The following is an 83,330-nucleotide window of genomic DNA, read 5'->3' as shown; positions in this document are numbered from 1 at the left end:
CAACCGCCGCCTCGACCTCGACATCCCCGACACCGAACGCGCCACCCGCGCCGCCACGCACACCCCACCCCCACCCCACCCAGCCGCCGCCCACGCCACCCAACGCGGCTGGACCCGCCTCTACACCCAACACGTCCTCCAAGCCAACGAAGGCGCCGACCTCGACTTCCTCACCGGCACCAGCGGCCACCACATCCCCCGCCACTCCCACTGACCGCCGATGACCGCCGAGACGGCGCGGGCACCCCTACCTGGCCGGCCGCTCGTCGAGCCGCTGGTCGCGCTCCCTGGCGGGAAACCGTTGAGGGGCGCGATAAGGGGTCGGTTACGGGTAGCCAGTGGTGGACCCGGCTCCCATGATCTCCCTGTCGGAACGTCGCGTGGGAACGACGAGTGGGAACGACGGAGGGGTTCGATGGAGGAGACGGGGGAACCGACCATCACGGCGATCCTCGAGGGTGGTCCCGTCGACCTCCCGGCGGAGTCGCGCACCCGTCGGGTGGGGAGCACCGACCAGAAGGTGAAGGTCCTGCACCACGGCGGGTATGAGCACTTCGAGCTCGTCCGGCAGGACCGTCAGGACGACCACGCGTCCGCGGTCTTCCGCTGGACGATGCGCACCAGGATCGCCGAGTAGGCGTCAGACGCCCGGCGGGGGCGTCGCGCGCGGGTCCGGCCGGCGCGTGGGGCCACCCGGCGAGGCAGCGGAGAGGAACACCGTGCGATTCGCAGTGCTGGGCCCGTTGGACGTGCTCGCCACCGGGGCCCGCGCCGCGCCCGGAGTGACGGCCCCCGGCGACGGGGGCGCCGTGGCGGCCCCGAAGGCCCCCAAGGTCCGTGCCGTGCTGGCCACGCTCCTCCTGCGCCGCAACACGGTCGTGTCGGTCGCGAGCCTCATCGACGAGCTGTGGCACGACGCCCCGCCCCGCACCGCCGTGCCCACGCTCCAGGTCTACGTCTCGCAGCTGCGCAAGCTGCTGCACCGCCTCGACCCGGCCACGGGCCGGGACCGGCTGGTCACCAGGAGCCCGGGATACCTGCTGCGTCTCGCCCCGGGCGAGCTGGACGTGACCGAGTTCGAGGAGCTCCACGCCCAGGGAGGCCGCGCGATGGCGGCGCGGGCGTTCGACGAGGCGGTGGAGATCCAGCGGCGGGCGCTCACGCTGTGGCGCGGGCCACTGCTGTGCGACACGCCGCATGGTTCGATTCTCGCCGGCGCGGCGATCCGCCTGACCGAGCTCCGCGTCGCCGCCCTCGAACGCCGAGTCCGCGCCGAGCTGTGCCTGGGTCGCCACCGCGACCTCGTGGGCGAGCTCTGGGGACTGGCCGCCGACTTCCCCACACGGGAGGAGATCCACGCCCACCTGATGGTCGCGCTCTACCGCACCGGACGAAGCGCCGACGCGCTGCGCGTCTTCGACCGCCTGGCGGGAACCCTCGGCGCCGAACTCGGCATCGAGCCCGGCCCCCGCCTGCGGCAGCTTCGGCAGCGCATCCGCACCGGTGACGCCACGCTGCTCCACCCCGCCGGCCTGCCGCGGACCGCCGACGATCCGGAGGCGGCTGCCGCCCTCCAGCCGGCGGGGCAGACGGTCGGCCGGCCACCAGGCCAGACGGCGGGCCCGGCGCCGCGGATACCCACCCCGCGGCGGCCACAGCCCTCCTTCCAGCCGCTCTGACGTCCCTGCCCTCGTATCCTGTCAACTCCTCCATCTCGTTGCCTCACGACGTGACGGACATCCGGGAGCTTCCACCCATGACGGTCTCGCCCCACGACTCCTCGCCCCCCGACCCGCCCCCCGGCGCCTCGTCCCCGCCGCCCGCGCTGGCGGCGGAGTTCCCGCCGGCCACGCGCGAGGACTGGCACCGTCTGGTGGCGGGTGTGCTGCGGAAGGCGCGCGGCCTCGACCGGGCGGGCTCGGCGGCGGAGGAGGCGCTGGTCACCCGGCTGGAGGACGGCGTCGTCACCCGCCCGCTCTACACCGCGGCCGACGCCCCCACCACCCCGACGGGGCTCCCCGGCAGCGCCCCCTTCGTGCGCGGCGGGCGGCCCGAGGGCGCGGCCGTGGCCGGCTGGGACGTCCGCCAGCGCCACGCCGACCCCGACCCGCGCCGCACCAACGCCGCCGTGCTGGCCGACCTGGAGGGCGGCGCGACCTCGCTCTGGCTGGCCGTCGGCGCGGCCGGCGGCGTGCCCGTCGCCGGGCTGGGCGCCGCCCTGGAGGGCGTGCTGCTGGACCTGGCGCCGGTGGCGCTGGAGGCGGGTCCCGACGTGGGGCCGGCCGCGGAGGCGCTGCTGGCGGCGTTCGAGGAGCGCGGCGTGGACGCCGCGAGCGCGGCCGGCACCCTGGGCGCCGACCCCTTGGGCTGGGCGGCCCGCACCGGCCGCGCGGAGGACGTCGCCCGGCTGACGGCCACGGCCACGATCCTGGCGGCCCGCTGCCACGAACGGCACCCGGCGCTGCGGGCGCTGGCCGTCGACGCGCTGCCGTACCACGAGGCGGGCGGCTCGGCCGCCGAGGAGCTGGGCTGCTCGCTCGCGACGGGCGTGGCGTACCTGCGGGAGCTGACCGACGCCGGTCTGCCGCTGACGGCGGCCCTCGGCCAGCTGGAGTTCCGCTACGCGGCGACCGCCGACCAGTTCCTGACGATCGCGAAGCTGCGGGCGGCCCGCCGCCTGTGGTCGCGGGTCGCCACCGTGTCCGGCGCGCCCGCCGACAGCCCCGCCGCGGGCCAGCGGCAGCACGTGGTGACCTCCCGCGTGATGATGACCCGCCGCGACCCGTGGGTGAACATGCTGCGGACGACGGTGGCGTGCCTGGCGGCCGGCGCGGGCGGCGCGGACGCCGTGACCGTGCTGCCGTTCGACGAGGCGATCGGGCTGCCCGACGCCGCCGCGCGGCGCCTGGCGCGCAACACCTCGCTCATCCTGACGGCCGAGTCCCACCTGGCCCGCGTCATCGACCCGGCCGGCGGCTCCTGGTACGTCGAGGACCTCACCGAGCAGCTGAGCCGGGCCGCCTGGGCGTGGTTCCAGGAGATCGAGCGGGCCGGCGGCATGGCGGCGGCGCTCGCGTCCGGGCTGGTGGCCAAGCGGCTCGGCATCACGTGGGAGCAGCGCTCCCGGCGGCTGGCGACGCGGCGGGAGGCCGTCACGGGCGTCAGCGAGTTCCCCGAGTTGGCGGAGCGGACGCTGACCCGCGAGCCGGCGCCCGAACCGCCGTCCGGCGGGCTGCCGCGGGTGCGGCGCGACGAGGCGTTCGAGGCGCTGCGCTCGCGGTCCGACGCCCACCTGGCGGCCACGGGGTCCCGGCCGCGCGCGTTCCTCGCCGCGCTCGGCCCCGCCGCGGAGCACACGGCGCGGGTCGCGTTCGCCGCCGGTCTGCTGCGGGCCGGCGGGATCGAGCCGGTCCACGAGCCGACGACGGTCGACGCCGCCTCCGCCGCCGAGGCCCTCGCCGCCAGCGGCGCGCGCGTCGCCTGCCTGTGCGGCACCGACGCCCGGTACGCGGACGAGGCCGAGCCCGTCGCGGCGGCGCTGGCCGGCGCGGGGGCGCGGCGCGTGGCGCTGGCCGGCCGGCCCGGCGAGCGCGAGCACGCCCTGCGCGCGGCGGGCGTCAGCGACTTCGTCTTCACCGGCTGCGACGCGGTGGCCTTCCTCTCCTCCGTCCTCGACACCCTGGGAGTGGCGCGATGAGCACCACCGGCCCGATCCCGGACTTCTCGACCGTCGACCTCGACGGCGACGCCCCCACGCCCGGCCCCACCGACGGCCCCGCGCCCGCCTCGCGGGAGGCGTGGCGCGCGGCGGTGCGGGAGAACAGCGGCCACCACGTGGACGAGCTGCTGTGGCGGACGCCCGAGGGCATCGACGTCCCGCCGCTGTACACGGCCGAGGACCTGGCCGGGGTGGACTTCCTCGACACCCTGCCCGGGATCGCGCCCTACCTGCGCGGCCCGTACCCCACGATGTACGTGACGCAGCCGTGGACGATCCGCCAGTACGCCGGGTTCTCCACGGCCGAGGAGTCCAACGCCTTCTACCGGCGGAACCTCGCCGCCGGCCAGAAGGGCCTGTCGGTCGCGTTCGACCTGGCCACCCACCGGGGCTACGACAGCGACCACCCGCGCGTGACGGGCGACGTCGGCATGGCGGGCGTCGCGATCGACTCGATCCTCGACATGCGGCAGCTCTTCGACGGCATCCCGCTGGAGAAGATGACCGTGTCGATGACGATGAACGGCGCGGTGCTGCCCGTGCTGGCGCTGTACATCGTGGCCGCGGAGGAGCAGGGCGTCGGTCAGGAGAAGCTGGCGGGGACCATCCAGAACGACATCCTCAAGGAGTTCATGGTCCGCAACACCTACATCTACCCGCCGAAGCCGTCGATGCGGATCATCTCCGACATCTTCGCGCACACCTCCCGGCACATGCCGCGGTACAACTCCATCTCGATCTCCGGCTACCACATCCAGGAGGCCGGCGCCACGGCCGACCTGGAGCTGGCCTACACCCTGGCCGACGGCCTGGAGTACCTGCGGGCCGGCATGGCGGCGGGCCTGGGCGTGGACGACTTCGCGCCCCGCCTGTCGTTCTTCTGGGGCATCGGCATGAACTTCTTCATGGAGGTGGCCAAGCTCCGCGCCGCCCGCCTGCTGTGGGCCAAGCTGGTGCGCCGCTTCGAGCCGGGCAACCCCAAGTCCCTGTCGCTGCGCACCCACTCCCAGACCTCCGGCTGGTCCCTGACGGCCCAGGACGTCTTCAACAACGTGACGCGCACCTGCGTCGAGGCGATGGCCGCGACCCAGGGCCACACCCAGTCGCTGCACACCAACGCCCTCGACGAGGCCCTGGCCCTGCCGACGGACTTCTCCGCCCGCATCGCCCGCAACACGCAGCTGATGCTCCAGCAGGAGTCCGGCACCACCCGCGTGATCGACCCGTGGGGCGGCAGCGCCTACGTGGAGCGGCTCACGCACGACCTGGCGCTGCGGGCGTGGCAGCACATCGAGGAGGTCGAGGCGGCCGGCGGCATGGCCCAGGCGATCGACGCCGGCATCCCGAAGCTGCGCATCGAGGAGGCCGCCGCCCGCGCCCAGGCCCGCATCGACTCCGGGCGGCAGCCCGTCATCGGCGTCAACACCGTCCGGGTGCCGGCCGAGGAGGCCGACGAGAGGATCGAGGTGCGACACGTCGACAACTCCTCGGTCCGCGCCCAGCAGCTCCAGAAGCTGCGGCGGCTGCGCGCCGAACGCGACGAGGCGGCCTGCGCCAAGGCGCTGGCGGCGCTGCGGGAGGCCGCCGCGGGCGACGGGAACCTGCTGGAGTTCTCGATCCGCGCGGCGCGCGCCCAGGCCACGGTCGGGGAGATCTCCGACGCGCTGGAGCAGGTGTTCGGTCGGCACGCGGGGCAGATCCGTACCATCTCTGGCGTGTACCGCGAGGAGGCCGGGGACAGCCCCGGGGTGGAGCGGACGCGGAGGCTGGTCGCCGCGTTCGAGCGGGCGGAGGGGCGCCGGCCGCGCATCCTCGTCGCCAAGATGGGCCAGGACGGGCACGACCGGGGCCAGAAGGTGATCGCGTCGGCCTTCGCCGACCTCGGCTTCGACGTGGACGTCGGCCCGCTCTTCCAGACGCCCGAGGAGGTCGCGCGGCAGGCCGTCGAGGCGGACGTGCACCTCGTCGGCGTGTCCTCGCTGGCCGCCGGGCACCTGACGCTGGTGCCGGCGCTGCGGGAGCAGCTGGCCGAGGCCGGGCGTGAGGACATCGCGATCGTCGTCGGCGGGGTCATCCCGCCGGACGACGTGCCGGCGCTGCGCGAGGCGGGCGCCGCGGCGGTCTTCCCGCCGGGCACCGTCATCCCGGACGCGGCCCGCGAGCTGCTGACGGCGCTCGCCGCGGAGCTGGGCCTGGACCTCGGCGTGGACGCGGGTGAGGACTCGGGTGAGGACGCCGGCAAGGACCCCGAGGCGCGTCCCGGGGCGGAGGGCTAGCGCGGCGATGCCCCGCACCATCGACGTCGACGCCTACGTCACGGGCGTGTTGGCCGGCTCCCGCGCCCACGTGGCCCGCGCCATCACGCTCGTGGAGTCCACCAGGCCCGACCACCGCGAGCTGGCGCAGCGGCTGCTGCTCGCGCTGCTGCCGCACGCGGGGGGCGCGCGGCGCGTCGGCGTCAGCGGCGTTCCCGGTGTCGGCAAGTCGACCTTCGTCGACGCGCTGGGCACGATGCTGACGGGCCTCGGGCACCGCGTCGCGGTGCTGGCCGTCGACCCCTCCTCCACGCGCACGGGCGGCTCGATCCTCGGCGACAAGACCCGCATGGCGCGCCTGGCGACCGACCCGGCCGCGTTCGTCCGCCCCTCCCCCAGCGCCGGCACCCTCGGCGGCGTGGCGCGGGCGACGCGCGAGTCGATCGTCGTCGTCGAGGCGGCCGGCTACGACGTCGTGCTGGTGGAGACCGTCGGCGTCGGCCAGTCGGAGACGGCGGTGGCGGGCATGGTCGACTCCTTCCTGCTGCTGACGCTGGCCCGCACCGGGGACCAGCTCCAGGGCATCAAGAAGGGCGTGCTGGAGCTGGCCGACGTCATCGCCGTCAACAAGGCGGACGGCCCCCACGAGACGGAGGCCCGCGCGGCGGCCCGCGAGCTGTCCGGCGCGCTGCGCCTGCTGCACCCGCCGGGCCAGCGCCCGCCGGTGCTGACGTGCTCCGCGCGGGAGGACACCGGCCTGGTGGCCGTCTGGGAGCGACTGGAACACCACCGCGCCGGCCTGGCCGCGGCCGGCGACCTGACCGCCAAGCGCCGCCAGCAGCAGGTGGAGTGGACCTGGCAGATGGTCCACGACCGCCTGCTGGCCAGGCTCCACGACGACCCGGACGTGGCCCGCCTGGTTCCGGGCGTCGAGGAGGAGGTCCGCGCCGGAACCCTGACGCCGACGCTGGCCGCCGACCGGCTGCTCGCGGCGTTCACGGTCGAGAACGCGACCGACAGCTGATCCCACGGGCCGGACCGCCCGACCCCGCGAAGCCGTCCGCCTCCATCCCCACCCCCGCCACCTCACGTCCTTCCGCCTTGGTCCGTGCGATCTGGCCTGTCAGCCAAGAACAGGCTCGACAGGCGTGTGACATCGATGGAACACCAGGCGTCCCTAGGCTGCTGCTCGCCATGACGCAATGCGTCAGCAGCACGCAGGGAAAGGATTACCGATGCGACGGACGGCCTTACGGGACAGAGAAACCCGGATATCACAGAACGACGCGGCGACGATCTGGCAACTGTCGGTACGGGCGGCCAACCTCCCCGAAGCCGACACGTCCGAGCTGGCGGACCTGCTGTTGGACATCCCGGCGACATTGCGCGACGAGCTCGTTCACTTCGCCAACAGCGCTTCGCACTCGGGGTTCCTCCTTGTTCGAGGTCTGCCCGTGGGTGACCTTCCTCCAACGCCTGACCGACACAGCCCGCGGGTACTCGCCCACCACCCCACCTCGGGGACGTTGAGGTTGGTGGCGGATCTCCTCGGCTCCCTGGTGGGCTACCAGGACGAGAAGAACGGTGCCTTGCTCCATGACGTGCATCCGGTCAAGGGGGAAGAACGACGCATCGAGAACAGCGGCGCGGTCGCTTTCGACTTCCACACCGAGAACGTGCACCACCCGTTGCGTCCCGACTTCCTCGGGCTGTTGTGCCTTCGCCAGGACCATGACGGGGTGGCGGCCACACGCGTCGCGTCCGTTCGCGAGGCGGAAGTGCTGCTGACGAGCCGACAGCAGGAGATCCTCCGCTCCCTGCGGTTCTCCAGCGCCTACCCGACATCCTTCTCCCGCAACATCGCGGGGCCAAGGCCCATGGCGGGCCCCCATCCCGTGCTCTTCGGGCAGGCGTCGGAGCCGTTCGTGCGGTTCAACTCCCACAACACCACCGCTCCGGACGCAGAAGGCACCGAAGCGCTCCGCGCGTTGTCGGAGGCGCTGGAGTCCGTGTGCAGGGACATCGTCCTTCAGCCCGGGGATCTGGTGCTGGTTGACAACCACATCGCGGCCCACGGCCGTTCCTCCTTCACCCCACGCTACGACGGCGGGGACCGATGGTTACGCCGCTGCTACTCCCTGCGCGCCGTGCCGCGCTGGGTTGAACTGATGATGACGCGATGGCGCGTGATTCCGGAGCTCGCCCGGATCGGTGGGATCTTCTGATGGGCCCGTCTCGATTCCCGGCCACGACGCGCGCCGTGGCGGGTGAGTGGCCGTGGACATCCTGAGCGTGATGGCGCTTATGGCGGTCGCGGGGGTGGCGGGCTGGGTTGACGCGGTCGTCGGGGGCGGTGGCCTGTTGCTGATCCCCACACTGCTCCTGGCGTTCCCGAGCCTCTCCCCCGCGGTGGCTCTCGGGACGAACAAGCTGACGGCGATCACGGGGACAGCCGTGGCCGCGGTCACCTACGCTCGGCGGGCGAGGCTCCAGACGTCGGTGGCGCTGCCGGCCGCGCTCCTCGCGGCGCCGGCCGCCGGCCTCGGGGCCCTGTCGGCGTCACACGTACCCAAGACCTGGTTCCAGCCGGTGGTAATGGCGCTGCTCCTGGCCGTAGCCGTCTTCGTCGCACTGCGCCCGGCATTCGGTGCCGCGCAGGACGGGAAGGCCGTCAGCAGACGTCGTCGGCTCCTCGTCATCGCACTCGCGGGGTGTGGGATCGGTTTCTACGACGGTGTGTTCGGCCCCGGGACAGGAACTTTCCTGATCCTCGCGTTCACCGGTTTGTTGTCACTTGAGTTCCTTCAGAGTTCGGCAATGGCGAAGGTCGTGAACGTAGGCACGAACCTGGGAGCGCTGTGCGTTTTCGCTCTGCAGGGGCACGTGCTCTGGATCCTGGGGGCCTGCATGGCCATCTGCAACATAGCTGGAGCCTTCCTCGGCGCCAGAACAGCTCTGAGCCGCGGATCGGGATTCGTTAGGGTCGTTCTACTCGTGGCCGTCACGGGAATGGTCGCGAAACTCGCGATCGACCAGTTCGGGTGATGCGCATGGCTCATGAAGACCGCGCCACACTGTCACATCAGGGGTTCCTGCCGAACTGCGTGGAACTCGACAGGTCATACGATGCTGATCGCATGCTGTCGGAACTCTTGGATTTCACTGTCCGCACCAAGAGATCATTCTCCGCAGCGAGTGGTCGCCGCGTGCTGCCGTTGCGAAGTATCGGCGGCGACCCGTACCGAACCGATTCCGGGGGCCCGAGCGTGCTTGGTTTTCGGGACACCGCATGGCTGGAGCATCTTCCCTACTTCCGGGAGATCCTCGAAGATCTGCCCGCCCCGGTCCGCGCGGCACGACTCTGGGCAGCCGGTCCGGGTAGTCGGGACGTGGCGCTGCGGACCGCCAAGGTAGGCCCACCGTGGGGAATGTGCCGTCTGCACCTTCCCGTGGCTGTCGGAGGAACTCGCGCACACGTCGTCTTCTTCGAGGAGCACCACCACTGGCCGCCGGGAGCACTCTGGTTCGCTGCGGCCTGGCGAGAGTATGCGCTTGTCAACCGCGACGAGTCCGAACTGGTACATCTGATCGTCGACCTGCACTACACCGAGGCGCTCGCCTCCCTTTTCCCAGCCTCCTTGCGCGGAGTTCTGACGGGGCCACACGTGCTTCCCCGACGACCCACCACCCCCATGCATGACCAGGAGAAGTACCTACGCCGATTCCATCTGCCGGAGACGTTCGCCAACTGGGAACGACCGGGCCATCTCCTGTACTCCGAGGTGCGACGGACGCACGGTTCAGGACAACGCATGCTCGTTCCCGCGCGCATCGAGATATCTGCGGGAACTCCCCTACTCATCCTTGCCAGCCGCCCCTTCTGCACCCTGGAACACATCGGCGACGGAGAGTTTCGCCTTCGAGGCTGGAGCGACGAGCGGACGATTCAGGTAACTCAACGGTCGGATGTGCCCGCCCTCCTGCGTCTACGAGAAGGAACGACGACGTACGTGATCGAACTGCCCGCGGACGCGGGACCCACCTGACCAAGGTCGTCAACGAACGACCGACCCCGAGTCGCTGGTTGCGGAGATCTCGGCCAACTCGTGCGTGAACCGCTGCAGGCGGGCCGCGGCATCCATATCACGACACATGGCGATGCCCTCCTTCAGAAGAGCCGTGGCACCCTCAAGGTCTTCGGCGATACGTCGAGCGGAGGCGAGAGCATGGACGACGTCTGACTCGAGTAACGGGTCATGGATCCTCCGTGCGAGGTCCCGCGCCCGCCCCAGGCGCTCCTCGGCGTCGGACAGGTGCTCGCGCAGGAGGTCGATCCATCCGAGTCCCCACAACGCGTAGCAGTGCCCACTGAGGTCACCACTGCGAGACGTGGCTTCGAGTCCCCATGAGAACTCCTCCGCCGCCCGGTCCAACTCTCGTCTGGAGAGGTGAAGCTCACCCAGACTCATCCTCACCTGGGCGATGCTTCGGCCATGGAATCCGCGTACGACGTCCCTCGCCCTTCTCAGGAACGCCTCGGCCTCATCCGGTTTCCCCTTCTCCAGTAGTGTCTGCCCCGTCCAACGGAGTACCTGCGCCTGGGCCTCGGCATCCTCGTCTTCCCGCAGTATGGGCAGACACTCCTGCCACCTTGTCAACGCCTGATCGAAACGACCCCGAACACGGTCGGCGTAGGCTGCCTTGCGCAGCGCGAGCGCATGCCCGTAGTCGTCGCCCACCTTCCGAAAGAGCCTCTGTGACTCCTCCAGCAGGGGAACGGCCCGTCCCAGGTCCCGCTTGGTCAGATGGAGGTCTCCCAGTCCCAGGAGCATGGCGGCGGCTCCCCGCTCGTTGCCGTGGAGCCGCGCGACCCTCAGCGCGACGTCATGTGTCGTCCTCCAGTCGTCGAAGTGGAAACGAAGACTGAACTGACAGCGGCTCGTGGCAGCCAGGTCCCAGGCGAGTTCGTCGTTGCCCTGTTCGGCCAGAAGCTGGCACAGGGCGGAAACGAAGGAACGATCCGCCTCATACCATGTGAGCGGGTCATCTCCGACCCGTTCGAGAAGATCGGCGGGGATCGCCGGGCGCTGGGTGCAGTGGTGTACCACGGTGAAGTCGCCGCCACAGACAGCGCGGTGTGCGCGATCCGCCAGGGCCAGGGCCGTCATCCCGAGCCGGGCGAGTGCCGCCTTCCTCTCTTCCGTGGGTTCCGTCTCAAGCGCCTGTTCCCATGCGTACAGGCGGACCAGGTCGTGGATGCGGTACCGAGGATCGCCCGTGCCCTCCGGACTGATGATGTCCAGCAGGCGCGCGTCGAGCAGTTCCTCCAGGAGCACCTCGGCTTCTGCGCACGACAGCTCCATCAGGGGCGAGCAGACCCATTCGGCAAAGTCCGAGACGGCAACCAGCGCCAGCCGCCGGAAGAGCTGCCGTGCAGCCGGACTGATTCCCTGATGGGATAGTCCGAGGCTTGCCCGTACCTCAAGGTGCTCATGGGCCAGCTCGTCCAGTCGACCGCGTTCGTCGGCGAGACGACTGGCCGCCTTCCGCAGGCTCCAGTGCGGCTTGGACATGAGCTTGGCGCCCAGGATTCGCACGGCGAGAGGTAACCGTCCACAGTACTCAACCAGTTGGTCCGCGACCTCGGACTCCTCGGCGACCCGTTGGTGACCCACCAAACGAGAGAGAAGAGTCAGGGCCTGTTCCTTCTGAAACACGTCCAGTTCGAGTACGCGCGCGCTGGGGATGGTCGTCAACCGAGCCCGGCTGGTGACGATCACCGCGCAACTTCCGGTACCCGGAAGCAGCGGTAGAACCTGCCCAGGCACGCCCGCATCGTCCAGCACGATCAGCACGTTACGATCAGCGAGCAGGCTTCGATACGATTCGGCGCGCTCATCCAAGGTCTCGGGGACAGGGCCGGACAGTCCGAGTTCTCGCAGAAAGCGGGCGAGAGCTTCTTCCGGCGACACGGGAGCTGCGCCCATCCCACGCAGGTTGATGTATAGCTGCCCGTCGGGGAACTCTGCACGCAGTTGGTGCGCGACATGAACAGCAAGCGCGGTCTTTCCGGTGCCGCCCGGCCCAACAAGCAGAGCCACCGGAACGGAGGCGGGGGTGGGAACGAGCGCGGACCGGATGCTGTCCGTTTCTTCCTCTCGGCCTGTGAAGTCGGCGATGTCACCGGGAAGCAGACACGGACCTTTGGAGGATCGCGCGGGTGTCCCTGTCAAAGCGGGTTCCTGACCACGAGGGTCGACAGGGACCCGCCCTTGCCGGTCAGCGGAAGACCTGCTACGCGGAGGAGAGCCGACCGGAGGAGATGGTACAGCCCCTTTCAGGATCTGTTCGTGCAGGCGCCGCAACTCGCTGCCCGGCCTCACCCCCAACTCCTCCCTCAAGAGGGCATGGGTGTCGCGGTACACCTGGAGTGCGTCCGCCTGCCGGCCGGTACGAGAAAGTGCGGTCATCAGAACAGCTCGGGGCTGCTCCAACAGCGGGTACCGCCGGATGAACGCCGAGAGTTCAGCAATCACATCTGAATGGAGTTCGAGACTGAGCTGGACCTCCGAGCACAAGACTCGGAGGCTGATGTACTCCTCCTCCCAACGATGTCTCTCCGCCAGCCAGGCACGGCGGTCAGTTCCGGAGAGAAGTGACCCACGCCAAAGCGAGAGTGCCTGCTTGAGGCAGGCGAGCGCGGGCTCCAGATTTCCGGAAGCAATATGCTTCTCTGCCGCCGAACGTTGCCTCAGCGCCATTGCCGTGTCGAGGAACACCTCACCGGCGTCAAATCGATATCCGGGCGACTGGGTGACGATGATGTTCTCCCCCGCTCCCAGTTGCCGCAACTTCCGCCTGAGAACCGAGACACAGACCGCTATCTGATTCGTGGGATCGGCTGGTATGTCGTGCTCCCACACGCTGTCCACCAGCTGATCGACCGTGACTACTTCGTTTGCCCGTATGAGTAGGGAGCCAAGAACAGCCTGAAGCCTTGGCGCGGTGATGTTCATCTGCCGACCCGCCAGGGAAACAGTCAACGGCCCGAGTAACCGTATGACGAGCCTGTCGCTGTTCCGCGACTCCTCAGACGCAGAAACCAATTCTCCCCCACCAGAGATGGATGACACTCTCCCCATGCCACATGCACACGTTAGCCTCCCGGTTGCCTCCCGTCCACGCGTCCTCACTCCGAGTCTCGAAGAACGATGAGGAAGGCCGTGACCAGGTGGAGAAGGCGAGGGGACCGCCCGTGTGGTGTCTCCTCGCCGCACGCAGGCGCAGGTATCGGCGTTCCTCGCGTTGAAGAGGCTCACGGTCGAGCACCGGACGGGTGGGCAGCGGGCCCCTGCCCAGCGACGGTCGAGCGGATCCAGAGAACGGCGTCGCGGAGGGCATCCGGTCAGGGAGGGCGTCAGGACCCGTCGAGGACCACCGAACGGGTCAGGTGGCGGGGCCGGTCGGGGTCGAGGCCGCGGGTGGTGGCCAGGGCGGTGGCGAGGCGGTGGGCGAGGAGCAGGTCGGCCAGCGGGTCGCGGCCGGGGGCGAGCAGGGTGCCGCCCGTCGCGGCGATCTGGTCCGCCAGTCCGGAGGGCAGCGCCTCCGGCTCCCCGAACCACCACACCGCCCGGCCGGGCCCCGTGACGCTGATCGGCCCGTGCCGGTACTCCATCGCCGGATACGCCTCGGCCCAGGCGCCCGCCGCCTCCCGGAGCTTGAGCGCCGCCTCCTGCGCGACGCCGAAGCCCCAGCCCCGCCCGAGGAACGTGATCTGCTCGGCGGCCAGCGCGGCGGCCGGCACCGGCGCGGCGAGCGCCGCCTCGGCCTGCTGTGGCAGGTGGTCGACGTCCTCGCCGAGCAGGGCACGCAGCAGCAGGAGCTGGGTGGTGGCGAACCGGGTCTGGACGACGGACGTCTCGTCGGCGAAGTCGAGGACGACGGCGGCGTCGGCCGCCGCCACCACCGGGCTGTCGGGCACGGCGGTGACGACGGTGGCGGGCAGCCCGCGCGGGCGGCGGGCGAGCAGGCGCAGGACCTCGGTGGTGGTGCCGGAGCGGGTGAGCGCGAGCAGCCGGTCGTAGGCCCGGCCGGTCGGGGCCTCGGAGGCCGCGAACGCGTCGGTCTCGCCCTGGCCGGCCGCCTCGCGGAGGGCGGCGTAGGACTGGGCCATGAACCACGAGGTGCCGCAGCCCACCACCGCGACCCGCTCGCCCGGCCGGGGCAGGGCCGCGGCGGCGCCCGCCTCCCCCGCCGCCCGGATGTCGCGCGCCAGTTCCAGGGCGCGGCGCCAGCAGGCGGGCTGGCTGGCGATCTCGACGTCGGTCCTGGTCTGGGCGTGGGGCAGGGTCTGTTCATCGTCGCGTGCCATGTTCATGATTGTCTGACCATCGCTCGTCTGGGGGCAGGTGCCGTGGCTGTGACCGTGATCGCGTTGGACGTCGGCGGAACCGTCACCAAGGGCGCGGTGCTGCGGGAGGACGGCACCGTGCGGGAGCCGCGCCGCGTGCCGACCGGCGCGGCGCGCGGACCCGAGGCGGTGGTCGCGACGGTGCTGGACCTCGCCGCCGAGCTGGCCGAACGGGCGCCCGGGGCGGCGGCCCTCGGGCTCGCCGTTCCCGGCCTGGTCGACGCGGCCTCGGGTACCGCCGTCTTCTCCGCCAACCTCGGCTTCCGCGACCTCCCGCTGCGCGCCCTGGCGCGGCGGCGGCTTCGCGGGCTGCCCGTCGCGCTCGACAACGACGTGCGCGCCGGGGCGCTCGCGGAGGCGACCCGGGGCGCGGGCCGGGGCGGCGGCGACTTCCTGTTCGTCCCGATCGGCACCGGCATCGCCGCCGCGCTCGTCCTCGGCGGCCGCCCCTACCCGGGACACGGCGGCGACAGCGGCGAGTTGGGGCACGTCGCGGTGCGCCCCGGAGGGCGGCGTTGTCGCTGCGGGCGGCGCGGCTGCCTGGAGGCGTACGCCTCGGCCTCCGCCCTGGCGCGGCTCGGCGGCGCGCCGGCGCCCGAGGTGATCGCGCGCGCCGCGGCCGGCGACGCGCGGGCGGGGAGGGCCTGGGAGACGGCGCTGGACGCGCTCGCCGAGGCGCTGGCGGGTGCGACGCTGCTGCTGGACCCCGCGCGGATCGTGCTGGGCGGCGGCCTGGCCGAGGCCGGCGACGCGCTCGTGGTGCCGCTCGCCGAACGGCTCGCGGCGCGGCTGCCGTTCCGCGCGGCGCCGCCGCTCGCGCGGGCCGCGTTCGGCGAGTTGGCGGCGCTGCACGGCGCGGGGCTGCTCGCGGTGCGCCTGGCGTCCGGGCGGCGGGAGGCCCGCGAGGCGGTGGCCGGATGCTGAGCGGGACCGGGGAGCTGGTGGCCGAGGCCCGGGCCGCCGGTCGCGGCGTCGGCGCGTTCAACGTCGTCACGCTGGAGCACGCCGAGGCGATCGTCGCGGGCGCGGAGGCCGCCGGCACCCCGGTGATCTGCCAGATCAGCGAGAACACGGTGCGCTTCCACGGCCGGGCCCTGGCGCCGCTGGCGCGCGGCACGGCCGCGCTCGCCGAGGCGGCCACCGTGCCCGTGGCGCTCCACCTCGACCACGTCACGCAGGAGGCGCTGCTGCACGAGGCTCCCGACCGCGGCTTCGGCTCGGTGATGTTCGACGCCTCGGCCCTCCCCCACGAGGCGAACCTCGCCGCGACGCGCGCGGCGGCGGCCTGGGCGCACCGGCGCGGGCTGTGGGTGGAGGCCGAACTCGGCGAGGTCGGCGGCAAGGACGGGGTGCACGCCGCCGGCGCCCGCACCGACCCGGAGCAGGCGCGGGCGTTCGTCGCCGCGACCGGCGTGGACGCGCTCGCGGTGGCGGTCGGCAGCTCGCACGGCATGACGCGGCCCGGCGCCCGCCTCGACCACGGGCTGATCGGCCGACTCGCGGCGGCGCTGCCGGGCACGCCCCTGGTGCTGCACGGCTCCAGCGGCGTGCCGGAGCCCGAGCTGGCGCGGGCCGTGGCGGGCGGCATGGCGAAGATCAACGTCGGCACGGCGCTGAACGCCGCCTACAGCCGGGCCGTGCGGGACGCGCTGATCCGCGACCCGGAGCTGGCCGACCCGCGCGGGCCCCTCACGGCGGCCCGCGCGGCGATGGACGACACCATCAAGCGAATGCTTCTCCTGCTGTGGTCGCCGGACGCGCCACCGCAGCCCCGTTGACGCGGCGGCGCGTCGGCGCGGCGGTGTCGGCACGGCGGTCCCGCGCCGTGGCCGGCTAGAAGTCGAAGTCGTCGATGTTCTCCGCGTCGAAGACCGTCGGCGGCCCGAGCACGATCTCGCCGCCCGCGCCGACCGTGTACTCGCCGAGGTCCCCGGCGGTGAACGTCTCGCCCTCCGCGCCCGTGATCTGCCCCGACGCCAGCGCCGCGCCCGCGTAGGCCGCGAGGTACCCGAGCTCCGCGGGGTTCCACAGGGCGAACGCCTCGACGGTGCCGTCCTTCACGAACTGCCGCATCTGGTTGGGCGTGCCGAGGCCCGTCAGCGCCACCTCTCCCTTGAACTCCGAGTCCGACAGGTACCGCGCGGCGGCGGCCACGCCGACCGTCGTCGGGGAGATGATGCCGTCGAGGTCGGGGTGGGAGCGCAGCAGGCCCTGCGTCTCCTGGAACGACTTCTGGTCCTCGTCGTTGCCGTACACCACGTCGACGAGGGTGATGCCCTCGTACTCCGGCTTGGCCAGCTCCTCCTCCATCAGCTCGATCCACGCGTTCTGGTTGGTGGCGTTCGGCGTCGCGGAGAGGATCGCGATCTCGCCCTCGCCGCCGATCTGCTCGGCGATCAGCTGGATCTGGATCTCCGCGATGCCCTGGGCGGTGGCCTGGTTGACGAAGAGGTCGCGGCAGTCGGGGTCGGTGTCGGAGTCGAAGGAGACGACGGCGATGTCCGCCTGGCGGGCGGTGCCGAGCGCGCCGCAGACCGCGTTGGGGTCGTTGGCGGCGATGGCGATGACGTCGGCCTGCTGCTGGGTGACCGTGTTGATGTAGCTGACCTGGGAGGATGCCGACGCCTCCGAGGGGCCGGCCTCGTTGAAGCTGCCGGCGAACTGGTCGACGGCCTCCTGCGCGCCGGTGTGGGCGACCGTGAAGTAGGGGTTGTTGACCTGCTTGGGGATGAAGGTGACCTCCAGCCCCTCCTCGATCGGCGCGTCGGGGTCGGCGGTGGCGTCGGAGTTCCCCGAGCCGCCGCCGTTCCCGCCGCCGTCGTCGCCGTTCTCGTCCCGGGTGGTGCCGCCGCAGGCGGTCGTCGCCACGACGGACAGCAGCGCGGCGGCGAGCATGCCGTGCCGCAGCAGGCGGCGGCCTCGCGCGCGGGCGCGGGCGCGGGGTGACCGAGTCGACGCTGACGCCCTTGACATCGTTGACATCGTGTTACTCCTTCTGCTTCTGGGCCTTCGGGACCTGCGGAGCGGGGGCCGGCGGCACGGCGCGCTGCCGTCGTCGACGGAGCCGGGCGCGGGTGAGGGTGACGGCGTTGGGCACGACGACGGAAGCGATCAGCAGCGAGCCGGTCACGATGTCGAGGGTCTCGGCCCGCACGTCGGCCAGCTGGAGCGCGTTGCGGAGCGTGGCGAGCAGCAGCACCGCGGCGAGGACGCCGGGCAGCGCGCCCCGGCCGCCGAAGATCGACACGCCGCCCAGGAGCACGGCCGCGACCACGGCCAGCTCCAGGCCCTCGCCGTTGTCGGCGCGGGCGCTGGCGTAGCGCAGCGTCCAGTACACCCCGGCCAGGCCCGCGACGGCCCCCGAGGCGACGAAGAGCCAGAACTTCCGCCGCGCCACGGCGATCCCGGAGAAGGCGGCGGCCTCCGCGTTGTTCCCCATGGCGTACAGCGAGCGGCCGAACGGCGTGCGGTGCAGCACGACGCCGAACGCCACCGCCAGGAGGAGGGTGAGCAGCATCGCCCACGGCAGCGCCCCGCCGCCGACCGTGGAGCTGGCGGCGTCGGTCCAGTCGAAGGGGAAGTCGGCGACGGCGTCGTCGCCGAGCACGACGAACGCCAGGCCCCGGTAGGCCGCCAGGGTGCCGATCGTCACCGCGAGGGAGGGGAGCCCGAAGGCGGTGACGAAGACGCCGTTGACGGCGCCGAGCAGCGCGCCGAGGCCGATCGCCAGCGGCACGATCAGCTCCAACGCGAGCCCCTGCACCCACAGCTGGCCCATGACGGCGCTGCACAGGCCGAGGGTGCTGGCCACCGAGAGGTCGATCTCGCCGGTGACGACGATCAGCGTCATGGGGAGCGCGATCAGCGCGATGGCGACGGCGTCCAGCAGCAGGAAACGGATGTTCTGGCTGGTGCCGAAGCCGTCCACGCCGCCGGCGGCGACCAGCGCCACCGCCACCAGGGCCAGCAGCACCACGGTGTCCCAGCGCAGCACGGCGGCCAGCCAGCCGGGGCCCGCCGGGCGGCCACCGCCGCCCGCGCCGGCCCGGCCGCCGTCGCTCGGCTCGGCGTACAGGGTGTCATGCGCCACGAGACGCGCCCCCTCCCGTTGGGTCCCGACGCGCCGCCGGCGCGTCCCGCGCGGGTCGCGCCGCGCGGATCTGCTGTGCCCTGGCCTGTCTCAGGCGGGCGGCGACGCGGGCGGCGAGCGCCCGGTCGAGGCCGATGGCGGCCAGGATCAGCGCGCCCACCACGGCCTGCTGCCAGAACGGGTCGACCCGCAGCACGGCCAGCGAGCTGTCGATCGTCGTCAGCAGCAGCGCGCCGAGGGCCGCGCCGTAGACGGTGCCGCTGCCGCCGAAGATCGCGACCCCGCCCACCACGGCGGCGGCGACCACCTGGAGCTCCATGCCGGAGCCGACCGTGGCGTCGACGGTGCCGAAGCGCGCCGCGTGCAGCACCCCGGCCAGCCCGGCGCAGGCGCCGCTGAGGACGAACGCGAAGAAGACCCGTCGCCCCACCGGGATGCCCGTGAGCCGGGCGGCGGCCGGCTCGGACCCGATCGCGTACAGCTCCCGGCCGCCGCGGTAGGAGCGCAGGTAGAAGCCGACGACGAGCAGCACGGCGGCGGCGATGACCGCCAGCCACGGCAGCCAGGCGATGCCGAGGACGCGGGCCGTGCCGAGGTCGAGGAAGGCGCCCGGCATGTCGGCGGCGTTGATCTGCTGCCCCGAGGCCCACGAGTGGTCGACGCCGCGGAAGACGTAGAGCGTCCCGAGGGTGATGACCAGGGCCGGCACGCGGGCGGCGGCGATCAGGGCGCCGTTGACGGCGCCGCAGGCGGCGCCGAGGGCGACGCCGGCCAGCAGCGCGACGGGGATGGGCGTGTCGGGCGCGGCGAGGAAGAGCTTGCCGGTGGCGAACGCCGCGAGGCCGAGGACGGAGCCGACGGAGAGGTCGATGTTGCGGGTGACGATGACGACGGTCTGACCGACGGCCAGGACGACGAGGATGGCGGCGCCCAGCAGCAGGTCGCGGATGCTCTGCTCGGACAGGAAGCGGGAGTTGTCGGCGGCGGTGAAGGCGACGAGCAGGGCGAGGGCGAGGAGGATGCCGAGCTCGCGCACCCGCCACAGCCGTGCCAGGCGGGTCGCGCCGCCGTCGGCGGGAGGGCTGTGCTCCCTGGGGCCCCACGACGCGCGCCGCGCCGTCCTCATGCCACGTGGTCCGCTCATGCGCCCGCCTCCCCCGTGTCCGGTCCCTGGCCTGGATCCGCGTCCGGGTCCGCGTCCTGGCCCTGGCCCGGGTCCGGGCCAGGCGCGGGGTCCGTGCCGTGCTCCGTGGCCCGCGCCGCCCGCTGTCCCGTCGCCGCGAACATCACCGACTCCTCGGTGGCCTGTCCCCGCGGCAGTTCCGCCGTCAGCCGGCCCTCGTGCATCACCAGGACGCGGTCGGCCATGCCCAGCACCTCGGGCAGGTCGGAGGAGACCATGAGGACGGCCATCCCCTCACCCGCCAGGCGCGTCATGATGCGGTGGACCTCGGCCTTCGTGCCGACGTCGATGCCGCGCGTCGGCTCGTCGACGACCAGCACGCGCGGCGAGGTGGCCAGCCACTTGGCGAGCACGACCTTCTGCTGGTTGCCGCCGGAGAGCGTGGCGACGGCGTCGCCCAGCCGCCCGTAGCGGACCTGGAGCCGCTCGGCCCACGCGCGGGCCGTGCCGCGCTCGCGGCGGCCGGAGAGCAGGCCGAGGCGGGTGAGGGAACGCAACCGGGTGAGCGTGGCGTTGCGCTCGACGGACATCTCCATCACCAGGCCCTGCTGGCGCCGGTCCTCCGGCACCAGGGCCAGCCCCGCGGCCATGGCGGCGGCCGGCGATCCCGGCCGGAGCCGCCGGCCCGCGACGCGCACCACGCCCGTGTCGTAGCGGTCGACGCCGAAGAGGGAGCGGACGACCTCGCTGCGGCCGGCGCCGACGAGCCCGGCCAGGGCCACGATCTCCCCGGCGTGGACCGTGAAGCCGACGTCCTCGAAGTCCCCGGCCCGGCCGAGGCCCTCGACCTCCAGCACCGGCTCCGCCCGCGCCGACCCGCCGGGGGGCTGCTCCGGGCGCGCGTAGAGGGTGTCGACCTCGCGGCCGACCATGCGCCGCACCAGGGTGTCGACGTCGAGCGCGGCGGCCGGGTCGGTGGAGACCCACCGGCCGTCGCGCAGCACGGTGATCCGTTGGCAGAGGTCGAAGACCTCGTCGAAGCGGTGGGAGACGAACAGGATCGCCGCGCCCTGCGCGCGCAGCGCGCGGACGACGGCGAACAGCCGGGTCACCTCGTGGCCGGAGAGGGCGGCCGTCGGCTCGTCCATCACCAGCACGCGGGCCTCGACGGAGAGCGCCTTGGCGATCTCGACGAGCTGCTGGTCGGCGATGGACAGGCCGCGGGCGGGGCGACGCGGGTCGAGGGCGACGCCGAGGCGGGTGAAGAGCCCGGCCGCGGCCTCGTGCAGCGCGGCGCGGTCGATGCGCCGCAGGCCGCGGGTGGGCTGCCGGCCCATGAAGATGTTCTCGGCGACGGACAGGTCGGGGAAGAGCGTCGGCTCCTGGTAGATGACGGCGATCCCGGCCGCCCGCGCGTCGGCGGGGCCCGCGAGCCGCAGGGGGCGGCCGTCGATCTCCAGGCCGCCGGTGTCGGGTTGGTGGACGCCGGCCAGCAGCTTGACGAGGGTGGACTTGCCGGCGCCGTTCTCCCCGACGAGGGCGTGCGCCTCGCCGCCGTGGAGCGCGAACGACACGTCGGCGACGGCGGCGACCGCCCCGAAGGACTTGGAGACCGCGGCGAGCCGGAGGAGGGGGGTGCGCGGGACGTCGGACATGAGCCTCCACGAAAAGTTTCGTGAAACGATTCAAGGACGGTCTTGATCACGACGATAGAAAGCCGGCGTGGCCACGTCAAGAGATCGCACACAGCCACTCCTGCCCAACAACCGCCAGAAGGGATCATCCTTCCGTCCGCTTGGGGTGCCCCGTGCCGGCCCGCGTGACCCCGACCGTGCGCGTCTCCTCTGAGACCGCGTACCGGATGCGGCCTCCGCCGGTCACCTCGCGCACCACCTCGCCCTTCCGCGAGCCTGGCCCCTGGCGCGTCAGCGCGGTGCGCTAGCTTCCTCGGCCATGACCGAACCCGCCGGACACCCGTCGGCCGAGGACGAGCCGGCCACACACGAACCGGCCGCGCGGCTGCGCGCGACGCGGACGGCCTACGACACCGTGGCCGTCGACTACGACCGCCTGCTGCGCGACGATCTCTCCGGCAGGCCCCTGGAACGGGCCATGCTCGCGGCCTTCGCCGAGGTCGTGCGGGGCGCGGAGCGCCGGCTGCCCGTGGTCGAGGTCGGGTGCGGGACCGGGCGGATCACGGGACACCTGCGGTCCCTCGGGCTGGAGGTCTCCGGCGTGGACCTCTCCCCCGGGATGGTCGAGGTCGCGCGCCGCCGCCACCCCGGGCTGCGGTTCGAGGTCGGCTCGATGGGCGAGCTGGACGTGGCGGACGGCGCTCTCGGCGGCGTCGTCGCCTGGTACGCGACCGTCCACACGCCGCCGGAGCGGCTGCCCGGCGTGTTCGCCGAGTTCGCCCGGGTGCTGGCGCCCGGCGGCAGCCTGCTGCTGGCGTCCAAGGCCGGCGACCGGCACCGCCACCTGAGTGAGGCGTACGGGCACCCGCTGTCGCTCGACGTCTACTGGACGCCGCCCGAGCGGGTCGAGGAGGCCCTGCGCGCGGCCGGGTTCGTGGTGGAGGCGCGCATGCTCCGCGAGCCCGACGCGTGGGAGCGGTCCGTGGGCCAGGGCCAGCAGGCGTACGTCCTGGCGCACCGGCCCCGGCCGGACGTTGGCACGGACGGCGGCGGGGACGACCGCACGGGCGGCGCGCCGGGCCGGTCGGCGGACGCGTAGACCACCGCTCGCCGTCCTCCTCCCTGCGGCCGTGCCGGGAAAACCGCTCGTTCGCGGGGGTCTTCGCGCCCTAGCCTCGGCGGCGTGCGTGACAGATGGCCCCTGCTGTGGCTCTGCGGTCCCTCCGGCGTCGGCAAGACCACCGTCGGGTGGGAGATCTTCACCCAGCTCAGCCGTTCGGGCACCGTCGCCGGGTACCTCGACGCCGACCAGCTCGGCCTGTGCTACCCCGCGCCGGCCGACGACCCGCAGAACCACCGCGTGAAGGCCCGCAACCTCGGCGCCATGGCCCGCACCCTCCGCGCGGCCGGCGCCCGCTGCCTGGTCCTGTCCGGCGGCGTCCAACGCGTTGAGGAGGTCCGCGCCTACGCCGAGGCGGTGCCGGACGCGGCGCTCACGCTCTGCCGGCTGCGCGTCGGGCTCGACGAGCTGCGGGCGCGCTTCCTCGGGCGGGGGTGGCGGCCCGAGCTGTGGGAGGAGAACGCGGCGGGCGCCGCCGCGCTGGACGCGAGCGACATCGCGGACCTCACCGTCGACGCGACGGGCCTGTCGGTGGCCGAGGTGGCGCGACGGGTGCGCGAAGCGGCGGGCGGCGGCGGCCGGCCGCCGGGTTCCTGGCCGGGGCCGGCTCCGGCTTCGGCCACGGAGACGGCCCCGGTCCCGAACGCGGCCCCGGTCCCGGTCCCGGAGCCACGGGCGGGCGAGGCGGGCGCCACCCCCGGGCCGTCGCGCCCGCCCGCCGTCCCCGTGCTCTGGGTCTGCGGCCCGCCGGGCGTGGGCAAGTCCGAGGTCGCCTGGGCCGTCTACGCCCGGCTCCTCGCCTCCGGCGTCACCACGGCCTACGTCGACCTCGCGCAGCTCGGCTTCCGCCGCCCGGCACCCGCCGACGACGCCTTCGGCCACCGCCTGCGGGCGCGGGGCCTCGCCGCCGTGTGGCCCACCTACCGCGCGGCGGGAGCGCGTCGCCTGGTCCTGTGCGGCGACGTCGCCGACGCGGAGACCGTCCGCGCCCACGCCGCGGCCGTGCCGGAGGGACGCCTCACGCTGGTCAGGCTGCACGCGGGGCCCGACGTCCTTGCGGAGCGGATCCTGGCGCGCGGCAGGGGCGAGGGGCCGCGGCTGCCGGGCGACGCGCTGAAGGGCCTGCCCCGAGGCGAGCTGCTCCGCCGCGCCGAGGCGGCGGCGCACGAGGCGCGGGCCTGGGAGCGTGCCGGCATCGACGCGGTGCGCGTGGCGACCGACGGCCGCACGGTGGAGGACGTCGCCGCCGAGGTGGCGGCGGTCTTCGCGGCCCGCCGCCCGTGACCCGCGCCGCCCGCGTCGGGCCCCCGTTCAGGGCGTGGCGGACGCGCGCAGCGCGGCGATCAGCCACTCGAACGCCGGGACCTGGGACGGCACCGGTGGCCAGCCGTTGAGGACGCCCAGCAGCTGCCAGTACCGCTCGACCCGCCGGTCGGTGAAGGTGGCCAGGGTGTCGGCCAGTCGGGCGCGTTCGGCCGCCGTCAGGCCCGGGTCGACGATCCGCGCCAGGACGCGCCGGCCCTCGGGCGACCCGGGGTCGACGCCGTCGCGCACCGCTCCCCGGGCGTGCTCCGCGACCCGTTCCGGGTCGACGGCCGCCGCCGCCCGCGACCCCTCGGGCTCCCCCGGCTCCCCCGGCTCCCCCGGCTCCCGGTCGACGCGCGCGCCGGCCACCGCCATCGCGCGGGCCCGTGCCCGGAACGCCTCGTCGTTGACCAGCTCCGCCAGTTCGACCCACGCGTCCACCTGCTCGGGCGTGCGGTCGGCGGGCAGCTCCGCGGGGAGGGTGCGCATGGCCTGGGCGATGTGGGCGCCGGGGGCGTCGGGGTCGACCCCGTCGAAGGTCGCGTGGACGAAGTCCTCGATCACCCGCCGCCGCTCCCGCGCCGACATCCGTGCGAGTTCGTGCATGAGTCTCATCTCCTCGGTCGTACCGCCGTGCCGGGCGACCCGTCGCACCACCGCGCGCCGCACCTGGAGGGTGCGGATCTCCGCGTCCAGCGCGCGGACGTGTGCCTCGGCCACGTCGCGCACCGTGACCTGCCGGGCCAGCACCCGGCGCACGGTGTCCAGGTCGAGGCCCAGCTCGCGCAGGGTGCGGACCAGGTCGAGACGGGCGACGGCGCCGGCGTCGTAGAGCCGGTAGCCGCCGGCCGAACGGCTGGTCGGCGCGACGACGCCGCTGTCGGACCAGAAGCGGATCGTGCGCACCGACAGCCCCGTGCGGCGGGCGAGCTGGCCGATGGTCAGCAGCTCGGTGGGGTCGCTCACAGCGTCACCCTCCGCCCTCCAGCGGGTGGAGACTCAAGCGTTGTCTCTCCTTCCGTCGACGCCTCCGTCGACGCCTCCCTCGAAGCTGGCGTGGTAGGAGGCGGCCATGTCGGCGTCCGCGTACCCCTGGGCGGCGGCGCGGTGGAAGCGGTCCGCGCCCGCGGCGGCGACGTCGAGGCGGACGCCGTGGCGTTGGCCGGCCTCGACGATGAGGCGGGCGTCCTTCTCGGCGGTGGCGACGGCGAAGCTGGCCGGGGTGAGGCGGTCGGCGAGGATCAGCTCGGCCTTGGCCCGCAGGTATCCCATGTCGAGCGGGCCGCCGGCGACGACGTCGAGGAAGGCTCGTGGGTCGACGCCGAGGCCCTCGGCGAGGGCGAGTGCCTCGGCGGCGCCGTGGGTGACGGCGAGCACCCAGCTGTTGGCGACGAGCTTCAGGCGGGTGGCGCTGCCGGCAGCGCCGTCCTCGCCGGTCCACACCGTCCTGGCGCCGACCGCGTCGAGCACGGGCACGACGGCGTGCCGCTGCCCGCTCGGGCCGGCGGCCAGGACCGTCAGCTGGCCCGCCTCGGCGGGCTGACGGGTCCCGAGCACGGGCGCGTCGAAGAACGGCAGCCGCCGTTCGCGCGCCAGGGCGGCGAGTTCGGCGAGGGAGTCGAGGCCGACGGTCGTGGACTGTACCCAGGCGACGCCGGGGCGCAGGGCGCCCGCCCGGTCGGCCTGCCGCATCACCTCGGCCACGGACGGGCCGTCGTGGAGCATGGTGAGGACGACGTCGGCGTCCTCGACGGCCGCGGCCGGGGTGTCGGCGATCCGCGCGCCGTCGGCGGCCAGCGGCTCCGCCCTGGCACGGGTGCGGTTCCAGGCGTGGACGGTGTGCCCGGCGCGCAGCAGGGAGCGGGCCATCGCGGCGCCCATGATGCCCGTGCCCAGGACGGCGACGGACAGCGCCTCGCCGGGATCGGCGGCGGGGTCGGCGGCGGAGTCGTCGGCGACGGTGGGATCGGCGGCGGGGTCGGCGTCAGCGGTGGGGTCGCTCGTCATGGGGGCACGCTATCGCCGTGTCGCCCGCCGGCCGGGGCGCGCCGTGCCCGCCCGCTCCTTCCTTCCTCGGCCCGCTCGGCGACCTCAGCCGTCCGCCGCCCAGCCCGACCACCGGGTCACGGTGATCTCGACGACCGGCCCGCGCGGCGGCTCGTGACGGTACTGCGGGTACTTCTCCACCAGCCGGGCGACGGCCTCGGCCGCCCGCTCCGACCCGCCGTCGAGCACGCGGGCCAGACCGTCGGCCCGCACCCACCACAGCCGCCTCCAGTCGTCGTCGCGGTACACGTCGACCAGGGCGCTGACGGCCGGCCGCGCGGCGATGTTGGCGAGCCGCCGCAGCCGCTGGTGCCGCTTGGGCTTGGCGTCCACGGCGGTGACCAGCAGGCCGTCCCGGACGGCGAAGACCGCCGGCACCAGGTGGGGTCGGCCGTCGGCGTCGGCGGTCGCGAGCCGCATCACGCGCGCCGTGGCGAAGCGGTCGCGGGCCACGGCCTCGGGGAGTCGCATGTCCCGCACCGTAGCCCCGCCACGGCCGGCCGCCCCGCGCACCCGCCTCTCCGGGCCCGTGCCTCGCCCGCGCGTCGCCCGTTAGGGTGCGGGCATGGAACGGGCGCCCCTGGCCGGGTTGGCCGCACTGGCCGACGACGCGCGGCGGCTGCTGGCCGCCGACGCCGGCCCCGGACGCGGGCGCGTCGTCCTGGGCCTGGCCGGCCCGCCCGGCGCGGGCAAGTCCACGCTGGCGCGCGGGCTGTGCGCGGAGCTCGGCGCGCTCGCGGCCTACGTGCCCCTGGACGGCTTCCACCTCTCCAACGCGCAGCTCGACCGGCTCGGCCTGCGCTCCCGCAAGGGTTCGGAGCCGTCGTTCGACGTCTGGGGCTACGAGGCGCTGCTGCGGCGCCTGCTCGAAGGAGAGGCACACCGCGAGGTGTACGTGCCGGACTTCGACCGGACGCTCGACGAGCCGGTCGCCGCCCGCCACCGGGTCCCGCCCGAGGCCCGACTGATCGTCACGGAGGGGAACTACCTCGCCTGTGACCTGCCCGGCTGGCGCGAGGCGCGCGCCCGGATGGCACAGCTGTGGTACGTCGACGCCCCCGACGCGGTGCGCGACGCCCGCCTGATGGAGCGCCACGTGGGCAACGGCCGCGACCACGCCGCCGCCCGCGCGTGGGTGGACTCCAACGACGCGCCCAACGCGGAGCTGGTCACGGCCTCGCGCGGGCGGTGCGACCGCGTCGTCCCGAGGTGAACCGCGTCCCCGGGCGCTGAGGCAGCCCTCCGCCGCTACTCGTAGACCACGGTCACGGCGAGGAGTTCGACCTCGGGTGCCGCGCAGCCCGTGAGGTTGTCGTAGGGGAGGAAGAGGGAGGCGCGCTCGTTCGGCGGGTACACGAGGAATCCCTCGGCCGGGACCGGCTCGCACGTCGCGTCGTCGTAGTTCTCGGCGCGGGCGATGCGCAGGTCGGCCGTGGCCGTGGCGTCCGGGGCCAGTTCGAGGAGCGTGGCCTCGCCGCGTTCCTCGCCGCGCGTCGCGGCCGAGCCGATCTGCGTGTCGCCCGCCTCGTCCCCGTCCTCCGGCGCGGCCGTCACGAGGGAGACGCCGGGGTACCCGAGCAGGGCGCAGCTGTCCTCCCCGGTGTTGGTGAACTCCAGGGTGAGGTAGAGGGAGCCGGCGCCGGAGTTGGCCGGGCCCGCGGCGAGGGAGAGCTGCGGCGTCGTGCAGCTCGGCGTGCCGGTCTCCTCCGCGGGCGGCGTGGTGGCCGTCGGCTCGGCCGGCGTGGCCTCCACCGTCTCGCCGTCGCTGCCGCCGGTGCCGTCGGTGCCGTCGGGCGAGCGGTCCTGCTCGCCGGGCGGGGCGTCGGAGGTCGGCTCGTGGCCCGGGGCCGGCGGCGCGGCGGCCGGGGGCGTGTCGCCGGCCGAGCCGTCCCGGCCAGGGAGCGTCGCCACGGCCAGGGCCGTGCCGCCGAGGACGCAGGCGGCGACGGCCGCCGTCACCGCCGCCGTGCGGCGACGCCGTCGGCCGGCCGCGCGGCGGCGCACGGCGGCGTAGGTGCCGGGGGGCGGGTCGAGGCGGAGGTCGGGGTCCGCGCGGAAGGCGTCGGTGAGCTCGCCGGGCTCGCCCGGTCGGCTCCACTCGTCGGGGGGTTCGTGCCGGTCGGGGGGATCAGTGGGTGATTTCATGGAGTCCTCTCAGCGCTGTCCGCAGGCGTTCGCGGGCCTGATGGAGGTCGCTCTTGACCGTGCCGGGTCGCCGGCGCAACGTGACGGCTATCTCGCTGACCGACAGGCCGGCGTAGTAGTAGAGAAGGACGGGTACCCGCAGCCGCTCCGGCAACGACTCGACGAGGCTGCGCACCGCGTAGCCCTGGTCGGCGGCGGGGGCGTGGCGGGTGTCGGCGGAGGCGCGCAGGCGCTGGGTGGCGCGGCGCTCCCGCTCCCGGGTGCGCCAGTGCTTCTTCACGAGGTTCGCGGCGACGCCGAAGAGGTACGCCTCCTGGTTGTCCACGCTGCTCCAGCGGGACCACAGGCGGGTGAACGCCTCGGCGGCGATGTCGTGGGCGGTGGCGTCGCTGTCGACCAGGCCGCGGCACCAGCCCGCCAGCCGGGGGTAGAACGCCTCGAAGAGCGCCTCCGCCTCCTCGCCGCCGTCCTGCCGGTGCTGCTCGCCCTGCCAGCCCCTCTGCTCCTGCCGGCCCGGCTCGTCCGGCCCGCCCGGCGTGCCGTGTCGCCCGCCCTGTTCGCCGCCGCGCGCGTTCCCGCGGCTCTCGCGCCGTGTCACCGATCCCCCAGCGTGTCACGCGGTCACCACCGTCTCCCATCCTCCCACCGGGGCCTGGCCGACTCCCAGGGTCGGAAGGTTCGCGAGCACCGGCGCGCGCTGCGCGTCGAGCCAGTCGCACAGCTGGCGGAAGGAGACGAACCGCACGTCCTCGTGGCTGGCCATCTCCCGCAGGGCGTCCTCGACGGCGTCCATGTAGATGCCGCCGTTCCAGTGCTCGAAGTGGTTGCCGATGAGCAGGGGCGCGCGGTTGGTGGTGTAGGCGCGTTCGAAGCCCGCGACGAAGGCGCCGCGCGCCTCGTCCCGCCAGCGCGCGTGCTGGGCGGGGTCGCCGTCGGTGGTGCCGGACTGGTTGGCGAGCATGCTGTAGTCCATGGTCAGCACCTCGAAGCCGTGGCCGGGGAACGGCACGGTCTGGAGCGGCAGGTCCCACAGGCCCTCGGTGGTGCGGACCGGCCAGGTCTGGAGGCCGCCGGGTGAGCTCGCGTCGTAGCGCCAGCCGAGGTCGGCGGCGGTGGGGAGCAGGTTCTCCTGACCGAGCAGGCAGGGGGTGCGTCCGCCGACCAGCTCGCGGGTGTAGTCGAAGGGCAGCGGGTCGAGGTCGTCGAAGCCGGTGGTGGTGCGCCACTCGGTGACGAAGGCGACGGCCTGGTCGATCTCGCTGCGCCAGTCCGCCGGGCTCCAGTGCTCGACGGAGCCGGGGCCGGCGCAGAAGTGGCCGTTGAAGTGGGTGCCTATCTCGTGGCCCGCGAGCCACGCCCGGCGCAGCAGCACGAGGGTCTCGCGGATGTGGGCGTCGGAGAGGTAGCCGATGTCGGAGGCGCCCCGGGCGTTGCCCGGCGGGCGGTAGCGGCGCTTCTCGTGTTCGGGGAGGAGGTAGAGGCCGGAGAGGAAGAACGTCATCGAGGCGTCGAGTTCGTCGGCGAGGTTCAGGAAGCGCTCGAAGAGGCCGTCGCCGAGCGAGGCGGCACCGTCCCAGGAGACGACGACGAACTGCGGTGGCCGCTCCCCGCGTTCGAGGCGGCGCGCCTCGGGCTGGTGGGGCTGCGGGCCGGTGTCGGCCGTGGAGCCGTCGCCGATGAGGCGCGGGTTGTCGACGCTGGGCGGCCCGTCGGCGGGCTCGGACGGGTCGGGGTCGTCGGGGTCGGCGGGGTCCTCCGGTTCTCGGCTCGGTCCGGTGCCGCCGGGGCGGGGGCGGGGCTCGGCGGCGCTGGTGGAGCAGCCGGCGGCGCCGAGGAACGTGGCGGCGCCGGCCGCCAGCAGGGCACGACGGCGCGGGTGCGGGGCGGTGCTCACGGTGGGTCTCGCTCTCTGGTCGGTGGTGCACCCTGTCGACCCCGCTCCCGGCCGGTCGGTTGTCACGACTTGACAACGACCGCTCGTCTTCCGTCCGGGGAGCGCTCGGTTTATTTCGTTGTCCGTTCGACAAAGGGTCATTCAGTGATCTGACGCGATCTGACCGGTGTGGCCAGGATCGGCCGTACCGAACCGAGGAGGACAGTCATGGGCGTGTCGAGACGCGAGGTGCTGGGAGTCGCGGGGATGGCGGCGGGCGTCGCCGGGGTCGCCGGGGTGGCGGGTGGTGCGGTCGGAGCGGGGGTCGCCGGCGCCGCGGAGCGCGGGGCGGGGCCGCGCCCGGCCGCCGAGCCCGTGATCGGCGAGGCGCGGGGCGACCGGCTGCACGTGATGGCGTTCAACATCCGCTACGACGCCCAGGCAGCCCCCGGCACCCCCGACTCCTGGACCGACCGGCTGCCGGTGCTGGCCGCGCTCCTCGACGTCGAGCGGCCGACCGTGGTCGGCGTGCAGGAGGCGCTCTACCGGCAGGTCAGGCAGGTCGACGCCGAACTGCCGCGTCACTACGACTGGATCGGCCTCGGCCGCGAGGGCGGCGGACGCGGCGAGTTCATGGCCGTCCACTACGACACCCGCCGCGTCGAACCGCTCGACTTCGACCACTTCTGGCTCTCCGACACCCCGAACGTGATCGGCTCGGCCAGCTGGGGGAACACGGTGGTGCGGATGGTGACCTGGGTCCGCTTCCTCGACCGCCGCACCGGCAGGGAGTTCGTCCACCTCAACACGCACTTCGACCACCGGTCGGAGCCGTCGCGGGTCAACAGCGCCGCCCTCGTCCGCGACCGGGTCGCCGGCTTCGACCCGGCGCTTCCTGTGGTGGTGACGGGCGACTTCAACACCCCGGCCGGCGCCTCGGAGTCCTACCGCGTCCTCGTCACCGACGGCGGGCTCGTCGACACCTGGGACGCGGCGGCGCGGCGGCTGACCCCGGCGTGGGGCACGTTCCCGAACTACCAGGACCCCGTGGAGGGCGGCAACCGCATCGACTGGGTGCTGGCCACCCCCGGCGTCGAGGTGCTCCAGGCGGCGATCAACACCTTCCGCGTCGACGGCCGTTACCCCTCCGACCACGTGCCGGTGCAGGCGCTGGTGCGGCTGGGCTGACCGACGCGGCGACGATCGCGCGGCGAACGGTCACGGCCACGGCCGCGGCGGCGCGCGCCCCGTTGTGCGCGGGGCGGGCGAACGGGACGATCGGAGGCGGGAGGTGGTGCACCACTCGTCACGACCCTTCAGGAGGACACCCGTGTCGTTATCCCCGTCCCGCCTCGGCCGCCTGGCCGTGACCCTCGCCGCCGCCGTCGCCGTGGCGCTGACCACCCAGGCACCGACCTCCGCCGTCGCCCACCAGGCGCCGCAGGCCACGCGGACCGTCCACGCCGCGCAGTCCACCATCACGTGGACGCTGGTGCGGGCGAGCAACCCCACGCCCGAGCAGCAGCGGGCGTACGACCTGATCACCCCGGCCATGAACGCGGCCGTCGCCCGGTACAACAACCTCAGCGACCTCGGCAAGACCATCACCGTCCACTACGAGCCGAGCGTCCCCACGGCCGACGGCAACATCAACGGCACGATCCGCTTCGGCAACCCCTCGTACATGACGGAGCGGACCGCGCTGCACGAGATCTCCCACACCATCGGCGTCGGCACCAGCGCGCGCTGGAGCGCCCTCGCCGGCGGCGGCAGGTACACCGGCGCCCAGGCCACCGCCCTGGTCCGCCAGTACGACGGCCCGAACGCGGTCCTGTCCACCGGCGGCGGCCACTTCTGGCCCTACGGCCTCAACTACGAGAACGAGTTCTCGCAGACGGCGGCCGACCGGCACGTCGAGATCGTCGAGGCGATGGTGCGCGACGGGCTGTGAGCCGCCCTCCGGCGCCCCCCGGCATAGGCTGAGCGCCGTGCGACTCATGATCCTCAACGGCCCCAACCTCAACCTCCTGGGCCTCCGGCAACCCCACATCTACGGCACCGACACCCTCGCCGACGTCGAGCGCCTGTGCGTCGAGGCGGCAAACCGCCACGGCGCCACCGTCGACATGCGGCAGAGCAACCACGAGGGGCAGCTCGTCGACTGGGTGCAGGAGGCCCGGGAGCACCACGACGGCATCGTCATCAACCCCGCCGCCTACAGCCACACCTCCGTCGCGCTCCTCGACGCGCTCTCGGCCTGCGAGGGGCGGCCCATCGTGGAGGTGCACATCTCCAACATCCACCGCCGGGAGGAGTTCCGGCGGCACTCCTACGTCTCCGGTGTGGCCGACGCCGTCATCGCCGGCTGCGGCGTCCAGGGGTACGCCTTCGGCGTCGAGCGCGTCTGCCAGCTGATCACCGCCGGCTGACCGCCACGGGCCCCCACGCCCGCGTCCCCACCCGCCCCACGTCCGCGGTCCCCGCCCGTTCCCGTCCGCGCCAGCGCGTGCTTTCGGCGCCTCGGCGAGGTTCGATGGAAGAGAAGCCTTACGGGCCACGGGGAGGGACGAGGCACGAAGGAGGATGAGGGCCGTGGCGATCTCGTACGAGGACCGACAGGCGGCCGGCCAGCGGCTCGCCAGGGAGCTGGTGGGCCTGCGGGACCGGGACGTGGTCGTGGTCGGGCTGCCACGCGGCGGCGTGCCGGTGGCCGCCCAGGTCGCGCGGGCGCTCGACGCGCCGCTCGACGTGGCCGTCGTCCGCAAGCTGGGCCTGCCCTCCCACCCCGAGCTGGCGATGGGCGCCATCGGCGAGGACGGCGCCCGGGTCATCAACGACGAGGTGCTGCGCAGCACCCGCGTCACCGAGCGGGACGTGGCCGACGTCGAGGCGATGGAACGGACCGAGCTGGCCCGGCGCGCCGACGCCTACCGGGGCCCCCGCCCCCGCGTGGACGTGCGCGGCAGGACCGCGGTCGTGGTGGACGACGGCATAGCCACCGGCGCCACGGCGCGGGCGGCCTGCCGCTCGGCGCGGGCACGCGGCGCCTCCCACGTGGTGCTGGCGGTGCCGGTGGCGCCGCGTGACTGGGCGGTGCGGGTGGGCGACGACGCCGACGAGCTGGTCTGCCCCGAGACACCGGGCGACTTCATGGCGGTGGGGCAGTTCTACCAGGACTTCGAGCCGACCACGGACGAGGAGGTTGTGTCCCTCCTGGAACGGGCCAGGGGCGGGAGTGTCGACATCCCGGCCGAGGGTGGGCGCGTGCTGCTGGGCGGCGAGCTGACGGTGCCGGCGGAGGCGACGGGGATCGTGGTCTTCGCCCACGGCAGCGGCAGCAGCCGCCGCAGCCCGCGCAACCGCTTCGTCGCCGACGCCCTCAGCTCCGCCGACCTCGGGACCCTCCTGTTCGACCTGCTCACGGAGGAGGAGGCCGCCGACCGCGCCCGGGTCTTCGACGTGGAGCTGCTGGCGCGGCGCCTGGTCGAGGCGACGCGCTGGCTGCGCGAGACGGCCCTGGTGGGGCGGAGCGAGCCGGGCCGGCCGGAAGGACAGGGGGCGAGCGCGGGCGCCGCCGGGCTGCCGCTCGGGTTCTTCGGGGCGAGCACCGGCGCCGCGGCGGCGCTGTGGGCGGCGGCGGAGCCCGGCGTGGAGGTCTCCGCGGTGGTCTCGCGCGGCGGGCGCCCCGACCTCGCCGGCGAGCGGCTGTCCTCGGTGACGGCGCCGACGCTGCTGGTCGTCGGCGGGCGCGACGAGACCGTGCTGGAGCTCAACGACCGGGCCGCGGGAGAGCTGGGCGGGCCCAGCCGGGTGGCGGTGGTGCCGGGCGCCACGCACCTGTTCGAGGAGCCGGGCGCGCTGTCCGAGGTGGCGGAGCTGGCCCGTGACTGGTTCCTCGCCCACCTCGCGCCCTGAGCCGCGCGCCGGCCGTTCCCCCTCCCCCGCCTCGACGTCGCCCCACGTCACCGGACCCACCACTCACCGGACGCGTCACCGGGCAGCTCGGGCAGCCACGCGCGTCAGCCTCCCCGTCAGCCGCCGGCTCGTCACCGGCCGCGCTTGCGCAGGAAGCGGCGCAGCCGCGTCAGCGGCCAGGTGTTGATCACGTCGTCCTTCCCGAGCCAGCCGCGCTGCGCCGTGCCCACCCCGTACCGCACGTGCGGCAGGTGGGTGACCGAGTGCGCGTCACTGTCGATCGCGAACTTCACGCCGAACTCCCTGGCCCGCAGCACCTGCTCGTCGCGCAGGTCCATCCGGTCGGGGTGGGAGTTGATCTCCAGCGCGGTGCCCGTGCGGGCACACGCCTCGAAGACCGCGTCGTAGTCGGCGTCGATCGGGGCGCGGTGGCCGATCTTCCGGGCGCTCGGGTGACCGATGACGTTGACGTGCGGGTTCTCGCAGGCGCGGATCAGGCGGCGGGTCTGGGCGGCGCGGTCGAGGCGGAAGTGCGAGTGGATCGAGGCCACGCACACGTCGAAGCCGTCGAGGAACTCCCCGGGCCAGTCCACCGCGCCGTCCGCGTCGATGTTCAGCTCGGTGCCGTGCAGCAGCCGCATGCGACGGTGCCGCCCGTCGAGCTCGCGCACCCGCTCCCGCTGCGCGAGCATCTTCTCCTCCGTCATGCGCTGCATGTAGAGGTTGGGGGCGTGGTCGGTGACCGCGTAGTAGGCGTAGCCGCGCGCCGCCGCCGCGTCGACCATCTCGGTCAGGGAGGAGATGCCGTCGGTGAGGTCGGTGTGGGTGTGCAGGTCGCCGCGGAGGTCGTCCTCGGTGACCAGTTCGGGCAGCTCGCCGCGGAGCGCGGCGGCGACCTCGCCCCGGTCCTCCCGCAGCGTGGGCGGGATCCACGGCAGGCCGAGCCGCTCGTAGACCTCCTCCTCGGTGGCGGCGGCCAGCCGCTCGCCGCTCTCGGCGTCGAACAGCCCGTACTCCGAGAGCTTCAGGCCGGCGCGCCCGGCGATGGTGCGGGTGGCGATGTTGTGGGCCTGGGAGCCGGTGAAGTACTGGAGGCCCGCGCCCCAGGCCTCGGGCGGCAGCACCCGCAGGTCGACCTGGAGGCCCCTGGTGGTGCGCACGGACGTCTTCTTCCGGCCCCGCACCACCGTCTCGGCGGTCTGCGGCAGCCGGACGAAGGCGTCCATGACGGGGGCGGAGTCCTCGGCGGCGACGAGGAGGTCGATGTCGCCGATGGTCTCCCGCATGCGGCGGGTGGAGCCGGCGTAGGCGCAGCGTTCGATGCCGGTGGCCTCCGTCAGCGCCGCCACCGTCTCCTCGGCGAGTTCCGTCGCGGCGCTCAGCAGGATGCGGTCGCCGGCCTGCTGCATGAGGTCGACGCCGTGGAGGATGTTCTCCTCGGTCTTCTCGCCGAAGCCCTTCAGGTCGCGCAGCCGGCCCTCGTGGACGGCGGCCACCAGCTCGTCGACGGAGGACACGCCGAGCTCCTGGTGGAGGGTCATCGCCTTCCGGGGCCCGAGGGTCGGAATGGTCAGCAGGTCCCGCACGCCGGCGGGAACGGCGGTGCGGGTCTCCTCGATGGCGGGGACGTGCCCGGTGCCCAGGTACTCCGTCACCTTCTCGGCGATCGACTTCCCCACGCCGGGGATCTCCCGGAGGGCGGCGGCGTCGAGACGGGAGACGTCCGCGCCGTGGCCGCCGATGGCGCGGGCCGCCTTCTCGTAGGCGCGGGCCTTGAAGGCGTCCCCGCCGGTGATCTCGATGAGGTCGGCGTACTCCCGCAGCAGCGCCTCGACCTCCTCGTTCGGCCGGGCCATACGGCCAGTCTAGGGACGGAACGGCCGCCCGGCACGGCGAGCGGGCGGCGGGGGACGTCGCGGGGGCGCGGCAGGCGCGGCAGGCGCGCGCGAGTGTGACCGGCGGCGGCCGGGGTACCCGCCGCGTCTGATGAAGGCAACGTTCACGCTGGGGCGCATCGCGGGCGTCAGGGTCGGTGTGCACTGGAGCGTGCTGGTGATCTTCGGCCTGATCGCCCTCGGGCTGGCGGCCGGCAGGCTGCCCGAGGGCCACCCGGGCCACGGCTGGTTCGCGTACACGGCGCTCGGCGTCGTCACCGCCCTGGTGTTCTTCGCCTCACTGCTCGCCCACGAGCTCGCCCACGCCGTGGTGGCCAGGCGCAACGGCGTCGGCGTCGACGACATCGTGCTGTGGCTGCTGGGGGGCGCCACGCGGATGCGGTCGGAGGCGCCGAGCCCGCCGGCCGAGCTGCGGATCTCCGCCGTCGGCCCTCTGGTGAGCCTCGTGCTCGGCGCGTTCTTCGCCCTGCTGGCCGGGGCACTGGCCGCCGTCGACGTCAGCGGGCTCCTGGTGGAGGCGGTGGCGTGGCTCGCGGCGATCAACATCCTGCTCGCGCTCTTCAACGCGATCCCCGCCGCGCCGCTGGACGGCGGGCGGCTGCTGCGGGCCTTCCTGTGGTGGCGCACCGGTGACCGGCTGCGGGCGACGGCGGGCGCCTCCACGGCGGGGCGGGTCCTCGGCTGGGTGATGGTGGCGCTGGGCCTGTGGGGCTTCGTGTTCGGCGCCGCGGTCGGTTCGCTGTGGCTGGCGCTGATCGGCTGGTTCCTGGTGGTGGCGGCGAGCGAGGAGGAGCGGCAGGCGCGGCTGCGGGAGCTGCTGGGCGGGGTGTCGGTGCGGGAGACGATGACGCCCGACCCGACCACCGTGCCCGCGCGGATGACGGTGGACCGCTTCCTCTCCGACCCCACCTACGCCTACCGGCACACGGCGTTCCCGGTGCGGCGCGGGGAACCGGCGGACCGGGACCGTCCCCCGGAACGGGACGGAGCGCACCCCGGGGAACGGGTGCCGCCCGGCGAGGGCGGCCGGGCGCGGCCCGCCGCGGTGGGGCTCGTCACGGTGGAGCGGGCCCGGCAGGTGCCGGCCGAGGAGCACCGGCGCACCACGGTCGGCGAGGTCATGCTGCCGCTGGCCGAGGTCCGCGTGGCGCGGCCCGAGGACGCGCTCGTCGACCTGCTCCAGAAGCTCGAACCGGGCGCGGAGCACCGCGTGCTGGTCGTCGACCACGAGCGCCTCGTCGGCATCGTCTCGCCCTCCGACGTCAACCGCACCGTGCGGTGGCTCTCCGCCCGCCGCGGTCGCGGCGGTCCCGGGCCCGGCTCCGGGCCCGGCTCCGGCTGGCCGACAGGACACGCGGCGGACACGCGACGATAACGAAACGGGTCCGTGAACGCCCCTTCACGGCGACGGCCCATCCGCCCCACTTTGTTCCGATCGGTGGCACCCGCGAATTAACCCATGTTGCGAATGCCCCATTGTTGACCTCCGCGAGGTGTCCTAATCTTTGGGCCGGTGAACGTCCGGAGACGTGGGGGGAAACGCGACGGAAAGCACAGGGAGCGGCATGGGCATCGTGAGCACCGGGATCAGGCGCCGGGCGAGACTGTTGGGAGAGGCACTGCGTCCGCCGCGCCCGACCACCTTGGCCGGGGGCGTCCCCGCCCAGACGCGCGAGGAGCCCGCGCCCGCGACCCGGCCCGCGAAGTCCACCGACACCGGCAAGATCAGCAAAGAGCGCAAAGATCGCAAAGCAGCGGCGGTCGCCGGGGCGGGCGGCGCGGAGAGCGGGACGGCGCGGCGTCCGGAGAAGCGGACCGTCGCCGTCACGTACACCGTCCCCACCGCCTCACGCCTCGTCGAGTCCCCGGTCTTCGTGCTGGCCCCCGTGCGCTCCGGGTCGACGCTGCTGCGCATGCTCCTCAACAGCCACTCCCGCATACGCGCGCCCCACGAGCTGCACCTGCGCGCCATCGACGTGCGCCTGACGCCCGGCTTCTCCGACCGTTCCATGAAGCAGCTCGACCTCGACCAGGCCGAGCTCGAGCACGTCCTGTGGGACCGGGTGCTCAACCTGGAGCTGGAGCGCAGCGGCAAGGACGTCATCGTCGACAAGACCCCGGGCAACGTCTGGACCTGGGAGCGCCTGCGGTACGCCTGGCCCAAGGCCCGCTTCCTCATTCTGCTCCGCCACCCCGCGGCCATCGTCTCCTCCCTCGTCCACCGCCAGAGCAACACCGCCACCTGGCGGCAGCTGGAGGCCAACGTCCTGAAGTACCTCGAACCGCTGGAGGAGGCCCGCCAGACCCTCCAGTGCCCGACCGTCCGCTACGAGGAGCTCACCGCCGAGCCCGAACGCGTCACCCGCGAGCTGTGCGAACACCTCGGCGTCGACTGGGAGCCCGGCATGCTCGACTACGGCACCCAGGACCACGGCGCGTTCCTGCCCAACCTCGGCGACCGCAGCGGCAAGATCCGGTCCGGGCAGATCCAGCCGGCCGGAGAGCCCGAGGGCGCGGAGAGGCTCTCGCCCCGGCTGCGGGAGATCGCCGACGCCTGGGGCTACCGCTGACATGCCGGGCGCGCGGAAGGAGCCAGGCGCACGGAAGGACCCGGCCGCACGGACGGACTCCGCCGCGCGGAAGGACCCGACCGACGCGCCCGGGCCGGGCGAGCCCGCCTCCCCCCGGCGGCCACCGAACATCCTGCTGATCACCAGCGACCAGCAGCACTGGCGCACCCTGGGCCGGGTCAACCCCGAGATCCACACCCCCCACCTGGACCGGCTGGCCGCCGAGGGCACCGCCTTCGACCGGGCCTACACCCCGAACCCCACCTGCACCCCCACCCGCGCCTCCCTCATCACCGGCACCTACCCGAGCCAGCACGGCGCCTGGACCCTCGGCACGAGGCTCCCCGAGCACGTGCCGACCCTCGGCGGGCACCTGGCCGCCGCCGGCTACCGCACCGCGCTCGTCGGCAAGGCCCACTTCCAGCCGTTGCGCGGCACCCCGGAGCACCCCTCGATCGAGGCGTACCCCCTCCTCCAGGACCTCGACTTCTGGCGGGACTTCCACGGGCCCTACTACGGCTTCGACCACGTCGAGCTGGCCCGCAACCACACCAGCGAGGCCCACGTCGGCCAGCACTACGCGCTCTGGCTGGAGGAGGAGAAGGGCTGCCGCGACTGGCGGCGGTACTTCCGCCCACCCACCGGCACGCTCGGCGAGGACGTGGCGCACAGCTGGCCGATCCCCGAGGAACTGCACTACAACACCTGGATCGCCGAACGCACGGGCGCGCTGCTCGCGGAGCACCAGCGCTCGGGACCGCGCTCGGAACAGCCGTTCTTCTGCTGGGCCAGCTTCCTCGACCCGCACCCGCCCTACCTGGTGCCGGCGCCGTGGGACACGATGTACGACCCCGACGCGCTGACCATCCCCACGGGCACCCACGGCGAGCACGAGCGCAACGCGCCCCACTTCGGCCTGACCCAGCACCCCGACCCCGACTTCTCGCCCTGGCAGGAGAGCGGCCACCTCGTCCACGGCCTCCACTCCCACCTGCTGCCCGAAGAGGAGCGGCGGCGGCTGGTGGCCACGTACTACGGCATGGTCAGCATGCTCGACGCCGCCGTCGGCTCGCTCCTCGCCCGGCTGGCACAGCTCGGCCTCGACCGCGACACCATCGTGGTCTTCACCACCGACCACGGGCACTTCTTCGGCCAGCACGGCCTCCAGGCCAAGGGGCCCTTCCACTACGAGGACCTGCTGCGCGTGCCGTTCCTCGTCCGCTGGCCGGGACGGGTGCCGGCCGGGCGCGCCACGGACGCGCTGCACTCGCTGGTGGACCTCGCCCCGACGCTGCTCGGGCTCGCGGGGCTCGAGGTGCCGCGGGCCATGACCGGCGTGGACCAGGGCGCGGTCTGGACCGGGGCGGCGCGGGCCGCGCGGGACCACGTGCTCTGCGAGTTCCACCACGAGCCGACCACGGTCCACCTGCGGACGTACGTCGAACGGCGGCACAAGCTGACGATCTATCAGGACAGGACGTACGGCGAACTCTTCGACCTCGTCGACGACCCCGGGGAGACCCGCAACCTCTGGGACGACCCCGACGCGGCGACGCTGCGCTCGGAGCTGCTGCTGCGGTACGCCTGGGCGGAGATGGCCAGGGAGGCGCTGCCGATGCCCCGGGTCGCGGTGGCCTGACCCCCGGCGCGCCCGACGCGGCTCACCGGTCCCCGGGGCCTCAGCGTGGGGGCAGCCTCGCGGCGGCGGCGTCGGTCAGCCGGGAGGCCATCGCGCAGAGCTCCTCCGTGGGGTACTCGCTGGTCGGCCCCTCGACGAACAGCCGCACCATCTCGACCGCCCGGTCGGAGTCCTGGCCGGGGTACTCGCGGTAGACCACGCGGACCGTGCAGGAGTCCTCCTCGTTGCCCTCCGGTTCGCGGTAGGTCGCGTAGCCGTGGGTGAAGGACACCTCGCTGTTGTCCCTCACCTGCGCCGCCTTGTCGCGGTCGAAGTGCACCGTCACCGACACGCCTTCGACGGTGTCGGTCCACTCGCAGTCCCAGGAGGCGACGCCCCGCTCCGGCCGGTCGCCGATGCCGGGGACGACGTCCCGCAGCGTCGCGACGTCGAGCAGGCCGCAGGCACTGCGCCGGGCCAGCGAGTCCTGCGGATACTCCTGGGCACGACGGGGGACCGGGCCCTCGTTCAGCTGCGCGGCCAGGCTGTCGGCGACCGAGCTGGCGACCTCGCACAGCCTCCGGCTTCCGCCCTCCAGCCGCTCGCCCTCCTCGCTCTCGTCGTTGACACGGACCCCGAGTTGCAGGGTGTCGGCGGTGTCGAGGGGCCGCAACCAGCGGGCGCACTCGTCGTCCTCCGACTCTCTCGACTCGATGACGACCCGTCCCCTGGTCTCGGCGGGCAGGCCCTCCTCGGACGTCCCGCCCGGGTGCAGAGCGATCGACACGTCGATGCGGGTCCGCTCGGAGGGACGCACGATCACGTCGCAACGGTCGAAGTTCCCGTAGTCCCTGTCCAGTTCGACCTCGCCGAACCCCTCCAGCGCGTCCAGGTCGTGCAGCTCGCACAGGTCGACGGTCAGCGGATCGCCGATCAGGGTCATCCGCTCACCCTTCCCCGCGCCGAGGACGAGGGTCAGGGTGAGGGTGACTCCCAGGGGCACCGCGACGCCGGTGGCGACCGCGGCGAGCATCGGCCAGCGCCACCGCCGCTTCCCGGAGCGCTCGGCACGCTCGGCGATCGCCGCCAGGAGCCGCCGGGCCTCGACGGCGCTGGGGCGGAGCGCCGGATCGCGCTGGAGCATGGCGGTGAGCACGCGATTCAGCGGCCCCACCGCCTCGGCGTCCATCGCGACGAGGCCCTGCTGTGCCTTCTCGAAGACGTCGAGGGGCTCGGTGACCTCGGCCTCGGCGTCCTCCTCCCCCCGCGACCGGTCACCGCGCGGCGGCGAGCCCGTGACCAGGGCGTACAGGGTGGCGCCCAGGCAGAACACGTCCGAGGCCGGACGGGGGACCTCCCCCAGGGCCAGCTCGGGGGCCGCGTACGCCGGTGTGTAGCTGTTGGGGCCGTTGGCGGTGACGGTCTCCGTGCCGCCGCCGATCCGGTAGGCGGCCCCGAAGTCCAGCAGCTTCGCGGTGCCACGCCGGGTGAGGCCGATGTTGGCGGGCTTGACGTCGCAGTGAACGATGCCCGCCTCGTGCAGCGCGGCGAGCGCGTCGGCGACGTGGGCGCCGACGCCGGCCGCCCGTTCGGGGGACATCAGCGGCTGCTGGTCCAGGCCGCCTCCGGGGACGTACTCCATGATCAGCCACGGCGCCTCCTCCCCCTCTCCCTCCCCGTCCCCGCCGCCGTCCTCGTCCCGCGGTGCGGTCACCACGTTGAACAGGGTCACGACGTGGGGATGGTCGCGGAACCTGGCCATGGCGCGCGGCTCGCCGAACCGCCGGCGCGCCGCGACCTCGCGGTCGCCCGCGACGCGCTGCGGCTTGAGCGCCACGTCCTGCCCCAGCACCGTGTCGTGGGCCAACCACACGGTGCCGCTCCGCCCCGTGCCGATGACTTCCTTGAGGACATAACGGCTGGTTAACACGTCTCCGGGACGCACGGTCTCCCCCTGCCTGTGTACAGCGACGCGCGGCGACCAGCTGACCACGCACACGACATCAATCTACTGCGTGAGGGTGACGTCACCCAGAGCCTTTGCCGCCATCGGGTCGACGACGAACCGTCACGGGCTGGCCGGGCGGAACGAGAACGGGCCGCCCGGGAGGGAGACCGGGCGGCCCGCGACCTCGTGGCGGGAGGTCACTGGTAGATCGTGGCCTCCTCGGCCGTCTCGGCGATGCCGTTGGCGCCGTGGAAGATCCGCTCGCCCCAGGAGGTGAGCTGGTTCGGGTCGAAGCCCGTCACCATGTCGAGGTACTCGACGCCGCCACCGTTGCCGCTCCAGGACCAGCCGATGTAGCCGAGGCCCAGCTGGGTGGTGGTGGCCATGATCGTGTCCTCGTCGGGGTTGCCGTCCGAGTGGTTGTGGCCGAACTCGCCGACGAGGATCGGCAGGCCGGCGTCGACGTACGCGCCGAGGTAGTCCGTGACCTCCTGCGCGGTGTCGTACACCCCGTACATGTGGACGGAGAAGATGGTGTTGCCGGTGGGGTCGGCGGCGTGAACGGACTGGGCGTTGTCGCGCATGACGCCCTGCCAGTCCTGGCCCCAGTTCGGCGCGTCCACCATGAGGGTGTGCTGGAAGCCGGCGTCGCGCAGCTTCTGGATGGCGGCGATGGTGTCGGCGGTCCAGCCGGAGGCGTTGTTGTTGCCGTAGGGCTCGTTGCCGATGTTGATGATGACGTGGTTCTCCTCGCCGGTGAGCACGTCCTTCAGGCCGATCCAGTAGTCGGCCGCGACGTCCAGCGAGACGGCCGCGCCCGCCTCGCCGTAGCCGGTGGTGTCGTGCACCTCCAGCACGCAGATGAGGCGGTTGGCCTTGCAGGTGTCGACGACGTTCGCGACGTCCGCGGCGCTGTTCTCGGTCCACTGGTCGCCGCTGGAGAGCACGACGCGCACCGTGTTGGCGCCCAGGGCCTTGATGTCGGCGAAGGACTGCGTCTCGTTGGCGTACCACGTGTGGGCGTGGCTGACGCCGCGGATGACGAAGTCGTTGCCGGTGCTCTCCACGAGCCGGCCGTTGTTGATCGTGAGGCCCGTGGCCTGCGCGGTCTCCTGGCCGTTGGCCGTCGACACGGACACCAACAGGCCCGCCACGACGGCGACGACGGCCGCGACCGCGGCACCGATCCGGGTTTTCCTTCTCATGGCCTCTCCTCAGGGAGTTCCGTCCCGCAGGACTCCGAGTGGGTGGGGGTAAAGGACCAGGTGGGAGATGGGAGCGCTCCCACAGATCACCATCAGGCCACCGCCGTCACGACCATGTCAAGCCGTTTGACACACTAAACGTACTTAACACCGCACGCACCGCGACGGCACTCCCGTCCCGCGCGACGGCCTCCGCTCCGCGCACGGCGAGCCGGTGCCGGCTCCGGCACGTCGGACCGGCCGCGACCGACCGGCCGCGGCGGACGTCAGCCGGCGCGCCGGCTCCACGGCCAGCGCGGGCCCGGGTCCGGGGCGACGTCGGGCGCGTACCGGTACCGCCAGCCGCGCGGCAGCCCCAGCCGTCGGGTGTGGGAGGCGGGCTCCAGCAGGTACACGTGCACGGTCTCCCCTTCCCCGGCGGCGTCGCGGCCCGCCGGCACCGGCACCTCGTAGCGCCGCGGCGGCCTGCCCGTCGCGCCGACCAGCACGGGCAGCTCCCGGCCGTCGAGGGGCCCGCCGAGAAAGCGGACGCGTTCGCTTCTCACGGGCACGCCACCGCCCGGGGGCGGTTCGTCGAGGTCATACCGGAAGCCTAGAGGCTGTCGCGCAGTCCCTGGTGGACCAGGGAGCGGCGTCCTGGGGGCACCGCCCGGACCCCGGAGGGGTCTGAGGGAGGGAGTCGCAGGGCGTCGTGAGTCCGCCAGGGACTGCGGGACAGCCTTCAGGACGCGTCCCGAGTCCCGGGTGGCCCGCCACTCCCCCGGACTTCGTCCGGACGGGAGACGCCGCCCGAGGCACGCACGTCCGCCACGTTGCCGCCGCGCGAGGACGACGCGCACGGGCCGCTGCCCGGCACCCCGCAACCGCACGCGGCGGACGCCGCACGGGCCGGCCGGGGCGGTGGAGTAGCACCCCAGGGGGTCCCGGGATCCCAGGCGGAGACGGGAGCGGTGCGCCCTGCGGCTTCGGTGGGCGCGACCGCCCGGGACCCGGAGGGGTCCGGGGGAGGACGTCGCGGGGCGGCGCGAGTCCGCCGGGGATCTCGGGGCACCCGCCAGGAGGCCGACGCGCGGCGCGTGACCCCGGGTGAACCGCCGGACGCCTCCTGTTCACCAGGCATCCACGGGGCTCCGGGGGCGATATAACCGCGCCGTGCTGTGCTGGCGGGCATGTCGCGGACACCCTGGAGCACGATCCGAGGCCGGGTCGCCACCATCCTCGCCGTCCCCACGTGTCTGCTGCTGGTCTTCGCCGGTGCCGGCGTCGCCGACCGTGGCGCCGACTGGTCCGCCGCGCGGGAGAGCGGCGACCGGGTGCGGATCGCCCTCGACGCGCAGACCCTGGTGCGGGAGCTGCAACGGGAGCACGGCCTGACCAGCGGGCTGCTCGTCGGCGCCGGCTCCTACCGGCCCGAGCTCGCCGCCGCCCGCCGCCGCGTCGACGCCGTGCACCTGGAGCTGGTGCGCCGGGCCGGCGACGACTCCTTCCCCGCCTACCGCGAGGCGCTCGCCACGCTCGACGGGCTCGCGGCCGTCCGCGAGGAGGTGGACGGCGGCCGGGCCGCGTCGGCCGGCAGCTCCGAGTTCTACGCCACCGCCATCGACGCGCTCAACGACGCCCAGCGCGCCGAGGACCCGGGCCACGACGACCCGCGGCTCGGCGACGGCATGGACGCCCTGCTCGCCCTGGCCGCCGCGACGGAGTCACTGGCCCAGGAGCGGGGCCTGATGAACGGCGTCTTCGTCGAGGGCCGCTTCCAGCCGGGTCAGTTCGTGGACTTCGCCGCCGCCCGCGCCTCCCGCGCGTCCGCGCTCGGCGCCTTCGAGCGGCTGGCGACCGCCGACCAGCGCGCCGCCCTGGAGCGGGCCTTCGACGGCCGTCCCGCCACCCGCGTGGCCGCCCTGGAGACCGAGGCCGACGAGGGCGCCGACGGCTCGCCGCTGTCGGTGGCGGCCGAGGAGTGGTGGGAGGCGAGCACCGCCCTGACCGACGAGCTCCACGAGGTGCAGCGGCTGGTCGGCGAGGACGTCTCCGAGCGGGCCGCGCAGCTGCGGGGGTCGGCCACCCGGCAGCTGCTGGGCTTCCTCGCGCTGGGCGCCCTCGTGCTCGCCGTCGCCGCGTCCCTGGCCGTCCTGGCCTCCCGTGCGATCGCCCGCCCGCTGGACCGACTCACCCGTCAGGCGGAGGCGGTCGCGGGCCAGCGGCTGCCGGAGACGGTGCGGGCCGTGCAGGAGGCCGAGCCGGAGGAGGCGGAGCGGCTGGTGCCGCCAGAACGGCCGGAGCCGACGGCGACGGACGGCGAGGCCGAGGAGGTCGCGCGGCTCGCCACGGCGCTGCGCCGCGTGGAGCGGACGGCGGTGACGTTGGCCGCGCAGCAGACGGTGCTGCGGCGCAACGGCACCGAGTCGCTGGCGAACCTGGGCCACCGCCACCAGCGGCTGGTCAGGCGGCAGCTGCGGCTGATCACCGCGTTGGAGAGCAAGGAGACCGACCCGGACGCGCTGGGCGAGCTGTTCGAGCTCGACCACCTCGCCACGCGCATGCGGCGGAACGCCGACTCGCTGCTGATCCTCACCGGGCAGCAGCTGCCGCCGCGGGTGTGGAGCGGCACGGCGCACGTCGCCGAGGTGGTCCGCTCGGCCGTCTCCGAGGTGGAGGACTACCGGCGGGTGACGCTGGTGGAGGCGGCCGAGTGCCACCTCCACGGCTGGGCCGTGTACGAGCTGTCCCACCTGCTGGCGGAGCTGATCGAGAACGCGCTGACGGCCTCGCCGCCCGGCCGGCCGGTCGAGGTCTACGGCTGGCACGACGGCGCCGAGTACGTGCTGGCGGTGGTGGACCGCGGCTCGGGCATGACGGAGGAGGAGCTGGAGCGGGCCAACGAGCGGCTCGCGGGCGAGGACAGCTTCCTCGTGGCGCCCAGCCGCTTCCTGGGGCACTACGTGGTGGGCACGATCGCGGCACGGATCGGCGCGCAGGTGGAGCTGCGGCACACGCAGAGCTCGCCGGAGACGGTCGGGGGGCGGGGCGCCGGCGTCTCGGCGTACGTGGCGCTGCCGGAACGGCTGCTGGTGGGAACGGCGGGGGCCGCCGGGGCCGAGCACGACCGTGGTACGGCGTCGGTCCAGGTGATCGGGCCGGGGGCGTAGGGCCCGGGCCGTCCGGTGTCCTGACGCGACCCGCTCCGCGCGTCGTGCGGCCGGGCGCCACGCGGCGCCACCCGTTCGCCCGCGTCGGGATGCGGGGCGGGTCGGCGCGTGCCCAGGATCGGTCCGTGGTGCGCTGGGCGCCACGGACCGAGACCACGGAGGTGTCGCGCGGTGCGGCTGGTGCGGCTGGTACGGCTTGTGCGGCTGTCAGGGCCTGTCGTCCCCCTCGTGCCCGTCCTGGCCCTGGCGCTGCTCCTGTCCGGCGTGCCGGCGGCGCGGGGAGCCGACGGGGAGGGCGGTGCGGGTGAGGGCGGCGCCGGCGGGGTGGACGCGCTCGTGGCGGAGCTGGGAGAGGCCGACCGCGAGGCGACGGACGCCCGGGAGGCGTACGAGGAGGCCGCGACGCGGCTGCGGGAGCAGCGGGACCGGGTGACGGAAATCTCCGACGAACTGGCGGGCACCCGGGGGGAGTTGGCGAGCGCGCGGGAGCTGGCCGGCCGACTCGCCCGCGAGCAGTACCGGCGCGGCGGCGCGGCGGCCCTGCCGGCCGGCCTGCGGGTGCTGCTGGGCGAGGACCCGGACCGGGCGCTGCACGCCGGGACGGTCGCGCGGCGGGCCGCCGAGGCGCACCTGACGACGGTGCGGCGGCTGGTGGAGGGCGAGGAGAGCGCGGCCGAGCTGGCGCGCCGGGAGCGGGAGGAGCTCGACGCGCGGCAGGCGCGCGCCCGGGAGCTGCGGCGGGAGCGGGACGCGGCCGAGCGCCGGCTGGAGGACGCGGTGGACCTGCTGGTGGCCGCCGCGGCGCCGGCCGCCGTCCCGCCGGACGCCTCGGAGGAGCCCGCCGCGCCGGAGGGTCCGGGCGGATCGGACGCCTCCGGCGCGTCGTCAGGTCGGGACGGCGCGCCGGACGACGGTGAGCCGGACGACGGTGAGCCGGACGACGGCGCGCCCGGCGGTGCTCACCGGGCGGCGCCGGCCGCGCCCCGCAACTCGGCGCGCAGCCGCGGCGTGAGCAGGTGGCCGGCCCGCCCCACGAACAGCGCCATGTGGTAGGTCACCATCCCCATGTCGGCGTCGGGTTCGGTGTAGACGCCGAGCAGCGAGCCGTCGCTGATGGACATCACCAGCAGGTTGCCCGCGTTCATCGCGACGAGCGTCTGCCGCACCGCGCCGCCGCCCATCAACGAGGCGGCACCGCCCGTCAGGCTGCCGAGCCCGGAGACGATGGTGGCGAGGTCCGCGCTGGAGCCGCGCGGCCCGCCCGGCCCGCCGGCCGTCGCCACCGCCCCGCCGGGGTCGGACGACAACAGCGGGAGGCCGTCGGCCGAGACCACGGCCACGGAGACGAGGCCCGGCACCTCCCTGACGAGTCGGGACAGCATCCAGCGCAGGTCCCGGGCGGAAGCGCTGGCGGCGTCGTGGGGCAGCGGGAAGGGACTGGTCATGACGGCGCCTCCTCGTCCTCGGCGGTGGCGGACCCCGCGGTGCGGGCCGCGTCGCGGTGGCCCTCGCGGGCACCGCGCTGGAAACCGCCGAGCCGTCTGCGGAGCTCCTCGGCGTCGACACGAGGGGTGGCCTGCGACGCCTCGGCGGGCGGGACGGCCTGGTTGGGCACCACGGGGATCGCGCCCGTGGTGCGCATCGGCAGGCCGCTGTCGGTGAAGGCGTACGGGGCGGGGACGCTGTCGGCCGCGTGCGCGTGCTCGGTGTGCCCGTGCTCCGGGCGCGCGTGCTCGCCGTGCCCGTGCTCCGCGGGCGCCACCGGACTCGCCGGGGTGACCGGGCTCGGCGGGGCCAACGGACTCGCGGGCGCCACCGGGTTCGGCGGGGCCAACGGCGTCCCGAGCGGGCTCGCCTGGGCGCCCGGCGTGCGGGTGGGCAGCACGGGACGCGCCGGGGCCGGCGTCGGCGGCGGGTAGGCGCCGGGCACCTCGCCCATGCCGGGCAGGCCCTGCATCTCGGTCAGCAAGGTGGCGGACACCACGATCTCGGCGGCCGTGCCGCCGGACGGCCGCGCCCTGAGCGCGGCGTGCAGCCCGTGCCGGGCCGCGAGCCGCGCCACGGTGTACAGGCCCATGCCGATGCCGGCGGCGCCCACGGCCGGCGCGCCGGCGTGGCCGTGGCCGTGGCCGCCCTCGGCCCCCGGCGGCGGGGTGATCGGGTCGGCGAGACGCGCGTTGAGCACGGCGAGCCGGGCGTCGGACACGCCCATGCCCTCGTCCTCGACCAGCAGCGTCAACCCACCCTCCAGCCACCTGCCGCTGAGCCTGACCCGGGCGCCCTCGGGGGAGAAGGCGGTGGCGTTGTCCAGGAGTTCGGCGAGGAGGTGGCTCAGGTCGCGGGCGGCGGAGCCGACGACGCCCACGGCCGGGGGCGGCGAGATCTCGACGAGCTCGTAGCGCTCGATCTCGCTGACGGCCGCGCGCAGCACGTCGATCAGCGGCATCGGCTCCGTGGCCCTGGTCGAGGAGTCGGCGCCGGCCAGCAGCAGGAGGTTCTCGCCGTGGCGGCGCATGCGGGCGGCGAGGTGGTCGAGGGTGAAGAGGACCGCGAGGTGGTCGGGGTCGGTCTCGTGCTCCTCCAGCCGCTCGATGACGGACAGCTGCTCGCCGACGAGGCCCAGCAGGCGCTGGGCGTGGTGGGCGAACATGCCGTGCACCGCGCCGTGCAGCGCCGTCAGCTGGTTGCTGAGCTCGCCGTGTTCGCTCAGGAGCCGGTCGCGTTCGGCCCGCAGCCCGCCGCTGTCCCGTTCTATCTCCGTGGCCCGCTGGTGGAGCTCGACGGCGCGGGCGTGGAGCGCGTTGACGGAGGCGACGACCTCGGCGAACTCGTCGTCGCGGCCGGTGTACCTGACGGGCTGCTGCCCGGCCGGGTCGGCCGCGACGCGGCGGCTGCCGAGCCGCACGGCGGCGAGCGGGCGGGTCAGGGAGCGCGCGGTGCGCACGCTGACGCCCAACGCCAGCACGAGCGCGGCCACCAGCAGGCCGACGCGCAGCTGGAGGGAGAGCAGTTCGTCGGAGCGCTGGTCGTTCAGGCTCTGGAGCTGCTCGGTGGCCAGCGAGCTGAGCACCGTGCGCTGGGCCTCGGCGCGGGCGGCCAGGGCGCGGTCGAGGTTCTCCCGCGCCTCGGCGTCCTCCGGCGCGAGGGCGCCCTCCCCGTGGGTGAGCTGGTTCAGGTACTCCTCGGCGACCTCCGAGCCCGAGGCGCCGCCGACGGCCCGTTCGTACGCGTCGAGCGCGGCCTCGTCGGCGGTGGCGACGAAGCTCCCCACGGCGGCGGCCTCGCGGTTGGCCTGGCGCTGGGCGAGCCGGGTGAGCGCGGCGTTCCGCTCGGGGTCCGCCGTGGCCTCGGCCGTCCCCGCCAGCAGCAGGCCGTGGGAGGCCGCGGAGGCGTCCGCGGCGCGGGCCAGGTCGGGCAGGGCGCTGGCGGTGGGATCCACGGCCTGGCCGGGGACGGTGCCGCTGGCCGTGAGGAGGGTCAGGCGCAGGTCCTCGATGATGCCGGTGTACGCGTTGTGCGTCCGGGTGGGGTCGGCCTCGCCCTCCAGGGCCCGCTGACGGATGTCGGGCAGGGCGTCGAGGCTGTCGCGCAGGCCCTCGGGCAGGTCGGGTTCGAGTTCGGCGGCCTGCTCGTCGGCGCGGTCGCGGTCCTCCTCGCTGAGGGGGCTCCCGCCCGACCCGCCGCCGGCCTCGGTGGCGGCGACGAGGGCGTCCCGCTCGTCGGCGAGGGTGTGGGCGAAGGTGAGGGCGCGCCGGCCCAGCTGGGCGTCGGCGACGAGGTCCTGAACGGCCGTCAGCTGCTGGTATCCGGCGTGCACGGCGGGGACACCGGCGGTGAGGACCGCGATGCCGGTCAACAGCACGCCGACGAGCAGCCGGTTGCGGACCCGGGAGCGGCGTGCGCGCGCGGCGTGGGCGGCGTGTGAACGGGATCCCGTGGATCCCGTGGGAGGTGGCGTCTCGCCTCCCGCCGCGGACCCGGAGGACCGTCGGGACGGGGACGGCTCGGTGGGGTCGTGCCCGGCGGGATCGTGCAGCCTCGTCTTCCGCACCTGTGCTCGCATTCTCGTCCTGGCCACCGGCCAGGGGCCCGGCACGTCGTCTGGCCGGTGCGCCCCGCCGGACGTCACCTCGGTCGATGTCATCGAACCTGCACGTCGGCACCGACCATGCCAGCGCCGCGCGGGCAGCAGGTGGCCTCCCCCACGTGGCCACCCGAAGGAGTGAACCTCACTCGAACTTCGCGGACAAACCAACTCCTGGTGCCGACAATCTGCGTCCTCTCGCGCTGTGTCTGCCGTTCGGATCGTACCCGGGCCCGGCACGGCAAGATCATTTTGCCAGATGGTTGTTGACCGCTTGTCATCCGAGACTCGCTCACCGTCGCTGATCGTTGCCGAACCCCGACCGGCGGGACGGCCCGTCGCGGTCGTCCCCGACCGTCGCCCGACCGCCGCTACCGATCGTCACCGCGCTGGCACGGCGAAGGACAGCGTAGGCCAGCGTGTGGGGCAGACTGGCCGTCATGCGATGCCGCTCCGCCTCCGAGCCCGGCTCCCCGGGGCGCCCGAACGAGGACTACGTGGGCGTGGCCGACGCGGCCGCGGGCCGTGGCGGCGTCCTGGTGCTCCTGGACGGCGTGACGGCGCCGGCCTCGGGCGGCGGCTGCGACCACGGCGTCGCCTGGTTCTCCGCACGTCTGGGCGGCGCGCTGCTCCAGAGCTGCGGGCGGGCCGGGCGGACGGCCTGGGAGGCGCCGTTGACCGCGTGCCTGGCGGAGGCGATCGCCGGGACAGCGGGGGCCCATGGTGCGACATGTGACCTTTCTCACCCACGAACGCCGCAGGCCACGGTGGTCTGCGCGCGCTGGGACGCACGCGCGGTGGAGTACCTGGTGCTGTCGGACTCCGTGCTGCTGGTCCAGGCCGCGGACGGTGCGGTGCGGGCCGTGCTGGACGACCGGCTCGCGGCCCTGGCGCCGGCGGCGCGGCGGCTGCCGGCCGGCGAGCGGGGTGCGTTCGTCGAGGCGCGACGGAACCGGGAGGACGGCTTCTTCACGGCGGCGGCCGACCCCGCGGTGGCCGCGTTGGCGGTGACCGGGACGGTGGAGCGGGACGGGGTGCGCGCGCTCGCCGCCCTGAGCGACGGGGTGGGCCGGTGGGTGGAGACCTTCCGGTTCGGCGACTGGCCGGCGTTGTTCGACGCGCTGGCGGCGAACGGCCCGGCGGCGGTCATCGACCGGGTGCGGGCGGCGGAGTCGGCGGATCCGGAGGGCGTGGCGTTCCCGCGTGGCAAGGTCCACGACGACGCGACCGCCGTGGTCGTGGAGTTGGGCGACGCGCGGTAGGGCCGCGTGCGCGATCCGCGAGAATGGGACACATGGCTCCCACACCGCCACCCGGCGTGCCCGACGCCCCCGTCGTCCTGGACCGGAGGGAGGGGCCGCACGGCGAGGTGGTGTTGCGGCGGCAGGGCGGGGTCCTCCAGATCATCGCCAACGGCTGCTTCCTGATGGACACCTCCGACGGCCGCTCCGAGCGGCTGCTCGTCGCCGCCGCCCTCCGGGCGCTCGGGGAGGAGCGCGGCGCGGCGCGCCCCGCCGGGCGGCGGCCGCGCCTGCTGATCGGTGGCCTCGGCGTCGGCTTCTCGCTGTGCGAGGCGGTCGGGGAGGCCGGCTGGGGCGGGATCGCGGTCGTCGAGCGGGAGGCGGCCATCGTCGACTGGCACCGCCGTGGCCCCCTGGCCGCGCTCACCGCGACGGCCCTGGCCGATCCCCGCGTCACCCTGCACCAGGCGGACCTGCTGAGCTTCCTTCACACATCCCACACCCGGTACGACGCCCTGTGTCTGGACATCGACAACGGCCCGGACTGGACGGTGACCGACGACAACGCCGGCCTCTACTCCCCCGCCGGGCTGGCGATCTGCCGTGAACGGCTGGCTCCGGGCGGCGTTCTCGTGGTCTGGTCCGCACACCATTCCAACGCATTCATGAAGAACCTTAGGGATGCCGGCTTTAGCAACGTTCGCACCAGAGAAGTGCCGGTTACCGGTGGGGCACCCGACGTGCTCTTTCTCGCCAGCCACCATCTCGCCAACCGGTCTGCGTAGCCGTGGGCTGACGTTGCGCTCTACGCTGCTTCACAGAGCGCTTCGGCACAATCGGAGCACATTCAGTGCACATTCCGATGTTCGAGAGCACATTCGACAGGCCCGATCGACAACTCCACACGCACCGAAGGACACAGCAAGCGCCGACCGCCGACTCCCAGGCGGCCGGCACGACCGCACGACGCCACGCACACGTGCCAGTACCAGCCGACTGGCACCGAACCGATCCCGGGGGCGGGAATGAACCAGACAGAGACCAGGACCACGACCCACGACACCGACGCGGCCGACCCCACCGAGCCTGCACTCCAGGATCGGCCCGGTCACCACCACAGCACCACCGCGACGACACCGGGCGCCCAACGCCGCGTCCTCGTCGTCGAGGACGACCCCACGATCGTGGACGCGATCGCCGCGAGGCTCCGCGCCGAGGGCTTCCTCGTCCAGACCGCCGCGGACGGGCCGGCCGCCGTGGAGTCGGCCGCCGCCTGGCACCCCGACCTTCTCATCCTCGACGTCATGCTCCCCGGCTTCGACGGACTGGAGGTCTGCCGACGCGTCCAGGCCCAGCGCCCCGTGCCGGTGCTGATGCTGACCGCGCGCGACGACGAGACCGACATGCTCGTCGGCCTCGGGGTCGGCGCCGACGACTACATGACCAAGCCGTTCTCCATGCGGGAGCTCGTCGCGAGATCCCACGTGCTGCTGCGCCGCGTCGAACGCGCGGCCGTCGCCGCCACCACGCCACGCCCCGGCAGCGTGCGCCTGGGCGACCTGGAGATCGACCGCACCCAGCGCCGTGTCCGCGCCGCCGGAAAGGACATCCACCTCACGCCGACCGAGTTCGACCTCCTGATGTGCCTGGCCCGCTCCCCACGCGCGGTCCTCACCAGGGAGCAGCTGCTCGCCGAGGTCTGGGACTGGGCCGACGCCTCCGGCACCCGCACGGTCGACAGCCACGTCAAGGCGTTGCGCCGGAAGATCGGCGCGGAGCGCATCCGCACGGTGCACGGTGTCGGGTACGCACTGGAGACGCCCCCTGGCTTCGCCGGCGAGGCCGCGCGTCCGGGACAGGCCACCGGCGAGGTCTGACCGGGTGGACCGTGTGGAGGGCAGGGAACGGGTGCGCGCGCTCGTCCGACACCCGATATGGCGGCGGGCGTGGCGGCTGACCCGGCCGCTGGACCCGTACCGCTCGGTCAAGGCGGCGCTCGGCTGGCTCGTGGTGATCTCGGTCGCGATCACGACCGTGCTGATCCTGCTGGCCTACCGCTCCGACATCGAGCTCCAGGTGATCGCCATCATCGCGATCATCGCCTCGCTGCTCGTGACGCAGTTCGTCGCGCAGTCGCTGGCCACTCCGGTGCTGGAGATGACCGCCGCCGCCCGCGCCATGGCGCGCGGGGACTACGGCCGCCGCGTCAGCGTCGCCCGGCGTGACGAGCTGGGCGACCTGGCGCAGGCGTTCAACCGCATGGCCGCCGACCTCCAGGCGGTGGACCGCCACCGCAAGGAGCTGGTCGCCAACGTCTCGCACGAGCTGCGCACCCCCATAGCGGGGCTCCGCGCGGTGCTGGAGAACGTCGTGGACGGCGTCTCGGAGGCCGACCCGGCCACGATGGCGACGGCGCTGCGCCAGACCGAGCGGCTCGGGCGGCTCGTCGAGCAGCTGCTCGACCTCTCCCGCCTGGAGAACGGCGTGGTGCCGCTGCGTCCGCGCGGCTTCCAGGTGGAGCCGTACCTGACGTCGGTCCTCGGCGACGCGTCCGTGGCGCGCCGGGGCCACTCCCGCACGGACGTGCGGTTCCGGCTCGACGTGGCCCCGGCCAGCCTGCGCGCCCACGCCGACCCGGAGCGGCTCGACCAGGTGGTGACCAACCTCGTGGACAACGCGGTCAAGCACAGTCCGCTCGGCGGCCAGGTCACGGTCATGGCCCGGCCGGGCCGGACGCCCGGCGGCCTGGTGCTGGAGGTGCGCGACGAGGGCCCCGGCATCCCCCGCTCCCAGCGGGACCTGGTCTTCGAGCGCTTCGGGCGCGGCACCACCGACGGCGCCCCGCCACGGGACGGCGGCACCGGGCTCGGCCTGGCGATCGCCCGCTGGGCGGTGGACCTGCACGGGGGCACGATCAGGGTGGCCGAGTCGCGCCGGGGCTGCCGGATACGGCTCACCCTGCCGGGCCAGCCCGACCGGGTCTGACGGCCGGCACCCCGGGGCCCGTCGTCACGGTGCGCGCACGGCGGTGGGGACCGCCTCGCCGGGCGTGGGGCGACGGGGGCGCGGGGCGCGGTCCCGGCATGTCCGTCGTATCATCTCTCGGCCCCACTCGTCCGGCCGCGGTGACCGCGCACGGTCCGCACTTGACGGTTCCCTTACCTTTTCCTATCGAATCAGATGCAGTTCCCGGCCTCACATGCGCCGAAACGCACCCGTGACTGTGATCTAGGCGACGTCTGAGCGGCCAGGACTGCGCCGCGCGCCCCTACAGGCGTAGCCTTGATTTTCGCTGTCCATAGACCTGCGAAGCGGAAGAGGGCGGTTGCCGCCGTGTCGCCACAGTCCCCGAACACCTCCAGCGTCGAGACCGACCAAGGGGCAGGGAAGAAGAGCCCCGCCGCCGGCTTCGGCGCCAACGAATGGCTCGTTGACGAGATCTACCAGCAGTACCTGCGAGACCCGAACTCCGTGGACCGGGCCTGGTGGGACTTCTTCGCCGACTACAAGCCCGGGGACCGGGCGACGGCGTCCACCGACGGCGAGGCCACCCAGACGCAGGCAGCGGCGCCCGCCCCCGCGGCCCCGGCCCAGCCGGCGACGTCCGCCGCCCCGCGCGCGACGGCGGCCCAGCCCGCGGCGTCCGCGTCCGCCGCCCAGCCCGCGGCGCCCGCGCGGACGGCGCCGGCGCAGAGCGCCCCGGCGAAGGCGGCCCCCGCGGCGGCACCCGCCAAGGCCGCGCCCGCCAAGCCCGCCAAGCCGGCGGCGCAGCCGGCGCCCGAGGCCGCCGACGGACCGGAGTACGTGACGCTCCGCGGCCCGGCCGCCGCCGTCGCGAAGAACATGAACGTCTCGCGGGAGATGCCGACGGCCACGTCCGTCCGCGCGGTCCCCGTGAAGCTGCTCTTCGACAACCGCATCGTCATCAACAACCACCTCAAGCGCGCCCGCGGCGGCAAGGTGTCGTTCACGCACCTCATCGGCTACGCCATGGTGCAGGCGCTGAAGGCGATGCCGTCGATGAACCACGCGTTCGCCGAGAAGGACGGCAAGCCGACGCTCGTCAAGCCGGCCCACGTCAACCTCGGCCTCGCCATCGACCTCGTGAAGGAGAACGGCGACCGCCAGCTCGTCGTCGCCGCCATCAAGAAGGCCGAGACCCTCAGCTTCTTCGAGTTCTGGCAGGCGTACGAGGACGTCGTGCGCCGCGCCCGCACCGGGAAGCTCACGATGGAGGACTTCACCGGCGTCACCGCCTCCCTCACCAACCCCGGCGGCATCGGCACCGTGCACTCCATGCCGCGCCTGATGTCCGGGCAGGGCCTGATCATCGCCGTCGGCGCGATGGAGTACCCGGCGGAGTTCCAGGGCACCTCGCAGGAGACGCTGAACCGCCTGGGCATCTCCAAGGTGATGACGCTCACCTCGACGTACGACCACCGCGTCATCCAGGGCGCCGCCTCCGGCGAGTTCCTGCGCCAGATGAGCCAGCTGCTGCTCGGCGAGAACGGCTTCTACGACGACATCTTCGAGGCCCTGCGCATCCCGTACGAGCCGGTCCGCTGGCACCGCGACATCGACGTCAACCACGACGACGACGTCACCAAGGCCGCCCGCGTCTTCGACCTGATCCACGCCTACCGGGTCCGCGGCCACCTCATGGCCGACACCGACCCGCTGGAGTACCGCCAGCGCAAGCACCCCGACCTCGACATCAAGGAGCACGGGCTCACCCTGTGGGACCTGGAGCGCGAGTTCGCGGTCGGCGGCTTCGCCGGCAAGTCGATGCTGAAGCTCCGCGACATCCTCGGCGTGCTGCGCGACTCGTACTGCCGCACCACCGGCATCGAGTACATGCACATCCAGGATCCGAAGGAGCGCAAGTGGATCCAGGACCGCGTGGAGCGTCCGCACCGGCCGCCGGAGCGTGAGGAGCAGCTGCGGATCCTGCGCCGGCTGAACGCCTCCGAGGCGTTCGAGACGTTCCTCCAGACGAAGTACGTGGGGCAGAAGCGGTTCTCCCTGGAGGGCGGCGAGACCGTCATCCCGCTGCTGGACTCCGTGCTCGACGAGGCCGCGGGCGCGCGGCTGGACGAGGCCGTGGTCGGCATGGCCCACCGCGGCCGGCTCAACGTGCTGGCCAACGTCGTGGGCAAGTCGTACGCGCAGATCTTCCGGGAGTTCGAGGGGAACCTCGACCCGAAGTCGATGCACGGCTCGGGTGACGTCAAGTACCACCTGGGCACCGAGGGCACCTTCACGGGCCTGTCGGGCGAGACGATCAAGGTGTCGCTCACGGCCAACCCCTCCCACCTGGAGGCCGTGGACCCGGTGGTGCAGGGCGTGGCCCGCGCCAACCAGGACATCATCGGCCGGGGCGGCAAGGACTTCACGGTGCTGCCGATCCTGATCCACGGCGACGCCGCCTTCGCCGGCCAGGGCGTGGTGGCCGAGACGCTGAACATGTCGCAGCTGCGCGGGTACCGCACCGGCGGCACGGTCCACATCGTCATCAACAACCAGGTGGGGTACACCGCCACCGCCGCCGCGGCCCGCTCCTCCACGTACTGCACGGACGTGGCCCGCATGATCGAGGCGCCGATCTTCCACGTCAACGGCGACGACCCCGAGGCCGTCTGCCGGGTGGGCCGGCTGGCCTTCGAGTACCGGCAGGCGTTCCACAAGGACGTCGTCATCGACCTCGTCTGCTACCGGCGCCGTGGCCACAACGAGACGGACAACCCGTCCTTCACCCAGCCGCTGATGTACGACCTGATCGACAAGAAGCGCTCGGTGCGCAAGCTCTACACCGAGTCGCTGATCGGCCGCGGCGACATCACGCTGGAGGAGGCCGAGCAGGCACTCCAGGACTTCCAGGCCCAGCTGGAGAAGGTCTTCAAGGAGGTCCGCGAGGCGACGGGCAGCCCGGCCCCCGCACAGGTCCCGCCCGCGCAGCCGGAGTTCCCGGTCGCGGTGGAGACCGCCGTGAGCCAGGAGGTCGTCAAGCGGATCGCCGAGTCCCAGGTCAACATCCCCGACCGGATCACCGTCCACCCGCGCCTGCTGCCGCAGCTGCAGCGCCGGGCGGCGATGGTCGAGGAGGGCACGATCGACTGGGCCATGGGCGAGCTGCTGGCGATCGGCTCGCTGCTGATGGAGGGCACGCCGGTGCGCCTGGCGGGCCAGGACTCCCGGCGCGGCACCTTCGGCCAGCGGCACTCGGTGATCATCGACAGGACCACCGGCGAGGACTACACCCCGCTGCTGTACCTCACCGAGGACCAGGCCAGGTTCAACGTCTACGACTCGCTGCTGAGCGAGTACGCGGCGATGGGCTTCGAGTACGGGTACTCCCTGGCCCGGCCGGACGCACTGGTGATGTGGGAGGCGCAGTTCGGCGACTTCGCCAACGGCGCGATGACCGTCATCGACGAGTTCATCTCCTCGGCGGAGCAGAAGTGGGGCCAGACCTCCGGCGTCACGCTGCTGCTGCCCCACGGCTACGAGGGCCAGGGCCCGGACCACTCCTCGGCCCGCATCGAGCGCTTCCTCCAGCTGTGCGCGCAGAACAACATGACGGTGGCGATGCCCACCTCGCCGGCGAACTACTTCCACCTGCTGCGCTGGCAGGTCCACAACCCGCACCACAAGCCGCTGGTCGTCTTCACCCCGAAGTGGATGCTGCGCCTGAAGGCGGCGACGTCCTCGGCGGAGGAGTTCACCCAGGGCGGCTTCCGCCCGCTGATCGGTGACTCCACGGTGGACCCGGCGGGCGTGCGCAAGGTCGTGCTGTGCAGCGGCAAGGTCTACTACGAGCTGGCCGCGGAGCGCGAGCGGCGCGACGCGCGCGAGGTCGCGCTGGTGCGGCTGGAGCGGCTCTACCCGCTACCGACGGAGGAGATCCAGGCCGAGCTCGCCCGGTACGCGGGCGCGTCGACCCTCGTGTGGGCGCAGGAGGAGCCGGCCAACCAGGGCGCCTGGCCGTTCATCGCGCTGAACCTGGAGCACGAGCTGACGCGGGTCTCCCGCCCGGCCTCGTCCTCGCCCGCGGTCGGTTCGGCCAAGCGGCACCAGGACGAGCAGCAGCAGCTGCTGAACGAGGTCTTCGACCTCTGACCCGCACGCCGGGGGCCGCGTCGCGGTCCCCGGCCCGCTGGCGTCGAGCCCCTGTCCGCGCGATCGCGAGGATCACGTGAGCAGGGGCTCGAAGTCCCAGTAGGGGCGGGCCCGGTCCCGGGCGGAGACGGTGTGGATGTGCTGGGAGCCGAGGGTGGAGATCAGGCCGGAGAGAGCCTCCTCCTCGATCTGGTCGGCGTCCTTGTTCTGGCGCACGGAGCGCAGGTCCATGGCGAGCGCGAGCTGGCAGGAGAGGGACAGCGGGTGGCGCGGGCCCAGCATGGCGGCGGCACGGCGCGCCGTGTCGCGACTGAGGTGCACGGCGCCCTCGACGTCGCCGGCCAGACTGCGGGCGGCCGAGGCGTTAAGCGCGGTACCCAGGGTCCAGGGATGGTCGGGGCCGAGGGCGCGGGCCATGTCGGCCAGGCACTCCTCGGTCAGCAGCTGTGACTGCTGCCGCTCGCCGGCGGCCCGTAGCACCAGGGCGTGGTTGACGGTGACGCCGAGGGTGTACGGGTGGTGGGGGCCGAGCTGGATGCGGTACCGCTCCATGACCTGCTCCCCGACCTCACGGGACTGGTCGAGGTTGCCGTGGGCGCGTTGGACGAACGCATAGCACGTGGCGATGCGCAACGTCAGGGGGGAGCCCTCGCCCAGGACGCGCTCGGCCCGCTCCAGCAGGTCGCCCAGACGGGCATGGGCGGCGGCACGCTCCCCGACGCGCAGCACGCACAGCGCGAGGTTCTGCTCGGCGGTGAGGGTCTGGGGGTTGTCCACGCCCATGACCATGCGGTGGACGTCGACGCTCTGCTCCTGCACGGACAGGGCCTCGGCGTACCTGCCGAGCAGCCGCAGGTCGAGGGCGTAGGCGTTCTCCGAGGAGAGCGAGTAGTTGTGGCGCGAGCGTAGCAGCTCGCGGCGGTCGGCGAGGTTCTTGCGGTTCAGTTCCAACGCGTCCTCGTACCGGCCCAACAGCCGCAGCGTGGCAGCGAGGTTGTGACGGGAGTTTAGGGTGCGGGCGTCCGCCTCGCCGACGACCTCCTGGTGGCCCTCCAGAGCCTGCCGCGTGGCCTCCAGTGCCTCCTCGTAGCGAGCCAGGCCACGCAGGTCGGCCCCCAGGCCCTCCAGGGCTCGGAGCACGCTGGGATGACGCTCGCCGCGCACGACACTGAGGTGCTCGATGACCGAGCGGTCCAACCTCTCGCAGCGCGCGTAGTCTCCGGTGGCCCGCACGAGGGTGGCCTGCTCGGAGGCGAGGTCCGACAGCACCGGGTCCTCGGGGGCGAGGATCTCCCGCCACGCCTGCTCGACGCGCTCGGAGAGCTGGACGCCCGCGGTGTACTCCCCGGCGAGGTACAGGTACCGCAGGCAGTTGAAGACCAGCCTCCGGACGTCGCGGTGGGTGCTGCGCAACGCGCCCGACGCCTCCAGGTGCGGCACGATCTCCGCGAACCGCGGCCAGCGGCGGGTGTCCGTGGGCCGCAGCGGGTCGGCGGCAGCCAGCGAGCGCCGCACGGCCCGGGAGAGGACCTCTCGATCCCCCTCCTCCATGCTCTCCCGCACCGTGTGGCTGACCATGCGGTGCAGGTGGATCGTGCCGGCGCTGGTCGGGTCCTCGTCGTTCTCCGGGGCCTCGAAGCGGATCACGGAGTGCTGCACCAGGCGCCCGACGGCGGCGTTCCACCGCAGCGTGTCGTCCATGAGGCCGGCCAGCTGCTCGGGCAGCTCGGCCGTGGGCACGCCCCGCAGCAGGTGCACCGGGATGGCGCCGGGGGCGAAGAAGGCACACAGCCGCAGCAGCTCCACGGCTTCGCGGGCGGTCTCCCGCAGCCGGTTGAGCAGTATGGAGAAGGCCGTGTAGTACGACATGGGGAAGTCGGGGGCGACGCGCAGCCCGGCTTCCAGGTCGGCGCCGTCACGCAGCATCCGCACGTACTCGGTGACGGACATGGTGGAGTCGGTGAGCCAGCCGGCGGTCTGGTCCAGTGCCAGCGGCAGGTCGCCGAGGGCCTCGGCGAGCTCGTTCGCGTCGGCCGGCTCGATGCGGGGAGCCCGGCGGCGGATGAACGCCACCGACTCCTCGCGGCTGTACACCGGGAGCTCCACGAGCTGGGTGTTGTGCTGGTCCCACTCGCGGTTCTGCGAGGTGATCAGCACGTGTCCCGGGCCGGTGGGCAGCAGGTCGGCGATGGCCGCCGGGTCGTCGGCGCCGTCGAGCACCAGCAGCCAGCGGGTGTAGGGCACGCCGCGGCGCAGCGCCTCGCGCACGGCGCGCAGCCGCTCGCCGTAGTCGGCGCCCGTAGTGAGGTCGAGGGCGGGCGCCAGCTCGGCCAGCCGCTGGCGCAGCGTGCCGCGCTGGTCGGCCGGCACCCACCACGCCATGTCGTACTCGGGCCCGAAGCGGTGGACGTACTCGGCGGCGGTGTGCGTCTTGCCGACGCCCGACATGCCGGTGAGGGTGACCACGCCGGCGCCCGGCTCGGCTCGCTGCAGCAGGTCGTAGATGTCCTGGAGGATCGCCTCCCGCCCGGTGAACCGCGTGTTGCGCCGGGGGACGCCGCTCCAGACGCGGGGCTGCTCCTGCGGGAACCGGGGTCCGGAGCGCAGGCTCTGGTGGGCGCCGGTCGAGGTGAGGGAGGACCCGCGCTGGGCGCGCAGCCCGAGCAGGCCCAGCAGGCGGCGCTCGGCCTCACGGGCGCCGATCCCCCACAGCTCGGCGGCGCCGCCGAACGCGGCGGCGGCGGGCGGCACCGGCTGGGCGTCGACGGTGACGGCGGCGAAGCGGTGGGAGTTCGGGGCGACGACGGCGTGCAGCGCGCGGCGCCACTCCTCGGGGGAGCGGGGGCCGAGCTTGAAGTACCAGTCGGACAGGACGACGAGCAGCCTGCCCCGGACGAGCAGGAGGTCGCTCAGGGCCTCCTCCAGGGGAACGTCGACCACCGGGTCCCAGCGCAGGTACGTGACGCGGCAGCCGTGACGTTCGAGGCGGTCCCCGATCCACACGGCCCACGCCCGGTTGAAGCCCGCGAAGCTGATGGTGATCTGCCGCGGCTCGGCATCTCTGTCCACTGCGTGGCTCCCCTTCGTCGCGACGGTCCGTCAGCTTCCCCTGAGGGGAACATACACCGGGTGTCCGTCAGGTAACCGCCCACGGCGCGTGCTGGCGCAGCCAGAGCGTGCGGGCGGTCTCGACGTAGGCGGTCGCGCGCACCAGATGGCCGGTGGGGGGCGGCAGTTCGCGCAACTCCTCGTGACGCTCCGTCATGGCGGCGGCGAACCTCCGGCCGGCGTCGGTCAGTCTGCGGGAGCCGCGCAGCACCGGCAGCACGGCGCCGACCTGGGTCCAGCAGCGGGCGTGTGCCGCCCAGGCGTGGTCGCGTGCCGCGGGGTCGGGGAGGGCGAGGGCGAGCCGCTGCCACAGGGCGGCGAGGGCGAGGTGGGAGTACGCGCCGTGGAGGAGGCCGTCGAAGGGGCGCGGGTCGGGGCGCCAGGGGGCCCAGTGGCGGCACTCGTCGCCCGCGGTGTGGAGGGGGGTGAGCTCGCTGAGGGCCGCCAGCTTGGCGTGCTGGAGCTCGTGGGTGAGGGCGGCTGCCAGCAGCGCGGGGCTCGGCGGCGGACTGGCGAGGACCGCGCCGAAGGCGCGCGGGCTGGTGCCGCTGGCGAGGCGCTTCTCGCTGCCGCGGCCGGGTACCTGGCCCGCCCGCGCGGGTCCCCGGGGGGCGTTCGGGAGCCCCGGCGGGCTGGTCAGGGGGACGATGCAGTCGAGCAGGGCCAGCTCGGCGGAGCGGGCGGCGCCGCCGAGGCGCAGCAGCGGGAGGGCCTGGTCCCACAGTCCGGCCCACTGCTCGGCGCGGTGGTCGCGGTCGCCACCGGGGGCCTGGTGGGTGGCGGCGCCGGGGGTGGCCGCGAGGCGGCCGGGGTCGAGGTCGTCCAGCAGCACGGGCCGTGGCCCGCCGGACAGGGTGCGCAGCGGCAGCCAGCGAGGGTCGGGCGAACGCCAGGTGCCGTCGTCGTCGCGGCGTACCTCGACGGGCCGCTCGCCCGCGGTCCGCAGCGTCAGCCGGCCGTCGCCGCCGCTGAGGGTGGCGGGGGCGTCGTCGGGGGCGTCGCTGTGGAGGGCGCCGAGGGTGGGGAGGGTGAGGCGGCCGTCGCGGAGGCTGGCCTCGGAGGTGAACGCCATGCCGGCGCGGAGGGCCGCCGCGGCGGCGAGCGAGCCGAGGTGGGCCAAGTCGCGGGCGGTCTCGCGGGGCGCTCCGGCGTCGGCGAGCCGGCGGACGCAGGCCTCGGCCCAGGGGCCGGTCAGCGGGTAGAACAGCACGCGGCGGGCGGCCGGCGGCGCGACGCGCTCTGCGGCCTCCAGCAGGTCGGCGTGGTCGCGGGCGGCTCGGGCCAGGCGGGTGGTGGCGGCGTCGGTGGTGCGGGCGGCGTCCGCCACGCCGGCGGCGTCGACGGAGTCCACGGCGTCGAAAAGCATCCGCAGCAGCAGCAGGCGGCGGGTGTGCTGCCCGGCCGTGAGCACGTCGAGCTGCTCGGGTCCGCCGTCGGTCCGGCCGAGCATGTGGACGTCCTCGGCGCTCAGCACGGCGCTCACGCCGGCACCTCCCCCGGCTGGTCGCGGCTTGAGGGCTGTCCCGCGGTCCTCGGCGGGCTCGCGTCGCGCAGCGCCGCCGCGACGTGACGGATGAGGCGGTCGAGGTCGGCGCAGTAGACCGAGGGGTTACGGAAGCCGTGGCCCTCGCGGTACCGGTGGGCGTAGTGGCCGCCGCCGCAGACGTCGAGGAGGGGGCAGCGCAGGCAGGCCGGGGCCAGTGCGGCGCGGCCGGCCTGCCGGGCGGCGACGCCCGGGTGGTCGAGGGCCGCGTCGAAGGGGTCGCGGGCGACGTGCAGGCCGGTCGCCGCGGCGCCCGGATAGGTCACCTTGAGCGAGTCGACCTGCTCGACGCTGCCGTCGGTCTCCACGACCACGGCGGTGAAGGGCTGCAACCCCAGGGTCTCCCCGGCGGCGGGCAGGCCGAGCAGCAGCGCGATGCACTCCTGGAAGAGCCTGATCCGCGCCCCCCGGCGGTCCGCGTGCCACCAGAGGTCGAAGACGGCGGCGAGCCAGTCGCCGTACGGGGTGGGCCGCGCCGGCACGGGCACCTCGGCGCCCGGCAGGCCGGGCGGCGGCCTGCTCCAGGTGGCGTGGGGCAGGAGGAAGCTGATGGCCGGTGGGCCGAGGCGCAGCAGCGAGGTGTAGACCTCGGCCGGGTCGGTGTCCGGGTCGACGACGCTGATGAAGCCGGCGTAGGAGCGGCGGTGACGCGGCGTCGCCAGCAGCCGCGCCGCCCGCTCGACGGCGGGCCAGGCGGGCCGGCCGGCGTGGTCGACACGCCGCTCGTTGTGCGCGGCCAGGCCGCCGTCGAGGCTCAGGCCGACGCTGATCCGCGCCGCGGCGAGCCGCCGCAGCCGCGCCTCGGTGAGCAGCACGCCGTTGGTCTGCACGCTGGCGTGCACCTCGCAGCCGGCGGGGACGCGTTCGCGGGTCTCACGGACGAACGCGGCCAGCCGGGCCGGGTCCGTGAGCAGCGGCTCGCCGCCGTGGAGGACCAGCGAGACGGCGGGCAGGCGGTGGGTGGCGGCGTGCTCGGCGACGCGGTGGGCGACGTGGCGCAGCGTCTCGTCCGAGACGGACACGGGCTGGGCACGCCAGCCCTGGTCGGCCGCGAAGTACATGTAGCAGTAGTCGCAGGCGAGGTTGCAGCGGCTGTTGACCTTGACGACGAACTGACGGAACGGGACGGCCGGTGCGGGTGGGGGCGTCACGCGTTACTTCTTTTTCTTCTTGTCGTCATTGTCGCCGCTGGACCCCTGGTCGAAGTCCCACATACCGTCCGTCCGACTCGCCAGACGCTGACGAAGGTCGTCGAGCACCGCGCTGAGCACGGGGTGGTCCAGCCTGCGCAGCTCAGCGAGGCTCAGTCCGAGCAGATCCGGCAGCGGCTCCTGGGAGGGTTCCCTGGCCCCGAACGGCGACGGCGCGTATCGGTGCTGCCGTGGGCAGGGTGTCATCCGTCCTCCTCACGACAAGGGGGCGCTGCGGAGATTCCCTGATGTCCCGCCCCAGAAACCCCTTTCCCTCCCACGGCACGCAAACCAGCCAGGTGGCATAGTCCATGAGGCACCGCGCGCCGGGGCCGCGGCGTCACTCGTCGCGACGGAGGGCCGCCAGCAGCCGGGCGGTCTCCTCGCCCGCCTCACCGCCGTGATCGGGCAGCCGGCGCCAGCGCGCCAGGGCGGCACGGTACGCCTCCGTCGCCGCCATCGGGCGCAGCGCCGCCTCGTAGACGACGCCGCGCTGGTGCAGCGCCTCGGCGGCCAGCCGCACCGCGCTGTCGTCGTCGAGGGCGCCGACCGCCTGGGCCGCCTGGCGGTACGCCTCCGCCGCGAGTTCGAGCCGCTCCGGGCGGCGGGTGTGGCTGTGGGCCCTGCGGTGGGTCTCCCCCAGCTCGTACCAGGCGCTCGCGCGGGTCAACGGCTCGCGCGCGCCGAGGGCGGCGCGGTTGAACAGGTGCTCGGCCTCCCGCAGGTCGACCAGATCGCGCTCCCCCTCGTACCGGGCCGTCAGGGCCCGCCCGAGCAGCAGCAGCCTGACGGGCAGGCGGCGGTCGTCGGCCGGGGTCTCCATGCGGCAGTCCCGCAGCACCCGCACGGCCTGCGAGACGAACGGCAGGCCGTCGGGGAACGCGGCCCGGCGCAGCAGCGCGGCGCCCCACTCCTGGAGCACCTCCCCGTAGAGCGGCCCGCCGTCGCGCGGCACCAGCCGGCTGGCGCCGGCGAACTGCATGGCGGCGGTGACCAGGTCGGCCGGGGAGCCGTCCTCGGTGAAGCGGCGGGCGTGCCAGCGACCGGAGCGGATCAGGCAGGCGCCGTACAGCTCCCCGTCGAGCTCGGCGTCGTCGGCCAGCCGCCGCGCCTGGTCGATGATCTCCTCGGCGCGGCGCCAGTCGTGCTCGGTCAGCAGCAGGGCGTCCACCAGCTCCAGCAGCGCGTGGGCGGTGGCCGGCGGCGGCGCCGACTCGGCCGCGAGCGCGCGGCGGCCCTCGTCGAGGAAGGCCGCGGCCTGCTCCGCCGTGACCCGGGTCCGCTCCCCGTCGGGCTCGGCGCGCGCCAGCCGCAGCAGCGCCCGGCCGTGCGCGAGCGGCAGGGCGCTGGGCAGCGGCTCGCCGACGGGCCAGCCGTCGGCGATGGCCTCCAGCATGCCGACGCTCTCCTCGAGCAGCGCCGTGTCCCCGACGAGCCGCCACTGCTCCTGGAGGATCTCGACCCGCTCCAGCGCGGGCCCGAGCGCGTCCCTGGCGAAGAGGCCGGGCGTGGCGCAGACGGTGGCGAACTCCCGGTCCGCCTGGCGCCACAGCTCCAGCGCGCCGCGGGCGTCGCCGTAGTCCTGTCGCTCCCCGGCCTGCGCGGCCAGCGCCCTGGCGAGGATCGTGCGGGCGCGGACCGAGCCGAGGCCGTGCTTGCCGTCGCTGGCGGCGGCGATGCGGGCCGCCTGCCGGGCCTCGCGCAGCAGCGTGCCGTCGCGCTGGACGCGCCACAGCCGCAGCAGCAGCTCCGCGAGCTCGCTCCACAGCTCGGCGTCGGTGCCCTGGCCGAGCTCGCGCTGGCTGGAGACGGCCTCGCGCAGCAGGCCGACGGCGTCGATCAGGTGCCGCATCCGGCCGTCGGCGGCGTACCGCTCGGCCAGGGTCCTGGCCTGGGCGACGGCCTCGGCGGCGAACAGCGCGGCCTCCTCCGCACCGCCGTCCAGGGGCGTCGCGGGCGAGGTCTGCGCCGGCGCCTCGGGCAGGAAGCGGCGCAGCACCTTCGCCGCCACCTCGGCGAAGGGCTGGGGTGCGCGGCGGCGGCGGGGGCCGGGCTCCCGCGTGGGGCCCTCGGGCTGGGGGGTGCCGGTGAGCTGGGCCAGCGCGATGGCGGGAAAGTTCGGGCCGGCCTTGCCGAAGCGCTGCTCGACGTAGCCCGAGCAGTGTTTGAGGACGAGCAGCGCCTCGTCCTGGCCGAGGGAGGCGAGCAGCTCGTCGTGGACGCCGTCGGTGAACTCGTACCAGCGGCTGTCGCCCGACGACGCGTCGCCGGGGGAGACGACCTCGCGGCGGCGGAGCAGACCGCTGAGCATCACCTCCGACAGCTCGGCGGGCCCGGAGTCGGGCAGCATGGTCCGCTGGATGAGCTGCATGACGGGCAGGAAGAGCGGCGCGGCCGAGAGGTAGACCGCCAGGCGGACGGCGCCGGGCGAGGCGGTGGCGCGGAAGCGGGTCAGCAGGTCGACGGCTCGGGTGGCCGCGGGCGCGGCGCCGGCGTCCTGGTCCGCGCTCCCGCCCGTTCCCGCGCCGACGCCCGTTCCCGCGCCGACGCGTCCGCCGGGGCGGCCGCCCGGGGCGGCGGGCCGGCTGGCGCGGCGGCGGGCGGGGGCGGCGGGCTGGTCGGGGCGCGCCCAGCCGACGGCCGCGCGCACCGGGCGGCTGCCGGAGCCGGCCAGCAGCCCGGCCCAGGCGCCGAGGGCCGCCGCGGTGGGCGGCAGCACCGGCACCGGGACCGCGCCGTGCGCGGCGGCGGGCGGGCGGCGGTGGTCGGCGGCGGCGAACCGCAGCTGCGCGGAGCCGCCCGGCCCCTCCTCCCGCAGCAGCGTCCCGAACGAGACGGGCAGCCGGGTGCGCGACCACAGCCGCTGCGGCAGCGGCTGCACGACGGCCACCTGGGCGTGCCGGGAGAGGCGGTGGAGCAGCCGGTGGGCGGAGCCGGCGTGCCACAGCGGGCCCGCGCAGTCGCTGACGACGACGGTCAGCCGGCGTCCCGTCGGGTCCATCAGCTGGCGGACGGGGCGCAGCGCGCCGCCGTGCCGGGCGTCGGCCTCGAAGCGGCGGCTGATCGCGGGGGTGCCGTCGGGGGAGGTGTGGAGGTAGTGCACCTGGATGTCGCGGAAGGCGCCGAGGCGGGTGAAGACCTCGGTGAGCTCGACGAGCATGCGCTGCCACACGCGCATGGCGGAGGCCGCGTCCATCAGCAGCTGGAGCTCCAGGTGCCCGCGGGCGGGGGTGTGGAAGACGGGCAGCAGCAGCCCGCCGGCGCGCGCCGTGCTCTCGACGGTGGCGCGTTCGTCGAGCTCGCCCCGGTCGGCGCGGGGCGGCGGGGTGGGCGGCCGGTAGCGCTGCAACGGCCGCAGGGCGCGCTCCAGGTCGAGCAGCCCCGGCAGGGCGCGGGCCTCGGGCACGCCGACGCGCAGCGCGTCGCGGGGCAGGGAGGAGAGGGTGTCTCCGGAGCCGGCGGGGTCGGGGTAGAGGGCGACGGTGGGGTCGCCGGGGCGGGGGGCGCGGCGCGGGCGCTCGCCGCCGTCGGCGCGGTCCTCGGGCGGGGTGGTCGACTCCTCCGGGGCGTCCGCGGCCGGGGGTGACGTCGGCTTGCTGCCGGAGGCGTCGGGGCCGGCGGAGCTCTGCGGCGTGGCGCCGGGCGGCTCCTCGGCGCCGGGGGCGGAGGGCCCGGCGGGCGGGCAGGCCGTGGGGTGGGAGAAGCGCGCGAGCCACAGGGCGTCGGCCAGCCCCCGCCAGTCGGGGTCGAGGCCGGCGCCGCGCAGCACGCGGACCAGTCCCGGCAGGCCCTCGGCGGGACGGGGGCGCGCGGGATTCTGGCCGTCGTCGCCCGGCGGGGCGGGCATGGCGGACACGGCCCCTACCTCGGCCGGTCGAGGCGCTGGATGAGCATGTCGGCGAGGCGGTCGCGGGTGAGGGGCTCGGAGTGGTGGGTGAGGTAGATGGCGTTGAGCAGCTGGTCGGTGGCGAGCTGCTCGGTGCGGGAGCGCTCCAGGAAGCGGGCGATGAGGTCGTCCCCGACGCGGGCCAGCTCGTCCCCCAGGTGGGCGCGGACCACGGTGGCGAGCCGCTCGTGGTCGGGCCTGCCGAGCTCCAGGTGGATGCAGCGGCGCAGCAGGGGGGCGGGGAAGTCGCGCTCGCCGTTGCTCGTGAGGACGACGAAGGGGAAGGAGCGACAGCGGACCCGGCCGTCGCGGAGCGTCACCTGCTGGCCGTCGTGGGTCAGGACGGTGACCTCCGGCTCGCGCTCGGCGATGCGCTCCAGCTCGGGGATGGTGAACTCGCCCTCCTCCAGGACGTTCAGCAGGTCGTTGGGGAGGTCGATGTCGCTCTTGTCGAGCTCGTCGATGAGCAGCACCCGGGGCACGGCGGTCGGCAGCAGCGCCGTGCCGAGGGGGCCGAGGCGCAGGTAGCTGCCGATGCCGCCGACGGGGACGGGGGGCACGACGCCGGTCGGGACGCCGGCGGCGCGGCTGCTGGCCGCGATCTGGGTGTCCTGGAGGCGGGCGATCGCGTCGTAGTGGTACAGCCCGTCGCCGAGGGTGGTGCGGGAGACGATCGGCCAGTGCAGGACGCGGCCCAGCCTCAGCTCATGGGCGACGGCGTGGGCGAGGGTGGACTTGCCCGTGCCGGGACTGCCGGTGACCAGCAGGGGGCGGCGGAGGTAGAGCGCCGCGTTGATGATCTCCAGCTCCTCGGGGCTGGGGCGGTGCATCTCGGCCATGTGCCGGAACGCGCCCAGGCGGCGGGTGGAGGTGCTGTCGGTGTCGGGCGCGGGCGCCACCAGGGGACCGCCGTCGAAGTCGCGCCAGGGTGGCGCCTTGGGGAGGGCGCGGATGCCGTCGTGCGGCTCGCCGGTGCCGCGGTATATCAGCCATTCCCGGGCGGGCGGCTCCTCGGCGACGCTGTCGTGCGGGCCGGGGTTCTGGTCAGACACAGCCACAGCATGCTCCTCGTCGCTCGTACGCCGCTGAAGGGGAAGCCGTCCGTGCTCCGACGCTATCGCGACCGGCACCGCCGGGCGCTGGATCGACGGCCGCTCGACTGACGAGAGTCGGGCCGTGGGCGGGCTCGGCGCGCGACACCTGACGGGGTGCCACCTCATGGGAGATCAGCTCATGGAACATCAGCGCGTGGAAGCCGGGCACGTGGAAGCCGGGCACGCGCGGGGCCTGTGGGCGGCGGACGGTCCGGCCGCCGGGCCGCGTCACGGCGCCTCCAGCGGCTCGTCGGCGCCGGGGAGGACGTGCCCCGGGTGCGCGTAGTGCAGCGCGAGCCCCGCGGACCAGTACGCCTCGGGCACGCCGTTGCCGACGTCGGCGCGCAGCCGCCACAGGGCGTCGGGCAGCTCGCCGCCCCGCCCCGCGGCGGCGACGGTGGCGACGACGCCCCGGTGGAGGTCGCCGCAGCCGGGCTCGTGGGTGTGGGGGCCGCGACGCCACAGGACCACGTCGAAGCCGCCGGTCAGGACCTGGGAGAGGGCGAACGGGTCCCCGCCGCCGTCCCCGCCCGCGCCGCTGCGGCACAGGACGGGCACCGTGTCCTCGGGCTGGACGGACAGCGTCGACGCGTCGGCGAGCGGGCGGCGGTGGCCGCCGAGGCAGTCGAGGACGACCGGGTTCATGCTGTCGAGGTGGAGCCTCTTCCAGCGGATCTGGCGCTGTGAGGCCAGCAGCTCGTCCTCGTGCGCCGGGGGGTGGTCGACGCAGCGGACCACCACGGGGCGCTCCTCGCCCAGGCACGGGCTCGCCGCGCCGCCCTCCTCGGAGACCTGCCAGCCGTCCACGGGGAGGCCGATGCGCTCGTAGGGCAGCGCGGCCTGGACCATGACGGGCCGCCCGGCCTCGTCGCAGCGGCGGATCGCCTCCTGGAGCGCGGCCCGCAGCCTGGCCGGCGGCGGGTCGTACTCCTCGGCGTCGGTGTCGGCGTCGACGACGGCGAGCTCGCCGTCGGGCAGGGGCGCGTACACCTCCCAGTCGAAGTGCTGGGGATCCCAGGCGTGCTCGGTGATCGACAGCAGCACGAAGGGCTGCGTGCCGGCGGGCGCGGTCGCGTCGGGCGCCGGGTCGTCGACCGGGGAGAGCGCCGGCCCCGCGCTCCCCGCACGTCCGGCGGCCACCGCCTCGCGGCGGTCGGCCCCGGCGCGGCGGGCGATGTCCCGGGAGTGCTGCTCCTCGTAGAGCATGCTGCGCACGTAGTGCGGGAGCACGAGGTCGGCGGCGGTGCGGTGGGCCCACTCCAGCAGCTGGTCCTCGGTGCCGGACCGGGCGGCGAAGGGGTGGAGGGCGGTGGCGGCGTGGACGGCGTACCGCAGGACGGTCTCCGCCTCGCTGCGTCCGGGGCCGAGGTCGTAGAGGAGACCGAGCCCGTCGCGCCAGCCACGGGGCGCGGGCAGCGCGCCCTGGAACGGCCGGCCGCGCAGCTCGGTGATCATGCGGTTGAGCGTCTGGACGCTGGCCGGGGGCGGCAGCTCCGCGAGCAGGCCGAGCAGCTCGACGCGCTGACCCGGCGTCAGCCTGCGGCGGGCCGGACCCGGCAGGACGGTCTGCACGTCGGTCCACGTGTCGTCCGGGGCGCCGGCGTCGAGGTGCCGGTCGCGGTGGTACCGGTCGTGGGCGTGCGTCACGCGGTGGTAGAGGTCGTCGCGCTCCTCGCGCAGCGGCGCGGGCGGCTGGGGAAGTCGTCGTAACTGCAACGCCGACACGCCGAGGCCGCCGTCCCGGCCGCCGGTGCGGCGGCCCTTGACCACGCCGATCACCTCGCCGCTGGTCAGGTCCACCAGCGGCCCGCCCGAGGTGCCGGGCGGGATCTCGTCCTGGCTGGTGATCTTGAGCTCGCCCGAGGTGCCCACGTCGCCGCTGATGGTGCACCGGCCGCTGATCGGCTCGACGCAGCCGTCGATCTCGGCGTGGCCGAGGAAGGCGACCTCGCCCGAGGTGAAGAACGCCTGGGTGCGCTCGGTGAGCCAGACGCAGTCCCGGGGGGCGGGCTCCAGGACGCGGACGAGCGCCAGGTCGGGCGGCGGCCAGCGGCCGGCCGTGCGGTGCTCCCACGGCTGGGCCCACTCGACGACGCCCCGCACGGGACGGTCGCTGTCGCGGAAGCTCAGCGCCACCTCGCGTCTTCCTCCCTCGGCCATCCCCCCGCGAAGTGCCACGTGAGCGCAGGTCAGAACCCAACCCGGAGCCACCTGGAAGCCGCTCCCCCACAGCCGCGCGCCGCGCGACCCGGCCTCACCGTGGTGCTCGTCACCGTCATACCCTGCCGAGAGGGAATGGATGCGCACGGTCGCCGCGGCGGCGAGCGGCGCGAGGATCTCGAAGGGATCCCGCTCGGGACCGTGTGCGCCCCCGGTGCCCTCCCATGTCATCCCGCCTGCCCCACGTCCTCCGGCGGCGCGCCCCGCCAGGTGAGCGTGACCGTGATCGCCCCCTTCGCCTCACCGTCCGCCAGCAGTCCGACGACCTTTCCCGAGCGGGCGGCGATCTCGACGCCGAAACTCACGCTGACCTCGTCGGGGCTGACGGCGCGCGCGCCCTCGGCGACGCTGGCGGCCACGCCGGTGATCAGGCCCCTCAGGCTCTCCATGCGCGTGGCGAGCCGCTCGCCGAGGCCGGCGTCCGCGTAGGTGGAGCCGGCGCCGGGCTCCGCCAGATCCTCGACGTCCGAGACCCGGGCGAGGACGGACGTCCCGTCGGGCAACTGGATCCGGGTGACACCACTCGTCATGACGACCCCCCGTCGCGCCTGCGTCGCTCCTGGTGTGCGTGGTCCATGCAGGGTAACGGGCGGAACGGACGGGTGCCTATCCTGGGCGACGTGTACTTCACTGACCGTGGCATCGAGGAGCTGGAACAGCGGCGCGGCGAGGAGGAGGTCAGCCTGGGCTGGCTGGCCGAGCAGCTGCGTGTCTTCGTCGACCTGAACCCGGACTTCGAGGTGCCCGTCGAGCGCCTGGCGACGTGGCTCGCGCGGCTCGACGACGACGATCCCGACGACGTGTGACGCCGGCACGGGCACCGGCCCCGGGCACGGGCACGGTGCCACGCGAGGCACTCGCGACAGTCGCGAGTCCGTCGCGACAGCCGGACCCCCTTGACTTCCCCCGTACGCGATATATCGTGTTGCGCGTCAGACGCGATATACCGGGAGGTCCGGTGGCCAGGACATCCGAGTGGTCCCTCTGCGAGGCGCGGACGCTCCGCCTCGACGAGCCGCTCGTCGAGGAGCTGCACATCCGCGTCGTCGGCGGCACCGTCAACGTGGTCGGCACCGCCGACTCCACCACCCTGGTCGAGGTCGCCGAGGTCCACGGCCCGCCGCTCGTCGTCCGGCGGAGCGAGCGGCGCCTGACCATCGCGTACGAGGACCTGCCCTGGCGAGGGCTGCTCGGCTGGCTCGGCGGCGGAGCCCAGCGCCGGCACGCGGTGGTGTCGGTGCGCGTGCCCGCCGCCGCCCGCCTCAGTCTCGGCGTCGTCGGCGCCTCCGCCGTCGTCAGCGGCCTCTCCGGCGACACCGAGGTGCGCGGCGTCACCGGGGACACCACCCTCGTCGGCCTGTCGGGCCCCGTCCACGCCGACACCGTCTCCGGCGACCTCGACGCCCAGTCCCTCACCGGCACGCTGACGTTCAGCTCGGTCTCCGGTGGCCTCACCGTGGTCGACAGCACCTGTCCCCGGCTGGCGGGTGACTCCGTCAGGGGAGCCATGGTCGTGGACGCCGCCCCCGGCGCCGGCCCCGCCCACATCCGCCTCACCACCGTCTCCGGCGAGGTCGCGCTCCGCCTGGCGGACCCGGTCGACGCGCGGGTCCACGCCGCGACCACGAGCGGGGCCCTCTCCTCCGGCTTCGCCGAGCTCACCCCGCGCGGGCCGCGCGGCGCCCGGCGGCTGACCGGCAGGCTCGGCTCGGGTGCCGGCAGCGTGCACTGCTCCACCGTCTCCGGCTCGATCGCGCTGCTGCGCCGCCCCGGCCTGCCCGAGGAGGAGCCCGTCGTCGCCTCCCTTAAGGACGTGTGACATGCCCCCTGTCTTCGGCCACGGCCGCCTGCGGCTGTACCTGTTGAAGCTGCTCGGTGAGTCCCCGCGGCACGGCTACGAGGTGATCCGCCTGCTGCGGGAGCGCTTCGAGGGCATGTACGCCCCCTCCGCCGGCACGGTCTATCCCCGGCTCGCGAAGCTGGAGGCCGAGGGGCTGGTCAAGCACGCCGAGAGGGGTGGCCGCAAGGTCTACAGCCTCACCACCGACGGCGAGGCCGAGCTGCACGCCCGCGAGGAGGAGCTGACCGCGCTGGAGCGGGAGATCCGGGACTCGCTGGCCGCGCTCGCGGCCGAGATCCGGGAGGACGTCTCGGGGTCGGCCTCCGCGCTGCGCCAGGAGGTGCGGCGGGCGGCGGCCGAGGCGCGGGCCGAGGCCCGCTCGGAGCGCGCGGCCGGCGGCCGCCGGGCGGCCGGCTTCCGCGCCGGCGAGCGCGCTGGCACGGAGGGCGGCGGCGCGACGCGGCAGGACCGGGAGGAGCGCGCGGCCACGCGGGAGCAGTTCGAGCAGGCCGCCCGGCGCATCCAGGAGCGGGTCCAGTCCCGCGCCTCCGTGGGCGACTGGTCGGGCGCCGTGCGGGAGGGGCTCCAGGGTCTCGGCCACGAGTTCGGCGGCCTGGGCCCGTTCGCCGACCGCCCCACCTCGCCCTGGCACGTCTGGGCCCCGCCGCCCGAGGAGGAGGCGGAGTCCCCCGGGGGCACGCCCCGGCCCGGGACGGACACCGGCACGGGCACGGACACCGAGGAAGAGGCGGGGGCCGCCGCCGGCCCTCGCCCCGGCCAGGAGTCGGTGCCCGACCCCGAGCGGGAGCTGCTGCGCCTCCTCGACGGCCTCCGGGACGACGTGCGGGACGCCGCCCGCGACCACGGCGTGAGCCAGGAGCAGTTCCGCGAGGCCCGCCGCACCCTCTCCGAGACCGCCGCCCACCTGGTGGCCCTGCTCCGCTCCCGGCGCGAGGACTGAGCGGCCCGCCTCCCTGTCGCAGGCGCGTTCACGCCCGGTCGCCGCGCCCGTCCGCGGAGGGCGGATCGCCGGGCACGAGGACGCCCCGGGCCGGCGGGGACCCGCGTCGCCTCGGCCGGGATCGCCGGCGCCGGCTACGCGAGGACCGCCGTGGCCTCGACCTCGACCAGCAGGTCCGGTTCGCCGAGGGCCGCGACGCCGAGCAGGGTGATCGGTTTGACCGGGTCGACGCCCAGCCTCTCCGCGGCCCGGCCCACGCCCTCCCCCAGCAGCGGCATCTTCTCGGGGCTCCAGTCGACGACGTAGACGGTCAGCTTCGCCACGTCGTCGAAGGAGCCGCCGACCTCGGCCAGGGCGGTGGCGACGTTGAGATAGCACTGCTCGACCTGCGCGGCGAAGTCTCCCTCCCCCACGGGACGGCCGTCGGCGTCACGGGCGACCTGGCCGGCGAGGAACACCAGCCGCGAACCGGTGGCGACCGCCATCTGCCGGTAGACGTCGGGCTTCGGCAACCCCTCGGGATTGATCAGGGTCACGGACATGAGCGGCCTCTTCCTCGTGGTTCCGGGGGACGGCGGGAGCAGCCCCCATGAAAGCATAGCGCTGCTATGTATTGTGAGGGCATGGCGAGGACGAAGGATCCGGCGGTCCGCACCCTGCTGCTCGACCGAGCCGCCCGCATGCTCCGCACCAGGCAGCCGGTCACGCTCCGCGCCCTGGTCGCCGGCACGGGCGTGTCCACGATGGCCGTCTACACGTACTTCGGCGGCATGGACGGCATGTGGTCAGCGCTGCGACAGGAGGGCTTCGTCCGCCTGGCCGCCGAGCTCGCGGCCGTCAGGCCGTCCGCCGACCCGGTGCGCGACCTCGCGGCGCTGGGCGCCGCCTACCTGGTCAACGCCCTGGAGAATCCCGATCTCTACCGCGTCATGTTCGACGCGGGCTTCGCCCTTCAGGACCCGGGCGGCGCGGACGACACGTTGCACCACCTCGTCCGCACCGTCGAACGGGCCCGGGAGCACGGCCGCTTCCGTCGCGAGGTCGACCCGCTGGAGTTGGCGACACAGAGCTGGACGATCGGCCACGGGATCGCCTCGCTCGTCGCCACCGGGCCCCTCCCGCGCCAGGCGCTGGCCCACGGCGTGCCCCTGCTGACCGCGCTCTTCACCAGCGCGGGAGACGAGCCCGAACGATGTCGCCGCTCGGTGGAGCGGGGCTGGGAGCGCGCCCTGGCCACCGCCCCCGGGCCCGGTCCCGGCTCCCGCGGTCGCGGAGCGGACTCCTAGCCGGTCAGGACGATCTTCCCGAACACGTCGCCCCGGTTGAGGCGTTCGAGGCCCTCACGGGCCCGGTCCATCGGGAGGGTGCTGTCGATCAGCGGGCGGACCCCGGTGCTGGCGCAGAAGCTGAGGAGGGAGGCCAGCTCCTCCTTCGTGCCCATGGTGACGCCGACGACCTTCAACTCCAGGAAGAAGACGCGGTTCAGCTCGGCGGCCGGCGGGTTTTGCCCCGAGGTGGCCCCGGAGATGACGAGCGTGCCGCCCGGCCTGAGGGAGCGCACCGAGTGCGCCCAGGTGGCGGCGCCGACCGTCTCGATCACCGCGTCCACCCGCCGCGGCAGGCGCTGGCCGGGCTCCACCGCGGCCTCGGCGCCGAGCTCCAGCGCCCGCGCGCGCTTGGCCTCGTCCCGGCTGGTGACGAAGACCCGCAGCCCCGCCGCGCGGCCGAGGACGAGCGCGGCGGTGGCGACGCCGCCTCCCGCGCCCTGCACGAGCACCGTGTCGCCGGGGCGCACGTCCGCGGCGGTGAAGAGCATCCGGTACGCCGTCAGCCAGGCCGTGGGCAGGCAGGCCGCCTCGGCGAACGTCAGCTCCGGCGGCTTCGGGAGCACGTTCCACTGCGGGACGGCGACGCGCTCGGCCAGCGTGCCCTGGTACCGCTCGCTCAGCAGCGAGCGGCGCTCGCCGGGGCCGACGCCGTGCCCGGTGGCGCCGATGACGGAGTGCAGGACCACCTCGTTCCCGTCGGAGTCGACGCCCGCGGCGTCGCAGCCGAGGATCATCGGCAGCTGCTCCCGGGTGATCCCGACGCCGCGCAGCGTCCACAGGTCGTGGTGGTTCAGGGTGGCGGCCCGGACGTGGACGACGGTCCAGCCCGGCGGCACCTCCGGCTCGGGTCGCTCGCCCAGCCGAAGCCCGTCCAACGGCTGGTCCCGGTCGAAGCTGGCGGCGTAGGCGGCGAACATGATCCTCACGCTAGCTGGTCCGTCCGCCATTCCGGAACAGGCGACGGGGTGTCACGATGGAGGCACACGGGGGAGGCCTGGGGAGGCGACAGCGATGAGCACGGTCTTTCTTCGGCGGTTGAGCCGCTGGCAGGCGGAGGGTGAGCGCGAGGACGTGGCCGACCTGTACGTCGGCGCGACGCGGGAGGTGCCCGGCGTCCGGCCGCTGGCCCGGGAGGAGTTCGTGCGCCGCTTCGTCGACCACGACATCCAGCGGCCCGGGTTCGACATGGTGATGGCCGGCGACCCGGCGCCGGCCGGGTACGCGTACGGCTTCCGCGCCGAGCGGGGCAGCTCCTGGTGGGACGGTTTCGCGGAGGTCCCCGCCGATCTCGGGGAGCTGACGCGCTCCCGGCAGATCCTCCTCGTCGGCGGCCTCGTGGTGACGCCGGCGCGGCGGCGCGCCGGGCTCGCCACGCGGATGGTGCGGGAGCTGCTGACGCGCACCGACGCCTCGTTGGCCCTCACGCTCGCCGAGCCGGGGAACGTCGCGGCCAGGTCCGCGCTGGTGTCCTGGGACTGGAGCAAGGCCGGGCAGCTCACGCAGGTCGACGGCGCGGGTCCGCTGGAGGTGTGGGCGCGCCGGCTCGGCGCCGGCTGACGGACGTCGCGGAGGCGGACGTCGCGGAGGCGGACGTCGGGAAACCGGACGTCGGGAAACCGGACGTCGCGGAGCCGGGGCGGGCCGGCAGGGGCTCAGCCGTGGAGCGGCACCCCCTTGGTGATCCTGTCGACGGCGTTGCGCGGCCCGTGGAGGCCGAGGCCCGCCAGGGACAGCTTCTCGGCCGCGACGGCCCGCACGGCCGCGCGGTTGGCCTCGTCGTGGTCGGTGGCGAAGAGGTCGTCGGTGTAGAGGGCGCACGCCACGGCGGGCCGGCCCAGGGCGCGCTCGTGGGCGCGGGCCATGCCGTCGGCGTCGGCCTCGAAGACCACGACGGGCTGGCGGAACATCGCGAGGTAGTGGTTGCCCGAACCGTCCTCGTAGGGCTCGCCCATGGTCTCCGGCCTGGCGTGGGCGAGGCCGCTGGCGAGGTAGGCGGTGACGTTGAGCCGCTGCCAGGTGGCGAGTCCCTCGCGGACGACGACGGCGATCTTGGTGTCGAAGCGCATGCGGCGATCCTGCCCCGGGGCGGCGGTGCGGGTCTTGGACGCTCGTGCGCGGTCAGGGGCGGGGCGGGGGCGGGATGGGGCCGGGGTGCGGGCGGCCGGCCGGGCGAGAATGGGCGGGTGAGGCAGGACTGGGCCGAGTACTGGCGCGACCCGCGCCGGCCGGTGGAGGCGATGCGCGCACACTTCACGCGCCACGTCTTCCGGCCGCACAGCCACGACGCGTACCTCTTCGGCGTCACCGAGTCCGGCGCCCAGCGCTTCCGGTGCCGCGGCGCGGAGCACGTCAGCAGCGCCGGGATGGTGATGGCGCTCAACGCCGACGAGCCGCACGACGGCTCCGCCGCCGTCGCCCCCGGGTTCACCTACCGCATGGTGCACCTCGGCCCCGAGGTGGTCAGGGAGGTGCTGGGCGGGGCCGCGCTGCCGCTCTTCGACCGGCCCGTGATCGACGACCCGGCGCTGCGTCGCGCCCTGCTGCGGCTGCACCACGCGCTGGCCGGGGGCGCGGGCCGGCTGGTCCGCGACGAGCGGCTGGCGGAGGCCGTGACCGCGATGGTGCGCGGCGCCGCGCGCCGGCCCGGCCGTCCCGCCCACGCGGTGGGGCAGGGCCGCGCGGCGGGCGCGACGGCGCGGCGGGCGCGGGAGCTGTTGACGGCGGAGTACGCGCGGGACATCGGCGCCGACGAGCTGGCCGAGGCGGCCGGGTGCAGCCGTTTCGCCCTCTACCGCGCGGTGCGCGCGACGTACGGCGTCTCCCCGAGCGAGCTGCAACGGCTGGTGCGGCTGCGGGCGGCCCGCCGCATGCTGGCCGCCGGCACCCCGGCGGCGGAGGCGGCCACGGCCTGCGGCTTCGCCGACCAGAGCCACCTGAGCCGCTGGTTCGTGCGCTCCTACGGCATCACGCCGGGGGCGTACGCGCGGGCCGCCGGGCGCGCGGGCGAGTGAGCGGGGGCCCGGCGGGCCCCGCGGCCCGGCGGGCCCGCCCTCACAAGACCTTCGACAGGAACGCCCGGGTCCGCTCGTGCTGGGGGTTGCCCAGCACCTCGCGGGGGCGGCCGGTCTCCACGACCACGCCCTCGTCCATGAAGACCAGGGAGTCCCCGACCTCCCGCGCGAAGCCCATCTCGTGGGTGACCACGATCATCGTCATGCCCTCCTCAGCGAGGGTCCGCATCACGTCGAGCACCTCGCCGACCAGCTCGGGGTCGAGGGCGGAGGTCGGCTCGTCGAAGAGCATCAGCTTCGGCTCCATCGCCAGCGCGCGGGCGATCGCGACGCGCTGCTGCTGGCCGCCGGAGAGCTGCGCCGGGTAGTGGTGGGCCCGGTCGGCCAGGCCCACGCGGTCCAGCAGGCGCGCCGCGAGCTCCGAGGCCTCCGCCCTGCGCATGCCCTTGACCTGGATCGGGGCCTCCATGACGTTCTGGGCGGCCGTCATGTGGGGGAAGAGGTTGAAGCGCTGGAAGACCATGCCGATGTCGCGACGCTGGGCGGCGACCTCGCGCTCGCGCATCTCGTAGAGCTTGCTGCCCTTCTGCCGGTACCCGACGAGGTGGCCGTCGACGTAGAGCCGGCCGGCGCTGATCTTCTCCAGGTGGTTGATGCAGCGCAGGAACGTGGACTTGCCGGAGCCGGAGGGGCCGACGACGCAGAACACCTCGCCCGGCTGCACCTCCAGGTCGATGCCGCGCAGGACCTCGACCAGGCCGAACGACTTGTGGACCCGCTCGGCCTTCACCATGGGCCGGCGGGCCGCGCCGCCGGGACCGTCGGCGGCGTCCTTGGACAGGGACCGGGACTCGGACGGGGAGCTCACACCCTCACCCCCTTCGTGACCTCGCTGCGGACGCGGAACGACGTCAGCTGCGCCCTGATCCGTTGCAGCGGCGTCGGCGGTGGCGTGCGGTCGACGCCTCTGGCGTAGTACCGCTCCAGGTAGTACTGGCCGACGCTGAAGACCGTCGTCAGCAGCAGGTACCAGACGCTGGCCACGATCAGCAGCTCCATCACCGCCAGGTTCCTCGACGAGATGGTGTCGTTCGCGCGGAACAGCTCGTCGTACTGGATGGCGTAGGCCAGCGAGGACGTCTTCAGCATGTTGATGAACTCGTTGCCCGTCGGCGGGATGATGACGCGCATCGCCTGGGGCAGCACGATGCGGCGCATCGTCTTCGTGTTGCTCATGCCGAGCGCGTGCGCGGCCTCGGTCTGCCCGCGGTCGACCGACAGGATGCCGGCGCGGGCGATCTCCGCCATGTACGCCGCCTCGTTGAGACCGAGCCCGAGGAGCGCGGCGAGGAACGGCGTCATGAAGTCGTTCATCTCGTCCTTGTAGAAGCCGAGATTCACGGTCTCGAAGACGAACGACAGGTTGTACCAGAGGAAGAGCTGCACCAGCACGGGTGTGCCGCGGAAGAACCAGATGTACCCCCACGCGACGGAGGACAGCACCGGGTTCCGCGAGAGCCGCATCACGGCCAGGAGCAGACCGAGGACCACGCCGAGGGCCATCGAGACGAGGGTGATCCACAGCGTGGCCATCGCGCCCTCGACGATGGTGTCGTGGTCGAGGTACTCGCCGACGACGCCCCAGTCGATGTCGGCGCCGACGAAGGCGCGCACCAGCAGCGCGAGGAGGGCGAGGACCACCAGGGCCCCGAGCCAGCGGCCGTAGTGGCGCACCGGCACGGCCTTGATCGCCTCGGGCGGCGCGGCCGGCCCGGGTGGTCCGCCGGGGCGGTCCCGGGGTGGTTCGGCGTCGGACACGTCGGACACGTCAGACACGGATGGCCCTCCTACGCTGTCGCTGCGCGGCTCTCACGGGGCGCGGCCCACGCGAGTCCTCGCGTGGTGCCGCGCGGTCGCGGCGTGGCCGCCTCAGGTGCCGGCGTTGACCGTGGCCTCGTCGATGGCGCCGGTCTCGGCGTTCCACTCCGCGAGGATCTCCTCGTAGGTGCCGTTGTCGATGATCTCCTGGACGGCGGCCTGGAGGGCGTCACGCAGCTCGGGCTGGTCCTTGGGCACGGCGATGCCGTACGGGGCCGCGTCGATCTGCTCGCCGACGACCTCGAACAGCTCGCCCTCGCCCGCGGTCAGCTCGTTGTAGAGCGCCACGGGGTAGTCGGTGATCACGACGTCGGCCCGGCCGTTCTGGAGGGCGGTGATCGACTCGGTGTCCACCTCGCTGATGAACGGGTCGATCGGCTCGTCGCAGGCCTCCTGCTGCTGCTCGACCACGGCCTCGTTGGCGGTGCCCTGCTGGGCGGCGACGGTCAGGCCGCACAGGTCCTCGACGCTCTGGATCCCCTCGGGGTTGCCCTTGGGCACGAGGATCGCCGAGCCGGCCTGGAAGTAGTTGACGAAGTCGGCGCCGCCGCCCTCGGAGTCGGCGCTGGCGCCCTCCTGGCGCTCCCTGGTGTCGGTCATCGCCGACATGATCACGTCGTACCGGCCGTTGTTCATGCCGAGGACCAGGCCGTCGAAGGTGCCGTTCTCGAAGGTGAACTCCACGCCCAGCACCTCGCCGAGGGCCGCCGCGATGTCCGGGTCGATGCCGGTGATCTCGTCGTTCTCGTCGATGAACTCGATGGGCGGGTAGGCGACGTCCGAGCCGACGACGATCTCGCCCGCGTCCTGGATGTGCTGCGGCAGCATCGCGTGGAGGTCCCCGCCGGAGGTGTCCCCCGTCTCCTGGGAGGAGCCTCCGTTGTCGCCGCCCGACTCCTCCGCGTCCTCGGTCTGGTCGCCACACGCGCCGAGCAGCAGCGCACCGGCGGCGGCGAGGGCTCCGACGGCGGCGAGCCGGGAGCGGCGGCGGGTGGTGCTGGGGGTCATGGCGGGGTCCTCCAGGTGGCGAGTATCCGGACGGTCCGGCTGCTGGCCGGCGTGCGGGTGCCGGGCACGCGTCGTTGGGTGTCGCGACGTCGTTCGAGAGTTCGACGGAGGGCATCCTGCCATCCGTGGCGGCAATCCCGGCGCTCTCCTACGTCAAGATCGGATAACGGACAGCTCGCACCGTTGACCGGAGGAGACGAACTCCGGGCGGGTGGCGGTGGAGTGTCGTGCGATGAGAGTTTCGTCACGTGTGCCACCTCGTGCGCCGCTCGTCCACCCCTCGCGCCGTGCCCGAACGGCCGCCCGGACGGGGGGCGACGGGACCCCCGTGACGTGGTCTATCACTTGAGCGCGCCTGCGCTCTTGTGGTGCTCGGCCGAAGATTGCGCCTCCGCTCTGTCACGGAAAGCACTCGTGTCCCCGCTCGCCCATCCGCTAGAAACGAGTGGACAGACACCCCTCACCCGGGGACCTGGGCGCATGTGCGGTGCGCCCGGCGTCCGCTCCACCCTCGCGGACGTGGCATCACGATCACGATCACGAACCACGCCTCACGCCAGAAGGGGTACCTCACGTGTCCTCGGATACCGTCAATCCACGCGTCGACCCGGAGCTCACGCCCGGCTTCGACCCCGCCTTCGCGCTCCACCGCGGCGGCAAGATGTCCGTCACCGCCACCGTGCCCGTGCGCGACGCCGACGACCTCTCCCTCGCCTACACGCCCGGCGTCGCCCGGGTCTGCGAGGCGATCGCCGAACGCCCCGAGCTGGTCCACGAGTACACCTGGCGCTCCCAGGTCGTCGCGGTCGTCACCGACGGCAGCGCGGTGCTGGGCCTCGGGGACATCGGGCCCGAGGCGTCCCTGCCGGTGATGGAGGGGAAGGCCATCCTCTTCAAGCAGTTCGGCGGGGTGGACGCGGTCCCCGTGGCGCTGGACTGCCGCGACACCGACGACATCGTGGAGACGGTCGCCCGTCTCGCGCCCTCCTTCGGCGGCGTCAACCTGGAGGACATCTCCGCCCCCCGCTGCTTCGAGATCGAGCGCCGGCTCCAGGAGCGGCTGGACATCCCGGTCTTCCACGACGACCAGCACGGCACGGCCGTGGTCACGCTCGCGGCGCTGATGGGAGCGTCGCGCCTGACCGGCCGGGACATGACGGGACTTCGGGTGGTGATCTCGGGGGCGGGAGCCGCCGGGGTGGCGATCGCCAAGATCCTGCTCGGCGCCCGGGTCCGCGACGTCGTGGTCTGCGACCGCCGGGGCGTGGTCTCCGACGACCGCGAGGACCTGACGGACGTGAAGCGGCAACTGGCGCGCATCACCAACCCGGACGGCGTCACCGGGTCGCTGGCGGACGCGCTGAAGGGAGCGGACGTCTTCGTCGGGGTCAGCGGCGGCACGGTGCCCGAGTCGGCGGTGGCGACGATGGCGCCCGGCGCCTTCGTCTTCGCGATGGCCAACCCGAACCCGGAGATCCACCCCGAGGTGGCGCACCGGTACGCCTCCGTCGTCGCCACCGGTCGCAGCGACTTCCCGAACCAGATCAACAACGTGCTGGCGTTCCCCGGCATCTTCGCCGGCGCGCTGTCGGTGCGGGCCACGCGGATCACCGAGTCGATGAAGCTGGCCGCGGCGAAGGCGCTGGCCGACGTGGTCGCCGACGAGCTGAGCCCGTCGCGGATCATTCCCTCGCCGTTCGACGAGCGGGTGGCGCCGGCGGTCTCCGCGGCCGTCGCCGAGGCGGCGCGGGCGGCCTGCGTGGCGCGGAAGCCGTAGCGAGGCGGCGCCACGCGGCGCCGCGT

The 83,330-nt window shown here is 74.2% G+C and carries 65 protein-coding genes and 2 pseudogenes; 35 read left to right on the top strand and 32 right to left on the bottom strand.

Going from position 1 to position 83,330, the window contains the following annotated elements:
* The 9 genes and pseudogenes from ACTWP5_RS24975 to ACTWP5_RS24935 all read left to right on the top strand — a co-directional run.
* A pseudogene (locus ACTWP5_RS24975) lies at positions 1 to 214 on the top strand (dihydroxy-acid dehydratase); the annotation flags it as partial.
* A 201-nt stretch (positions 215 to 415) separates the two neighbouring features.
* Entirely contained in the window at positions 416 to 637 is a 222-nt protein-coding gene (locus ACTWP5_RS24970; protein WP_443223344.1) for a DUF5988 family protein, read from the top strand.
* An 82-nt stretch (positions 638 to 719) separates the two neighbouring features.
* Positions 720 to 1,679 (top strand): AfsR/SARP family transcriptional regulator, encoded by a 960-nt coding sequence (locus ACTWP5_RS24965; protein WP_443223343.1) that lies wholly within the window; start codon positions 720 to 722, stop codon positions 1,677 to 1,679.
* A 77-nt stretch (positions 1,680 to 1,756) separates the two neighbouring features.
* Complete coding sequence (locus tag ACTWP5_RS24960) at positions 1,757 to 3,697, top strand: methylmalonyl-CoA mutase family protein (RefSeq protein ID WP_443223342.1); 1,941 nt, start codon at positions 1,757 to 1,759, stop codon at positions 3,695 to 3,697.
* Complete coding sequence (gene scpA, locus ACTWP5_RS24955) at positions 3,694 to 5,994, top strand: methylmalonyl-CoA mutase (RefSeq protein WP_443223341.1); 2,301 nt, start codon at positions 3,694 to 3,696, stop codon at positions 5,992 to 5,994. Before ACTWP5_RS24960 ends, scpA begins: the two co-directional genes overlap by 4 nt.
* Positions 5,995 to 6,001: 7 nt before the next feature.
* Entirely contained in the window at positions 6,002 to 6,997 is a 996-nt protein-coding gene (gene meaB, locus ACTWP5_RS24950; RefSeq protein WP_443223340.1) for a methylmalonyl Co-A mutase-associated GTPase MeaB, read from the top strand.
* A 211-nt stretch (positions 6,998 to 7,208) separates the two neighbouring features.
* Positions 7,209 to 8,198, top strand: coding sequence for a TauD/TfdA family dioxygenase (locus ACTWP5_RS24945; protein ID WP_443223339.1), 990 nt, complete (start codon positions 7,209 to 7,211; stop codon positions 8,196 to 8,198).
* A 70-nt stretch (positions 8,199 to 8,268) separates the two neighbouring features.
* Positions 8,269 to 9,018, top strand: a complete 750-nt coding sequence (locus tag ACTWP5_RS24940) for a TSUP family transporter (protein WP_443223356.1) — start codon at positions 8,269 to 8,271, stop codon at positions 9,016 to 9,018.
* A gap of 5 nt (positions 9,019 to 9,023) precedes the next feature.
* Positions 9,024 to 10,019 carry a hypothetical protein gene (locus ACTWP5_RS24935; protein ID WP_443223338.1) on the top strand — a complete coding sequence of 332 codons (996 nt, stop codon included), beginning with the start codon at positions 9,024 to 9,026 and terminating at the stop codon, positions 10,017 to 10,019.
* A gap of 9 nt (positions 10,020 to 10,028) precedes the next feature.
* Here ACTWP5_RS24935 and ACTWP5_RS24930 read toward each other — a convergent pair whose 3' ends face one another.
* Positions 10,029 to 12,989, bottom strand: coding sequence for an AfsR/SARP family transcriptional regulator (locus ACTWP5_RS24930; RefSeq protein ID WP_443223337.1), 2,961 nt, complete (start codon positions 12,987 to 12,989; stop codon positions 10,029 to 10,031).
* A gap of 401 nt (positions 12,990 to 13,390) precedes the next feature.
* A complete protein-coding gene (locus tag ACTWP5_RS24925; RefSeq protein WP_443223336.1) occupies positions 13,391 to 14,344 on the bottom strand; it encodes an SIS domain-containing protein in 954 nt (317 codons plus the stop codon).
* Positions 14,345 to 14,386: 42 nt separating this feature from the next.
* Here ACTWP5_RS24925 and ACTWP5_RS24920 point away from each other — a divergent pair, with 42 nt between their 5' ends.
* Positions 14,387 to 15,307 (top strand): ROK family protein, encoded by a 921-nt coding sequence (locus ACTWP5_RS24920; RefSeq protein WP_443223335.1) that lies wholly within the window; start codon positions 14,387 to 14,389, stop codon positions 15,305 to 15,307.
* The gene (locus tag ACTWP5_RS24915; RefSeq protein WP_443223334.1) at positions 15,301 to 16,161 is read left to right on the top strand and encodes a class II fructose-bisphosphate aldolase; all 861 of its coding nucleotides are present in this window, start codon (positions 15,301 to 15,303) and stop codon (positions 16,159 to 16,161) included. Before ACTWP5_RS24920 ends, ACTWP5_RS24915 begins: the two co-directional genes overlap by 7 nt.
* 55 nt (positions 16,162 to 16,216) lie before the next feature.
* On the opposite strand, the gene rhaS is transcribed toward ACTWP5_RS24915, so the two are convergent.
* From rhaS to ACTWP5_RS24895, 4 genes are all read right to left on the bottom strand, one after another.
* Positions 16,217 to 17,278 (bottom strand): rhamnose ABC transporter substrate-binding protein, encoded by a 1,062-nt coding sequence (gene rhaS, locus ACTWP5_RS24910; protein WP_443223355.1) that lies wholly within the window; start codon positions 17,276 to 17,278, stop codon positions 16,217 to 16,219.
* Between the two features lie 91 nt (positions 17,279 to 17,369).
* Complete coding sequence (locus ACTWP5_RS24905) at positions 17,370 to 18,386, bottom strand: ABC transporter permease (RefSeq protein ID WP_443223354.1); 1,017 nt, start codon at positions 18,384 to 18,386, stop codon at positions 17,370 to 17,372.
* 76 nt (positions 18,387 to 18,462) lie between these two features.
* Positions 18,463 to 19,599, bottom strand: a complete 1,137-nt coding sequence (locus tag ACTWP5_RS24900) for an ABC transporter permease (protein WP_443223353.1) — start codon at positions 19,597 to 19,599, stop codon at positions 18,463 to 18,465.
* 14 nt (positions 19,600 to 19,613) lie between these two features.
* Positions 19,614 to 21,251 (bottom strand): sugar ABC transporter ATP-binding protein, encoded by a 1,638-nt coding sequence (locus ACTWP5_RS24895; protein ID WP_443223333.1) that lies wholly within the window; start codon positions 21,249 to 21,251, stop codon positions 19,614 to 19,616.
* A gap of 298 nt (positions 21,252 to 21,549) precedes the next feature.
* On the opposite strand from ACTWP5_RS24895, the gene ACTWP5_RS24890 reads away from it, so the two are divergent.
* On the top strand, positions 21,550 to 22,329 hold the full coding sequence (locus ACTWP5_RS24890; protein ID WP_443223332.1) for a class I SAM-dependent DNA methyltransferase: 780 nt from the start codon (positions 21,550 to 21,552) through the stop codon (positions 22,327 to 22,329).
* An 84-nt stretch (positions 22,330 to 22,413) separates the two neighbouring features.
* The gene (locus ACTWP5_RS24885; RefSeq protein ID WP_443223331.1) at positions 22,414 to 23,634 is read left to right on the top strand and encodes a hypothetical protein; all 1,221 of its coding nucleotides are present in this window, start codon (positions 22,414 to 22,416) and stop codon (positions 23,632 to 23,634) included.
* A gap of 27 nt (positions 23,635 to 23,661) precedes the next feature.
* On the opposite strand, the gene ACTWP5_RS24880 is transcribed toward ACTWP5_RS24885, so the two are convergent.
* From ACTWP5_RS24880 to ACTWP5_RS24870, 3 genes are all read right to left on the bottom strand, one after another.
* Positions 23,662 to 24,621 (bottom strand): helix-turn-helix domain-containing protein, encoded by a 960-nt coding sequence (locus ACTWP5_RS24880; RefSeq protein WP_443223330.1) that lies wholly within the window; start codon positions 24,619 to 24,621, stop codon positions 23,662 to 23,664.
* Between the two features lie 33 nt (positions 24,622 to 24,654).
* The gene (locus ACTWP5_RS24875; RefSeq protein WP_443223329.1) at positions 24,655 to 25,662 is read right to left on the bottom strand and encodes an NAD(P)-dependent oxidoreductase; all 1,008 of its coding nucleotides are present in this window, start codon (positions 25,660 to 25,662) and stop codon (positions 24,655 to 24,657) included.
* A gap of 84 nt (positions 25,663 to 25,746) precedes the next feature.
* Entirely contained in the window at positions 25,747 to 26,172 is a 426-nt protein-coding gene (locus ACTWP5_RS24870; protein ID WP_443223328.1) for a TIGR03668 family PPOX class F420-dependent oxidoreductase, read from the bottom strand.
* A gap of 94 nt (positions 26,173 to 26,266) precedes the next feature.
* Between ACTWP5_RS24870 and ACTWP5_RS24865 the strand changes: the two genes are divergently transcribed.
* Complete coding sequence (locus ACTWP5_RS24865; protein ID WP_443223327.1) at positions 26,267 to 26,914, top strand: nucleoside/nucleotide kinase family protein; 648 nt, start codon at positions 26,267 to 26,269, stop codon at positions 26,912 to 26,914.
* A gap of 35 nt (positions 26,915 to 26,949) precedes the next feature.
* Here ACTWP5_RS24865 and ACTWP5_RS24860 read toward each other — a convergent pair whose 3' ends face one another.
* Genes ACTWP5_RS24860 through ACTWP5_RS24850 form a run of 3 tightly spaced genes read right to left on the bottom strand, consistent with a single transcriptional unit; the run spans position 26,950 to position 29,740 of the window.
* Positions 26,950 to 27,846, bottom strand: coding sequence for a DUF4232 domain-containing protein (locus tag ACTWP5_RS24860; RefSeq protein ID WP_443223326.1), 897 nt, complete (start codon positions 27,844 to 27,846; stop codon positions 26,950 to 26,952).
* Positions 27,830 to 28,444, bottom strand: a complete 615-nt coding sequence (locus ACTWP5_RS24855) for an RNA polymerase sigma factor (RefSeq protein WP_443223325.1) — start codon at positions 28,442 to 28,444, stop codon at positions 27,830 to 27,832. The genes ACTWP5_RS24860 and ACTWP5_RS24855 overlap by 17 nt, the downstream gene beginning before the upstream one ends.
* 15 nt (positions 28,445 to 28,459) lie before the next feature.
* Positions 28,460 to 29,740 carry a hypothetical protein gene (locus ACTWP5_RS24850; protein WP_443223324.1) on the bottom strand — a complete coding sequence of 427 codons (1,281 nt, stop codon included), beginning with the start codon at positions 29,738 to 29,740 and terminating at the stop codon, positions 28,460 to 28,462.
* Positions 29,741 to 29,947: 207 nt separating this feature from the next.
* On the opposite strand from ACTWP5_RS24850, the gene ACTWP5_RS24845 reads away from it, so the two are divergent.
* The 4 genes from ACTWP5_RS24845 (at position 29,948) to ACTWP5_RS24830 (ending at position 33,634) form a co-directional block, all read left to right on the top strand.
* Positions 29,948 to 30,907 carry an endonuclease/exonuclease/phosphatase family protein gene (locus ACTWP5_RS24845; RefSeq protein ID WP_443223323.1) on the top strand — a complete coding sequence of 320 codons (960 nt, stop codon included), beginning with the start codon at positions 29,948 to 29,950 and terminating at the stop codon, positions 30,905 to 30,907.
* A gap of 208 nt (positions 30,908 to 31,115) precedes the next feature.
* The gene (locus ACTWP5_RS24840) at positions 31,116 to 31,670 is read left to right on the top strand and encodes a hypothetical protein (RefSeq protein WP_443223352.1); all 555 of its coding nucleotides are present in this window, start codon (positions 31,116 to 31,118) and stop codon (positions 31,668 to 31,670) included.
* Between the two features lie 46 nt (positions 31,671 to 31,716).
* Complete coding sequence (gene aroQ, locus ACTWP5_RS24835) at positions 31,717 to 32,148, top strand: type II 3-dehydroquinate dehydratase (RefSeq protein ID WP_443223351.1); 432 nt, start codon at positions 31,717 to 31,719, stop codon at positions 32,146 to 32,148.
* 169 nt (positions 32,149 to 32,317) lie between these two features.
* On the top strand, positions 32,318 to 33,634 hold the full coding sequence (locus tag ACTWP5_RS24830; RefSeq protein WP_443223350.1) for a phosphoribosyltransferase family protein: 1,317 nt from the start codon (positions 32,318 to 32,320) through the stop codon (positions 33,632 to 33,634).
* Positions 33,635 to 33,765: 131 nt separating this feature from the next.
* Here ACTWP5_RS24830 and polX read toward each other — a convergent pair whose 3' ends face one another.
* On the bottom strand, positions 33,766 to 35,490 hold the full coding sequence (polX, locus tag ACTWP5_RS24825; protein ID WP_443223322.1) for a DNA polymerase/3'-5' exonuclease PolX: 1,725 nt from the start codon (positions 35,488 to 35,490) through the stop codon (positions 33,766 to 33,768).
* A gap of 130 nt (positions 35,491 to 35,620) precedes the next feature.
* On the opposite strand from polX, the gene ACTWP5_RS24820 reads away from it, so the two are divergent.
* The 3 genes from ACTWP5_RS24820 (at position 35,621) to ACTWP5_RS24810 (ending at position 39,738) form a co-directional block, all read left to right on the top strand.
* Positions 35,621 to 36,904 carry a site-2 protease family protein gene (locus tag ACTWP5_RS24820; RefSeq protein WP_443223321.1) on the top strand — a complete coding sequence of 428 codons (1,284 nt, stop codon included), beginning with the start codon at positions 35,621 to 35,623 and terminating at the stop codon, positions 36,902 to 36,904.
* Between the two features lie 190 nt (positions 36,905 to 37,094).
* On the top strand, positions 37,095 to 38,099 hold the full coding sequence (locus tag ACTWP5_RS24815; RefSeq protein ID WP_443223320.1) for a sulfotransferase family protein: 1,005 nt from the start codon (positions 37,095 to 37,097) through the stop codon (positions 38,097 to 38,099).
* 1 nt (position 38,100) lies between these two features.
* Positions 38,101 to 39,738 carry a sulfatase family protein gene (locus ACTWP5_RS24810; RefSeq protein WP_443223319.1) on the top strand — a complete coding sequence of 546 codons (1,638 nt, stop codon included), beginning with the start codon at positions 38,101 to 38,103 and terminating at the stop codon, positions 39,736 to 39,738.
* A 40-nt stretch (positions 39,739 to 39,778) separates the two neighbouring features.
* On the opposite strand, the gene ACTWP5_RS24805 is transcribed toward ACTWP5_RS24810, so the two are convergent.
* From ACTWP5_RS24805 to ACTWP5_RS24795, 3 genes and pseudogenes are all read right to left on the bottom strand, one after another.
* Entirely contained in the window at positions 39,779 to 41,647 is a 1,869-nt protein-coding gene (locus ACTWP5_RS24805; RefSeq protein WP_443223318.1) for a serine/threonine-protein kinase, read from the bottom strand.
* Positions 41,648 to 41,868: 221 nt separating this feature from the next.
* Positions 41,869 to 42,870: pseudogene (locus ACTWP5_RS24800) on the bottom strand (glycoside hydrolase family 5 protein); the annotation flags it as partial.
* Between the two features lie 266 nt (positions 42,871 to 43,136).
* The gene (locus ACTWP5_RS24795) at positions 43,137 to 43,415 is read right to left on the bottom strand and encodes a hypothetical protein (RefSeq protein ID WP_443223317.1); all 279 of its coding nucleotides are present in this window, start codon (positions 43,413 to 43,415) and stop codon (positions 43,137 to 43,139) included.
* Positions 43,416 to 44,039: 624 nt separating this feature from the next.
* Here ACTWP5_RS24795 and ACTWP5_RS24790 point away from each other — a divergent pair.
* Positions 44,040 to 46,019, top strand: coding sequence for a sensor histidine kinase (locus tag ACTWP5_RS24790; protein ID WP_443223316.1), 1,980 nt, complete (start codon positions 44,040 to 44,042; stop codon positions 46,017 to 46,019).
* Positions 46,020 to 46,247: 228 nt separating this feature from the next.
* Positions 46,248 to 47,072, top strand: a complete 825-nt coding sequence (locus ACTWP5_RS24785; RefSeq protein ID WP_443223315.1) for a hypothetical protein — start codon at positions 46,248 to 46,250, stop codon at positions 47,070 to 47,072.
* Here ACTWP5_RS24785 and ACTWP5_RS24780 read toward each other — a convergent pair.
* Positions 46,979 to 47,464 carry a roadblock/LC7 domain-containing protein gene (locus tag ACTWP5_RS24780; protein WP_443223314.1) on the bottom strand — a complete coding sequence of 162 codons (486 nt, stop codon included), beginning with the start codon at positions 47,462 to 47,464 and terminating at the stop codon, positions 46,979 to 46,981. The genes ACTWP5_RS24785 and ACTWP5_RS24780 overlap by 94 nt on opposite strands.
* Positions 47,461 to 50,070 carry a sensor histidine kinase gene (locus ACTWP5_RS24775; RefSeq protein ID WP_443223313.1) on the bottom strand — a complete coding sequence of 870 codons (2,610 nt, stop codon included), beginning with the start codon at positions 50,068 to 50,070 and terminating at the stop codon, positions 47,461 to 47,463. Before ACTWP5_RS24775 ends, ACTWP5_RS24780 begins: the two co-directional genes overlap by 4 nt.
* Before the next feature lie 473 nt (positions 50,071 to 50,543).
* Here ACTWP5_RS24775 and ACTWP5_RS24770 point away from each other — a divergent pair, with 473 nt between their 5' ends.
* The 5 genes from ACTWP5_RS24770 to ACTWP5_RS24750 all read left to right on the top strand — a co-directional run bounded on the left by ACTWP5_RS24770 (position 50,544) and on the right by ACTWP5_RS24750 (position 58,460).
* Positions 50,544 to 51,365, top strand: coding sequence for a hypothetical protein (locus tag ACTWP5_RS24770; RefSeq protein WP_443223312.1), 822 nt, complete (start codon positions 50,544 to 50,546; stop codon positions 51,363 to 51,365).
* Positions 51,366 to 51,397: 32 nt separating this feature from the next.
* Positions 51,398 to 52,129 (top strand): spermidine synthase, encoded by a 732-nt coding sequence (locus tag ACTWP5_RS24765; RefSeq protein ID WP_443223311.1) that lies wholly within the window; start codon positions 51,398 to 51,400, stop codon positions 52,127 to 52,129.
* A gap of 240 nt (positions 52,130 to 52,369) precedes the next feature.
* Complete coding sequence (locus tag ACTWP5_RS24760) at positions 52,370 to 53,221, top strand: response regulator transcription factor (protein WP_443223310.1); 852 nt, start codon at positions 52,370 to 52,372, stop codon at positions 53,219 to 53,221.
* Between the two features lie 4 nt (positions 53,222 to 53,225).
* Entirely contained in the window at positions 53,226 to 54,329 is a 1,104-nt protein-coding gene (locus ACTWP5_RS24755) for a HAMP domain-containing sensor histidine kinase (RefSeq protein WP_443223309.1), read from the top strand.
* A gap of 348 nt (positions 54,330 to 54,677) precedes the next feature.
* Complete coding sequence (locus ACTWP5_RS24750) at positions 54,678 to 58,460, top strand: multifunctional oxoglutarate decarboxylase/oxoglutarate dehydrogenase thiamine pyrophosphate-binding subunit/dihydrolipoyllysine-residue succinyltransferase subunit (RefSeq protein WP_443223308.1); 3,783 nt, start codon at positions 54,678 to 54,680, stop codon at positions 58,458 to 58,460.
* Positions 58,461 to 58,532: 72 nt separating this feature from the next.
* Here the strand turns inward: ACTWP5_RS24750 and fxsT are convergent, their stop codons facing one another.
* From fxsT to ACTWP5_RS24710, 8 genes are all read right to left on the bottom strand, one after another.
* Positions 58,533 to 61,529: an FxSxx-COOH system tetratricopeptide repeat protein gene (gene fxsT, locus ACTWP5_RS24745; RefSeq protein WP_443223307.1), complete on the bottom strand. Its 2,997-nt coding sequence runs from the start codon at positions 61,527 to 61,529 to the stop codon at positions 58,533 to 58,535.
* A gap of 67 nt (positions 61,530 to 61,596) precedes the next feature.
* Positions 61,597 to 63,051, bottom strand: coding sequence for an aKG-HExxH-type peptide beta-hydroxylase (locus ACTWP5_RS24740; RefSeq protein ID WP_443223306.1), 1,455 nt, complete (start codon positions 63,049 to 63,051; stop codon positions 61,597 to 61,599).
* On the bottom strand, positions 63,048 to 64,262 hold the full coding sequence (locus ACTWP5_RS24735) for an FxsB family cyclophane-forming radical SAM/SPASM peptide maturase (RefSeq protein ID WP_443223305.1): 1,215 nt from the start codon (positions 64,260 to 64,262) through the stop codon (positions 63,048 to 63,050). Before ACTWP5_RS24735 ends, ACTWP5_RS24740 begins: the two co-directional genes overlap by 4 nt.
* A 3-nt stretch (positions 64,263 to 64,265) precedes the next feature.
* Positions 64,266 to 64,508 carry a hypothetical protein gene (locus ACTWP5_RS24730; RefSeq protein WP_443223304.1) on the bottom strand — a complete coding sequence of 81 codons (243 nt, stop codon included), beginning with the start codon at positions 64,506 to 64,508 and terminating at the stop codon, positions 64,266 to 64,268.
* A 133-nt stretch (positions 64,509 to 64,641) separates the two neighbouring features.
* On the bottom strand, positions 64,642 to 68,148 hold the full coding sequence (locus tag ACTWP5_RS24725; protein WP_443223349.1) for an SAV_2336 N-terminal domain-related protein: 3,507 nt from the start codon (positions 68,146 to 68,148) through the stop codon (positions 64,642 to 64,644).
* Positions 68,149 to 68,162: 14 nt separating this feature from the next.
* Positions 68,163 to 69,239 carry an AAA family ATPase gene (locus tag ACTWP5_RS24720; protein WP_443223348.1) on the bottom strand — a complete coding sequence of 359 codons (1,077 nt, stop codon included), beginning with the start codon at positions 69,237 to 69,239 and terminating at the stop codon, positions 68,163 to 68,165.
* A gap of 270 nt (positions 69,240 to 69,509) precedes the next feature.
* Entirely contained in the window at positions 69,510 to 71,672 is a 2,163-nt protein-coding gene (locus tag ACTWP5_RS24715; RefSeq protein WP_443223303.1) for a VMAP-C domain-containing protein, read from the bottom strand.
* Positions 71,669 to 72,031 (bottom strand): CU044_2847 family protein, encoded by a 363-nt coding sequence (locus tag ACTWP5_RS24710; protein WP_443223302.1) that lies wholly within the window; start codon positions 72,029 to 72,031, stop codon positions 71,669 to 71,671. Before ACTWP5_RS24710 ends, ACTWP5_RS24715 begins: the two co-directional genes overlap by 4 nt.
* A gap of 90 nt (positions 72,032 to 72,121) precedes the next feature.
* On the opposite strand from ACTWP5_RS24710, the gene ACTWP5_RS24705 reads away from it, so the two are divergent.
* From ACTWP5_RS24705 to ACTWP5_RS24695, 3 genes are all read left to right on the top strand, one after another.
* Positions 72,122 to 72,307 (top strand): DUF6104 family protein, encoded by a 186-nt coding sequence (locus ACTWP5_RS24705; protein ID WP_443223301.1) that lies wholly within the window; start codon positions 72,122 to 72,124, stop codon positions 72,305 to 72,307.
* Between the two features lie 152 nt (positions 72,308 to 72,459).
* Positions 72,460 to 73,320, top strand: coding sequence for a DUF4097 family beta strand repeat-containing protein (locus tag ACTWP5_RS24700; protein WP_443223300.1), 861 nt, complete (start codon positions 72,460 to 72,462; stop codon positions 73,318 to 73,320).
* Between the two features lies 1 nt (position 73,321).
* A complete protein-coding gene (locus ACTWP5_RS24695) occupies positions 73,322 to 74,302 on the top strand; it encodes a PadR family transcriptional regulator (protein WP_443223299.1) in 981 nt (326 codons plus the stop codon).
* A gap of 134 nt (positions 74,303 to 74,436) precedes the next feature.
* Here the strand turns inward: ACTWP5_RS24695 and ACTWP5_RS24690 are convergent, their stop codons facing one another.
* Positions 74,437 to 74,844 (bottom strand): RidA family protein, encoded by a 408-nt coding sequence (locus ACTWP5_RS24690; protein ID WP_443223298.1) that lies wholly within the window; start codon positions 74,842 to 74,844, stop codon positions 74,437 to 74,439.
* Between the two features lie 81 nt (positions 74,845 to 74,925).
* Here ACTWP5_RS24690 and ACTWP5_RS24685 point away from each other — a divergent pair, with 81 nt between their 5' ends.
* Positions 74,926 to 75,588, top strand: a complete 663-nt coding sequence (locus tag ACTWP5_RS24685) for a TetR/AcrR family transcriptional regulator (protein ID WP_443223297.1) — start codon at positions 74,926 to 74,928, stop codon at positions 75,586 to 75,588.
* On the opposite strand, the gene ACTWP5_RS24680 is transcribed toward ACTWP5_RS24685, so the two are convergent.
* Entirely contained in the window at positions 75,585 to 76,547 is a 963-nt protein-coding gene (locus tag ACTWP5_RS24680) for a zinc-binding dehydrogenase (protein ID WP_443223296.1), read from the bottom strand. The genes ACTWP5_RS24685 and ACTWP5_RS24680 overlap by 4 nt on opposite strands.
* 94 nt (positions 76,548 to 76,641) lie before the next feature.
* Here ACTWP5_RS24680 and ACTWP5_RS24675 point away from each other — a divergent pair, with 94 nt between their 5' ends.
* Positions 76,642 to 77,187, top strand: coding sequence for a GNAT family N-acetyltransferase (locus ACTWP5_RS24675; protein ID WP_443223295.1), 546 nt, complete (start codon positions 76,642 to 76,644; stop codon positions 77,185 to 77,187).
* A gap of 95 nt (positions 77,188 to 77,282) precedes the next feature.
* Here the strand turns inward: ACTWP5_RS24675 and ACTWP5_RS24670 are convergent, their stop codons facing one another.
* A complete protein-coding gene (locus ACTWP5_RS24670; protein WP_443223294.1) occupies positions 77,283 to 77,696 on the bottom strand; it encodes a DUF2000 family protein in 414 nt (137 codons plus the stop codon).
* Positions 77,697 to 77,867: 171 nt separating this feature from the next.
* Here ACTWP5_RS24670 and ACTWP5_RS24665 point away from each other — a divergent pair, with 171 nt between their 5' ends.
* Positions 77,868 to 78,641 (top strand): AraC family ligand binding domain-containing protein, encoded by a 774-nt coding sequence (locus ACTWP5_RS24665; RefSeq protein WP_443223347.1) that lies wholly within the window; start codon positions 77,868 to 77,870, stop codon positions 78,639 to 78,641.
* Between the two features lie 40 nt (positions 78,642 to 78,681).
* Here the strand turns inward: ACTWP5_RS24665 and ACTWP5_RS24660 are convergent, their stop codons facing one another.
* From ACTWP5_RS24660 to ACTWP5_RS24650, 3 genes are all read right to left on the bottom strand, one after another.
* Entirely contained in the window at positions 78,682 to 79,434 is a 753-nt protein-coding gene (locus ACTWP5_RS24660) for an amino acid ABC transporter ATP-binding protein (protein WP_443223346.1), read from the bottom strand.
* Between the two features lie 71 nt (positions 79,435 to 79,505).
* Positions 79,506 to 80,468, bottom strand: a complete 963-nt coding sequence (locus ACTWP5_RS24655; protein WP_443223345.1) for an amino acid ABC transporter permease — start codon at positions 80,466 to 80,468, stop codon at positions 79,506 to 79,508.
* Positions 80,469 to 80,570: 102 nt separating this feature from the next.
* On the bottom strand, positions 80,571 to 81,527 hold the full coding sequence (locus ACTWP5_RS24650; protein WP_443223293.1) for an ABC transporter substrate-binding protein: 957 nt from the start codon (positions 81,525 to 81,527) through the stop codon (positions 80,571 to 80,573).
* Between the two features lie 574 nt (positions 81,528 to 82,101).
* Between ACTWP5_RS24650 and ACTWP5_RS24645 the strand changes: the two genes are divergently transcribed.
* A complete protein-coding gene (locus ACTWP5_RS24645; protein WP_443223292.1) occupies positions 82,102 to 83,304 on the top strand; it encodes an NAD(P)-dependent malic enzyme in 1,203 nt (400 codons plus the stop codon).
* The last annotated feature ends 26 nt before the right edge of the window (positions 83,305 to 83,330 follow it).

Source organism: Streptomyces sp. 4N509B (assembly GCF_052245655.1).
In the GTDB taxonomy this organism is placed as follows: domain Bacteria; phylum Actinomycetota; class Actinomycetes; order Streptomycetales; family Streptomycetaceae; genus Streptomyces.
The sequence above is the reverse complement of the archived record's forward strand: the minus strand, read 5'-3'. Positions and strand labels throughout refer to the sequence as shown.

Bases quoted from the DNA above. Each gene is read 5' to 3' on its own strand.
- ACTWP5_RS24970 (WP_443223344.1), top strand. From the start codon at position 416: ATGGAGGAGACGGGGGAACCGACCATCACGGCGATCCTCGAGGGTGGT.
- ACTWP5_RS24960 (WP_443223342.1), top strand. From the start codon at position 1,757: ATGACGGTCTCGCCCCACGACTCCTCGCCCCCCGACCCGCCCCCCGGC.
- scpA (WP_443223341.1), top strand. From the start codon at position 3,694: ATGAGCACCACCGGCCCGATCCCGGACTTCTCGACCGTCGACCTCGAC.
- meaB (WP_443223340.1), top strand. From the start codon at position 6,002: ATGCCCCGCACCATCGACGTCGACGCCTACGTCACGGGCGTGTTGGCC.
- ACTWP5_RS24945 (WP_443223339.1), top strand. From the start codon at position 7,209: ATGCGACGGACGGCCTTACGGGACAGAGAAACCCGGATATCACAGAAC.
- ACTWP5_RS24940 (WP_443223356.1), top strand. From the start codon at position 8,269: ATGGCGCTTATGGCGGTCGCGGGGGTGGCGGGCTGGGTTGACGCGGTC.
- ACTWP5_RS24935 (WP_443223338.1), top strand. From the start codon at position 9,024: ATGGCTCATGAAGACCGCGCCACACTGTCACATCAGGGGTTCCTGCCG.
- ACTWP5_RS24930 (WP_443223337.1), bottom strand. From the start codon at position 12,989: ATGAACATCACCGCGCCAAGGCTTCAGGCTGTTCTTGGCTCCCTACTC.
- ACTWP5_RS24925 (WP_443223336.1), bottom strand. From the start codon at position 14,344: ATGGCACGCGACGATGAACAGACCCTGCCCCACGCCCAGACCAGGACC.
- ACTWP5_RS24915 (WP_443223334.1), top strand. From the start codon at position 15,301: ATGCTGAGCGGGACCGGGGAGCTGGTGGCCGAGGCCCGGGCCGCCGGT.
- rhaS (WP_443223355.1), bottom strand. From the start codon at position 17,278: ATGCTCGCCGCCGCGCTGCTGTCCGTCGTGGCGACGACCGCCTGCGGC.
- ACTWP5_RS24900 (WP_443223353.1), bottom strand. From the start codon at position 19,599: ATGAGGACGGCGCGGCGCGCGTCGTGGGGCCCCAGGGAGCACAGCCCT.
- ACTWP5_RS24895 (WP_443223333.1), bottom strand. From the start codon at position 21,251: ATGTCCGACGTCCCGCGCACCCCCCTCCTCCGGCTCGCCGCGGTCTCC.
- ACTWP5_RS24890 (WP_443223332.1), top strand. From the start codon at position 21,550: ATGACCGAACCCGCCGGACACCCGTCGGCCGAGGACGAGCCGGCCACA.
- ACTWP5_RS24875 (WP_443223329.1), bottom strand. From the start codon at position 25,662: ATGACGAGCGACCCCACCGCTGACGCCGACCCCGCCGCCGATCCCACC.
- ACTWP5_RS24870 (WP_443223328.1), bottom strand. From the start codon at position 26,172: ATGCGACTCCCCGAGGCCGTGGCCCGCGACCGCTTCGCCACGGCGCGC.
- ACTWP5_RS24865 (WP_443223327.1), top strand. From the start codon at position 26,267: ATGGAACGGGCGCCCCTGGCCGGGTTGGCCGCACTGGCCGACGACGCG.
- ACTWP5_RS24860 (WP_443223326.1), bottom strand. From the start codon at position 27,846: ATGAAATCACCCACTGATCCCCCCGACCGGCACGAACCCCCCGACGAG.
- ACTWP5_RS24845 (WP_443223323.1), top strand. From the start codon at position 29,948: ATGGGCGTGTCGAGACGCGAGGTGCTGGGAGTCGCGGGGATGGCGGCG.
- aroQ (WP_443223351.1), top strand. From the start codon at position 31,717: ATGATCCTCAACGGCCCCAACCTCAACCTCCTGGGCCTCCGGCAACCC.
- polX (WP_443223322.1), bottom strand. From the start codon at position 35,490: ATGGCCCGGCCGAACGAGGAGGTCGAGGCGCTGCTGCGGGAGTACGCC.
- ACTWP5_RS24820 (WP_443223321.1), top strand. From the start codon at position 35,621: ATGAAGGCAACGTTCACGCTGGGGCGCATCGCGGGCGTCAGGGTCGGT.
- ACTWP5_RS24815 (WP_443223320.1), top strand. From the start codon at position 37,095: ATGGGCATCGTGAGCACCGGGATCAGGCGCCGGGCGAGACTGTTGGGA.
- ACTWP5_RS24810 (WP_443223319.1), top strand. From the start codon at position 38,101: ATGCCGGGCGCGCGGAAGGAGCCAGGCGCACGGAAGGACCCGGCCGCA.
- ACTWP5_RS24790 (WP_443223316.1), top strand. From the start codon at position 44,040: ATGTCGCGGACACCCTGGAGCACGATCCGAGGCCGGGTCGCCACCATC.
- ACTWP5_RS24780 (WP_443223314.1), bottom strand. From the start codon at position 47,464: ATGACCAGTCCCTTCCCGCTGCCCCACGACGCCGCCAGCGCTTCCGCC.
- ACTWP5_RS24770 (WP_443223312.1), top strand. From the start codon at position 50,544: ATGCGATGCCGCTCCGCCTCCGAGCCCGGCTCCCCGGGGCGCCCGAAC.
- ACTWP5_RS24765 (WP_443223311.1), top strand. From the start codon at position 51,398: ATGGCTCCCACACCGCCACCCGGCGTGCCCGACGCCCCCGTCGTCCTG.
- ACTWP5_RS24760 (WP_443223310.1), top strand. From the start codon at position 52,370: ATGAACCAGACAGAGACCAGGACCACGACCCACGACACCGACGCGGCC.
- ACTWP5_RS24730 (WP_443223304.1), bottom strand. From the start codon at position 64,508: ATGACACCCTGCCCACGGCAGCACCGATACGCGCCGTCGCCGTTCGGG.
- ACTWP5_RS24725 (WP_443223349.1), bottom strand. From the start codon at position 68,148: ATGCCCGCCCCGCCGGGCGACGACGGCCAGAATCCCGCGCGCCCCCGT.
- ACTWP5_RS24715 (WP_443223303.1), bottom strand. From the start codon at position 71,672: ATGACATGGGAGGGCACCGGGGGCGCACACGGTCCCGAGCGGGATCCC.
- ACTWP5_RS24710 (WP_443223302.1), bottom strand. From the start codon at position 72,031: ATGACGAGTGGTGTCACCCGGATCCAGTTGCCCGACGGGACGTCCGTC.
- ACTWP5_RS24695 (WP_443223299.1), top strand. From the start codon at position 73,322: ATGCCCCCTGTCTTCGGCCACGGCCGCCTGCGGCTGTACCTGTTGAAG.
- ACTWP5_RS24690 (WP_443223298.1), bottom strand. From the start codon at position 74,844: ATGTCCGTGACCCTGATCAATCCCGAGGGGTTGCCGAAGCCCGACGTC.
- ACTWP5_RS24685 (WP_443223297.1), top strand. From the start codon at position 74,926: ATGGCGAGGACGAAGGATCCGGCGGTCCGCACCCTGCTGCTCGACCGA.
- ACTWP5_RS24680 (WP_443223296.1), bottom strand. From the start codon at position 76,547: ATGTTCGCCGCCTACGCCGCCAGCTTCGACCGGGACCAGCCGTTGGAC.
- ACTWP5_RS24675 (WP_443223295.1), top strand. From the start codon at position 76,642: ATGAGCACGGTCTTTCTTCGGCGGTTGAGCCGCTGGCAGGCGGAGGGT.
- ACTWP5_RS24670 (WP_443223294.1), bottom strand. From the start codon at position 77,696: ATGCGCTTCGACACCAAGATCGCCGTCGTCGTCCGCGAGGGACTCGCC.
- ACTWP5_RS24665 (WP_443223347.1), top strand. From the start codon at position 77,868: ATGCGCGCACACTTCACGCGCCACGTCTTCCGGCCGCACAGCCACGAC.
- ACTWP5_RS24660 (WP_443223346.1), bottom strand. From the start codon at position 79,434: ATGGTGAAGGCCGAGCGGGTCCACAAGTCGTTCGGCCTGGTCGAGGTC.
- ACTWP5_RS24650 (WP_443223293.1), bottom strand. From the start codon at position 81,527: ATGACCCCCAGCACCACCCGCCGCCGCTCCCGGCTCGCCGCCGTCGGA.